At 69.8% G+C, this 115343-nt stretch carries 105 protein-coding genes and 1 pseudogene (2 of these 106 cut by a window edge); 76 read left to right on the top strand and 30 right to left on the bottom strand.

What is annotated here, in order from left to right:
* The 28 genes and pseudogenes from rplP to ACERMF_RS12435 all read left to right on the top strand — a co-directional run.
* Positions 1-294: the 3' portion of a 50S ribosomal protein L16 gene (gene rplP, locus ACERMF_RS12570; RefSeq protein WP_373669451.1), read on the top strand. Its footprint begins 129 nt before the window's first position; 294 of the gene's 423 nt are visible here — the last part of the coding sequence; its start codon lies beyond the left edge, outside the window; its stop codon occupies positions 292-294.
* Complete coding sequence (gene rpmC, locus ACERMF_RS12565) at positions 291-506, top strand: 50S ribosomal protein L29 (protein WP_373669450.1); 216 nt, start codon at positions 291-293, stop codon at positions 504-506. Before rplP ends, rpmC begins: the two co-directional genes overlap by 4 nt.
* A 5-nt stretch (positions 507-511) precedes the next feature.
* On the top strand, positions 512-781 hold the full coding sequence (gene rpsQ, locus ACERMF_RS12560; RefSeq protein WP_373669449.1) for a 30S ribosomal protein S17: 270 nt from the start codon (positions 512-514) through the stop codon (positions 779-781).
* Between the two features lie 113 nt (positions 782-894).
* Entirely contained in the window at positions 895-1263 is a 369-nt protein-coding gene (gene rplN, locus ACERMF_RS12555) for a 50S ribosomal protein L14 (RefSeq protein WP_373669448.1), read from the top strand.
* A gap of 2 nt (positions 1264-1265) precedes the next feature.
* Positions 1266-1595, top strand: coding sequence for a 50S ribosomal protein L24 (gene rplX / locus ACERMF_RS12550; protein ID WP_373669447.1), 330 nt, complete (start codon positions 1266-1268; stop codon positions 1593-1595).
* A 154-nt stretch (positions 1596-1749) separates the two neighbouring features.
* Positions 1750-2349 carry a 50S ribosomal protein L5 gene (gene rplE, locus ACERMF_RS12545; protein ID WP_373669446.1) on the top strand — a complete coding sequence of 200 codons (600 nt, stop codon included), beginning with the start codon at positions 1750-1752 and terminating at the stop codon, positions 2347-2349.
* An 11-nt stretch (positions 2350-2360) separates the two neighbouring features.
* On the top strand, positions 2361-2546 hold the full coding sequence (locus ACERMF_RS12540) for a type Z 30S ribosomal protein S14 (RefSeq protein WP_373669445.1): 186 nt from the start codon (positions 2361-2363) through the stop codon (positions 2544-2546).
* Between the two features lie 185 nt (positions 2547-2731).
* Entirely contained in the window at positions 2732-3130 is a 399-nt protein-coding gene (gene rpsH, locus ACERMF_RS12535) for a 30S ribosomal protein S8 (protein WP_373669444.1), read from the top strand.
* 8 nt (positions 3131-3138) lie between these two features.
* Positions 3139-3681 carry a 50S ribosomal protein L6 gene (gene rplF, locus ACERMF_RS12530; protein ID WP_373669443.1) on the top strand — a complete coding sequence of 181 codons (543 nt, stop codon included), beginning with the start codon at positions 3139-3141 and terminating at the stop codon, positions 3679-3681.
* A gap of 143 nt (positions 3682-3824) precedes the next feature.
* Positions 3825-4184 carry a 50S ribosomal protein L18 gene (gene rplR, locus ACERMF_RS12525; protein WP_373669647.1) on the top strand — a complete coding sequence of 120 codons (360 nt, stop codon included), beginning with the start codon at positions 3825-3827 and terminating at the stop codon, positions 4182-4184.
* A gap of 41 nt (positions 4185-4225) precedes the next feature.
* Positions 4226-4828 carry a 30S ribosomal protein S5 gene (gene rpsE / locus ACERMF_RS12520; RefSeq protein WP_373669442.1) on the top strand — a complete coding sequence of 201 codons (603 nt, stop codon included), beginning with the start codon at positions 4226-4228 and terminating at the stop codon, positions 4826-4828.
* Complete coding sequence (rpmD, locus tag ACERMF_RS12515) at positions 4828-5049, top strand: 50S ribosomal protein L30 (protein ID WP_373669441.1); 222 nt, start codon at positions 4828-4830, stop codon at positions 5047-5049. The genes rpsE and rpmD overlap by 1 nt, the downstream gene beginning before the upstream one ends.
* 2 nt (positions 5050-5051) lie before the next feature.
* The gene (gene rplO, locus ACERMF_RS12510; RefSeq protein WP_373669440.1) at positions 5052-5492 is read left to right on the top strand and encodes a 50S ribosomal protein L15; all 441 of its coding nucleotides are present in this window, start codon (positions 5052-5054) and stop codon (positions 5490-5492) included.
* 232 nt (positions 5493-5724) lie between these two features.
* Complete coding sequence (secY, locus tag ACERMF_RS12505; RefSeq protein WP_373669439.1) at positions 5725-7023, top strand: preprotein translocase subunit SecY; 1299 nt, start codon at positions 5725-5727, stop codon at positions 7021-7023.
* 73 nt (positions 7024-7096) lie between these two features.
* Positions 7097-7747 (top strand): adenylate kinase, encoded by a 651-nt coding sequence (locus tag ACERMF_RS12500; protein WP_373669438.1) that lies wholly within the window; start codon positions 7097-7099, stop codon positions 7745-7747.
* A gap of 66 nt (positions 7748-7813) precedes the next feature.
* On the top strand, positions 7814-8617 hold the full coding sequence (gene map, locus ACERMF_RS12495; protein WP_373669437.1) for a type I methionyl aminopeptidase: 804 nt from the start codon (positions 7814-7816) through the stop codon (positions 8615-8617).
* Positions 8618-8874: 257 nt separating this feature from the next.
* Complete coding sequence (infA, locus tag ACERMF_RS12490) at positions 8875-9096, top strand: translation initiation factor IF-1 (RefSeq protein ID WP_373669436.1); 222 nt, start codon at positions 8875-8877, stop codon at positions 9094-9096.
* A 228-nt stretch (positions 9097-9324) separates the two neighbouring features.
* A complete protein-coding gene (gene rpmJ / locus ACERMF_RS12485; RefSeq protein WP_130648581.1) occupies positions 9325-9438 on the top strand; it encodes a 50S ribosomal protein L36 in 114 nt (37 codons plus the stop codon).
* A gap of 16 nt (positions 9439-9454) precedes the next feature.
* The gene (gene rpsM, locus ACERMF_RS12480; protein WP_373669435.1) at positions 9455-9835 is read left to right on the top strand and encodes a 30S ribosomal protein S13; all 381 of its coding nucleotides are present in this window, start codon (positions 9455-9457) and stop codon (positions 9833-9835) included.
* A 24-nt stretch (positions 9836-9859) separates the two neighbouring features.
* A complete protein-coding gene (gene rpsK, locus ACERMF_RS12475; protein WP_373669434.1) occupies positions 9860-10249 on the top strand; it encodes a 30S ribosomal protein S11 in 390 nt (129 codons plus the stop codon).
* Positions 10250-10350: 101 nt separating this feature from the next.
* Positions 10351-10956, top strand: a complete 606-nt coding sequence (gene rpsD, locus ACERMF_RS12470; protein WP_373669433.1) for a 30S ribosomal protein S4 — start codon at positions 10351-10353, stop codon at positions 10954-10956.
* Between the two features lie 213 nt (positions 10957-11169).
* Positions 11170-12210, top strand: coding sequence for a DNA-directed RNA polymerase subunit alpha (locus ACERMF_RS12465; RefSeq protein ID WP_373669432.1), 1041 nt, complete (start codon positions 11170-11172; stop codon positions 12208-12210).
* A gap of 43 nt (positions 12211-12253) precedes the next feature.
* The gene (gene rplQ, locus ACERMF_RS12460) at positions 12254-12868 is read left to right on the top strand and encodes a 50S ribosomal protein L17 (RefSeq protein ID WP_373669431.1); all 615 of its coding nucleotides are present in this window, start codon (positions 12254-12256) and stop codon (positions 12866-12868) included.
* A gap of 4 nt (positions 12869-12872) precedes the next feature.
* On the top strand, positions 12873-13742 hold the full coding sequence (gene truA / locus ACERMF_RS12455) for a tRNA pseudouridine(38-40) synthase TruA (protein ID WP_373669430.1): 870 nt from the start codon (positions 12873-12875) through the stop codon (positions 13740-13742).
* 428 nt (positions 13743-14170) lie between these two features.
* Positions 14171-14605 carry a 50S ribosomal protein L13 gene (rplM, locus tag ACERMF_RS12450; protein ID WP_373669646.1) on the top strand — a complete coding sequence of 145 codons (435 nt, stop codon included), beginning with the start codon at positions 14171-14173 and terminating at the stop codon, positions 14603-14605.
* Positions 14606-14643: 38 nt separating this feature from the next.
* Positions 14644-15009, top strand: a pseudogene (rpsI, locus tag ACERMF_RS12445) (30S ribosomal protein S9); the annotation flags it as partial.
* A gap of 163 nt (positions 15010-15172) precedes the next feature.
* The gene (gene glmM, locus ACERMF_RS12440; protein ID WP_373669429.1) at positions 15173-16513 is read left to right on the top strand and encodes a phosphoglucosamine mutase; all 1341 of its coding nucleotides are present in this window, start codon (positions 15173-15175) and stop codon (positions 16511-16513) included.
* A 134-nt stretch (positions 16514-16647) separates the two neighbouring features.
* A complete protein-coding gene (locus ACERMF_RS12435; protein WP_373669428.1) occupies positions 16648-17397 on the top strand; it encodes a hypothetical protein in 750 nt (249 codons plus the stop codon).
* A gap of 98 nt (positions 17398-17495) precedes the next feature.
* On the opposite strand, the gene ACERMF_RS12430 is transcribed toward ACERMF_RS12435, so the two are convergent.
* On the bottom strand, positions 17496-18932 hold the full coding sequence (locus tag ACERMF_RS12430; RefSeq protein ID WP_373669427.1) for a diguanylate cyclase domain-containing protein: 1437 nt from the start codon (positions 18930-18932) through the stop codon (positions 17496-17498).
* A 158-nt stretch (positions 18933-19090) separates the two neighbouring features.
* Between ACERMF_RS12430 and ACERMF_RS12425 the strand changes: the two genes are divergently transcribed.
* On the top strand, positions 19091-20137 hold the full coding sequence (locus ACERMF_RS12425) for an LLM class flavin-dependent oxidoreductase (RefSeq protein ID WP_373669426.1): 1047 nt from the start codon (positions 19091-19093) through the stop codon (positions 20135-20137).
* 35 nt (positions 20138-20172) lie between these two features.
* Here ACERMF_RS12425 and ACERMF_RS12420 read toward each other — a convergent pair whose 3' ends face one another.
* A complete protein-coding gene (locus ACERMF_RS12420; RefSeq protein ID WP_373669425.1) occupies positions 20173-21297 on the bottom strand; it encodes a polysaccharide pyruvyl transferase family protein in 1125 nt (374 codons plus the stop codon).
* 201 nt (positions 21298-21498) lie between these two features.
* Between ACERMF_RS12420 and glmS the strand changes: the two genes are divergently transcribed.
* The 10 genes from glmS (at position 21499) to ACERMF_RS12370 (ending at position 32376) form a co-directional block, all read left to right on the top strand.
* The gene (gene glmS, locus ACERMF_RS12415; protein WP_373669424.1) at positions 21499-23334 is read left to right on the top strand and encodes a glutamine--fructose-6-phosphate transaminase (isomerizing); all 1836 of its coding nucleotides are present in this window, start codon (positions 21499-21501) and stop codon (positions 23332-23334) included.
* Positions 23331-25085: an NAD(P)H-hydrate dehydratase gene (locus ACERMF_RS12410; RefSeq protein ID WP_373669423.1), complete on the top strand. Its 1755-nt coding sequence runs from the start codon at positions 23331-23333 to the stop codon at positions 25083-25085. The genes glmS and ACERMF_RS12410 overlap by 4 nt, the downstream gene beginning before the upstream one ends.
* Complete coding sequence (gene alr, locus ACERMF_RS12405) at positions 25082-26227, top strand: alanine racemase (RefSeq protein ID WP_373669422.1); 1146 nt, start codon at positions 25082-25084, stop codon at positions 26225-26227. Before ACERMF_RS12410 ends, alr begins: the two co-directional genes overlap by 4 nt.
* Before the next feature lie 149 nt (positions 26228-26376).
* A complete protein-coding gene (locus ACERMF_RS12400; RefSeq protein WP_373669421.1) occupies positions 26377-27378 on the top strand; it encodes a P1 family peptidase in 1002 nt (333 codons plus the stop codon).
* Between the two features lie 534 nt (positions 27379-27912).
* Positions 27913-28563: a uracil-DNA glycosylase family protein gene (locus ACERMF_RS12395; RefSeq protein WP_373669420.1), complete on the top strand. Its 651-nt coding sequence runs from the start codon at positions 27913-27915 to the stop codon at positions 28561-28563.
* A 173-nt stretch (positions 28564-28736) separates the two neighbouring features.
* Positions 28737-29240 (top strand): tRNA (adenosine(37)-N6)-threonylcarbamoyltransferase complex ATPase subunit type 1 TsaE, encoded by a 504-nt coding sequence (gene tsaE / locus ACERMF_RS12390; RefSeq protein ID WP_373669419.1) that lies wholly within the window; start codon positions 28737-28739, stop codon positions 29238-29240.
* Positions 29241-29246: 6 nt separating this feature from the next.
* Positions 29247-29960 carry a tRNA (adenosine(37)-N6)-threonylcarbamoyltransferase complex dimerization subunit type 1 TsaB gene (tsaB, locus tag ACERMF_RS12385; protein ID WP_373669418.1) on the top strand — a complete coding sequence of 238 codons (714 nt, stop codon included), beginning with the start codon at positions 29247-29249 and terminating at the stop codon, positions 29958-29960.
* Positions 29957-30469: a ribosomal protein S18-alanine N-acetyltransferase gene (gene rimI, locus ACERMF_RS12380; RefSeq protein ID WP_373669417.1), complete on the top strand. Its 513-nt coding sequence runs from the start codon at positions 29957-29959 to the stop codon at positions 30467-30469. The genes tsaB and rimI overlap by 4 nt, the downstream gene beginning before the upstream one ends.
* A gap of 1 nt (position 30470) precedes the next feature.
* Positions 30471-31478: a tRNA (adenosine(37)-N6)-threonylcarbamoyltransferase complex transferase subunit TsaD gene (tsaD, locus tag ACERMF_RS12375; protein WP_373669416.1), complete on the top strand. Its 1008-nt coding sequence runs from the start codon at positions 30471-30473 to the stop codon at positions 31476-31478.
* 52 nt (positions 31479-31530) lie between these two features.
* Entirely contained in the window at positions 31531-32376 is an 846-nt protein-coding gene (locus ACERMF_RS12370) for a GNAT family N-acetyltransferase (RefSeq protein ID WP_373669415.1), read from the top strand.
* Positions 32377-32427: 51 nt separating this feature from the next.
* Here the strand turns inward: ACERMF_RS12370 and ACERMF_RS12365 are convergent, their stop codons facing one another.
* From ACERMF_RS12365 to ACERMF_RS12345, 5 genes are all read right to left on the bottom strand, one after another.
* The gene (locus ACERMF_RS12365) at positions 32428-33174 is read right to left on the bottom strand and encodes a helix-turn-helix domain-containing protein (RefSeq protein ID WP_373669414.1); all 747 of its coding nucleotides are present in this window, start codon (positions 33172-33174) and stop codon (positions 32428-32430) included.
* Positions 33171-34082 carry an LPXTG cell wall anchor domain-containing protein gene (locus ACERMF_RS12360; protein ID WP_373669413.1) on the bottom strand — a complete coding sequence of 304 codons (912 nt, stop codon included), beginning with the start codon at positions 34080-34082 and terminating at the stop codon, positions 33171-33173. The genes ACERMF_RS12365 and ACERMF_RS12360 overlap by 4 nt, the downstream gene beginning before the upstream one ends.
* A 135-nt stretch (positions 34083-34217) precedes the next feature.
* Positions 34218-35903: an LPXTG cell wall anchor domain-containing protein gene (locus ACERMF_RS12355; protein ID WP_373669412.1), complete on the bottom strand. Its 1686-nt coding sequence runs from the start codon at positions 35901-35903 to the stop codon at positions 34218-34220.
* Positions 35904-36332: 429 nt separating this feature from the next.
* Positions 36333-36926, bottom strand: a complete 594-nt coding sequence (locus ACERMF_RS12350; RefSeq protein WP_373669411.1) for a helix-turn-helix domain-containing protein — start codon at positions 36924-36926, stop codon at positions 36333-36335.
* A 140-nt stretch (positions 36927-37066) separates the two neighbouring features.
* Positions 37067-39319 (bottom strand): hypothetical protein, encoded by a 2253-nt coding sequence (locus ACERMF_RS12345; RefSeq protein WP_373669410.1) that lies wholly within the window; start codon positions 39317-39319, stop codon positions 37067-37069.
* Positions 39320-40020: 701 nt separating this feature from the next.
* Between ACERMF_RS12345 and groES the strand changes: the two genes are divergently transcribed.
* The 3 genes from groES to ACERMF_RS12330 all read left to right on the top strand — a co-directional run bounded on the left by groES (position 40021) and on the right by ACERMF_RS12330 (position 43283).
* Positions 40021-40329, top strand: coding sequence for a co-chaperone GroES (gene groES / locus ACERMF_RS12340; protein WP_373669409.1), 309 nt, complete (start codon positions 40021-40023; stop codon positions 40327-40329).
* A gap of 42 nt (positions 40330-40371) precedes the next feature.
* Positions 40372-42003, top strand: coding sequence for a chaperonin GroEL (groL, locus tag ACERMF_RS12335; protein WP_373669408.1), 1632 nt, complete (start codon positions 40372-40374; stop codon positions 42001-42003).
* Positions 42004-42275: 272 nt separating this feature from the next.
* Positions 42276-43283 carry a hypothetical protein gene (locus ACERMF_RS12330; RefSeq protein WP_373669407.1) on the top strand — a complete coding sequence of 336 codons (1008 nt, stop codon included), beginning with the start codon at positions 42276-42278 and terminating at the stop codon, positions 43281-43283.
* 148 nt (positions 43284-43431) lie between these two features.
* Here the strand turns inward: ACERMF_RS12330 and ACERMF_RS12325 are convergent, their stop codons facing one another.
* Complete coding sequence (locus ACERMF_RS12325) at positions 43432-44943, bottom strand: hypothetical protein (protein ID WP_373669406.1); 1512 nt, start codon at positions 44941-44943, stop codon at positions 43432-43434.
* Between the two features lie 197 nt (positions 44944-45140).
* Complete coding sequence (locus tag ACERMF_RS12320) at positions 45141-46805, bottom strand: alpha-amylase family glycosyl hydrolase (RefSeq protein WP_373669405.1); 1665 nt, start codon at positions 46803-46805, stop codon at positions 45141-45143.
* Positions 46806-46914: 109 nt separating this feature from the next.
* Here ACERMF_RS12320 and ACERMF_RS12315 point away from each other — a divergent pair, with 109 nt between their 5' ends.
* The 4 genes from ACERMF_RS12315 (at position 46915) to ACERMF_RS12300 (ending at position 52274) form a co-directional block, all read left to right on the top strand.
* Complete coding sequence (locus ACERMF_RS12315; protein WP_373669404.1) at positions 46915-47559, top strand: DUF4956 domain-containing protein; 645 nt, start codon at positions 46915-46917, stop codon at positions 47557-47559.
* Positions 47560-47626: 67 nt separating this feature from the next.
* Positions 47627-48619, top strand: a complete 993-nt coding sequence (locus ACERMF_RS12310) for a polyphosphate polymerase domain-containing protein (protein ID WP_373669403.1) — start codon at positions 47627-47629, stop codon at positions 48617-48619.
* Positions 48616-51207, top strand: a complete 2592-nt coding sequence (locus tag ACERMF_RS12305) for a CotH kinase family protein (RefSeq protein ID WP_373669402.1) — start codon at positions 48616-48618, stop codon at positions 51205-51207. The genes ACERMF_RS12310 and ACERMF_RS12305 overlap by 4 nt, the downstream gene beginning before the upstream one ends.
* 155 nt (positions 51208-51362) lie before the next feature.
* On the top strand, positions 51363-52274 hold the full coding sequence (locus tag ACERMF_RS12300; protein ID WP_373669401.1) for a hypothetical protein: 912 nt from the start codon (positions 51363-51365) through the stop codon (positions 52272-52274).
* Here the strand turns inward: ACERMF_RS12300 and ACERMF_RS12295 are convergent.
* Complete coding sequence (locus tag ACERMF_RS12295; RefSeq protein ID WP_373669400.1) at positions 52271-52696, bottom strand: GtrA family protein; 426 nt, start codon at positions 52694-52696, stop codon at positions 52271-52273. The two genes, ACERMF_RS12300 and ACERMF_RS12295, sit on opposite strands and share 4 nt — an antisense overlap.
* Before the next feature lie 362 nt (positions 52697-53058).
* Here ACERMF_RS12295 and ACERMF_RS12290 point away from each other — a divergent pair, with 362 nt between their 5' ends.
* Entirely contained in the window at positions 53059-54747 is a 1689-nt protein-coding gene (locus tag ACERMF_RS12290) for a hypothetical protein (RefSeq protein WP_373669399.1), read from the top strand.
* Between the two features lie 134 nt (positions 54748-54881).
* Entirely contained in the window at positions 54882-55457 is a 576-nt protein-coding gene (locus ACERMF_RS12285; protein ID WP_373669398.1) for a hypothetical protein, read from the top strand.
* Between the two features lie 15 nt (positions 55458-55472).
* Here the strand turns inward: ACERMF_RS12285 and ACERMF_RS12280 are convergent, their stop codons facing one another.
* On the bottom strand, positions 55473-56507 hold the full coding sequence (locus ACERMF_RS12280) for a CAP domain-containing protein (protein ID WP_373669397.1): 1035 nt from the start codon (positions 56505-56507) through the stop codon (positions 55473-55475).
* 527 nt (positions 56508-57034) lie between these two features.
* Between ACERMF_RS12280 and ACERMF_RS12275 the strand changes: the two genes are divergently transcribed.
* From ACERMF_RS12275 to ACERMF_RS12260, 4 genes are all read left to right on the top strand, one after another.
* Positions 57035-58789 (top strand): N-acetylmuramoyl-L-alanine amidase, encoded by a 1755-nt coding sequence (locus tag ACERMF_RS12275; RefSeq protein ID WP_373669396.1) that lies wholly within the window; start codon positions 57035-57037, stop codon positions 58787-58789.
* Positions 58790-58904: 115 nt separating this feature from the next.
* Complete coding sequence (locus ACERMF_RS12270; RefSeq protein WP_373669395.1) at positions 58905-61379, top strand: S-layer homology domain-containing protein; 2475 nt, start codon at positions 58905-58907, stop codon at positions 61377-61379.
* A gap of 68 nt (positions 61380-61447) precedes the next feature.
* Complete coding sequence (locus tag ACERMF_RS12265; RefSeq protein WP_373669394.1) at positions 61448-63436, top strand: S8 family serine peptidase; 1989 nt, start codon at positions 61448-61450, stop codon at positions 63434-63436.
* Positions 63433-65148 (top strand): S8 family serine peptidase, encoded by a 1716-nt coding sequence (locus ACERMF_RS12260; protein ID WP_373669393.1) that lies wholly within the window; start codon positions 63433-63435, stop codon positions 65146-65148. The genes ACERMF_RS12265 and ACERMF_RS12260 overlap by 4 nt, the downstream gene beginning before the upstream one ends.
* Here the strand turns inward: ACERMF_RS12260 and ACERMF_RS12255 are convergent.
* Positions 65145-66134 carry a hypothetical protein gene (locus tag ACERMF_RS12255; RefSeq protein WP_373669392.1) on the bottom strand — a complete coding sequence of 330 codons (990 nt, stop codon included), beginning with the start codon at positions 66132-66134 and terminating at the stop codon, positions 65145-65147. The genes ACERMF_RS12260 and ACERMF_RS12255 overlap by 4 nt on opposite strands.
* Positions 66135-66213: 79 nt before the next feature.
* On the opposite strand from ACERMF_RS12255, the gene ACERMF_RS12250 reads away from it, so the two are divergent.
* Together ACERMF_RS12250 and ACERMF_RS12245 are read left to right on the top strand one after the other, a co-directional pair.
* The gene (locus tag ACERMF_RS12250; RefSeq protein WP_373669391.1) at positions 66214-67644 is read left to right on the top strand and encodes a UDP-glucose/GDP-mannose dehydrogenase family protein; all 1431 of its coding nucleotides are present in this window, start codon (positions 66214-66216) and stop codon (positions 67642-67644) included.
* 213 nt (positions 67645-67857) lie between these two features.
* Positions 67858-68817 carry a glycosyltransferase family 2 protein gene (locus ACERMF_RS12245; protein WP_373669390.1) on the top strand — a complete coding sequence of 320 codons (960 nt, stop codon included), beginning with the start codon at positions 67858-67860 and terminating at the stop codon, positions 68815-68817.
* 250 nt (positions 68818-69067) lie between these two features.
* On the opposite strand, the gene ACERMF_RS12240 is transcribed toward ACERMF_RS12245, so the two are convergent.
* The gene (locus ACERMF_RS12240) at positions 69068-70369 is read right to left on the bottom strand and encodes a DUF222 domain-containing protein (RefSeq protein WP_373669389.1); all 1302 of its coding nucleotides are present in this window, start codon (positions 70367-70369) and stop codon (positions 69068-69070) included.
* A gap of 472 nt (positions 70370-70841) precedes the next feature.
* Between ACERMF_RS12240 and ACERMF_RS12235 the strand changes: the two genes are divergently transcribed.
* Positions 70842-71858: a ribose-phosphate diphosphokinase gene (locus tag ACERMF_RS12235; protein WP_373669388.1), complete on the top strand. Its 1017-nt coding sequence runs from the start codon at positions 70842-70844 to the stop codon at positions 71856-71858.
* Positions 71859-71924: 66 nt separating this feature from the next.
* Here the strand turns inward: ACERMF_RS12235 and ACERMF_RS12230 are convergent, their stop codons facing one another.
* Together ACERMF_RS12230 and ACERMF_RS12225 are read right to left on the bottom strand one after the other, a co-directional pair.
* Positions 71925-72563 carry a nuclear transport factor 2 family protein gene (locus ACERMF_RS12230; RefSeq protein WP_373669387.1) on the bottom strand — a complete coding sequence of 213 codons (639 nt, stop codon included), beginning with the start codon at positions 72561-72563 and terminating at the stop codon, positions 71925-71927.
* Complete coding sequence (locus tag ACERMF_RS12225; protein ID WP_373669645.1) at positions 72556-73248, bottom strand: FadR/GntR family transcriptional regulator; 693 nt, start codon at positions 73246-73248, stop codon at positions 72556-72558. Before ACERMF_RS12225 ends, ACERMF_RS12230 begins: the two co-directional genes overlap by 8 nt.
* Here ACERMF_RS12225 and ACERMF_RS12220 point away from each other — a divergent pair.
* The 3 genes from ACERMF_RS12220 to ACERMF_RS12210 all read left to right on the top strand — a co-directional run bounded on the left by ACERMF_RS12220 (position 73153) and on the right by ACERMF_RS12210 (position 77729).
* A complete protein-coding gene (locus tag ACERMF_RS12220; RefSeq protein WP_373669386.1) occupies positions 73153-74829 on the top strand; it encodes an MFS transporter in 1677 nt (558 codons plus the stop codon). The two genes, ACERMF_RS12225 and ACERMF_RS12220, sit on opposite strands and share 96 nt — an antisense overlap.
* Positions 74830-74955: 126 nt before the next feature.
* Positions 74956-75990: an amidohydrolase family protein gene (locus tag ACERMF_RS12215; protein WP_373669385.1), complete on the top strand. Its 1035-nt coding sequence runs from the start codon at positions 74956-74958 to the stop codon at positions 75988-75990.
* A 62-nt stretch (positions 75991-76052) separates the two neighbouring features.
* On the top strand, positions 76053-77729 hold the full coding sequence (locus ACERMF_RS12210) for an FAD-dependent monooxygenase (protein ID WP_373669384.1): 1677 nt from the start codon (positions 76053-76055) through the stop codon (positions 77727-77729).
* A 70-nt stretch (positions 77730-77799) separates the two neighbouring features.
* On the opposite strand, the gene ACERMF_RS12205 is transcribed toward ACERMF_RS12210, so the two are convergent.
* A complete protein-coding gene (locus tag ACERMF_RS12205) occupies positions 77800-78567 on the bottom strand; it encodes an IclR family transcriptional regulator (RefSeq protein WP_373669383.1) in 768 nt (255 codons plus the stop codon).
* Positions 78568-79050: 483 nt separating this feature from the next.
* On the opposite strand from ACERMF_RS12205, the gene ACERMF_RS12200 reads away from it, so the two are divergent.
* The 12 genes from ACERMF_RS12200 to ACERMF_RS12145 all read left to right on the top strand — a co-directional run bounded on the left by ACERMF_RS12200 (position 79051) and on the right by ACERMF_RS12145 (position 93369).
* Complete coding sequence (locus ACERMF_RS12200) at positions 79051-80262, top strand: M24 family metallopeptidase (protein WP_373669382.1); 1212 nt, start codon at positions 79051-79053, stop codon at positions 80260-80262.
* Positions 80263-80511: 249 nt separating this feature from the next.
* A complete protein-coding gene (locus ACERMF_RS12195) occupies positions 80512-81708 on the top strand; it encodes an ABC transporter substrate-binding protein (RefSeq protein ID WP_373669381.1) in 1197 nt (398 codons plus the stop codon).
* A gap of 118 nt (positions 81709-81826) precedes the next feature.
* Positions 81827-83638 (top strand): ABC transporter permease, encoded by a 1812-nt coding sequence (locus tag ACERMF_RS12190; RefSeq protein WP_373669644.1) that lies wholly within the window; start codon positions 81827-81829, stop codon positions 83636-83638.
* A gap of 25 nt (positions 83639-83663) precedes the next feature.
* Entirely contained in the window at positions 83664-84827 is a 1164-nt protein-coding gene (locus tag ACERMF_RS12185; protein ID WP_373669380.1) for an ABC transporter ATP-binding protein, read from the top strand.
* A gap of 85 nt (positions 84828-84912) precedes the next feature.
* On the top strand, positions 84913-85980 hold the full coding sequence (locus ACERMF_RS12180) for an ornithine cyclodeaminase family protein (RefSeq protein WP_373669379.1): 1068 nt from the start codon (positions 84913-84915) through the stop codon (positions 85978-85980).
* A 67-nt stretch (positions 85981-86047) separates the two neighbouring features.
* Positions 86048-86818: a VOC family protein gene (locus tag ACERMF_RS12175; protein ID WP_373669378.1), complete on the top strand. Its 771-nt coding sequence runs from the start codon at positions 86048-86050 to the stop codon at positions 86816-86818.
* Positions 86819-86861: 43 nt separating this feature from the next.
* Positions 86862-88067, top strand: a complete 1206-nt coding sequence (locus ACERMF_RS12170; protein ID WP_373669377.1) for a M24 family metallopeptidase — start codon at positions 86862-86864, stop codon at positions 88065-88067.
* A gap of 49 nt (positions 88068-88116) precedes the next feature.
* Entirely contained in the window at positions 88117-88941 is an 825-nt protein-coding gene (locus ACERMF_RS12165) for a dienelactone hydrolase family protein (protein ID WP_373669376.1), read from the top strand.
* A 144-nt stretch (positions 88942-89085) separates the two neighbouring features.
* Positions 89086-90405 carry an MFS transporter gene (locus ACERMF_RS12160; protein ID WP_373669375.1) on the top strand — a complete coding sequence of 440 codons (1320 nt, stop codon included), beginning with the start codon at positions 89086-89088 and terminating at the stop codon, positions 90403-90405.
* Between the two features lie 34 nt (positions 90406-90439).
* A complete protein-coding gene (locus ACERMF_RS12155) occupies positions 90440-91423 on the top strand; it encodes an ABC transporter substrate-binding protein (protein WP_373669374.1) in 984 nt (327 codons plus the stop codon).
* Between the two features lie 158 nt (positions 91424-91581).
* Entirely contained in the window at positions 91582-92352 is a 771-nt protein-coding gene (locus tag ACERMF_RS12150; protein WP_373669373.1) for a VOC family protein, read from the top strand.
* A gap of 51 nt (positions 92353-92403) precedes the next feature.
* Positions 92404-93369 (top strand): hypothetical protein, encoded by a 966-nt coding sequence (locus ACERMF_RS12145; RefSeq protein ID WP_373669372.1) that lies wholly within the window; start codon positions 92404-92406, stop codon positions 93367-93369.
* A gap of 52 nt (positions 93370-93421) precedes the next feature.
* Here the strand turns inward: ACERMF_RS12145 and dmpG are convergent, their stop codons facing one another.
* The 13 genes from dmpG to ACERMF_RS12080 all read right to left on the bottom strand — a co-directional run bounded on the left by dmpG (position 93422) and on the right by ACERMF_RS12080 (position 107892).
* Positions 93422-94426, bottom strand: a complete 1005-nt coding sequence (gene dmpG, locus ACERMF_RS12140; protein ID WP_373669371.1) for a 4-hydroxy-2-oxovalerate aldolase — start codon at positions 94424-94426, stop codon at positions 93422-93424.
* Between the two features lie 80 nt (positions 94427-94506).
* Entirely contained in the window at positions 94507-95235 is a 729-nt protein-coding gene (locus tag ACERMF_RS12135) for an SDR family NAD(P)-dependent oxidoreductase (protein WP_373669370.1), read from the bottom strand.
* A 57-nt stretch (positions 95236-95292) separates the two neighbouring features.
* Positions 95293-96432: an ABC transporter ATP-binding protein gene (locus ACERMF_RS12130; protein WP_373669369.1), complete on the bottom strand. Its 1140-nt coding sequence runs from the start codon at positions 96430-96432 to the stop codon at positions 95293-95295.
* Between the two features lie 39 nt (positions 96433-96471).
* Positions 96472-97362, bottom strand: a complete 891-nt coding sequence (locus ACERMF_RS12125) for an EamA family transporter (RefSeq protein WP_373669368.1) — start codon at positions 97360-97362, stop codon at positions 96472-96474.
* Between the two features lie 38 nt (positions 97363-97400).
* Positions 97401-98339 (bottom strand): hypothetical protein, encoded by a 939-nt coding sequence (locus ACERMF_RS12120; RefSeq protein ID WP_373669367.1) that lies wholly within the window; start codon positions 98337-98339, stop codon positions 97401-97403.
* 45 nt (positions 98340-98384) lie between these two features.
* A complete protein-coding gene (locus ACERMF_RS12115; RefSeq protein WP_373669366.1) occupies positions 98385-100055 on the bottom strand; it encodes an ABC transporter permease in 1671 nt (556 codons plus the stop codon).
* A 74-nt stretch (positions 100056-100129) separates the two neighbouring features.
* Complete coding sequence (locus ACERMF_RS12110; protein ID WP_373669365.1) at positions 100130-101368, bottom strand: ABC transporter substrate-binding protein; 1239 nt, start codon at positions 101366-101368, stop codon at positions 100130-100132.
* Positions 101369-101451: 83 nt separating this feature from the next.
* Entirely contained in the window at positions 101452-102705 is a 1254-nt protein-coding gene (locus ACERMF_RS12105) for a Gfo/Idh/MocA family protein (RefSeq protein WP_373669364.1), read from the bottom strand.
* Between the two features lie 56 nt (positions 102706-102761).
* Positions 102762-103325 carry an aromatic-ring-hydroxylating dioxygenase subunit beta gene (locus tag ACERMF_RS12100; protein WP_373669363.1) on the bottom strand — a complete coding sequence of 188 codons (564 nt, stop codon included), beginning with the start codon at positions 103323-103325 and terminating at the stop codon, positions 102762-102764.
* A 40-nt stretch (positions 103326-103365) separates the two neighbouring features.
* On the bottom strand, positions 103366-104706 hold the full coding sequence (locus ACERMF_RS12095; RefSeq protein ID WP_373669362.1) for a Rieske 2Fe-2S domain-containing protein: 1341 nt from the start codon (positions 104704-104706) through the stop codon (positions 103366-103368).
* Between the two features lie 30 nt (positions 104707-104736).
* The gene (locus tag ACERMF_RS12090; RefSeq protein ID WP_373669361.1) at positions 104737-105672 is read right to left on the bottom strand and encodes an acetaldehyde dehydrogenase (acetylating); all 936 of its coding nucleotides are present in this window, start codon (positions 105670-105672) and stop codon (positions 104737-104739) included.
* Between the two features lie 39 nt (positions 105673-105711).
* A complete protein-coding gene (locus ACERMF_RS12085) occupies positions 105712-106653 on the bottom strand; it encodes an alpha/beta fold hydrolase (RefSeq protein ID WP_373669360.1) in 942 nt (313 codons plus the stop codon).
* 282 nt (positions 106654-106935) lie between these two features.
* The gene (locus tag ACERMF_RS12080) at positions 106936-107892 is read right to left on the bottom strand and encodes a 2-keto-4-pentenoate hydratase (protein ID WP_373669359.1); all 957 of its coding nucleotides are present in this window, start codon (positions 107890-107892) and stop codon (positions 106936-106938) included.
* A 116-nt stretch (positions 107893-108008) separates the two neighbouring features.
* Between ACERMF_RS12080 and ACERMF_RS12075 the strand changes: the two genes are divergently transcribed.
* Together ACERMF_RS12075 and ACERMF_RS12070 are read left to right on the top strand one after the other, a co-directional pair.
* A complete protein-coding gene (locus ACERMF_RS12075) occupies positions 108009-108809 on the top strand; it encodes an IclR family transcriptional regulator (protein ID WP_373669358.1) in 801 nt (266 codons plus the stop codon).
* A 237-nt stretch (positions 108810-109046) separates the two neighbouring features.
* On the top strand, positions 109047-111035 hold the full coding sequence (locus ACERMF_RS12070; RefSeq protein WP_373669357.1) for a S8 family serine peptidase: 1989 nt from the start codon (positions 109047-109049) through the stop codon (positions 111033-111035).
* A 121-nt stretch (positions 111036-111156) separates the two neighbouring features.
* Here ACERMF_RS12070 and ACERMF_RS12065 read toward each other — a convergent pair whose 3' ends face one another.
* The gene (locus ACERMF_RS12065; protein WP_373669356.1) at positions 111157-111483 is read right to left on the bottom strand and encodes a hypothetical protein; all 327 of its coding nucleotides are present in this window, start codon (positions 111481-111483) and stop codon (positions 111157-111159) included.
* Between the two features lie 253 nt (positions 111484-111736).
* Between ACERMF_RS12065 and ACERMF_RS12060 the strand changes: the two genes are divergently transcribed.
* The 4 genes from ACERMF_RS12060 to ACERMF_RS12045 form a co-directional block, all read left to right on the top strand.
* The gene (locus ACERMF_RS12060; RefSeq protein WP_373669355.1) at positions 111737-112837 is read left to right on the top strand and encodes a UDP-N-acetylglucosamine 2-epimerase; all 1101 of its coding nucleotides are present in this window, start codon (positions 111737-111739) and stop codon (positions 112835-112837) included.
* 196 nt (positions 112838-113033) lie between these two features.
* The gene (locus ACERMF_RS12055; protein WP_373669354.1) at positions 113034-113618 is read left to right on the top strand and encodes an RNA polymerase sigma factor; all 585 of its coding nucleotides are present in this window, start codon (positions 113034-113036) and stop codon (positions 113616-113618) included.
* Positions 113615-114547 carry a hypothetical protein gene (locus ACERMF_RS12050; RefSeq protein ID WP_373669353.1) on the top strand — a complete coding sequence of 311 codons (933 nt, stop codon included), beginning with the start codon at positions 113615-113617 and terminating at the stop codon, positions 114545-114547. Before ACERMF_RS12055 ends, ACERMF_RS12050 begins: the two co-directional genes overlap by 4 nt.
* A gap of 164 nt (positions 114548-114711) precedes the next feature.
* Positions 114712-115343, top strand: the beginning of a protein-coding gene (locus ACERMF_RS12045; RefSeq protein ID WP_373669352.1) for an S-layer homology domain-containing protein. Its footprint extends 1639 nt past the window's final position; only the first 632 of its 2271 coding nucleotides appear in the window; the start codon lies at positions 114712-114714; its stop codon lies beyond the right edge, outside the window.

The following is a 115343-nucleotide window of genomic DNA, read 5'->3' as shown; positions in this document are numbered from 1 at the left end:
ACCGCACGGCAGATCGAGTCCGCCCGTATCGCCATCACGCGCGCCATCAAGCGTGGCGGCAAGGTGCGGATCACGATCTTCCCCGACCGTTCCATCACCCGGAAGCCGCTCGAGACCCGCATGGGTTCGGGCAAGGGCTCGCCCGACCACTGGGTCGCGGCGGTCAAGCCCGGCCGGATCATGTTCGAGCTGTCCGGCGTCTCCGAGGAGCTGGCCCGCGAGGCCATGCGCAAGGCGTCGCACAAGCTCCCCGTCAAGACCAAGTTCGTCAAGCGCGAGGAGGGCGGCGAGTGAGCACCGCGACCGAGCTGCGAGAACTTCCCGACGACGAGTTGCGTCAGGCACTGACCGAGAACAAGGAGGAGCTGTTCAACCTCCGGTTCCAGGTCGTGACCGGCCAGCTCGACGATCCCCGTCGGATCAACACCGTCAAGCGCGAGATCGCGCGCATCCTTACCGTGATGCGGGAGCGCGAGATCGCCGCCGCACGTGACACCGAGGCCTGATACCCATGGCAGACACCACCGAGCGCAGCACCACCCGAAAAGAGCGCCAGGGCGTCGTCGTGTCCGACGTGCAGGACAAGACCATCGTCGTGCGCGTCGACCGGCGGACCACCCACCCGCTGTACGGCAAGACGATGAAGTCGTCGAAGAAGTACCACGTCCACGACGAGACCAACGACGCCAACCTCGGCGACACGGTCCGCATCATCGAGACCCGGCCGCTGTCGAAGCTGAAGCGCTGGCGCCTGGCCGAGGTCATCGAACGCGCCAAGTGATCCCGTCGTCACGGCGGCGTCGCCGTGCCGGCGCCGTCGAGCGCCAACCACGCCGCCCGTGACGACATCCGTAGAACGTCCCCCGCCGGGGGCGAACCGCAGAGAGACGCATCATGATCCAGCAGGAATCGCGGCTGAAGGTCGCGGACAACTCGGGAGCACGCGAAGTGCTGTGCATCCGGGTGCTCGGCGGGTCCGGGCGGCGCTACGCGTCGGTCGGTGACGTCTTCGTCGGCACCGTCAAGAACGCGATCCCCCAGTCCAACGTCAAGAAGGGCGAGGTCGTCCGCTGCGTGGTCGTGCGCACCAGCAAGGAGCGCCGGCGGCCGGACGGCTCGTATGTCCGATTCGACGACAACGCGTGCGTGATCATCCGCCCCGACGGCAGCCCGCGCGGGACCCGCATCTTCGGTCCCGTCGCCCGCGAGCTGCGCGACAGCAAGTTCATGCGGATCATCTCGCTCGCGCCGGAGGTTCTGTAGCCATGCGCCGTATTCGCAAGGACGACCAGGTCCAGGTGATCGCCGGCAAGGACGCGGGCACCTCAGGGCGCGTCATCAAGGTGTTCACCGACCGCGACCGCGTGCTGGTCGAGGGCCGCAACTACGTCAAGAAGCACCAGCGGATCCAGAGCCAGCGTGGTGGCGCCCAGGAGGGCGGCATCATCGAGACCGAGGCCGCGATCCACATCTCCAACGTGTTGCCGATCTGCCCCTCGTGCGACCAGCCGACCCGCGTCGGCTACCGCTACGAGAACGAGGGCGACCGGCGCAGCAAGGTCCGCGTCTGCAAGAAGTGCGACGCCACCTTCTGAGCCACTCGGCACGACCAGCAACCACACACCGCGAGCCGGCCCGGCCTGATGAGGCAGCGGGATCGGCGCCACACCACCACATCCGGGCACCACGCCCGAGAACGACCCGGTGGTGCGGCCGAGTCGGCCGCGACGAACGAGGAAGACCCTTCCGATGAGCGACACCGAGACCACGACCGCCCCCGCGGCGGCGACCGCCAAGGTCACGCCGCGCCTCAAGCAGCGTTACCTCGACGAGATCCGTCCGCAGCTGCTCGAGCAGCTCGGCGTCAACGCCATGCGCGTGCCCAACCTCGAGAAGATCGTCGTCAACGTCGGTCTCGGCGAGGCGGTCAACGACTCCAAGGCGCTCGAGGGCGCGATCCGCGACCTGCAGACCATCACCGGGCAGAAGCCCCGCGTGAACCGCGCCCGCAAGTCGATCGCCGCCTTCAAGCTGCGCGAGGGCATGCCCATCGGCGTCAAGGTCACCCTCCGCGGTGACCGCATGTGGGAGTTCTTCGACCGCCTGCTGTCGGTCGCCCTGCCGCGTATCCGTGACTTCCGCGGCCTCAAGGCGACCGCCTTCGACGGCAACGGCAACTACACGTTCGGGCTCACCGAGCAGCTGGTGTTCTCCGAGATCGACTACGACCAGATCGACGCCGTGCGTGGCATGGACATCACCATCGTCACCACCGCCGACAACGACGAGCACGGCCGCGCGTTCCTCGACGCCTACGGCTTCCCGTTCGTCCGCGACACCCAAGGCTAAGGACCCCAGTCATGGCGAAGAAGTCGAAGATCGCGCAGCAGAAGCGCGGCATGAAGTACGGCGTGCAGAACTACACGCGCTGCGAGCGGTGCGGCCGTCCGCGCGCGGTGTTCAAGCGCTTCCGTCTCTGCCGCGTCTGTTTCCGCGAGATGGCCCACGCCGGCGAACTGCCCGGCATCAAGAAGGCGTCCTGGTAGTTGATGCGGGGGGCTCCGCCCCCCGCAGGCCCCCGGATGCGGGGGCTCTGCCCCCGCAGGCCCCCGAAGTTCAGGGGCCAAGGCAAGCTCGAGTGCAGAGCCAGGTCAAAGAACATCACCCGCTTCGCGGGTGACAGACACGGGAAGTGCCGGGACGCGTCCCGGGAACCCCAAGGAGCAACTTCATGACGATGACCGACCCAGTGGCGGACATGCTCACGCGTGTCCGGAACGCGTCGATCGCGTACCACGACACGACCACCATGCCCTCGTCGAAGATCAAGGTGAACGTCGCCCGGATCCTCGAGCAGGAGGGCTACATCACCGGTTGGTCGCTCGACGACGCGACCCCCCAGCCCAACCTGACCATCAAGATGAAGTACGGCCCCAACCGTGAGCGCGTCATCGCGGGCCTGCGTCGCATCTCGAAGCCCGGTCTGCGCGTGTACGTGAAGAAGGACGAGATCCCCCGCGTCCTGGGCGGCCTCGGTGTCGCGATCCTGTCCACCAACGCCGGCCTGATGACCGACCGCACTGCCCGTAAAGAGGGCAAGGGCGGCGAGGTCATCGCCTACGTCTGGTAGGAGATCCCATGTCCCGCATTGGCAAGCTTCCCGTCCCGGTCCCCGACGGCGTCGACGTCTCCCTCAGTGGGTTGAGCGTCACCGTCAAGGGTCCCAGGGGCGAACTGACCCGCACCATGCCCGAGGGCGTCACGCTGTCGCGTGACGACGACGGCGCGGTCGTGGTCACCCGCAACGGCGAGTCGCGGACCGAGCGTTCGCGTCACGGCCTGGTGCGTACCCTGATCGCCAACATGGTCGAGGGTGTCACCACCGGCTACAGCAAGTCGCTCGAGCTCGTCGGCGTCGGCTACCGCGCCGCGTCGAAGGGTTCCGACGTCGAGTTGCAGGTCGGCTACAGCCACCCGGTCACCATCGAGGCACCCGAGGGGATCTCGATCGAGGTGCCCGCTCCCACCCGCATCACGGTGAGCGGCATCGACAAGGTGCTGGTCGGCCAGATCGCTGCCAACATCCGCAAGGTCAGGCCCCCCGAGCCCTACAAGGGCAAGGGCATCAAGTACGAGGGCGAGCACATCCGCCGCAAGGCCGGGAAGGCCGCAGGCCGCTAGCCCACCACCAAACCGACCGCCAGCGGTGCCGCGAGCCGGCGCCGCCGCCCGGCCCCTCGACCGAGAGCGAGAGGGGCGGGCTCGTGGCCACCTTCTGGAACCGACCAGGTCCCCGGTGGCTGCACGAGGAGGAGAAGACCTTCATGGACGCGAGCAAGAAGCGCCTCGCCCGCCAACGCCGGCAGAAGCGCATCCGCAAGCACGTACGGGGAACGGCCGACCGGCCGCGCCTGTCCGTGTACCGCAGCAACAGCCACATCTACGCCCAGCTCATCGACGACGTCAACGGTCACACCGTGGCCGCGGCGTCCTCGCTGGAGGCGGACGTGTCGAAGGGTGACGACGCCAAGGTCGGCGTCGCCAAGCAGGTCGGCACGCTCGTCGGTCAGCGCGCCAAGGACGCCGGCATCTCGACCTGCGTCTTCGATCGCGGCGGCAACCGCTACGCCGGTCGTGTTGCGGCCCTCGCCGAGGGCGCCCGCGAGGCGGGGCTCGAGTTCTGACAGGTCTCCCCGGTTCGACCGGGGCAAAAAGGAGTCAACCAATGGCAGCCAACAACCGTGGAGGCGGCGGTCCGGGACGCGGTGGTCGCGGCCAGGGCGACCGTCGCGGTCGTGGTCGTGAGCAGGAGCGCGAGCAGTACGACGAGCGCGTCGTCGCGATCAACCGTGTCGCCAAGGTCGTCAAGGGCGGTCGCCGGTTCCAGTTCACCGCGCTCGTGGTCGTCGGCGACGGCAAGGGCATGGTCGGTGTCGGACACGGCAAGGCCAAGGAAGTCCAGTCGGCGATCCAGAAGGGCGTCGAAGAGGCCAAGAAGAACTTCTTCAAGGTCCCGATGGTCGGCAACACCATCGTGCACCCCGTCGTGGGTCGCGCCGGTGCCGGCCAGGTCATGCTGAAGCCGGCCGCGCCGGGTACCGGGGTCATCGCCGGTGGTCCGGTGCGCGCGGTGATCGAAGCCGCCGGCATCCACGACCTGCTCGCCAAGTCACTGGGCACCGCGAACCCGATCAACGTCGTGCACGCCACGATCGAGGGCCTCAAGAGCCAGCGCTCGGCCCACGAGATCGCCACCCTGCGTGACAAGGCGGTCGAGGACGTGGCCCCGAAGAAGATGCTCGAGACCATGCGACAGGGTGGGAAGTGATGGCTGAGAAGATGCTGCGCATCACCCAGACACGGTCGGTCATCGGCCGCACCCAGGACCAGCGCGCCACCGTGCGGTCCCTGGGCCTCAAGCGCATCCGCCACACCGTCGAGCAGCCGGACCGGCCGGAGATCCGTGGGATGCTCCGCAAGGTGCCCCACCTCGTGTCGTGGGAAGTCGTGGACGCGGCGGAGCCGAACACGCAGGCAGGGAAGGTCTGAACATGACCATCAAGCTGCACCACCTCAAGCCCTCCGAGGGCGCGAAGACCGACAAGAAGCGCGTCGCCCGTGGTGACCGTGGCCGTGGCGGCAAGACCGCCGGCCGTGGCACCAAGGGCACCGGCGCGCGCGGCACGGTGCCGGCCGGGTTCGAGGGCGGCCAGATGCCCCTGATCCGTCGCCAGCCCAAGCGCCCCGGGTTCAACAACCCCAACAAGGTCGAGTACGCGGTCGTCAACGTCTCGCGCCTCGAGGAGTTCTTCGAGGCCGGCGACGAGGTCACGGTCGCGTCGCTGACCGCCAAGGGCCTGGTCAAGAAGAAGCGTCCCGTCAAGATCCTCGGCCACGGTGACCTCACCAAGGCGCTGACGGTCGACGTCGACGCCCTGACCGGCACCGCGCGCGACAAGATCAGCGCAGCCGGCGGCACCGTCCGCGACTGACGCCTGCGTCCCACGCACCACGAGCCGCCGGCGGCGGCGAGGCCCACGGGCTCCGGGCAACCGGACCCACGCGCCTCGCGGCCCCGGCGGTTCGTTGCGAGGGGGCGCCGGTCACCACAACCGATAGCATCGTGCCGCGCGACCGCGTCCGGCGCGTGACGCCCGGGGGAGCGACGTCCACGTCGCGGCCACCCCTTCGCCCCGGGTCTCCAGAAGCACCCCCGAGGACCTCATGCTCCGAGCGTTCGTCAACGCCTTCAAGATCCCCGACCTGCGGCGCAAGCTGCTGTTCACGCTGGGGATCATCGCCATCTACCGCCTCGGCGGCTGGATCCCGGTCCCCGGGGTCGAGATCGACCTGCTGCGCGACGCCGTGGCCGGCGCGGGCGCGGGCGGCATCGTCGGCATCATCAACCTGTTCGCCGGTGGCGCGCTGCAGCAGATGGCGGTGTTCTCGCTCGGGATCATGCCCTACATCACCGCCAGCATCATCATGCAGCTGCTGGCCGTGGTGATCCCCAAGCTCGAGGCGCTCCAGCGCGAAGGCGAGCAGGGCCGCAAGAAGATCACCCAGTACACGCGCTACATCACCATCGGTCTCGCGCTGCTGCAGTCCACGACCCTGGTGACCCTGGCGCGAAACGGCACCGCGTTCGGGGTGAACGTGATGCCGGGGGCGGGCACCGGCACGATCATCCTGATGGTGCTGACGCTGACCGCCGGGACCGGCCTGATCATGTGGCTCGGTGAGCTCATCACCCAGCGCGGCATCGGCAACGGCATGTCGCTGCTGATCTACGTCTCGATCATCAGCCAGTTCCCCTCGCAGCTGTACGCCCTCCAGGCCGAGAAGCAGCTCGAGTCGCCGTTCGAGGGCTGGGAATGGGTGGCCGGCGTGCTGCTCATGGGCGTGTTCCTCACCGTGGCCGTGGTGTTCATGGAGATGGGTCAGCGCCGCATCCCCGTGCAGTACGCCCGCCGCCAGGTCGGCCGCCGCAGCTACGGCGGCCAGTCGACCTACATCCCGCTGAAGGTGAACCAGTCCGGCGTCATCCCGGTCATCTTCGCCTCGTCGCTGATGTACCTGCCGGGCCTGATCGCCAACGTGTCGGGCTCGCAGCGCATGCAGGCGTGGACCGAGGTCTACCTCGCCGACGCCGCGCACTGGTTCTACATCCTGACGTTCGCGGCGCTGACGATCTTCTTCGCCTACTTCTACACGGCGATCGCGTTCAACCCCGTCGAGGTCGCCGACAACATGAAGCGCTACGGCGGCTTCATCCCGGGCATCCGGCCGGGCCGGCAGACCGCGGAGTACCTCGACCGGGTGCTCACGCGCATCACCCTGCCGGGCTCGCTGTACCTCGCCGCGGTGGCGGTGCTGCCGTTCGTGCTGCTTGCGGTCGGCAACGTGACCGCGTTCCCGCTCGGTGGCGTCAGCCTGCTGATCATGGTGGGTGTCGCGCTGCAGACGATGCAGCAGGTCGAGTCGCAGCTGATGCAGCGCAACTACGAGGGCTTCCTGCGCTGATCGCGCGGCTTGGTGGCGCGTGCTCCCGGATGGGAGACTCGCCGCCACGGACACTTCCACGAGAGGACCGAACGTGCGCGTGATCCTGTTGGGACCCCCGGGAGCCGGCAAGGGAACCCAGGCCGTCCGCATCGCCGAGGCCTACGACATCCCCCACATCTCCACGGGTGACATCCTGCGGGCCAACGTGCGCGAGGGGACCGAGCTCGGCCGCAAGGCGAAGTCGTTCATGGACGCGGGCGACCTCGTGCCCGACGACGTGATCCTGGGCATGATGGGCGAGCGCCTCGCCGAGGCCGACGCCAAGAACGGGTTCCTGTTCGACGGGTTCCCGCGCACGGTCCCACAGGCCGAGGCGCTCGAGGGGCTGCTCATCGAGCGCGGCCAGCCGATCGACGTCGTGCTGCGGATGGTGGTCGACGCCCGTGAGGTCGTCCAGCGCCTGACGGGTCGTCGGACCTGCACCGGCTGCGGTGCGGTCTTCCACGAGGCGTACGACCCGCCACAGGCCGCGGGGGTGTGCGACAAGTGCGGTGGGAAGCTCGTCCAGCGTGACGACGACGCCGAGGACGTGGTGCTCAACCGCCTCGAGGTGTACCGGCGCTCGACCGAGCCGCTCGAGGAGTTCTACTGGGGCCGCGGCCTGCTGCGCGACGTCGAGGCCGTCGGCACCGTCGACGAGGTCGGCGGACGTATCGACACCATCCTCCGTGAGCACGCCTGAGCCACGGCGAGGCAACGAGCGAGCGTCAGCGAGCGAGACGACTGGGGCCGGCGGGCGGGACCGACGATGATCATCAAGAAGACCAGGGCCGACATCGACAAGATGGCGCGCGCCGGGGCACTGGTGGCCAAGGTCCACGAGGAGCTGATGGCCGCGCTGCGTCCGGGGATGACCACGCTCGACCTCGACCACATCGCCGAGAAGATCGTCGTCGGCGACGGGGCGGTGCCCTCCTTCAAGGGCTACCGCGGCTTTCCGGCCACGCTGTGCACCTCGAAGAACCACCAGATCGTGCACGGCATCCCGTCGAAGGACGTCGTCCTCGACGAGGGGGACGTGATTTCGATCGACGCCGGCGCGATCGTCGACGGCTTCCACGGCGACTCGGCCACGACGCTGATCGTCGGTGGCGAGGACGCCGTCGACCCGGCGGTCGCCGCGCTCGTGCGCGAGACCCGAAACGCCCTGTGGCGTGGGCTCGGCCACGTCCGTGACGGCAACCGCCTCGGCGACATCGGCGCCGCGATCGAGGCCGTCGCCGACGACCACGGCTACGGCGTCGTGCGCGAGTACGTCGGCCACGGCATCGGGCGCTCGCTGCACGAGGACCCCTCGGTGCCCAACTACGGGCGACCCGGACGCGGCATGAAGCTCTCGCCCGGATGGGTCATCGCGGTCGAGCCGATGTTCAACCTCGGCACCGAGGAAACCCGGACGCTCGACGACGGCTGGACCGTGGTCACCGCGGACGGGTCGGTGTCGGCGCACTGGGAGCACACGATCGCGATCACCGAGGACGGGCCGCGCGTGTTGACCGCCCGCAGCGACGAGCCGGCGACCCTGGACGGGGCCGACGTCCCGCGCTGGTGAACGCCCGGACGGGCGCAGTTGCCCGATCCGCCCCGGGCTGGGTACCCTGTGGACACGTCCTGCCTGCGCAGGGCGTCGCCCCGTGCTCGGGGCGGTAGCCATCGATCGTCCGGCGCGTCGGCAACTCGACGTCTCGAACCGCCCCGCTGCCGGACCTTTCCCGCCTCCCAGCCCGCGAATTCGCGCGTGCCTGGGACGGGAACGCCGGATCGCCGCCAGGTGATCCGGGCACCACCACGAACCGACCCGGAGAAGGCGTGGCAGAGAAGGAAGAGTCCATCCAGGTGGAGGGCACCGTCACGGAGGCCCTCCCGAACACGCAGTTCCGCGTGGAGCTGGAGAACGGCCACAACGTGCTCGCCCACATCAGCGGGAAGATGCGGATGCACTACATCCGCATCCTGCCGGGCGACAAGGTGGTCGTGGAACTCTCTCCCTACGACCTGTCCCGTGGCCGGATCACCTACCGCTACAAGTAACCGCACCACGCCCTTCCGCCGGTGCGTGTCCCTGCCAGGACACGACCCACACCACGGACGGGCACCACAACGCACGGGGCCCGTCCCGGGTCCCCGCGCCACACAGATCGGCCGGCCGTCGCCGACCCTCGATCCCCGAGGGACCAGTGACGTCAGCCCCGGTGCCAGGCAGGCAGGCCGCGCACCGCCGACGACCAACCGGGTCGCGGACAGCCGAAGGAGTCAGACGTGAAGGTCCATCCTTCCGTGAAGAAGCAGTGCGACAAGTGCAAGATCATCCGTCGCCGTGGAAGTGTGCGCGTGATCTGCGAGAACCCGCGCCACAAGCAGCGCCAGGGCTGACGGAGGAGATCGAACAATGGCACGTATCGCTGGCGTCGACGTCCCGCGCGAGAAGCGCGTGGTCATCGCACTCACCTACATCTACGGGGTCGGACGCACCCGCGCCGAGGAGACCCTGGCCGCGGCCGAGGTCGACCCCGACACCCGTGTCCGTGACCTGACCGAAGAAGAGATCGTGCGCCTGCGCGCGCACATCGAGAACGCGTACCGGGTCGAGGGTGACCTGCGTCGCGAGGTCGCGAACAACATCAAGCGCAAGATCGAAATCGGGTCCTACCAGGGCATCCGGCACCGTCTCGGCCTGCCGGTCCGCGGTCAGCGCACCCACACCAACGCGCGTAGCCGCAAGGGCCCCAAGCGCACCGTCGGCGGCATCCGCAAGCCGACGCGCAAGTAACCCAGCGACCGAGGTAGCTCCAACATGGCACAGAAGAAGCAGCGCGGTCGCCGGCGCGAGCGCAAGAATGTGATGCACGCCCAGTGCCACATCAAGGCGACCTTCAACAACACGATCATCACCTTCACCGATCAGCAGGGCAACGTCCTGTCGTGGTCGACGGGTGGCAACGCGGGCTTCAAGGGCTCGCGCAAGTCCACGCCGTTCGCCGCACAGGTCGCGGCCGAGCAGGCGACCAAGGCTGCCGTCGACAACGGCGTGCGCAAGGTCGACGTGCTCTGCAAAGGCCCTGGCGCTGGTCGCGAGACCGCTATCCGCACCCTCGCCGCCGCAGGCATCGAGGTGACGTCGATCAAGGACATCACCCCCGTGCCGCACAACGGCTGCCGGCCCCCCAAGCGCCGTCGCACCTGAGTTCGACCCAGGGCGAGGAGGAACGCGCACACCGTCCGGTGTGACGCGTTCCCGTGGCACCTCGAGGCAACTCGCGGTGACCGAGGAAGGAACCCCAACACATGGCTCGTTACACCGGCCCGATGACGAAGAAGTCACGCCGCCTCGGCGTCGACCTCAAGGGCAACGACAAGAACTTCGAGAAGCGCCCCTACCCCCCGGGTGAGCACGGCCGCGGCCGCATCAAGGAGTCGGAGTACCTGCTCCAGCTCCGCGAGAAGCAGAAGGCCCGCTACTACTACGGCGTGCTCGAGAAGCAGTTCCGCCGCTACTACCGCGAGGCCACGCGTCAGCCGGGCCTGTCGGGCGAGAACCTGCTGATCCTGCTCGAACTGCGGCTCGACAACGTGCTCTACCGCGCCGGCTTCGGCCGCACCCGCGCCGAGTCGCGTCAGCTCGCCAGCCACAAGCACGTGACGGTGAACAACCGCGCCACCAACATCCCGTCGTACCGGGTCAAGCCCGGCGACGTGATCGAGATCCGCAACCGCGCCCGCGAGTCGCAGGCGATCATCGGTTCGCTCGAGGTCTTCGGGTCGCGCGAGGTCCCCGGCTGGCTGCAGTCGGACCCCAACCAGTTCAAGATCACCGTGGTCGACGTCCCGGTGCGTGCGCAGATCGACGCCCCGGTCAACGAACAGGCCATCGTCGAGCTCTACTCGAAGTAGCGCCCGCTCGCGGCGTGGTCGGCGACTTCCGCCGGCCGCGCCGCTCGCGCGCGTCCAGCCAGACCACGTCGCCGCCACCACCCGTGCGGCGACCCGCGGACCGGCCCGGGATCACCGGACCGCGGATCAGCGAGACGCTCCGCCGATGGACCCGGAACGAGGGCGGTGCGTGGTGGGGGGAGGTCCCCACCGAAACCCATACGAGGAGTATCTGTGTCGGACTTCGGTTTCTACGACGAGGACGGCGTCATCAGCCTGGGGGAGACCCCCAGCGGATCGCCGTTCATCGCCTACCGCCCCCGCCTCGACGAGCAGGTCGTCGAGGAGGGCCTGCGCTCGCGGTTCACCATCGACCCGCTCGAGCCGGGCTTCGGCTACACCATCGGCAACTCGCTGCGTCGCACCCTGCTGAGCTCGGTGCCCGGCGCGGCGGTGACCCGCATCCGCTTCACCTCCGCCCAGGCCGCCGGCCCCGAGGGTGGCTCGGTGCTGCACGAGTTCTCCGCCATCGAGGGCGTCAAGGAGGACGTCACCGACATCATCCTCAACATCAAGGACCTCGTGGTCCGCTCGGACTCCGACGAGCCGGTCGAGATCTTCCTCGGCGGTGACGGTCCCGGTGTCCTGACGGCCGAGAACATCTTCGCGCCGTCGCAGGTCGAGGTCGTCAACGAGGACCTCCACATCGCGACGCTCAACGCCAACGGTCACCTCGAGATGTACCTGACCGTCGAGCGTGGTCGCGGCTACCGCACCTCGGACGCGAACAAGCGCAACAACGACCCGATCGGCGTCATCGCCATCGACAGCGTGTTCAGCCCGATCCGGCGCGTCGCCTACCGCGTCGAGTCGACCCGCGTCGAGCAGATGACCAACTACGACAAGCTCGTCCTCGACGTCGAGACCGACGGCTCGCTCACGCCGGGTCAGGCGCTGTCGTCCGCGGGCGAGACCCTCAAGGGCCTGTTCGAGCAGTTCGCCGGGTTCGAGACCTCGGGCCCCGGTGGCATCGTGGTCTCCCCCGAGGAGGCCCTGGCCTCGATCGGGTCGGACCCGATCAAGCAGATGGCGATCGAGGACCTCGACCTGTCGGTCCGGTCCTACAACTGCCTCAAGCGTGAGGGCGTCGCCACGGTCGGCGAGCTGATGGAGCGCACCGAGCAGGACCTGCTCGAGATCCGCAACTTCGGCTCCAAGTCCGTGGACGAGGTCAAGGACAAGCTGACCGAGCTGGGTGTCGCACTGCGCGAGTGATCGCCCCGACGTCCCGACCGCATCATTCGAAAGCGAGCACATCATGCCGACCCCCAAGCGCGGCCGCCGGCTCGGCGGCAGCTCAGCGCACCAGCGGCACATCCTGGCCAACCTGGCCAAGGACCTGTTCCGTCACGGTCGCATCAAGACCACCGAGGCCAAGGGCCGTGCCCTGCGCCCGTACGCCGAGCGTCTGATCACCAAGGCGAAGCAGGGTGACCTGCACGCCCGCCGTCAGGTGCTGGCAAAGCTCAACGACCGTGACGTCGTCGCCTACCTCTTCGAAGAGGTGGCGCCGCGCTTCGCCGACCGCAACGGCGGCTACACGCGGATGCTCAAGCTCGGGCCCCGCAAGGGCGACAACGCCACGATGGTGTTGGTCGAGCTGACCGAGCTGGGCGTCGAGTCGGGCGAGGAGGCCATCGAGGAGGCCAAGCTGAGCCGCTCGCGCGGCCTGTTCGGTCGCCGACGTCGCCGCGCCGCCGAGGTCGGTGGCGCCGGGACGGCCGTCCTCGACTACGACCTCGAGGACGACGAGGACGCTCCCGCGTCGCCGCAGTCGCCCGAGTCGGCGGACTCCCCCGACTCGGTGGACTCGCCGGACTCGGTGGACTCGCCCGAAGAGGCCGAGGACGACGAAGCCGACGACGACAAGTAGTCCCTTGAGCGATTCGCACCCCGCACTCGGGGTGACGGCGGACGGTGGGTCGCCGGCGGCGGTGAGGCTGCGCCTCGACCTCGCCTACGACGGCGCACCGTTCGCCGGCTTCGCCCGCCAGCCCGACCAGGTGACCGTGCAGGGCACGCTGGAGGCGGCGGCCGGGCGGATCCTCGGGCAGCAGATCGACGCGACCTGCGCCGGACGCACGGACCGAGGGGTCCACGCGCTGGCGCAGGTCGTGCATTTCGACCTCGATCCCACCGTGGCCCGCACCGACCGGGCGCTGGACGACCTCGAGGTGTTCCGCGACCGCCTCGACCGCCTCGTCGGCCCCGCCATCACGATCTGGGCGGCGCGGACGGTGCCGGCGACGTTCCACGCGCGGTTCTCGGCCACCCGCCGCAACTACCGGTACCGGGTCGCCGACCGGCCGACGATCGCGCCCCTGGCGCGGTACGACTGCTGGCACGTACGCGAGCCGTTGTCGGTGACGGCCATGCGCGCCGCGGCGCGGCAGCTCGTCGGCGAGCACGACTTCGCCGCGTTCTGCAAGAAGGTGCCCGGCCGCACGACGGTCCGTCGGCTCGACACGTGCTCGATCCGGCGCGATGGCGACGGCCTGCTGCACTTCCGCCTCGACGGCAACGCCTTCTGCCACAACCAGGTCCGCAGCATCGTCGGCAGCCTGGTCGAGGTCGGCCGGCGCCGCCATCCGCCCGAGTGGGTCGGGCAGGTGCTGGCGTCGCGGGAACGCCAGGGGGCAGGGCGGGTCGCGCCGCCGCAGGGCCTGACGCTGGAAGGCGTCGGCTACGGCCGCCGCTGGCCCGCTGCGCCCCCGTCCGGCGTCCTGGCAGGCCGACGCGGCGTCTGACCGCAGCGGTGTCTGACCGCAGGCGCCGTGTCGGACGGCAGGCGCGGTGTCGGACGGCAGGCGCGGTGTCTGACGGCATTTGTGCGGGTCAGGCCGTGGTCACGCCCGGGGTAGGCCGCACAAATGGGGCCGGGGGGTGGCTTCGGCCGGGCCCGGTTGCCGCTCCGGGCGGGTGCCGGTACCCTTCCCAGTCGCGGTCCCGCGTGGACCGCACGTTCGTGCTCGGCCGCACTCGCGCTCGACCAGATGCGCGCCGGCCGATCGCCCGCTCACACACGACCGGGCAGCCGGAGCACCTCCTCGACGTCCAGCACCCCTCGTGGTGTGGCCGGCGTCGTCACCAGGCCGAACGAACCGCACCGACCGAGCAACCGCCACCGATCGCTACCCGCCCGACGCGTCGAGCATTCGTGGCCACCGAGGACGACATGCGCACCTACTCGCCCAGCGCCAAGGACATCACGCGCGACTGGTATGTGGTCGACGCCGAGGGGCAGACCCTCGGTCGGCTCGCGACCCGCATCGCCACCGTCCTGCGCGGCAAGCACAAGCCGACCTTCGCCCCCCACATGGACATGGGCGATCACGTCATCGTGATCAACGCGGACAAGATCGTGCTGTCCGGCGGCAAGGCCGAGCAGAAGCTCTACCACGCCCACTCGGGCTACCCCGGCGGTCTGCGCTCGGTGCCGTTCGCCACCATGCTCGAGAAGAAGCCGACCGACGTCGTCGAGAAGGCCGTCAAGGGCATGCTCCCCAAGAACAAGCTCGGCAACGCCATGGGCAAGAAGCTCAAGGTCTACGCCGGCGCTGACCACCCGCACGCCGCGCAGCAGCCCAAGCCGCTGCCCGATCACGTCTGAGGACCGACTCCAGCATGGCGGACACCAAGATTTTCACCGGACGTCGCAAGTCGGCCGTCGCCCGCGCCCGCGTCACGCGCGGTTCGGGACAGTTCACGCTCAACGGGCGGCCGCTCGAGAACTACTTCACCACCGAGAAGCTGCGGGCCGCCGTGCTCGAGCCGTTCGCAGTGGTCGAGCAGGCCGGGCAGTGGGACGTCGCTGCACGCATCCACGGTGGCGGGACCACCGGGCAGGCCGGCGCGCTGCGCCTGGCGATCGCCCGCGCCCTCGCCGAGGACAGCCCCGAGTGGCGCACGCCGCTCAAGCAGGCCGGCCTCCTCACGCGTGACGCCCGTAAGGTCGAGCGCAAGAAGTACGGCCTCAAGAAGGCCCGTCGCGCGCCGCAGTTCTCCAAGCGCTGACACCGGCCGTCCATCGAACGACGCGACGCCGCCCCTCGTGGGCGGCGTCGGCGTTTGGCGAGCCGGACTGCGGCGGTCGTACGGGCAGCGGTCGCCGTGCCCCGGTTACGACCGCGGGTCCTAGGCTCGCCCGAGCAGACGTTTTCCGAGGAGTTGCGACATCGTGGGTTCGATCTTCGGCACCGACGGGGTGCGCGGCAAGGCCAACGCCGACCTGACGCCCGAACTCGCGCTCGCGCTCGGGCGTGCGGTGGTCACGGTGCTGCGCGAGGAGGGCTCGCGACGGCCCTCGATCCTGATCGGCCGGGACCCGCGCTGGTCGGGGGAGATGCTCGAGTCGGCCCTGATCGCCGGCATCACCTCCGCCGGAGGGGACGCCGTGTCGGTGGGCGTGCTCCCGACGCCCGCGGTCGCCCACCTCACCGCACGCTCGGCGGCCGCCGCCGGCGCCATGATCAGCGCCTCGCACAACCCGGTCGGCGACAACGGGATCAAGTTCTTCGGTCCCGAGGGCTACAAGCTCACCGACGCCGAGGAGGACCGGCTCGAGCAGTTCGTGGACCAGGACGGCGGTGAACGCCCGCTGAGCACCGACATCGGTCGGCGTCTGCGCGACCACGCCGCGGTCGCCCGCTACGTCGAGTACCTCGCCTCGATCGCCGACGTCGACCTCAGCGGCCTGCGCATCGTGGTGGACGGCGCCAACGGGGCCGCCTCCAACGTCGGCCCGCAGGTCTACCGGCAACTGGGCGCGGACGTCATCACCGTGCACTGCCGTCCCGACGGCGCCAACATCAACGACAACTGCGGCTCGACCTACCCCGAGGTGATCGCGGCCGCGGTGCTCGAACACGACGCCGACGCCGGCATCAGCCACGACGGCGACGCCGACCGCCTCATCGCGGCCACGCACGAGGGCGGCGAGGTGGACGGCGACGTGATCCTGGCCATCCTCGCGCGCGACGCCAAGCGCCACGGGACCCTGGCCCAGGACACCGTGGTGACGACGGTCATGACCAACCTCGGCTTCAAGCGGGCCATGCACGACCTGCACATCGACGTGGTCGAGACCAAGGTCGGGGACCGCTACGTGCTCGAGGCGATGCGTGAGCAGGGGCTCAACCTCGGCGGCGAACAGTCCGGCCACCTCATCGACCTCGACCATGCCACCACGGGCGACGGGATCCTGTCCGCGGTGCGACTGTTGTCGGTCGTGCGCTCCACCGGCGTCTCGCTGCGTGAGCTGGCCACGGTCATGACGCGGTTGCCGCAGGTGCTGGTCAACGTCAAGGGCGTGGACAAGTCCAGGCTGGCCGACTGCGACGCGGTCTGGGACGTCGTTCGTGCCGAGGAGGAACGGCTGGGCACCGGTGGCCGGGTCCTGCTGCGGCCCTCGGGAACCGAGCCGCTGGTGCGCGTGATGGCCGAGGCGGAGTCCGAGGGTGACGCCCGGGCGGCGGTCGACCGCATCGCCGACGCGGTCCGCGACGCCCTCACGCTGTAGCCGACGCCGCCCGTCCACCGCGGGCCACGTTGCTGAGAGCTGCGTGAGAGTCTTCTCAGGACCTCCCTCCGGCCGCGACGGACCCGAGGGTGCACTCGTACGGTTGGGGCCGAGACCTCGACCAGGACGATCCGATGCGCACGCCTCCCTCCTTCCTCGCGGCCCTCGTCACCGCCGCGCTCATCGCCGGCTGCAACGGTGACGACCGTGCCGGCTCCGACGCCGTGGACCTCGAAGGGGCCACAGACGCGCCGACCACGGACGACGCCGCCACGGGCGAGGACGCGGCGGGCGACGACGCGGCCGGTGACGACGCGGCCGGTGACGATGCGGCCGGTGACGACGGCGCCGGTGACGACCGCGCCGACGCCGCCACCGACGGCGACCTCGTGGACATCAGCCGGGCCGTTCCCGGCACGTGGCCCGTCGGTGATGCCGGGACGGTCACCTGGGACGTTCGGGACGGGGCGCTCGTCCTGCTCGACCACACCGCTGCCGAAGGCTGGGAGACGATCGTCGAGGAGGAGGACGACGACGAGATCGAGGTCGACTTCCGCCGCGACGGCGAAGCCTGGGACTTCGAGGTCGAGCTCGACGACGGACGGATCGAGGTCGACATCAACTACGACCGCACCGACGCCGAGGCGGGTGCCTACGACCTTCCCGACGGCGGCAGCTTCGTCTTCGAGGCCGACGGCGACGCACTCACGCTCACCTCGATCGAGGCGCCGGACGGCTGGGACGTCGCCGAACGCGAGGAGGAGGGCGACGAGTTCTCGTTCGACCTCGTCGACGGCGACCGCCGCATCGACGTCGAGGTGGAGCTCGACGACGGTCGGATCGAAGTCGAGATCGACTACCGCGTCGTGGGTGACGTCAGCTGACCGTTGCGCCGTGCTGCGGGGGCGGCCGCCGCCTCCGTGACGTCGCCCGCGACGACGATGCGTCCACGTTCGATGGCCGATACTGTGCCGGCCGGGAGTCAGGCGACGGGTGCGCCGTCGGGATGTCCCGACGCCTCGGTGGCGAGTACGGCCTGATCGCGCCCCGACGCTTTGGCGACGTACAGCGCGTGGTCGGCGGCGCGGACGAGGTCGTCCTGGGTCGCGCCGGGCTCGGCGATGGTGATGCCGGCCGAGCAGGTCACGCCGACGGGCATGGCCGCACGGAGCCGCTCGACGGCCGCCCGCGCGGCGCCGGCGTCGGCATCGGGAAGCAGGACCGCGAACTCCTCGCCGCCGTAGCGGGCGAGCAGGTCGACCTCGCGGAGTTCGGTGGCCCAGCGGGCGACCGCGTCCCGCAGCAGCGCGTCACCCGCGAGGTGGCCGTTGGTGTCGTTGTAGAGCTTGAAGCGGTCGAGGTCGAGCAGGGCGAACGCGAACGGTCGTGCATCACGCTCCAGCCGGGCGATGGCCGCGTCGAGGTTCTCGTCGAGGGCCCGCCGATTGGCCGCGCCCGTCAGCGGGTCGGTGCGGGTCAGCGATTCCAACTGTCGTGCCTGCAGGTTGACCTGGTCGACGAGCATCGCCATGCGACCGACCACCAGCACGAACAGCAGCATCGAGGCCGCGCCCGCCACCCAGCCGATCGAGTTGTTCGGTGGGTCGTGCAAGAGCAGCACCGCCGGCGCCAACAGGGTCGCGACGGCCAGCGCGAGCAGGCGGCGGCGGGAGACCTCGCCGGTCACGTCCAGGGCCGGCGGTTCGTCGACGGCCGCGGGGTGCCAGGCGGCTGCGGCCATCAGCACGTACGAGACGAGCCAGAGCGCGTCCAGCGGCCCGCCGTCGACGTAGGTCTCGTTCAACACCCCGATGCCGAAGGCCGAATCGGCCACGAGCATGACCAGCATCGCGAACAGGACCAGCAGGTGCGGACGGACCCGCGCCGCATGGACGAACACCAGGCGTGCGATCACGGGCAGCAGCAGGAGGTCGCCGACGGGGTAGGCGACGCTCACGGCGCGCTCGAAGGACGTGAGCTCGCTGTCGTGCACGTGCGGTGCCAGCAGGTAGGCCCAGCTCAACACCAGTCCGGCGACGCCGAGGATGCCGGCATCGACGAGCACGGCGCGGTCCGCCAGCCGTTCGCGGCGCCCGAGGCCCCACAGCGCGGTCGCGTACAGCGGGTAGGCACCGAGGTAGAAGACGTCGGCCAGCGAGGGGAACGGCTCGATCCCCCTGGCGCTGTAGAAGACCCAGATCAGGTCGCCGACCAGCCCGGAGGTGACGCCCGCCGCGAGGAACGCCCACGACACCCGGCGCGCCAACCGCCGGCTCGCCACCGCGAGCCACAGGACCACCGCGGCCCCGATGGCGACGGCCAGGTAGGCCGTGTCCACCCGTTCGGCAGGCAGCATCCAGTGGGTCAGTGCCAGCGTGGCACCGACGCACACGATTGCGAGCCAGGCGCGGTCGGCCACGGGATCCTCGGGGGCGGTCGCCGTACCCGTCGGCCGAGGCAGGCGCGGGTGTAGGAACTTCGGGCGGAAACCGCGTGGTACGGATCTGCGGCGACCGGAGACCGGGGTCGCCGCCGCCGCGGGCTAGCGTCGCCACCTCGTCGACGACAGGACGGACGATGGCGAGCCGCGGCATCGGACTCGGAGGGCCCTATGCCTTCCTGCCCGAGTTGGCCAAGCAGGTCGAGGCGAGGGGCTTCGACGCCGCCTGGGTGTCCGAGACGAGCCAGAACGCGACCGTGCAGGCCACGGTCCTCGCCGGCGTGACCGAGCGCATCGACATCGGGACCAACATCACGCTCGCGTTCCCGCGCTCGCCCGTGGTGACCGCCATGGAGGCGTGGGACCTCAACGAGCTCACCGGGGACCGGTTCGTGGTGGGTCTCGGCAGCCAGGTGAAGCGCATCATCGAGGAGCGGTTCTCGGCCGATTTCGACCGACCCGCCAAGCGCATGGCCGAGTACGTCCAGGCGATGCAGACCGCGTGGCGGATGGAGCGTGGCGAGGACGTCACCTTCGAGGGCGACATCTACCGCGTGCTGCGACCCGGGTTGGGTGGGAAGGGTCGCGCCGCCGATCGCCGCCTGCCCCGGGTCTACGTCGCTGCGGTCGGTCCACTGATGACCCGGGCGGCCGCGACGCATGCCGACGGCCTGCTCGGACACCCGTTCACCTCCGACCGCTATCTCGTCGACGACGTCCTGCCGCGGGTGGGCGAGGCGCTGTCCGAGGCCGGACGCGACCGCAGCGAGTTCACCGTGTGCCAGGGGGTCATCCTGTGCATCGCCGACGACCGGGCGGTGGCGGTGCGCGAGGCGAAGCAGCAGATCGCGTTCTACGGCACCACGCCCAACTACCAGGGCGTGTTCGCCTCCTACGGGGACGAGGCGCTGACCGATCGGCTCCGCCAGGTGTGGAAGGACACCGATCGCGACCTCGATGCCCTGGTCGCTGCGGTGCCCGACGAGGCGGTCGAGCGCTACGCCGTCGCGGGCACCCCCGACGAGGTCCGCGACCGCCTCGACGCCTTCGAGCGGCAGGTCGCCGCCAGTGCCGGCGGCCACGGGATCGACCACCTCATCCTCGGTGGTGCCTGGTACAAGGTGCCGCCGCAGCGCCTGTTCGAGAACTTCGCGGCCATCCTGGAGACGTTCGGCACCTCGTAGGCGACGCCTGACTGCGGCCTCAGCGGGCGCGTGTGTCAGCGGGCGCGGTCGGCGGCCTGCAGCAGGCGCTCGAGCACCTCCCGGTTGCCGGCCTGCCGTGCCTGCAGGTCGGCGCGGGTGCGCGTGACCGCCCGGGCGTGGGGCAGGACGGCGGTCAGCGCCTCGGGCACGTCGGCCAGGTCCGCCGGGTCCCAGCCGAGCACCTTGCCGCCGGCGCCCAGCTCGTGGGCGAGTGCGTCGACCTTCGGCGCGTAGCCGATCAGCACCGACGGGCGGCCCGCCAGCGTGGCCGCCACCCCGCCGTGGTAGCGCATCGCCACGACTGCCCGTGCCCGCGCGACGGTCGGCAGCAGCTCCGCCAGCGTCGGCGTCGAACGCGTCGTCGGCGTCGTCATGCGTGCGGCGACCCGCTCGTGGACGGCGTCGTCGCGGTCGGCCTGCAGGGCCACGAACTCGACGGGCAGACCGGTCCGCTGCGCGGCAGTGTCCAGCGCCGTCGCCAGGGCGTCGAGGTGGGTGTCGGGCGTGGTGTCGGCCTGGCTCGCGGCCGGCAGACGGGCGTGTCCGCTGCTCCACGGGCGCAGACACACCACCAGCCGGTCGCCGTCCCGCTGCGCCTCCCCGTCTCCGTTCTCGGCCACCTCCTCGGACGACGGTGGCGCCGAGCCCGCGAGCGCGAAGGCGAGGTCGGCGGCGACGACGGCTCCCGGCACGCCGACCTCCTCGAGCAGGCGGCGGCTGTCCTCGTCGCGGACGGCGATCCCGACGCTGTCCTGCAGCGCGGCGTGGACCAGCCCTCGGGCTGCGCGCGTGGCCAGGCCGCCGACGCCCAGTCCGACGGCGGCCCACGGCGTCCCGCGCATCCGGGCGAGTGCCACCCGGGCGAGGTGATAGGGCAGGTTGAGCGCGCTGGAGTCGTCCTGCACCAGGCCGCCGCCCCCGAACACGACCGCGTCGGCCTCGCCGACGGCACGCAGGAGCCGGGCGGCGTCGAGGTGGCCGACGGCACCGACGCCGTGGGCCGCGCGGGTCGCCGGCGGGTCGACCGAGATCGCCGACACCTGGACCCCGTACGGCGCGAGCAGGGTCCGCAGGCCGCTGAAGACCAGCTCGTCGCCCAGGTTGGTCGACCCGACCCAGCCCGCCACCAACACCCGCACCGCCGACCCGTTCCCTCGTGTCCGATCGAGGCTAGTCCGCGACCTTCCGTGCGCGGGCGGCTGCCGATCACCTGGCGCAGCAGGGACCGGCGACGGCCTGCGGCCCCGGCCTGCGCGGGGAGGGCGGCGCTACGCTCCCGGCAACCTCGGGCCGGCGTCGTGCGTCGTGCACGGGCGAGTTCTCGTGCGAAGGAGCCTGCAGTGTGCGGCATCATCGGCATCACCGGTCGGGACGACGCGGTCGAGGGGATCCTCGCCGGTCTGACCCGCCTGGAGTACCGCGGCTATGACTCGGCCGGCGTCGTCGTGCGCAGCGCCGACGAGCTCCAGGTCGTCAAGCGCGCCGGCAAGCTCGACAACCTCAAGGGCGCGCTCGAAGACGAGCCGACGTCCGGGCGGATCGGGATCGGCCACACCCGCTGGGCCACCCACGGTGCGCCCAACGACACCAACGCCCACCCCCACCTCGGTCCGCAGGGCCGGGTCGCGGTCGTGCACAACGGCATCCTCGAGAACTACCAGGCGCTGCGCGCGGAGCTCGACGGGGCGACGTTCCTGTCCCAGACCGACAGCGAGGTGGCCGCGCACCTCGTCGAGCGCGAGCTCGCCGGCATGGACGAACCTGACCTGTTCGAGGCGGTCCGCCGCGTCGTCAACCGGCTCGAGGGCGCCTACTCGTTGTGCTTCGTGGCGCTCGACGACCCCGACACGATCGTGGTCGCCAAGTTCGAGGCGCCCCTGATCGTCGCCCACGCCGACGGGGTCGGGTACTGCGCGTCCGACGTGGCGGCCCTGATCGAGCACACCAAGGACGTCGCCGCGCTGCTCGACGGTCAGATCGCGCGGATCACGCCAGACGGCGTGGACGTCATGGACCTCGAGGGCAAGCCCGCCGAGCCCCACCGCTACACCGTCGACTGGGACCTGAGCGCGGCCGAGAAGCAGGGCTACGAGCACTTCATGCTCAAGGAGATCCACGAGCAGCCCAAGGCCGTCCACGACACGCTGCTCGGACGCTTCGACGAGGGACGCCTGCAACTCGACGAGTTGCGGACCGAGGAGCGCGAGTTCGGGCGGATCGACAAGGTCTTCATCCTCGCGTGCGGTACCTCGCGGTACGCCGGCATGGTCGGCAAGCTCGCCATCGAGCACTGGGCCGGTGTCCCGGTCGAGGTCGAGGAGGCGAGCGAGTTCCGCTACCGCGACCCGATCCTGGACCCGCACACGCTGGTGATCGCCATCTCGCAGTCGGGGGAGACCAGCGACACGATCGCGGCCGCGATGCACGCCAAGGACCAGCGCGCGCCGGTCATCGCCCTGTGCAACATCGTCGGCTCCACGCTGGCGCGCGAAGCCGATGGGGTGCTCTACACCCACGCCGGCCTCGAGGTCGCCGTCGCGTCCACGAAGGCCTTCACGACCCAGATCGTGGGCTGCCTGCTGCTCGCGATGTACCTGGCGCAGCAACGCGGGCGCATGTACGCCTCCGAGATCGAGGACATCCTCGGCCGTCTGCAGCAGATCCCGGGCGCGCTCGAGCAGGTGCTCGAGCTCGACGGCCAGATCGCCGAGCTCGCCGAGCGGTACAAGGACGTCACCTACACCATGTTCATCGGCCGGCACACGGGCCTGCCGATCGCCTACGAGGGCGCGCTCAAGCTCAAGGAGATCAGCTACCTCCACGCCGAGGCGTTCGCCGCCGGCGAGATGAAGCACGGCCCGATCGCGCTCATCGAGGACGGTTCGCTGGTCGTGGCGCTCGCCCCCGCCGGGCACGTGTTCGGCAAGATGGTGTCCAACATCCAGGAGGTCCGCGCCCGCGGTGCGGCGGTCCTGGCGATCGGCACCGACGGGTCGACGGCGGAGCTCAAGGAGAACGCCGACCACGTGCTGACCTTGCCCGAGGCGCCGCACGAACTGGCGGGTCCGGTGCTCTCGGTCGTCCCGCTGCAGCTGTTCGCGTACCACATCGCCACGCTGCGGGGCGAGGACGTCGACCAGCCCCGCAACCTCGCCAAGACCGTCACCGTCGAATGAGCCGGCCCGCGCCCGGCGGGATCCCGGCCGTTGCCCTGGCGGGCGCGGTCGGGCCTGTTTGGTCCGCGGTCACCGACGTGCCGCTGCGGGGTGCGGTCGCGGCGCCGTCTCCGGGCGAGGTCGCGGAGGTGCCGCTGCTGGATGCCGCCGGGGCGCGTGCGGGCGACGAGGCCGCCGTGGCGGCAGGCGGCACGTGGGACGGGCTGATGGAGCGGGCGGGGGGCCACCTCGCGCGCGCCGTCGTGCGCCTGGCCGGCCGGGGGTACGGCCTGCGGGTGGCGATCCTGGTCGGCAAGGGCGACAACGGTGGTGACGGCTGGGTCGCCGCCCGTCGACTGGCGGCGCACGGCGCGCAGGCCTGGATCGTCGCGTCGCACCCGGCCGACGTCGAGGTGTCCGCGGCCAGCGGCGGCAACCGCGACCGCTGGGTGGCCGCCGGGGGACGGGTCTCGTGGCACCTCGACGACCTCGAGGCGGCCCTGGACTGGTGTGACGTCGCGGTCGACGCCCTGCTCGGAACCGGGGTGTCCGGCGCGCCGCGTGGGGCGGTCGGCGAGGCGGCGGCCGCGCTGCTGCGGGCCCGACAGGCGGGCGTTCCGATCGTGGCGTGCGACGTCCCCTCGGGGGTCGGTTCCGACGACGGGGCGGCCCCGGACGGGGCGGTCGTCGCCGACCTGACCGTGACGTTCGGAGCCCGCAAGCGCGGCCTGCTCCTGCACCCGGGCGCCGCGCACGCCGGCGAGGTCGTGGTCGGCGACCTCGGCCCCGGGTGGGAGGCTCCCACCGGGACCTGGACCGCGTTGACGGCGCACGGCGCCGCCCCGGAGCCGTTGGGCGTCGCTGCGGACAAGCGCGAACGCGGGGCGGTGCTGGTCGTCGCCGGTGCCGTCGGCACCTCGGGAGCAGCGGCGCTGTGCAGCGCCGGGTCGCTGGCCGCCGGTGCCGGGCTGGTCACCGTCGCGGTGCCCGAACCGGTACGCGCCGAGGTCGCCGTGCACCACCCCTCCGCGATGGTGCGTGGCCTGCCGGTGGACGACGACGGGGCGCTGTCACCGGAAGCGGTCGACGCCCTGCCCGACCTCGAAGGGTTCGACGCCGTGGTGGCCGGTCCCGGCCTCGGTCACGGCGACGGCGCCGCCGCGGTGGTGGCCCACCTGCGCCGTGGCGCCCGCCGACTGGTGCTCGACGCCGACGCGCTCAACGTCCACCGCGACGACAACGACGCCCTCGCCGAACACCGCGGCGCCTTGGTCCTGACGCCGCACGAGCGGGAACTGGCACGGATCGGGGGCGGGAGCGACGGCGAGCAGGCCTGGGCCGACCGGGTGATCCGGGTGCCCGAGCTTGCGGCCCGCTATCGCGCAACGGTGGTCGCCAAGGGCCCGGGCACGATGATCGCCGCGCCCGACGGGCGGGTGTGGGTGACCCCGAACGGGGGGCCGGCACTCGGCAGCGGCGGGACCGGGGACGTGTTGGCCGGGATCGTCGCCGCGGCGATCGCGGGTGCGGCCGACGACGACGACGTGCCGCGTCGCGTCGCGCAGGCGGTGTGGTGGCACGCCGCCGCCGGGGTGCGTGCGGGCGGTGACCGGGCCCAGCGTGCCACGGCCGTCGACCTGCTCGACGCCCTTCCCGCCGTGTTGGGGGAACTCGAGCGGGTGCGTGCCGCGGCGCCGGGCGTGCGCACGCTGCCTCCCGCCCATCGCGCCGAGGCCGGCGACGGGGCCGTTGCCGCAGGGGAACGCCCGTGAACGACTTCCGCGCGTCACGCGTCGAGGTGGACCTGTCCGCCATCCGCCACAACGCGACACGCCTCGGTGAGCTCGCTGGCGCCGCCGTGTGCGCCGTCGTCAAGGCGGACGGATACGGACACGGAGCCGTCGAGGTGGCACGGGCGGCGCTGGAGGGCGGTGCCGCGTGGTTGGCCGTGGCGCTGGTCGAGGAAGGGCTGGTCCTTCGCGGTGCGGGCATCGAGGCGCCGATCCTCGTCCTCGCCGAGCCGCCGGTCGCCGCCATCCCCACGCTGCTGGACGCGAACCTCACCGCGACGGTCTACCGCGAGCCGTTCATCGCGGCGATCGACGCCGCCGGGCGGGGGCGCGGAGAGCCGGTCCCCGTGCACCTCAAGGCCGACACGGGGATGGGACGGGTGGGCGTGCCCGAGGCCGATTGGGACGCCCGGCTGCGCCAGGTCGTCGCCGCCGAGGGCCTGCGCGTCGAGGGCGTCTTCACCCACCTCGCCTGCGCCGACGAACCGGACCGCGACGTCACCGACGTGCAACTGGCGGCGTTCGACCGCTTCCTCGACCGGGCCGTGAAGCTGGGGCTGCCGGCCCCGGTCTGGGTCCATGCGGCCAACAGCGCCGGCACGCTGTTGTACCCGGCCGCGCGCCGCGAGCTCGTGCGCACCGGCATCGCGCTGTACGGGCTCTCGCCGGCGGTCGGCGTCGACGCCGCCGACTTCGGGCTGCGTCCGGCGCTGCGCCTGGTGACCGAGGTGACGTTCGTGAAGCGGGTGCCTGCGGGGACCGCCGTCTCCTACGGGCACCGCTGGTCGGCGCCCGCCGACGGCTGGGTGGCGACCCTGCCGTTGGGGTACGCCGACGGGGTGCCGCGGGCACTGACCAATGCCGCCGAGGTCCTCGTCGGCGGGGTGCGCCGGCCCATCGCCGGGACGGTCTGCATGGACCAGCTGCTCGTGTGGTGCGGTGACGACGAGGTGGCCGTCGGCGACGAGGCGGTTCTGATCGGGGACCAGGGCGACGACCGGATCCGGGTCGAGGAGTGGGCGGCCGCCGCCGACACGATCACCTACGAGATCGTGACCCAGCTGACGGCACGGCTCCCGCGCGTGCCGCTCGTCGACGGCCGCGCCGCAGGCGGGAGTCGCTGATGGCGCTGCGGCTGAAGCGTGGCCGGGCCGGGGCCGGCGGGGGTCGCTGATGGCGCTGGTCCTGGAGCGTGGCCGGGACGTCGCCGGCGGGGGTCGCTGATGGCGCTGGTCCTGGAGCGTGGCCGGGACGTCGCCGGCGGGGGTCGCTGATGGCGCTCGGCATCGAGGGCGTGCGGGTCGGCACGTGGACGTCGCCGGACGGCGTCTCCGGGTGCACGGTGATCCTGCCGCCGGCCGGCACGATCGGGGCGATCGCCGTGCGCGGCGCCGCACCGGGGACCCGCGAGGCCGCCGCCCTCGGCCCGGCCGGCAAGGTCACGGTGTGCCACGGTGTGCTGCTCAGCGGCGGGTCGGCGTTCGGACTGGCGGCCGCCGACGGCGTGATGCGCTGGCTGGAAGAGCGTGGGATCGGCTACGCCCTGCGTGGCGGGATCGTCGTCCCGATCGTCGGGGCGGCGATCGTCCTCGACGAGGCCGTCGCGGTCCGCGCTGCCCGGCCCGGCCCGGACCAGGGATACGCCGCTTGCGAGGCGGCCAGCCTCGACGACCCGCAGGAGGGTGGCGTCGGAGTCGGGGCGGGGTGCACGGTGGCCAAGGTGGCCGGCCTCGAGCACGCCTGGCGCGGTGGGCAGGGCGTCGCGGTCCGATCGGCGGCCGGCGTGACGGTCGGTGCGATCGTCGCCAACAACGCCGTCGGCGAGGTGGTCGCGGACGACGGCACCTGGGTCGCCCGCGCCCGGGTCGCCGACGAGGTGCCCCGCTTCCCGACCCACGGCCGCCCGCTCGGCACGCCCGACGACGAATCGCCCGGAGGTCAGCCGCCGGGCGGCGACGCCGCCGCCGGCGGGAAGGCCGAGGAGGGGCCGACCGGCAACACCGTGATCGGATGCATCGTCACGAACGCGAGGCTCACGAAACGCGAGGCGCACCGGGTCGCCGACCTCGGCCACTCCGGCCTCGCCCGGTCGCTGCGACCGGCGCACACCGAATCGGACGGTGACGCGCTGTTCTGTCTCGCCACCGGCACCGTCGACGCGACCGTCGATCTCGTCGCCCACCTCGCCGCCGAGGCCGTCGCGGACGCCGTCCGGCGCGGACCCCTCGCCGCCCACGGACGCCGCGACCTCCCCGGTCTCGCCGACCCCCACTGACCACCACCCACTCCACGCCGCCCACGCACCACCGCCGTCGCACACCAACCACCCGCGCCGTCCACCGACCGACCCCCGCCACCCACCGGCCACCCCGCCGCCCACGTTCGGCCCCCGAGCCGAACGTGGGGTCCGCCAAGGCTCCGGGCAGCGTCGGCCTCGCCGGCCGCGGGAATCTTTCGTGCCCCCTGCCGAACGTGGGGACCGGGCGGGGGACTGGTCGCGCAGGCGCCGCCACCTTTCGTTCCCGAGGCCGAAAGTTGACTCGCGGGCGGCCCGGACCGGTACGCCGGCGTGCACCTTTCGTGCCGGGGCACGAAGGTGGGGGCGGGGCTACGCCGTGCCGGGGCGGCAGGGCGGGGCCGTGCGTGGGCAACGGGTCTCATGGGTCAGCGGTCGCTTGCTGGAGTGAGCGGCTGGTGAGACGTCTGCGCGCTGATCGTTCCGTCGTTGGGGGGTCCGCTCCGCCGCCGCTAGCGTGTCAGCAGAGCGCATCAGGAGGCGTTTCGCCTTCCGATGTGGGGAGGGATGCGCGTGGCCAGTGACCTGGTGGCACCGACAGCCGCAACGCCGGCCCGGCTCAGGCGCGAACTGGAGCGCGCAATCCGCGCCTGCACCGCCTGCGGGCTGCATGGCGGACGAACCACGCCGGTCGTCGGGGAGGGGCCGTTCGAGGCCCGGCTGATGATCGTCGGCTCGAAGCCGCGGCGCCATGAGGACCTGCAGGGCAAGCCGTTCGCGGGCGGCACGGGCAACGTGCTCGGTCACGCGATGCAGGTGGCGGGGCTGGACAGCCAGGACGCTTATCTGACGACCCTGGTCAAGTGCCGGCCAGGCGACGACCGCGCCGCGACACCAGACGAATTGGAGGCGTGCGGTCAGCACTTCCGTGCGCAGTTGCAGCTGGTCCGGCCCGAGGTGATCGTGGCCCTGGGCTCGTTCGCGGCCAGCGTGCTGTTGGGCCGCTCCGTCAACATCGAGCGCATCGCCGGCTACCGCCTCGACGTGCAGGGCGTGACGGTCATCCCCACCTACCACCCCGCCGATGCCGTGCGCGGTGTGCCGCAGGCCGCGGGGACCCTCCGTCGTGACCTCACGGCGGCGAAGGCGGTGCTCGACGGCCGTCTGCCGACGGGGGCGCAGACGATGGCGGAGCTACGGGCCCGGCCAGCGGTCGGCTCGTAGTCCACGAGGCACCAGAGCCCCGATCGCGGCGTCTCGGGTAACGTCAGCACGTCCGATCCCACCACCGCCTCGGGTGGCTGGCGCCGTCTCGCGCCTCCCGCCCTTCGCGCCCCCGCCCCGAGGCGCACCGGACGCCATGCCGAACGACCAGCAACCGGTGGCAGGAGAACCACGTGCCGTCCGAACTGGTGTTGCGCTCCGCGGGCCCGGAGCAGACCCGGGCGCTGGCGGCGGCGGTCGCCACGGCACTGCGCCCCGGTGACGCCGTCGCACTCAGCGGCGAACTCGGCGCCGGCAAGACCTGTTTCGTGCAGGGTGCCGCCCGCCGCCTCGGTGTCGAGGGCCGCGTGACCTCGCCCACCTTCACGCTCGTGCGCACCTACCTCGATGCGCCCGTCCCGGTGGTGCACTGCGACGTCTACCGGCTCGACACCTTGCAGGACGTGCTCGACCTCGGCGAGGAGGTGCTCGCTGCCGACGTGGTCACGTTCGTGGAGTGGGGCGACGCCATCTCCGCGCTGTTGCCCGACGACCGGCTCGACGTCGAACTCACGCTCGCCGACGACGACGACCTCGACGGGGACCGGTTGGTGCGGTTGCGGGGGCTCGGTCCAAGCTGGGACGGGCGGATGGCCGCCGTCGCCGACGCATGCGCCGCGTGGCGCGAGGAAGGCTGAACCGCCGTGCTCGTACTCGGTCTGGAGACCTCCACCGGTCAGTCGTCGGTCGCGCTGGTCGGCAACGACGGCGTGCTCGCCTCGGCGTCGCTTGGCGTCGCCCGTCGGCACGGCGAGTTCGTCGCCCCCGCGGTGCGGTTCTGCCTCGAACAGGCCGGCACCACCGCGGACCGGATCACGGGGGTCGCCGTCGGCCTCGGCCCCGGCCTCTACACCGGGCTGCGGGTGGGCATCGCGACGGCCCAGGCGTTCGCGGCCGCCAGCGAGCTGCCCGTCGTCGGGATGTCCGGCCTCGACGTCGTGGCGTTCCAGGCACGGCACGTCCGTCGCCCGATCTGCGCCGTGATCGACGCGCGTCGCGGCGAGCTGTTCTGGGCCCTGTACCGGGCGGTGCCCGGCGGCGTGCAACGGCAGAGCGAGCTGGCGGTGAGCACGCCGGCGCACCTGGCCGCCGAGCTCGAGGCGATCGGCGAGGACTGCCTCGTCATCGGTGACGGGCTCGCGCGCGCCCGTGACGAGCTGCGCGGCGTCGGCATCGAGGCAGCCGACACCTTCGACGCCACGCCGGACGCGGCCCACCTCGCCGAGCTCGCCCTGCCCCGGTTCGAGCGCGAGGAGACCCAGCGGCCCACGGACCTGCTGCCGATCTACCTGCGGCAGGCGGACGCGAAGATCGGCTGGGAGGCCCGCGGCCGGATGCAGGGCGGCGAGGCCCCGTGACCGCAGCCGCTGCCCGCGACCACGGCTCGTTCCCCCACGACGTCGAGGTGGTGCCCGCCATGCCCGCAGACGCCGACGCCGTCCGCGCGCTTCCGGGGCTGGGCGACTCGACCCGCCGGCTGGTCGACGCCGACCTCGGACGTGACGACCGGTGCTGCCTCGTCGCACGCACCGTGACCTCGCACCTCATCGTCGGGTTCGCGGCAGGGCTGCTGGCGTTGGACGAGGGGCACGTGCTGGACGTCGCGGTCGCCACGGACCACCGTCGTCGGGGCGTCGGCGCGCGGCTGGTGGACGAGCTCATCAGGCGGCTGCACACGCGGGGCGCGGCCGCCGTCACGCTGGAGGTACGGCGGTCCAACGAGGCCGCGCTGTCGCTGTACCGTCAGCTCGGGTTCGTCGTCGAGGGAGTCCGGCCGCGCTACTACCCCGACGGCGAGGACGCACTGCTGATGTGGAAGCGGGACCTGCCGAAGCGGGGACCGGTGATGCGGACCGAGGAGTCCTGACGTGCTGGTGCTCGGCATCGAGACCTCCTGCGACGAGACCGCCGTCGGCATCGTCGAGGACCGCTTCACGCTGCGCGCCAACGTCATCGCCTCGCAGGTCGACCTCCATGCGCCCTACGGCGGGGTCGTGCCCGAGGTCGCGGCCCGCGCCCATCTCGAGGCACTGCTGCCCACCATCGACCATGCGCTGGTGGAGGCCGGATGCGGCCTGTCCGACATGGACGCGATCGCGGTGACCTCCGGCCCGGGGCTCATCGGGGCGCTGCTGGTCGGCGTGTCCGCCGCGAAGGGCCTGGCGCTCGCCCATGACAAGCCGCTGGTCGGCGTCAACCACCTGCGCGCCCACGTCGAGGTGGCACAGCTGGAGTTCGGCGCGCTCGAACCGCCGCTGGCCGCGCTGGTGGTGTCCGGTGGGCACACCTCGATCGTGGCGATGGGGGCGGACGGTCGTTTCCGGCAGCTCGGTGCGACCATCGACGACGCGGCCGGCGAGGCGTTCGACAAGATCGCCCGCTTCATCGGTCTGGGCTACCCCGGCGGTCCCGAGATCGATCGGCTCGCGCGGCAGGGCGACCCGGCCGCGATCGACTTCCCCCGCGCGATGCTGCACGACGACAGCTACGACATGTCGTTGTCGGGGCTGAAGACGGCCGTCATCCGCTACCTGCGCAAGCTCGAGGCGGCCGGGCAGGAACCGGACCTCGCCGACGTGGCGGCGTCGTTCCAGGAGGCCATCGTCGACGTGCAGGTCGTCAAGACGCTGCGGGCGGCCCGCGACGAGGGGCTCGAGCGGGTCGTGCTGGCCGGCGGGGTGGCGGCAAACAGCCGCCTCCGGGCACGGTTCGCCGACGCCTGCGAACGTGAGGGCCTCGGCCTGGTCGTGCCGTCGATCCCGCTGTGCACCGACAACGGCGCCATGGTCGCGGCGTCGGGGGCGAACCTGCTCGCTGCGGGCACGGTCGCCGACCTCGACCTCGGTGTCGACCCCAACCTCCCCTTGGCCGGGTGATGGTGGGGCACGGGAGCGCGGGCCGACGACCGGCTCGCCGGAGGCGCCGCTGATGCCGCGGCGACTGCGGTGGCGCCGGGCCGGACCCGGCGAGCTCGAGACGATCGTGTCCCGGCTCGAGGGCTGGCCGTCCGAGGCCGGCGGCGGGCTGCGCCACATGTTCGCCCTCTCCGTGATCGAGACCCAGGGCGTCGGCCAGGTGCGGCTCGCCACCGACGATCACCGATGGGCGGCGGCGGTCGTGTTCCCGAACCGCCTCGTCGTCCCGTGCGGTGACGCCAGCGCCATCGAGGACGCCGGCAGTCCGGCCCGCCGCTGGCGTCTGCTGGTCGGCGACGTCGCGGCCGGTGACGCGGTGCTGCGAAACACGCCGACCGACCCCGCCCTGGTCGTCCACGACCAGCGCTTCTTCGTCGTCGATCCCGAACGCGTCCCCGGCGTCGCCGAGCTACCCGACCCCGGCCTGCGCCGGGCCGAGCCGGCCGACCTCGACGGGCTCGCCGACCTGGCGGTCCAGCTGCACGTCGACGACCGCTTCGGCCCCGATCCAGGCCGCGTCGGCTGGCGCGGCTACCGGCAGCGGCTGGAGAGCACGGTGCGACAGGGCATGGCGTACTGCGTCGGACCGATCGGGCGGCCCGTCCTGAAGCTGGAACGGTCGGTGTCGTCGCGCCGATGGGGGGTGCAACTGGCCGGGATCGTGGCCGCGCCCGAGGTGCGCGGGCAGGGGCTCGGGCGCGCGGCCGTCGCGACGGCGGTTCGGGCCGCGCTGGCCGAGGGACCGCAGCACCGGCCCATCAGCCTCCACGTGCGCGCCGACAACCCAGGCGCCCATGCCGCCTACTTCGCGGCCGGCTTCGTCGATCGCGAGGCGTGGCGGCTCGCCGTCCGTTCCTGAGCGAAAGCCGGCGGTTCGGCGACGGCGGTCCCGTCGACGACCGGCGTCCTGTCAGGCCGGCGCGGTCGCCCCGGCTGACGGGACGCCCGCGGACGTCACCCCGTGGGCATCGAGCACCTCGAGCAGTTCGGGCAGCCGGCAACCGACCGCCACCGCGATCGTGGTCAGGTCGCCGTCGCGGAGCGTCAGGACCCGGCCGTTGTGGTCGCCGCGACGTTGGGTGATGTGCTCGACGAAGCGGACGACGGCACGAAGCAGCTCGGCGTCGGAACCGTCGCCGGCGGCGATGTCGAGGAGTGCCTGCAACCGCAGCGTCCGTCCCCGGCCGTTCGCGTCGGCGGTCGCGTCGTTGGCCGCAAGCGGCGTCCTGCGCCTCGACCGTGACGGGCGTGGCCTCGAAGTCGTCGCCGCTGCGGCCGGGTTCTGCATCGCGGTTGCCGCGGTCGGCCCCGCGGTTGCCGGGGCCGGCCCCTCGGTGGTCGCGGCGGTGGTCGCGGCGGTCGCGGAGCGGGCGCCGGAAGCGGGGATCATTCCTGCCGCGGCAGCTTGAGCGATCGGCCGGGCGACCTTCGGGGAGGGTGCGAGCAGCGTGCTCACCGGCACCTCGTAGAGGCTGGCGAGCTGCGCAAGGCGAGCAACCGTGACGCCGCGGACCCCGCGTTCGTAGGCGCTCAGCGCGACCGCCTTACAGGCGCCCAGGCTGCGCTCCTCGACGTCGGCCAGGGACAGCTCCTGCTGGCGACGCACCTGGCGGAGCCGGCTGCCGATGGCGCCGGCGAGGGGAGAAGGCTCGCTCATTGCCGATCTCCGCGTGCGGAAGTGCTGCCCGACTTCTCGATGGCCGGCGTCTGGGGACGCCACGCGGGCCCCCCAATACGCAGTAGCAGCGCGCCGACGAGCAGGCTGGCGAGCCCGAGCATGGTCAGGGATGCCGTCGAGGTGGAGCTGCCCGTGCGCGGGAGTTCCTCGCCGTGCCCGTTGCCTCCCGCGGTGTCCTCGTCGGCACTGCCGCCATGCGTGCCGTCCGGGGTGGGGCCGCTGTCGTCGCCCTCGCCGCCGCTGCCGTCACCTTCGCCGCCGTCCGGGTCGGGGGTCTCGTCGACCGGTGCCTCGCCCTCGACGGGGCCGTCGGGGTCGACGGGAACGGCCGGACCCTCGCGATGCCCGCACACGACCAGTTCCAGGACCGCTTCGGCATGTCCCGCGGTGGCGGGGACCTCGGTGCGAGACCCGTCACGACCGACGACCACCAGCATGTCGGCCCGAACCAGCGGGTCCAGCGTCCACTGGACGAAGCTCCAGCCGGCGAGTTCCGCGTCCAGGGTCTGCGCCGTGATCGTGACCGCCTGTGCGTCACCGGTGATGCCGTCGGGCCGCACGATGGCGAGCGTGGCGCACGCCGAATCGGTCGAGGTCTCCGGCGACGTCGCGTTCCTCGGCGTCGTGTCCGCCGACTTCGCGCTTCCTGGTGCTGCGCTGCCTGGCGTTGCGCTCGCCGGTGTTCCGTCCGCCGAAGGCGCCTCCGCCGAGGGTTCCTCGACGGCGTCGACGTCTTCGGAATCGAGCAGAACCGTCGTGCGATGCGTGTCTTCGCTCGTCTCCGTGGCGGAGGGAGACTGATCCGCGCCGTCCAGGGCGAGTGCCGGGGCGGCCAGCGTGGTCATGGCCAGGGCCATGGCGGACAGGACGAGCAGCCGGGTGGTCACCGACGGCCTTGGGCGGTCGTTTCTCACGAATGCTCCGACGGGGCACGGCTCCGCACGGTGCGGAAGAGGCGCTTGACGACGAAAACGGGAGCCTCGGGGCTCCGGGACGTGGTGTCCCGGAGCCCGGCCGCCCGCTCAGGCGTCCTGCTCCCGTCGCCGCAGCAGCAGACCGCCGAGGCCCAGCGCTGCGAGTCCGCCGACGAGCAGTTCGAGCGTCGAGGCGCCCGTGCGCGGCAGCTTGCGGTCGCGCACGACGCCCAGCACCTCGTCGTCGTCCTTGTCGTCGGTCACCACGGGCTTCGCCGGCGTCGGGGGGTTCTCCGACCCGTCCGGGTCGTCCGGGTCAACCGGGTCAACCGGCGTCGGCTCCTGGTCCACCGGCTCCTCGGGCAGGACCTCGGTGCACTCCACCTCGATCTCGGAGTAGTCGAGGGTCAGGGAGTCCGTGAGGCCGTCGAAGCTCACCGTGACCGCGACCGCTTCCCAGCTCAGCCCGCCACCGGACGGCCAGGGCAGGGTGTTCCGCCCCCGATCGACGTCGTGGGTGACGAGGCCCGTGCCGCCGACCTTGCGCAGCTCGACCGACCCGCTATCGGCGGTCAGGTTGTCACCGGAGATGGTGAGCACGAAGCTCGGGACCAGGTCCTGGCAGACCTCGCTGCCCGTGACCGAGAGCGTCTTCACCGGCGGTACCGGAGGTACGGGCGGACTCGGAGGAACGGGCGGAACCGGATTCTCGTCGCCGCCGGTCGTGCAGTTGCCAGTGAACGAGCCGTTGGCGATGGACGTGGCGGCGTCGCCGGAGCCGGTGACGACCTTGAGCGTCCAGGTCTGAGTGTCGGGTACGTAGCCGGTCCAGCTGCCGGTTGCGCCGGCGAGCACGGTCACGGTGTCGAGCACGCTGTCGCTGCCGCTGTCGGTGCGCACGATCTGGTAGTCGACGGTGGCGTTGTCGACGCTGCCGTCGGTCGAGACGTTGTTGTCGAGGGTGGCCGTGACCTTGCGCGTGTTCGCGTTGGTGCCTTCGGTGACGCACTCCGAAGTGAACGATGCGGTCGGCACGATCGACGGCGGCGTCACGACCGTGCTGTCGTCGACGCATCCGTTGCCGTGAATGAGCTGGCCGGCAGGCGTCCAGTTGAATCCGTCGAACGCCCCCCAGGACTGTCCGCCGTGACTCCCTGCAGCAAACGGTGGGATGATGTCGTCGGGGTGGACCGAGGTCTCGTTGCCGTGGCTGTGACCGCCCGCCGCGTAGATCTGCCACTTCGGGAGCGAGTTGCTGGTGTAGGTGCCCGCTGCCGTTGCGTGGCAGATCGTCACCTTCTGGGGGCCGTCCTCGTCTTCGCCGTCCGGGGTGACGGTCGGCGTCACCTTGTAGACGACGACGTAGCTGATGTTCGGGTTCTGGCCACCCCCGTTCTCGAAGGTGACGGTGTAGGAGGCGCCGTCAGCCAGCGCGAGACGACCACTGTTGTCGGTCCCGCCCTTCACGCACAGTTCCGCCGAACCGCCGGTGGCGGTCACCGTCTTGCCGGAAACGGTGATCGTCACCCCGTTGATCGTCTGGCTCGATCCGGACTTCCAGTAGGAAGTGGAGTCATGGTCGGTGCAGTGCTTCTCCGTGGCCAGGACAGTGATGCTGTCGCTGGTGTCGACGTCCTTGTCGTCCTTCTCCTTGCCCTTGTCGTCGTTCGCGAACGAGGCGGCGGACAGTCCGGCGGCAAGGTCCTCCTCAGTCCCGTCCACGACGGCGTCGCCCTCGCTCGCCTCCGGCTGCTCTTCGTCGGCCATCGCGGCCAGCGATGACATCGGCAGCATTGCGCTCAGCATCAAGACGAGAAGAGTGGCGAGGCTCAAGGCTCGCCGAGATCGTGCCCTCATGGTCCAGAACCCTTTGAACTAGTGCGCCGACCCCGCGGGAGGGGACCGACGCAAACGTCGGTTCCGGGTCGGTCTCGCCACTAGCTCGCTCTGGACTCGGGCACGAGTGCCCGGGCGACCGTGAAAATCCAGAGGTCAATGCGCCCCGGCGGTCACGAAACTGTTGACCGCGGTTTGCTGTGGAGGGATCCGCAGCAGGAAAATCGTGCCGACTCCCTCACACAAAGGGGCGAGTTCTGCGCAGGGCGTGAGAAAACTCGCCGAAATGTCCGGTTTGCCTGGCACTCGCATGCGCCTACTGCGCGTGGGCGGCTCATTGGACGTAACGCAGCGCTAGATGTTGCTAACGCAGTGTCGTTTCGGCCGTCAATCGGACACGATCGTGCCCAGCTGACGCAGCGCATCGATGAGGTCGTCGGGTTCGTGACCGACCGCTACAGCGATCGTTCGCAAGTCGTCACCGCGCACGGTGAGGACGCGCTCGCTCCGGTTGCCACGGCGTTCGTTGATGTGCTCGGCGAAGCGCGCCACGGCCCGAAGCGCTATCGGGTCTAGTCCGTCGACGGCATCCTCGGGTAGTCGCTCCAGGTCCAGCGTCACGGCTGCCGGGTCGGCTGCCGGACCGTCGGGCGTCCCGTGGTCGCCCCGAGGTTGGGACGGCAGCAGTTCGTGGACCGGCAGGTCGTAGAACTCGGCCAGGTCGCCGAGGCGGGGGAGTGTGACGGCTCTACCCCCCTGTTCGTACGAAGCCACCAGAACGGCGTTGAGCCGGCCCGCACTGCGCTGCTCGACATCGGCCAGTGAGAGACCTCGTGCGAGCCGCGCCCGGCGCAGCCGTTCCCCGACCTCGGCCGGCTCCGCCTCGAGGGTCGCGGTGACGGAGTGCGCGACGTCGGTGTCGCGGTCGGCCACGACGGGCGCGGCGGCCAGGTGCCCGTAGGTCTCGAGCGGGGAGGTCATGAATGTCCATGCCGTAGATAGCGACGCGCAGTATGTCGTCTCCGGCACGGGTTGTCGTCGGTGAACTCTCGATTGCTCGACAGCGCACGCACGAGTGGGGCGGCCCGAAGGCCGCCCCACCTGCGCGCTACCTCAGTGCGTCAGCTGCGACGTCGCAACAGACCGGCACCGGTGAGCAGCGAGAGCAGTCCAGCAGCCAGCAGCCCCAGCATGGAGAAGCCGGTGCGGGCCAGCTGGTCCCCGGAGACGCCGAGGACGCGGTCGCTGTCGACGGTGACGGTCGTGTCGGGCGTGGTCACCACGACGGTCTCGACGTCGGTGTCGTCGTCGCGGGTGACGTCATCGCCGCCAATGTCGGTGTCGACGTCCGTGTCGGTGTCGACGTCCGTGTCGGTACCGCCGTCGGTGCCCGGAGCGTCGACGCCCTCGTCGAGGACGAAGTCACACTCGAAGCCGACGGTGTCGACCAGGACGAGGTTGCTCGCGGTCGTGCCGACGGTGACCCAGACGGCGAACTCGGTGAGGAACATGCCGTCAGCGCCGACCGGCCACGCCACCGTGAGGTTGTCACCCACGGTCAGCGGGGTGGACCAGAAGGCGTCGTTCACGCCGGTGTAGGCGACCACGAGGCTGCCGGCGGTGGCGTCGAGGTCGGTCCCGGTCGTGGTGACCACGAAACCAGCCTCACCGTCGGGGCAGACCAGCTCGACGTCCGCGGCGATCGTCGGGGTCGGGGGCTCGGTCACGGGCGGCTCGGTGACGGGCGGCGGGCAGGTGACGACCGTGATGGTGATCGCACCGGTGTGGAGGACCTCGCCGTCGAGGCTCACCGTGTAGTCGAACACGTTCGCGCCGAGCGGCAGGTTCGACAGCGTTGCGCTGAAGTTGCCGTCCTCGTCGAAGCCGAGGTCGTCGAGGTCGAACCCGTAGCCAGCCAGCAGCTCGGCGTCGCCCAGGAAGGCGAGCTCGAGGTCGGCGAAGGTGGCGTCCGCGTCCACACCGATCAGGGCGTCGAGCGTGAGGTTGACGTCGGTGCCGATGCAAACCAGCGCCGTCGTGGTGCCGGTGAACTCGATGCTGTCGTCGACGACGGGTGCCTCGTCCTCGCAGTCGATCACCGTGATGGTGAGGGCCCCGTCGAGGTCGTCGTGGTCGGTGACGTGCCAGACGATGACGTGGTCACCGAGCTGGTTGGGGGTGTCGGTGATGACGGCCGAGTCGCCAGCGACGATCTCGTAGACCAGCGGCATCTCGGTGCCGTTGGGGAGGGTGAGCGTGCCGGTGACGTGGAGGTCGATGTCGCCGGTGTTGGCGATGGTGACGGTGACCTCGTCGCCGAGGCAGATGTCGTCGCCCTCGATCGAGGTGGTGACGGTCAGTTCGGCGTCGACGTCGGTGTCCCCGTCGCCGTTGTCGCCGTTGTCACCGTCATCGCCGTCATCGCCCTCTGTGCCGAACTCGCAGTCGGCAGCGAGAATGTCCGCGCCCGCGGGCCAGTTCACGCCATCGAAGGTCTTGACCTCATCGCCATCGAGGTAGGTGAACGAGGGGATGATGTCGCCCCAGGTGTCACCGCTCGTCATGGTGGCGGCGTCGAAGATGGGACCGGTGTGCCCGCCGTGACCCTCGCCATTGACGATGCTGTTCACACTGGGCGAGATCGCGTTGTACGGGTTGGTCGCGGACGAGGTGGCGTGGCAGATGTCGACGTTGTCGTTGGCGCCGTAGTCGGCGTCGACCTGGTCGCCGCCGGTCTCGCCATCGTCGCCGTTGTCGCCGTCGTCGCCGTTGTCGCCGTTGTCGTCTTCCTTACCGTCGTCTTCCTTGCCGTCATCGCCGTTCTCATCGCCATCGACGATGGCGTCGCCGGCGCAGTCGGCGTGGCTGATGGTGACGACCTTGGACGACGTCAGGTTGATCTGCCAGGTGCCGCCCGCATCGGTTGCACACTCGGCGTGGTCGGAGCCGTTGCCGGTCCAGGTGTAGGTCTCACCGTCGAGCGAAACCGAGGCGGCGGTGACCGTGTCGGCATCCGTGACGCTGACCTGGAACAGGTAGGTCGCACTCTGCCCCTGCGGCGTGGCGGTGGCCGTCCGGGTCGCGCCCGAGTCGAAGGTCACGGTGATCGTGGCTTCGGCTGCGGTGGTGGCGTCGGCCTCGGTCTCGGCGGTCGTGCCATCTTCCTCGACGGTGGTCGAGGAAGCCATGTCGTTCGAGGACTCGGACTCGGCTGTCCCCTGTTCAGCTTCAGCAGCCGACTCCGTGGCCTCGTTCTCTGCGTCGGTGGTTTCGCTGTCCGTCGCGAAGGCGGCGGCGGGGGCGAACATCGCCAGCACCAGCGCCATCAGCGCGAACAGGGAGGCGGAGTGCCTCCAGCGGAATGTTTGCGTCATGTCCAGAACCTCTCGAGCGTGGGCGTCGACTCCGGGGAGCCGACGCTCTGGTCGGTTCCGGGGTCGGTCTCGCCACTCGCTCGCTCTGGACCCGAGTCGGCAGCGGGAACCCGTCGCAGGTTCCGGCTACTGGCTCTGGGCGACCGTTGCTGGGTCCAGAGGTCTGTGCGTCCCCGTGATCATCTCGTGATCGCGTGTCGCGCTCTCTCGAGCGCAACGGGGCCAACCCAACGTGGGTTTGATTGCGACCTCAACCCCGGCCGTGGCGTCGGACGTACAGCGGCCGCGGCACGGGCGATCGTCCGTACAGGGAGAGCACGGCACGATGGCCTTGGTCGCACGACCGATTCGCGCGGCCGACGCATGGACGCCGTCCATCCGACGGCACGCAAGGTGCCGATGGCCGGGGACGAACGCCCCGGACGGGCGTGCGCCCGGGCTCGCCGGGGGCTTGCGCCGCGCCGGCTCAAAGGCGTTGCCGCCGCCGTTGCACTCTCGGGGGGCGAGTGCTAGCTTCGGTTCTGGCACTCGGAATCCGGGAGTGCCAGCGTTGGAAGCAACGCTGGTGACCGGCGAGGTCGTCGCACAGACGGTCGCGTCGGACCCGGACCGGGACCCGCGTCGAGACCGGCGCGCCCATTCATCCGTTCCGCGGGACGCAGGCTGCGTCACCGCCCACCGACAGACCTAGGGAGGGCACATTGGCCACCGCCACCGAGGTCAAGATCAAGCCTCTCGAGGACCGGGTCCTCGTCACGCTCGATGAGAGCGAGCAGACCACCGCAAGTGGTCTGGTCATCCCGGACACCGCGAAGGAAAAGCCACAGCAGGGGACCGTCGTCGCCGTCGGCCCGGGCAAGCGCTCGGAGCAGACCGGCGAGGTCATCCAGCTCGACGTCGCCGCCGGCGACACCGTGCTGTTCAGCAAGTACGGCGGCACCGAGGTCAAGGTCGAGGGCCAGGAGTACCTGATCCTGAGCGCCCGCGACATCCTCGCCGTCATCGGCTGATCAGCTCCACCGAAAACTTTCACCACTGCAGGAGGACACCGCATGGCGAAGATCCTCAGCTTCAGCGAGGATGGGCGTAAGCGCCTGGAGAAGGGCGTCAACAAGCTCGCCGACGCCGTCAAGGTGACGCTGGGCCCCCGTGGCCGCAACGTCGTCATCGACAAGAAGTGGGGCGCACCCACGATCACGAAGGACGGCGTGACCGTCGCTCGTGAGATCGAGCTCGAAGACGCCTACGAGAACATGGGTGCTCAGCTCGCCAAGGAAGTCGCGACCAAGACCAACGACGTCGCAGGTGACGGCACCACCACCGCCACCGTGCTGGCCCAGGCCATCGTCAAGGAAGGTCTGCGCAACGTCGCCGCCGGCGCCAACCCGATGTCGCTCAAGCGTGGCATCGACAAGGCCGTCGAGCGGGTCGTCGAGGAGATCGCGAACCAGGCTCGTGAGATCGAGACCCAGGACGAGATCGCCCAGGTCGCGGCCATCAGCGCCAACAACGAGCCCGTCATCGGCAAGATCCTCGCCGACGCGATGGACAAGGTCGGCAAGGACGGTGTCATCACCGTCGAGGAGTCGCAGACCTTCGGCATGGAGCTCGACTTCGTCGAGGGCATGCAGTTCGACAAGGGCTACATCTCGCCCTACATGGTCACCGACCCCGAGCGCATGGAGGTCGTGTTCGAGGACCCCTACATCCTCATCGCGAACTCGAAGATCTCGGCCGTCCAGGACCTGCTGCCCGTCCTCGAGAAGGTCATGCAGGGCGGTCGCCCGCTGGTCATCATCGCCGAGGACCTCGAGGGTGAGGCCCTGGCGACGCTGGTCGTCAACAAGATCCGCGGCACCTTCCAGTCGGCCGCCGTCAAGGCGCCGGGCTTCGGTGAGCGCCGCAAGGCCATGCTGCAGGACATCGCGATCCTGACCGGCGGCCAGGTCATCTCCGAGGAGGTCGGTCTCAAGCTCGAGTCCGCCACCCTCGACCTGCTCGGCCGCGCCCGCAAGGTCGTGATCACCAAGGACGAGACCACGATCGTCGAAGGCGCCGGTTCGGCCGACGACATCACCGGTCGCGTCAACCAGATCAAGGCCGAGATCGACAAGACCGACTCCGACTGGGACCGCGAGAAGCTCCAGGAGCGTCTCGCGAAGCTCTCCGGCGGCGTCGCGGTCGTCAAGGTCGGCGCTGCCACCGAGACCGAGCTCAAGGAGGTCAAGCACCGCATCGAGGACGCCCTGTCCGCGACGCGTGCGGCCGTCGAAGAGGGCATCGTCGCCGGTGGTGGTACCGCACTGCTGCAGGCCGAGGCCGGTCTCGACAAGCTGGAGCTCGACGGTGACGAGGCCACGGGTGCTCGCATCATCCGCAAGGCCCTGTCGTCGCCGCTGTACTGGATCGCCTCGAACGCGGGCCTCGAAGGTTCCGTCGTCGTCGAGAAGGTCCGCACGATGGAGCCGGGTCACGGCCTCAACGCCCTGACCGGCGAGTACGAGAACCTGGTGTCGGCCGGCGTCATCGACCCGGCCAAGGTCACCCGCTCGGCGCTGCAGAACGCCGCGTCGATCGCTGGTCTGCTCCTCACCACCGAGGCGCTGATCGCCGACAAGCCCGAACCCAAGGAAGAGGCCGCTGGTGGCGGTCACGACCACGGCATGGGCGGCATGGACTTCTGAGTCCAGCCACACGCACCACGTAGTACCCGGAAGGCCCCGCTGCTCGCAGCGGGGCCTTCCCCGTTTCGGCCGGTGGGCCTGTGCGCCGCCGACGCAGGCCTCGCACGCAACCCCACGCGCCACGCTCCCCGCCCGCCACCGCCACGCTCCCCGCCCGCCACCGCCTCGCCGCGCCCCCGCCCGAGGCCGCCAACCCGATTCGTGCGGGTTACCCCGGGTGTAACCACCGGGTGACCCGCACAAGTGCGTCCTCCACAGCGTCGAGGCAAGCCGTGGCCGCCGCCGGTCGACGTGGTGGCACGGTCCGCGACATGTGGCGCGACCTGTTCGAGTACTGCCAGCGACAGCACGGCCCCGTGCATGTCGGGGTGGCCGCGGCCTTGAGCGGGTTCAGCGTGGCCAGCGTGCGAGCACGCGCGGAGCGCGAAGCGTGGTGGCGGCCCTACCGCGACGTCGTCGCACCACCGGGCACCCCGCGCTCAGGTGGGTACTGGGCATTGGCAGCCGTGGCGCGGGCCCGCGGCGGGGACCCGGACGCACCGAAGGCGGCCGCGCTCACCCGGTGGTCGGCGGCAGCTGTCTACGGCGTTCACCGCAGCTGGCCGAGTGCCGTCGAGGTGCTCGTGCCGTTCGTGCGCGAGCCGACGGCCGAGAACCGGTATCGGCCGGTGCGATCGCGCTGCTTCGACGACACACGGCTGCGAACCATTGGTGAGCTCGCGTTGCCCGTCGTCGCGCCGGCCGCCCTCGTGCGCGACCTCGCCAGGATCGCGACGGCGCCGCGGCTGACGACGCTGATGATCGACCTGGTCCAGCGCCGGCACCTCCGCCTCGACGACGTGCGATCCGACCTGCTCGAACACCCGCGCTATCCCGGCCGTCGCAAGGTCCTCGAAGCGCTGACGCGACTCGAGGGTGCCGGCCGCACCGATTCCACCCCGGAGCTGGACGTCCGCGAGCGGCTTGTGGCCGAGGGCATCCCGCTCGACGTCGGACAGATCGAGGTGCTGTGTCGCGACGGGGTGACGATCCACCTCGACCTCGGTATCGCCGGCATCCGGTTCGCCATCGAGGTCGACTCGATGCTCGCCCATGCGACGCGGTCACAACTTCGCACGGACGTCCGGCGCAGCAATCAACTGGCCCGGTTGCCCGAGGACTGGCGCGTGCTTCGGATGACGGTCGAGGATCTCGACGAGGGCTGGGACGAGTTCCTCGCGCTGGTCCGGGACGTCGTCACCCAGCAGTCTCGCCGCCACCTCGGCCGGGATCGGCCCTGATCGCGGCTGCCTCGCGCCCTATTCGTGCGGGTTGGTCGAGGGTTACGGACCGGGTAACCCGCACAAGTGCGTTCGATGGCGGCTCGTGCCGCGGGGCACGAGGAGGGGGCGGGCCTGGACAGTGGCCCGCCCCCTTGCTCGAGAGTGGTCAGCTGCGGCGACGCAGCAGACCGACACCGGCCAGCACCGACAGCAGACCCGCGATCAGCAGGGCTGCCAAGGGAAGGCCGGTCATGGCCAGAACGCCCCCGGACGACGAATCGCCGGAGAGCTGGGCGGTCTGGACCTCGGTGTCCGTGCCGGCGGCGTCGCCAGCAGCGGTCTGGTCGCCGACGGTCACGACCCCGTCGTCGGCGTCGGTGGCTCCGTCGGCGTCGGTGGTTTCGTCGGCGTCGACGACCACGCCGAGGACGTCGTCGTCGCCGGTGGCCACGTCGTCCTCGCCAGTGGTGGCGTCGTCATCGGTGTCGCCGCCGTTGCCCGTGTCGGTGTCGTCACCGTCAGCGACGTTCCCGTCGTCGAGGCCGTCGTCGGTGGTGTCGCCGCCGTCGGACACGTTGTCACCGATGCCCTCGACGTCCTCGTCCGCGATCGCGTCGTCGGCGAGGACACAGCCCGCCTCGAACAGCGCCTGGCCGTCGGCGTCCCAGTTCAGGCCAGGGAAGACCGCGGATTCGGCGCCACGGTGCGGCTGATACGCGAAGGGCGGGATGATGTCGTCGCCATGGCCGCCGTGACCGGCGTCCTTGACGATCGAGCGGTGCGACACGGTGATCAGCACGTAGGGGTTGGTCTCCGAGCCGGTCGCGTGGCACAACGGGGCACGGACGTTCCAGCGGCCGCGGTTGCCGTCGGTCTCGTCCTCCTCGGCACCGTCCTCGATCCCGTCGGCGTCCGTGTCGTTCTCGTCGTCGCCCTCACCGTCGATGCCACCGTTGCCCGGTGCCCCGGTGCAGGGGCCGTGCGACAGGTTGAACTGTCCCCGCCATGCGCCGTCGATCGAGGCGGTTGCCGAGGTCACGGTCGAGTCGAGGTTGGAGGTGGTGGTGTAGTGCGCGACGCCGCCCGTGACGCGATCGAGGGTGACGGTGTGCGTGTCACCGTCGGCCCAGGTCACCGTGATGGAACCGGGCGCGTCGAAGCCACGGACCCGCGTGATCACGAAGTGCCACTCGTTGGAGTCGCAGGCGTGATCGTCGAGTGCCTTCGCGTCGATGGACGTCGGCGTGCCGGCGGCCGACTCGGCATCGGCAGCGGCACGGTCGCGTCCCGCTGCGCCCCGGTCGGCCTTGGCCGCGTCCGCCCGCTTGTCGCCGTCCGCCCGCTTGTCGGCGTCGGCACGCCGGTCGCCGTCGGTTCGCTTGTCGGCGTCGGCCCGCCGGTCGGCGTCGGCACGCCCCTCACCGTCCGCCCGGCGGTCTGCGTCCTGCCGGCGGTCTGCGTCCTGTCGACGGTCTGCGTCCTGTCGACGCTCCGCGTCCGCGCGGCCGGCCGCGTCGGCGCGACCATCACGGACGTCGCGGGCATGGTCGGCGCCGCGCTGGCTCGACGCCTCCTGCCCGCGGTCGTTTCCGTTCGCCAGTGCGGCCGACGGGGCGATCATCGCCACCGCGACCATGGCTGCGGCGAGCGTCGTCGCCACACGCTTCGAGGTCTGCATGCTCCCGTGCCTCTCGAGCTCGAGCACCGGGCCAGGTTGGCCGGCCCTGGTGCGTCCCTACGGCTGCCCCTGCTGCAACCGTGCGCCCACCCGTGGGCGCTTCACCGGCTCAAACGAGAGGCAGGAGGCGGCGATACGCCCCGTTCGGCCAGCCCTGGGGATACCGAACGACGGTGGCCCGAAGGGCAGACCATGGCTCAGGAGCCGGTCAGTTGCCACACCCCGACGCCGCGCGGATCGACCACCAGCTCTCCCGCGGCCACCTCCGCCGGTGCGCGCTCGCCGGCGAGTAGGTCCGTCAGAAGGAGCTCGGCTGCCGCCTCGGTGCCGTACAAGTCGGTGAGATCGATCGACACGGCGTCATTGCCGGTGGCCAGGACGACCAGCACGCGCTCGCCGTCGTCGGTCACCCGCTCGAAGACCAGCGCATCGCCTTCGGTGACCAACGGGACGTACTCGCCGGCATACAGCGCCGGCCTCGTCGTCCGCAACCGCGCGAGCCGCGAGACCCGGTCCAGCACCTCGAGGTCCCACGTCGAGGTGTCCCACGACATCGGCTCGCGGAAGTAGCGGTCCTGGTGGGTGTCGACCGCCCGGTGGTCGCCGCTCTGCCCGAGGCCGACCTCGTCGCCGTAGTAGACGACCGGCACGCCGGGCAGCGTCAACAGCGCGGCGTACGCCAGCGCCAGTCGTTCGCGATCGCCTCCCGCCTCGGTGAGGAATCGAGGTTGGTCGTGGCTGGAGACGTAGGTGGCGGGCCGTGGACCGTCGCCCTCCAGCAGCGACACGATCGGTTGGTGGAGCGCCCGCACGTCGCCGCCGCGGGCGACGACAGCCACGAGGCGGTCGCGCAGCGGGAACGCGGTGGCGGCGTCCATCACGTCGCCGTAGCTGTCGATGATCGTCTGCTGGGCCCAGATCTCCCCGAGCAGGAACGTCCCCGGCCAGCGCGCGTCGACCTCGGCTCGGAAGGCATCCCAGAACGCACGGGAGGGTCCCTGCGCATGGTCGAGCCGGAACCCGTCCACCCCGATCTCGTCGAGCCAGAACGGCAGGACCTCGTCGAACACCCACGCGCGCACCTCGGGATGGTCGAGGTCGAGCTCGGGCAACTCGGCCAGGCCCGCGAAGCCGGCGTAGCGGTCGGGACAGTCGCGGAACTCGTACCACGCGACGTAGGGGCTGCCGTCGCAGTCCGCCCGGGCGGCGACGAACCACGGATGCTGGTCCGAGGTGTGGTTGAGGACGAGGTCGTAGATCACCTTGACGCCGCGCGCGTGTGCCTCGCGGACGAGGGCCACCAACTCGTCGCGGTCGCCGAAGCGTGGATCGACGTCGGTGAGGTCGGTCGGGTGGTAGCCGTGGTAGCCGGGACCGGGCGTCACCGGCGACAACCACAGCGTGTTGGCGCCGAGCTCCACCACGTGGTCCAGGCGCTGTCGGACACCGGCGAGGTCGCCACCCATCCAGTCCATCAGTGCCGCGTCGTGGTTCGGGCTCGGCTCACCCGCCGCTCCGCCGTCCGCCGCTCCGCCGTCCGCTGCTCCGCCGTCCGCCGCTCCGCCGTCCGCCGCTCCGCCGTCCCCCGCTCCGGCGTCCGAGTTCCCGCCGCCCGCAGGCCCTCCCTCCGCGAAGCGGTCGACGAACACGTGATAGATCACGGCGTCCTGCGGCCAGGCGCCCGAGGCTGCCATCGAAGGCGTTTCGGCAACCGGACGCGCGGTGACGAGCAGGACGGCGGTCGCCACCAGCAACAGCACGAGCGTCGCCACCGGCACCCGCCGACGTCCACGCATGGGCATCCCCGTCTGCAGCAGCTCACCGACGTCGCCGGTCGCGATCCCGCGGGCGACCGGCCGCAACGATAGGGCCCCTTCGCGCGATTGCGGCGCGTCCCTGGGGGAGTCCCAAGGTCGATCTCGTCGGTTCACCGGTCGTTTACACTGGCGGTTTTGACCGGAGAGGACGACCGTGGGCGAGTTGGCGCTGCCGAGCCTCGTACGTGACCTGCTGTTGAACCTGGTCGCGATCGCCGTGCTCGTCTACCCGATCTACTTCCGTCGCCACCGCCGCCGCGACCTGGTCCTCGGCTACGTGGCCTTCAACGTGAGCTTGTTCACGGTCGCCGCCGCGCTCGGCTCGTCCAGCCCGCTCAACGTCGGCGTCGGCTTCGGGTTGTTCGCCGTCCTCTCCATCGTGCGTCTGCGCTCCGACGAGGCCACGCAGGGCGAGATCGGCTACACGATGGTCGCGCTCGTGCTCGGCCTGATCGCCGGACTCCCCGGCCTGCAGTTCGAGGCGAAGGTGCTGTTCGCCGTCCTGCTGGTCGCCACCATGTACGTGGTCGACCACCCGGCACTGATCCCGCCGTTCCTGCACCAGCGGTGCAGAGTCATGCTCGACGTCGTGCACACCGACCACGAGCTGCTGCGCCGCGACCTCGAGCAACGCCTCGGCGGCGTGGTCCACCACGTCATCGTCCAGGAGGTCGACTACGTCCGCGAGACGATGCGTCTCGACGTGCGGGTCCGGCTCAACCGGCCCCAGCAGGTGGACCCCCTTCCCGCCGGCGACCCACCCGGACACGGCGTCACCGCCAGCGACGCCCGCTCATGACGACTCCTCCCGATGCCGCCCGCCGGCGACGCCCGCTCATGACGTCTCCTCCCGACGCTGCTCGCCGATGACGTCCGCCGCCGACGCCCCGCGCGACCTCCACCTCGACAACGAGGTGGATGCGCGACTCGCGCAGCTGCCGGCCGTCGGCCTCGACGGCCTGCCCGAGGCGATGGACCTCCAGCGCCGCTTCGACGCGAAGTATCTCGTCCCGTTGGCGCGTCTGCCCGAGCTGGTCGACGCGTTGGCGCCGACGTCGCGGGTGCTCGAGGTCCTCGGCCGGCGTGCCACCCGCTACACCAGCGTCTACTTCGACACCGACGGGCTGCTGACCTTCACCGACCATCTCAAGGGCCGCCGTCGACGCTTCAAGGTCCGCACCCGACGGTACGGCGACGCCGAGCCGCTGCTCGAGGTCAAGTACAAGGGCGCACGGACCCAGACGGTCAAGCAACGGTTCCTGCACACGGCGCCCGCGGACGTCCTGGACGATGCCGGGCTGGCACGGATCCGGGCGGCGCTCGCCGACCAGTACCCGCACAGCCCGCCGCAGCGGATGCGGCCGGTGCTGACGACGAGGTATCGGCGCACGACGCTGGTGGACCTGGTGGCGGGTGAGCGGGTCACCATCGACCGCGACCTGCAGATCACCGGCGCGAACAGCGCGAACGGCGTGGACAGCGTGGACGGTGCGGCTGGCGACGACGGCGCGGCCGGCGACGACGGCGCGGCTGGCGCGGTCATCGAGCTCGGGTGCGGCTACGCCATCGTCGAGGTGAAGTCGGCGTCGCGGAGCGGGGCCGCGCACGCGCTGATGCGCTCGCTCGGTCTGCGTCCGGACCGGCTGAGCAAGTACTGCCTCGGCGTCACGGCCGTACGCCCTGAGGTGCGCGGCAACCCGTGGCTGCCGGCCCTGCGCAAGCTCGCGGCCGACGCCGACCTGGCCGACGCCGACCTGGCCGACGCCGACCTCTCCGCCGACGCCTCGTCCGCTTCAGACGACGACGTGTCGACCGCGTCCGCCACCGAGGGCACGCGCGCCGACGTCGACGCGGCGTGAGCTCGACCGCTCGCGCGGATGCGGGTTCCTGGAGGCGTCGCCAGCGGCTCGGGCTGGCCGGTGTCGGGCTGGTGGCGCTCGCCGTCATCGCCGCGTTGGCCACGACCCTGCAACCGCCCCGGCCGTCGACCGTCGTGCTGGCCGAACTGGTGTCCTCCAACGCCTCGAGCATCGCCGACGAGGACGGTGACCACGCCGACTGGATCGAGCTCCACAACCCGACCGGCGAGGCGCGCAGACTCGACGGCTGGTACCTGACCGACGATCCCGCCGACCTGCAGCAGTGGACGTTCCCCGACGTCACCCTGCAGCCCGACGAGCGCGTGCTGGTGTGGCTGTCCGGGAAGGACCGCCGTGACGTCGCGGGGGAGTTGCACACCAACTTCGCGCTCGCGCAGGTCGGCGAGCCGTTGCTGTTGGTCCAACCCGACGGCGCGACCGTCGCCGACCGGGTCGAGCCCGTCGCGCTGCCCCGCGACGCCTCCTACGGACGCGACCCGGACGAGCCCGGCCGCTGGTGCTTCTTCGCCGAACCTTCGCCGGGCGAGCCCAACACCGGCGCCTGCCATGCCGACGCCGACCTCGGCGCACCGGTGCTGTCCGCGCCGAGCGGGTTCTACGACGACGCCTTCGAACTCCGCATCGAGGTGGCCGGCGGCGAGCCGGTCTACGTCACCCTCGACGGCTCCTACCCCGACCCGCAACGGAACGCGGACGCGACGCAGGTCTACGACCAGCCGCTGCGGATCGAGGACCGCTCCGACGAGCCGGACCGGTTCGCCACCATCCCGACCACGTTCCCCTTCGACGCCAGCTTCCATGGCGACGGCTGGCGGGAGCCGGACGGACCGCAGCCGAAGGCGACCGTGGTCCGGGCCCGCACCGCCTCGGGGCGCGAGACGGTCGCCACCTACTTCGTCGGCGACCACCTGCGACGTCCCGACCTGCCGGTGCTGCACCTCGCCACCGACGCCAACCACCTGTTCGACCACGACGACGGCATCTACGTCCCCGGCCGCGTCTACGACGACTACCTCGCCAGCGACGAGGCCGTCGCCGACCACGGTTGGAACGTGCCGGCGAACTTCAGCCAGGAGGGCCGCGCCTGGGAGCGGCCCCACGCCGACGACCTCGCCCGCGCGGTGCACATGACCTGGTGCGAGGCCGGTGGCGCCTGCACCTACGGGGCCGACCTCGGCATCAGGATCCACGGCGGCTACAGCCGGCGCCTGCCGGCCAAGTCGCTGCGGCTGTACGCACGCAACGACTACGGCAACCGCACCTTCGACCACGACTTCTTCGCCGCCGCCCAGGCCGAACTGCCCTCCGACCAGCGCGCCCCGATCGGTCACCGGCGCCTCCTGGTCCGCAACGGCGGCGGGACCTGGGGCCTGTCGTTCCTCAACGACGCGCTCTTCCTCGACGTCGCGCGGGGGATGCACCTCGACACCCATGCGGTGCAGCCGATGGTGCTGTTCGTCAACGGCGAGTACTGGGGCATCCACCTGCTGCACGAACGCTACGACCGCCACTACCTCGAGGCGGTGCACGGGGTCGATCCCGCCGACGTCACCATTCTCGAGGCGCGGTTCGCGCTGGACACCGGGGTGGCCGGCGACGAACAGCACTTCTTCGACGTCCTCGACCTGCTCACGGAGGCCGACCAGGTCGACGCGGACACGCTGCGGGCCGTCGAGGCAAGCGTCGACCTCGACAGCTTCATCGACTACGTCATCCTGCAGACCTTCGTGTCCAACACCGACTGGCCGCACAACAACGTCCAGATGTGGCGGACCCGCACGGTCGACGCCGACGGCCCGCCGCTCGCCGACGCCCGTTGGCGGTGGAAGGCGTACGACCTCGACCGCGTCGGCGGATCGGTGTGGCCCAACGACCCCGCGGACGACAACCTCGCGCGGCTGCTCGCACCGGTCGCCGACCCGCGCGACGGGACCGGGATCCCGTTCCTGTTGCAGCAACTGCTGCGCAACGACGACTTCCAGGCCCGATTCGTGACCCGCTTCGCCGACCACCTCAACACCACCTTCCGCGCCGAGCGGGTCGAGGCGCACCTGGACCGGCTCGCCGGCCTGCTCGAGCCCGAGATGCCGGCGCAGGTCGCCCGCTGGGGCTATCCGGCATCCGTCGCCGACTGGTCCGGCTACGTCGAGGACCTGCGCAGCTACGCCCGCCAACGTCCCGAGCAGCAGTGGTCACAACTGCTCGACCACCTCGACCTCGACGGCACCATCGAGGTACGCGTCGAGCAGTCGTCGGGTGGGACCGTGCACGTCAACAGCCTCGAGGTGACCGCGGACGCGCCGGGATTCGAGGACGGCAACGGCGGCGGTGGCGACGGTGGCGGCGAGGGCGGGGGCCGCGGTGATGGCGGCTGGACGGGGACCTATCCGGCGGGGGTGGCGATGCGGTTGGTGGCGGTCCCGGAGGCCGACCAACGGTTCGTCGGCTTCGAGGGACTGCCGGCCGGCGCGACGCTCTCGGACCACGAGGCAGGCCCAGGGGTGGTCGTCGCCACGTTCGCTCCCGACGCCGACGTGACGGTCAGCGCCACCTTCGCGCCGGCCTGATCGAGGGGATGGCGTCGGCGTGACTGCCGGGGAGCGGGCTGAATCGCTCGTTCGCGCCGTTGGAGTGGCGGGTGCCAGCCGCAAGCGTTCGCGGCCGCTCGACCGCCGGCACGGGAGGGTGGGGCCTGTCGGGGGCACGCCGTACGCTCCGCCGCGTGGAGCTGCCCCCGATCCCGCCGTCCGACGCGCTCGCGGACCTGCTGCCGGGCGACGTCGACCTCGATGACGCCGGCAGGCTGCGTCACGAAGCGGCGCGCCCGGTCTGGTACGGCATGGTCTGGTCGCGACTCGGGCGGGGCGACCTCGCCTGGGCCCACTGGGACCGGGTCCACCTCCCCGAACTGCAACCCTGGATCGGCGCCGAGCGCGGGCGTGTCCTCCGCGAGCTCGGCCTGCACGCGCGGGCCGAGGCGTTGGAGTGGCCGGCCCTGCTGGACGCCGTCGACCCCGTCGATGCCGCGATGTTGCGCGTGTCGCTGGCCGCCGACGCGGTCGGTCTCGGCGACCTCGACCGCGCCCGTCGGCGGCTGGCGGCCGCCACCGAGGCCGTCGCCGCGCTGCCCGACTCGCCACGGGCGGCGCGTCAACGGCTGCGTCTGGCCTGGGTCGACGTCGAGGTGGCCGCGCTGGAGGGTCGGCCGCTGCCGACCGACCGCCTGCCCTACTTCGACGAGGCGAGCGGTGAACCGCAGCAGCCGCACGACGCGTTGCACGGGACCCGGTTCCACCACGCCAAGGGGCTGTTGTTCGGCGGCGTGGTTCGCGGAGACCGGCGGCTGCTCGATGCGGCGGCCGCGATCGCACCGCCAGTCATCGCCTGGGCCGTCCACCTCGCCCGCGCCGACCTGCCGGCCACGTCTCGCGACGCCGAGCCCGCGGACGAGGAGGCGGCGGCGCGCGCTGCATGGGCGGCGCTCGTGCTGCCGCCCGGTGTGGACGGCGAAGTGGCCTCGACGCCGGTGGCCCGACGGCTGCACCCCGCCGTCCCCGGCGGTGCCGACGCAACCGGTGGTGCACCGGGCACGGGCAGCGCCGACAGCGCCCGGCAGACTGGTCGATCCGGTTAAGCGCGTTCCCGGAAGGTCCAGAGGCTGTTGAGCACGTAGTTGTTCAGCGGCACGACCGCGAACGCGACCAGCTGCACCAGGGCGTAGTGGTGGTGCAGGTGCTCGGTGCCGATCCACAGCACCGTCGAGTTGATCGCCAGCCCGAGCCCCACCACGGCCAGGAAGCGGGGCAACGTGAAGGCGTGCTTCAGTCCGGTCGCGAACACCCACCGTCGCTGCAGGGTGTACGAGACGACCAGCCCGCACAAGAACCCGATCGCGGAGGCCAGGACGGGTCGCAGGCCGGTGAGTTCCACCAGTGCGGTCAGGACCGTGAAGTGGGTGAGCGCGGCGGTCCCGCCCGAGATCCCGTACCGGACGAGCCGTCGCAGGTCGCGCAGACCGTGCGGGCGCCGGGCGCGAAGGTCGGTGCTGACGGCCATGGCTCCTGCTCGCGTACCGACGGAGTGAGGGACGTCGGCACGTGGTCGCGGCAGCGTAGGCCCTCTCCCTACGCCCGGGTCGCGGCTCCCGCCCCAGCCGAGGTCGCCGACCCCAGCCGCGGGCCGACCCCAGCCGAGGTCGCCGACCCCAGCCGAGGTCGCCGACCCCATCCGCGCGCCGACCCGATCGGCTCGCCGACCTCGTCCGCTCGCCGACCTCGTCCGCGCGCCGCCTCGTCCGCGCGCCGCCTCGTCCGCGTGCCGATCGTGTGCAGCCGCCGGGAGGGCTCTGTTGCGGTCCCGTTGTGATCGGTCCCGCCTCACGGTCGGCGACCGCCGCGCTCGTTATCCTCGATTCCATCATGACGAGTCGCGCATTGCCCCCGACCCACCGTTCCCGCACGCCGTTGTGGCTGCTCGAGGGGCTCGACATCGTGCAGCGCCGTGCCCGCGTGCTGCGCGCCGTCGTGGCCGGCATCTGCGTCGTCGGGCTCCTCCTGGCGCTGGTGGCGCCCGGAATCGTGCCGCCGACCTGGCTGGTGGGTGCCGCCGTTGCCCTGGCGGCCCTGCTGCTCGGCCTCGCGGTCGCGATCGCCGTCGACACGGCGGACCTGACCCTGCGCGGCCCTCGACACGTCCGCGCCGCCGGTGGCGAACTCGTCGCGGTCCTGCCCACCGAGGCCACGCCCGACGACGCCGAGAAGTTGGCGACCGCGGTGCTCGACGCCCGCGAGGGCGGCGGCAAGCTCATCCTCGGCATCGCTGCCGCCGGACGGGACGGCCGTCGTGCCGCGACGCTGACGGACACCCTCGCGATCGCCCTCGCCCGGCAGGGTGTGAGCGTGTTGCGGCTCGACCTCGCCAGCGGCCGCCAGGACCGGCCCGGACTCGTCGAGGTGCTGCGCGGCCAGCATCGCCTGACGAGCGCGGTCGACTTCGAGCCCGGCGGGCTCAACCTCGCGCGGCTCGGCCCCGGGCGTGACTTGAACGCGGCCCTCGAGGGCCTGCCGGCCCTGCCGAGCCGGCTGCCGCGAGACCTCGATGTCCTGCTGGTGGCGCTGCCGACGGCGGCGTCACGGCCGTCCATGCAGGCCGCGTCGGCGCTCAACCATGCCCTCGTCCTCGGCGAGCGCGACGTCACCTCGCGGGTCGACCTGATCGCCGGGCTCGACGCCCTCGAGGCGGTCGGTATCGGCGCGCAGGTGGTGCTGCTCGACGACGTCATCGCGGCCCGCCTGGCCCCGAAGCCGGCCGCGGACGTCGATGGCGCGACGGACGGGGGAGCCGCCGTCGAGGCCGACGCCGGGCGGACCGATGCCGCCGCTTCCCGCGATCAGGGCGGGACCGACGCCGGCAACGCCGAGGCCGCCGGGCCCCGGGCCACGGTGCCGACGGTGCCGGACCCGGCGCCGACGATCCCGGACCCCGATCCCGACACCGATCCGTTCGGGCCCGAGCCGGACCCGTTCGAGCCCGACCCGGCCCCCATGGAGCCCGATCCCGTTCCCACGGAGCCCGAGCCGGCCCCCATGGAGCCGGATCCGTCGCCCTACGTCCCCCAGCCCGAGCAGCCGGTTCCCGCGCCGGCAGAACCGCAGCCCGAGCCCACCGCCCGGCCCGAGCCCACGGCCGCCGCCAGGCCCGAGCCCGCGGCCGCCGCCACGCCCCAGCCCGAGCCCACGGCCGCCAGGCTCCAACCCGAGCCAACGGCTGCCACCGGGCCCCAGCCCGAGCCCACGGCCGCCAGGCTCCAACCCGAGCCAACGGCTGCCACCGGGCCCCAGCCCGAGCCCACCTCGCGGCCCCGGCCCGAGCAGGCGAGAACCGGTTCGTCGGCGCTCGCCCCGCAGCCCGACCACGCCAGAGAAGCGGCGCGCCTGGAGCGGGAGCGCACCGGCTCCACCGCGATGTCGGCGGACGACACCCACCCGACCACGCGCATGCGTCCGGTCTCGTCGGACGACCCGTTCGGGCCCGACGACGACCCCCTGCGTACCACGGCGCAGCTGGCCGTCCTCCTCGACGACCTCGCGTCCCGCGACGAGCGATAGAACCGCGCCGCTCTCCTCGCGTCCCCGCACGAGCGACAGACCGCGACCTCGCCCGGATGGCGGCCTGGCGGACCGAGCGTTCCTGCAGGGCTCGTAAGCTGCTGGCGTCCCCGCTGCCCGGTGCAGGAGTCCGCGTGTTCCGTGCCCGTCCCGGCCTCGTCCGTGTGCTGCTGCTGTGCCTGGCCGTTGCGCTGGGCGCCTGTGGCGGCGACGGCGGCAACCAGCCGGACTCGGTGTCGTGGCGCAACGTCGACCTCGACGTTCCCGACGACTGGTACGTCTACGAGCGCTCCGACGTCCACCTGTCGCTGTCCAACGCCGACCTCAGCCCGCAGACCGACGACGAGGAGCGCGAGGCCTTCGTCCCGCCCGAGGACGGGGTGGTGGCGATGGCGTTCACGTACGAGCCGGACAGCTCGCCCGCCGCGTGGCGTCGCTTCGTCGAGCAGCAGGACGCCACCCTCGAGGCCGACAACCGCCTCACCCTCGACGGCGACGTGCCCGCCACGCAGTTGATCTTCAGCTACGAGACCAACGGAATCCCCACCCGCGAGATGGTGGTGCTGATCCCCTCGCGCGCGATCGTGGTGCTCAGCCAGCCGGTGCCCGGCCCGGGTGACGACGACGCGCCGGACGTCTTCCTCGACCACATCGAGACGTTCCTCGACGTGCTCGAGAGCGCCGACTTCGGCCAGCCCGTCCTGGACTGACCAGCGAAGAGTCGCCTACAGCTTGAAGGCGCGGACCAGGAAGCTGGCCATCTGCTGGCGGCTGACGGGCGCGTCGGGGCAGTACCGGTCGGCGTCGCAGCCGCCGGTCACGCCAGCGTCGGCGAGCGCCTGGATCCAGCCGGCGTTCGGGTCGCCCGCGATGTCGTCGAAGGTGCGGACCGGCTTCTCGGTCAGGCCCATCGCGCGACCGAGGAACGCGGCCATCTCGCTGCGGGTGAGGTCGCGGCTCGGGCAGTAGTTGCTGCCGCTGCAGCCGGTGGCGATCTTCGCGGCCGCCGTACCGAACACGTTGCCGGTGTGGGTGCCGGAGGGGGAGACGTCGGAGAACGGGCCGCTGTCGGCGGGCAGGACCCCCTTGGCACGACCGAGGAAGGTCGCCATCTGCTCGCGGCTGACCGAGTCGGCGGGGCAGAAGCGGTCGGCGCTGCAGCCGGCGGCGACGCCGGCGCGGGCGATGCGCTCGATGTTGGTGCCGTGGGTGCTGGCGCTGCCCACGTCACGGAACCGGCCGGTGCTGGCCGGCGAGGCGCTGGCGGAGGGCCGGCGGAACACCTTGGTGACCCACACGGTCCCGTCACGGACCTCGACGCCGACCCCGATCTGGGTCACGTTGGCGTCGAGGATGTTGCGCTTGTGGCCCTCGGAGTTCATGAAGGCGGTGTGCAGGCTGGAGACGCTGCGGCCGCGGCCGACGTTCTCCGCCACCCGGGCCCAGTTCTTCACGTCGGTGGTGAGGTTGGGGTTGTGGTGCAGCAGCCGCTGATCCGCCATGCGGACGCTGTGCTTGGCCGCCACGGCGTTGAGGTCGCTGGCGACCTGCAGTCGAGGCAGACCACGCTGGACACGCTCGGCGTTGACCGAGTCGACGAAGCGGCCGGCGAGGTCGGGTCGCGGGTCGGCGTGCGCCGCCGGCGCGACGAGCATGCCCGCGAGCACGGCCGTTGCCACGACCAGACGGCGCACCTGCCCCCGGCGTCCGCGACGCTTCGCGGCCTGGGTCGGGCGGGTGGTTCGGATCGGTCGCAGCAACGCGGCACCTCAGCAAAGAGAAAGTCGGTCGGAACATGTCGCTGGGTGTTGCTTCGGCTACTGAGCGCGACTTCTTCACACGAATCTCCGCCAGTCGCGCGGTGGGCGCGCCCGCTCTCCTCCGGTCGGCCGCGTCCGACCTCGGTTCGGCGGCGTGAGCGGACCTCAGAAAGCACCGCGACGCGCCACGGGTTTCCGTGCGGAGTCGCCGGCTGGCCGCGCGCAGATCGGCTCGAACGCACGACCAAGACGGCAGAAGATCGCACCGAGCGGGCGGTGAGCGCACATGCCCGTTGTGCCGATTCCGGGCGATTTCAGGCGGTTTTCGGGCATCTGTCCGGATCAGGAACTCCGGCCGTCCGGTCACCGTTTGAAAGACCACGGCCACCCGTACAGTCCGGCCGCCGGTGTGCCGACCTTGTGGGGATGGTCGGGCCATCGTGACTGACGCGGCAGCCGCCGCCGCTCGCACACGCCCCGCCGGGACACCCGAACCGCCAGCTCCCGCTGGCACGTGGAGGAAAACCGTGCGTTCTCTGTTCGCCCGCGCGCTGCTGGTCGCCCTCGTTCTCGCGATCGCGCCGCCGGCCTCCCAGATCGAGCTGATCTCGATTCCCGAGGTGGTCAGCGAGGACCTCGCGGTCCGTGTCTCGTCCGACCGCCTGGTGCTCAGCAGCGCCGGCCAGGACGAGGCGGAGGCCCACCGCTCCGACCCGATCGCCGCGCCGATCCCGTTCAGCATGGTGGGCTTCCGTCTTCCCGACGGCGTCGACACCGTGCACGTGCGCACCGCCGGCGACGACGGCGTGTGGGGCGAGTGGTACGAGCTCGAGCGCCAGACCTTCGAGGACGGTCCGGACGACGGCTCGGCCGAGGCCGCCGGCGACCGCTCCAACCAGCAGACCGAGCCGGTGTTCGTCGGCGAGGCCACGCGGTTCCAGGTCGAGATCCCGGCGCAGGACGTGGATGCCGCGGGCGGCGACGTCGAGGTGGCCGCGACCGTGCTGGACACCGACGGGCTCTCGGGTGGTCCCGTGTCGCGCAAGGCCGTGACCGTCGAAGGTCCGGTCGCCGAGGCCTCCTCCGCTCCCCGCGTCGTCACCCGCTCGCAGTGGGGCGCGGCGGCCTACAAGGGCACGCCGTCGTACTACGACCGGGTCGACCTGGTCGTCGTGCACCACACGGCGGGCAACAACAACTACACCCCGTCGCAGTCGGCCGGCATCGTGCGTGGCATCCAGCGCTACCACCAGGACAGCAACGGCTGGTCCGACATCGGTTACAACATCATCATGGACCGCTTCGGCACGATCTACGAGGGTCGTGCCGGCGGGATCGGTCGCGGCGTCGTCGGCGCCCACGCGGCGGGCTACAACACCGGCTCGTTCGGCATTGCCGTCATGGGCAACTTCGTCAGCGTCGACGCCCCGCAGGCGGCCTACGAGTCGCTGGCCGACATGATCGCCTGGAAGGCCGCGATCCACGGGTTCGACCCGCTGGGGACCACGGCCCGCACCGCCAAAGGCGCCCAGGTGCGCACGATCACCGGGCACCGCGACGTCGGCTCGACCTCGTGCCCCGGCCTGATCGGCAACCGGTTGTGGTGGATCCGCACCGCGGCCGCGGAGCGTGCCCCGTCGATGCCGGCCACCGGCCCGGGTCCCGCGCCGGCCAACCAGCGCTTCGCCGACGTCCCGGTCTCGTCCGCGCACCACGACGCGGTCGTCACCGCCCACGACACCAACGTGCTGCTCGGCTACACCAACAACAACCCGGCCACCTTCCAGCCCGGCTCCGCGCTCAACCGCGGTGACATGGCGCGCGGGGTCGCCATCGCCATGGGCCTCGAGCCCAACCCCAACTGGCGCGGCCGGTTCAAGGACCTCGACGACGTGCCGTGGCTCGCGCCCCACATCGTCGCGCTCGTCGACGCGGGCGTCGTGCAGGGCTACCCCGACGGCACCTTCCGACCGAGGCAGGCGCTGCGGCGCGACCAGATGGCGACCTACCTCGCCAACGCGCTGGACCTGCCCCGCGTGCGGCCCACCTTCACCGACGTCGGCCCCGGCAACACCCACTACCTGGCCATCGGTGCCGTGCAGCGGGCCGGGGTCACGACCGGCGTGACCGCGACGAAGTACGGTCCGCTGGACACGATGCGTCGTGACCAGTCGGCCTCGCTGCTGGTCCGGGCCTTCAAGCTGGTGGCCCCCGAGCCGGAGCCCGAACCGGAACCGGTGACCTCCGGGGACTTCGCGGCCGACGTACGGGTCAGCGACTGACAACCCAGACGACGAGGGGCGGTACGGCGAAAGCCGTCCGCCCCTCGCGCACGTCGGGGCGAGCGCGTCGCGCGTGTGCCATACCTGTCCGCCGGTCGACCAACGAGTTGTATTGATGCTCCGCTCGAGAACGCCCCTGGTCCTGCTCGCGCTGTTGGCGACGTCGCTCGCCGGACTGGGGCACCTCCCGGTCGCTGCCGCCGAGGACGTCACGTCGGAACGCGCCGACGCCGCCAGCGCCGACGACACCACCGGCGTACAGGGTGAGCAGCACACGGGGAGCTCCGGCGACGGGGCCCGCAGCAGTGAGGACGCGCCCGCCTCAGCCGCTGGTGAGCACGACGGCGAGCCGACCGGATCGACCGGGAGCGGCTCCAGCGAAGGCGGCTCGACCGGCGGCTCCAGCGAGGACGGCGCCACGGGCGGCGGTACGAACAGCGGTTCGGCAGAAGGCGGCGCCAGCGACGGCGGCTCCGGCAGCGGCGCCACCGGCAACGGCGCCACCGGTAGCGGCGCCACTGACGGTGGCGCCTCCGATGACGGCTCGACCGACGACGGCTCGCTCGATGAGGAGTCAGCCGACGGCGAGGTGCCCGAGGAGGACGAGGAGGCCACCATCCGTGCCGCGGCACAGCCGCCGGCCGGCGGGTTCCCGATCCGCGGCGCCGTGCGTGCCGTGGGCAACCCGACCCCCGACGTCCGCTTCCTCGGCTCGGGCTGGGGGCACGGCGTCGGCATGAGCCAGTACGGCGCCTACAACATGGCCAAGCGGGGCCACAGCGCCGCGGGGATCCTCAACCACTACTACCCGGGCACCGAGGTCGGCACCGACGCCCGCGCCGACGAGCGCATCCGGGTCAACCTCCACGCCGGCGTCGCGACCGCGAGCATCGAGGCGATCGACGCCCCCATCGAATGGCGCCACTGCCGGCCGCGGGCCAACGAGACCATCGACCACCGGGTCAACGACTGCACGCTGGACGACCCGCCGGCCAGCGACCCGACCAGCACCGTCTTCCACGTCCAGCCCGCCGGCACCACCCTGCGGGTCTGCTTCTGGAACGGCGAAGGCGTGACGCCGCCGCCGGCCCAGCCGGTCGCCGGACTCAAGCTGGTCTCCGGCAACAGCTGCAGCGACAACAACGCGATCGTGGCGACCACCGACCGTCCGGTGCTGCGCGCCTACCACCACGGCAACATGGTCCGCACCCGCCTGGCCGCGGGCGACGCCGGCCGCCGCTACCAGCACGGCTGGCAGGACTTCCATCGCAAGACGCTCGGCATCGACGTCGTGCAGGACATCAACTCGGTCGAGCGCTACCTCGAGGGTCTGGCCGAGTCGATCCGCTCCTGGGGCCTCGACGGACCGGCGGCACTGGAGGCGCAGGCCATCACCGGCCGCACCTTCGCACTGCGTGCCAAGGCCGCGCCGCGCGGGCTTCGGGCGGGCACGCGGGCGTGCTCGTGCGACCTGCTCAACACCCCCAGCGACCAGGTCTACGCCGGACGTGACTTCGCGCTCGCGCAGTACGGCAACCTGTGGGTCAACGCGGTGACCGCGACCAACCACCAGGTGTTGCGCTACGACGGCGCGCTCGCGCAGACCTACTACTCGTCCTCACACGGCGGCGGGCGCAGCGAGGCGGTCCACGAATCGTGGGCATACGGAAACACCCCCGTGCCCTACCTGCGCAGCGTCAACGACCCGTACTCGATGAACGAGCCGCACAGCTTCCGGGCCTGGACCTCCAACGCCACGCACGCGGCCTTCGCGGCGCACGTGTCCTCGGGCCGGCCCGCACCGCTGAGCCGTGTCGAGCGGGTGCAGATCCTCTCGCGCACCCAGGGTGGCACGCCCAAGGAGATCCAGGTCACCGGCGTGACCGCCAACGGCGCCACCGACACGTTCGTGTTCACCCACCGGACCAACGACTCGCAGACCCTGCGCGAGAAGCAGGTCGCCGGCGCGTCGTTCCGGCTCAACCTGCCCACCAGCGGGCACCCGACCGCGGCGGGCGCCCGGCTGCCGAGCTCGCAGATCAGCTCGATCGGCTTCGCCCCCTTCACCGACGACGACGGGCTCACCCACGAGTACGCGATCACGTGGGCCAACCGCGCCGGCATTGCCGAAGGCGTGGACGAGACCCGGTTCAACCCGGGCGGCAACGTGACCCGCGCCCAGATGGCGTCGTTCATCTACCGGACCTTCCAGATCCCGGCGCCCACGGTCCGCGGCGGGTTCTCCGACGTGTCCGACCCCAACGCGACCCACGCCATCGCCATCGACGCGCTGGCCGAGGCGGGGGTCGCCGGTGGGTATGCCGACGGCACCTACCGGCCGGCCGACAACGTCACCCGCGAGCAGATGGCCACGTTCATCGCCCGTGCTGCCGGCCTTTCGACGGCACCGCCGCAACAGTCGAGGTTCAGCGACGTCCGCGTCGAGGGCACCCACGCCGGCGCGGTGAACTCGGTCGCGCAGGCCGGCATCACCCAGGGCTGCACGCCGGACGGAACCCGATACTGCCCGATGGATCCGGTGTCACGCCAGCAGATGGCGAGCTTCCTGCGGCGGGCCGCCACCTCGTGACGGCCGCCACGACGGGGCAGCGCAGGCGCGCCACGACCACCACCTCCACCGGGGTGGTGGTCGTTGCCTTGACGCTCGCCCTGGTCGTGCAGGGATCGGCCGTCGCGCAGCCCGGGCACGCCCAGCCCGGACAGGCGGCTGAACCGGTGACGGCGCGGACGGCATCGGCCGTGCAGGACCTGGTCGTCGACGACGGCGGGGCACTGCGCCTGCTGGTCGGCTGGGTCCCCGACGCCACCGCCGACGTCCGCGCTGCCGCCCTGGCGCGGGCCGGCGTCGAGGTGTCACGTGCCCTCACCGACCACGTCGACCTCGTCGCGGTCCTGCCCGACCTGGTGCACGACGTCTCGTCGCTGCTCGCGGCCGAGGCCGGTGTCGAGGTCGTCGAGGTCGACCGTTGGCTGTACGCCGCCGCGCCGGCGGAGCCGCCCAGCGATCCGCTGTTCGGCGAGCAGTGGGGCCTGCACAACACCGGCATGCCGGTCGACGGCACCGCCACCACCGCAGGCGTCGACGTGCGGGCGCTCGAGGCGTGGTCGGTCACCCGCGGCCGGCCCGACGTGGTCGTCGCCCTGATCGACTTCGGCATCGATCCCGACCATCCCGACCTCGCGGACGCGCTGTGGGTCAACCCCGGCGAGGTGACCGACGGCCGCGACAACGACGGCAACGGCTACGTCGACGACGTCCACGGCTGGAACTTCGTCGACCGGAACCCGCAGATCTTCGTCAGCGCCGAGGAGGACTGGCACGGCACCGCCGTCGCCGGCGTGATCGCCGCACGAGCCAACGAGGTCGGCATCGTCGGCCTGGCGCCCGAAGTGCGGCTGATGGCGCTCAAGACCTTCAGCGGCCTCGGCGAGATGGGGCGCGCCAGTCTCAGCGACACCCTGCAGGCGTTCGCGTACGCCGCGGACAACGGCGCCGACGTGATCAACGCGTCGTGGTTCCGCACCAGCGACAGCCCGCTGCTGTACGAGGCGGTCCGCGACGCCGGCGTCCCGGTGGTGGCCGCCGCAGGCAACGACCGCCGCAACCTCGACAACGGCGACTGGCAGGTGTTCCCGGCCGGCTACACGCTCCCGAACCTGGTCAGCGTGACGGCGATCGGCCCCGACGGCCAGCGGCCCGCGTTCGCCAACCACGGCCGGCTTCACATCGACGTCGCCGCACCGGGCGCCCAGATCCGCACGACCGTGCCGGATGGCTGGCGCGTCCTCGACGGCACCTCGTTCGCGGCGCCGCTGGTCACGGCCGCGCTCGCGCTGGCCATCAGCGTCCAGCCGAACACACCGGTGCACGACCTGGTCGACGCCGTCTCGTGGACCTCGCGGGTCGTCCCCGGTGCGGCGGACACCACCACCGCGCGCGGGATGCTCGACGCGGGGGCGTTCCTGCACGGCATCCAGCGTCCGATCTGCGGTCCCGCCGCCGGTCGCGCGCAGCTGTTCGCCGACGTCGACCCGGCCAACCGCCACGCCGACGCGCTGCGGTGCCTGCGTGCCCTCGGAATCGCCGAAGGGGGCAACGACGGTCGTTACCGGCCGGCCGCCACCATCAACCGGGCGCAGCTGGCCAGCCTCCTGGCCCGCTCGCTCGACACGGCCGGCGTGGCGTTGGCGTCGCGTCCTGCCGACGCCTTCGCCGACGACGACGGCTCCGCGCACGAGCACGCCATCAACCAGCTCGCCGCGCTCGGCATCGTCCGCGGTGACGCCGACGGTCGCTTCGGACCCAACCGTGCGGTGACCCGGGCGCAGCTGGCGTCGCTGGTCGTACGCGCCCACGACACCGCCACCGGGACGCGGTCGCGACCGTCACGCAACTGGTTCACCGACGACGACCGCAGCACGCACGCTCCCGCGATCGACACCGCCCGCGACCTCGGCGTCGTGCGGGGCGTGGCTACCCTCCGCTTCGCCCCGGGCTCGGACAGCCGCCGGGACCAGGTCGCCAGCCTGGTCGCGCGCTTCCTCGACTCGGTGGCGCGACACGGGGAAGGGGCTGGCGGCGCAGTGAGCGCTTCGGACGCCGGCGAGGACACAGGGGCGGCATGAGCAGCCGGGCGCGGCGCGACACCAGCATGCGGCAGCGGCGGCACGGCCGCGCCCTGGCGGCGCTGGTCGCCGCGGTGATGGTGGTGCCCGCGACCGGCGTCGCCTCGGCCCAGTCGGCCCCACCACCGGTGAACGATCCGCTGTTCCCCGAGCAGCACCACCTGCCCATCATCCGCGCCCCCGAGGCGTGGGAGATCACCCGCGGCAGCCCGGCGATCTCGATCGCCGTGGTCGACACCGGCGTCTCGCCTCACCACCCCGACCTCGCCGGCGCCTTCTGGACCGACGCGCAGGGGCACCACGGCTACGACTACCTGCGCGGCACGAACGAGACCTTCGTCGACGGCGGGCGGGACTGGCACGGGACCGCGGTGGCCGGGGTCGCCGCGGCACGCGCCGACGACGGCGTCGGGACGGCGGGTGTCGCGCCGGGCGTGTCGATCAGCGTGCGGCGCATCCTCGAGTCCGCCGGTCCGTTCAGTTCGCCGCAGCTGCGGACGACCGTCGACACGGCGGTCCGCGCCATCGAGGACGCCGCCACCGCCGGGGCGGACGTCATCCTGCTGCCCTGGGGATTCGCCGAGCTCAGCCCCGGACAGCGCAGCCAGCTGCGCACGGTCATCGCCGGGGTCGGGGTGCCGGTGGTCGCCGCGGCGGGCAACAGCTACCTCGACCTCTCGAGCCGCGCGGGTAGTTCCGGACCCTGGCCGGCTCGCTTCAACGACCTGCCGAACCTCGTGACCGTCGCGGCCTCGGACCGTGAGGGCTACCTGCTCTACGACGAACGGGACGGCACCGGGTCGAACTACGGCCGCACGACCGTCGATCTCGCGGCGCCCGGCGAAGCCATCCTCGCGCCCGACGTCGGCTTCGAGAGCGATGACTACTTCCGCTTCCACGGCACCTCGTTCGCCGCTCCGCAGGTCGCCGGTGCGCTTGCGCTCGGTCGCTCGATCGCGCCGACGATGTCGACCAACGAGCTGGTGGGCGAGGTCATCCGCAGCGTGACACCGACGAACCGGTTGCAGGGTCAGGTCGTCAGCGGCGGGGTCCTGGACGTGGCCGAGTTCCTGCGCAACGTCCGACGGCGCGCCTGCACCGAGGAGGTGGCCAGCGGCGGCTCGCCGTTCACCGACGTCAGCGCCCAGGGGGCCCACGGCTTCAACATCAAGTGCGTCGCCCACTGGGGCGTGGCCGAAGGCGTCGGCGACGGCCGCTACGCACCGGGACGCCACGTCACCCGCGGGCAGATGGCGTCGTTCCTGGTCCGCATCCTCGAGGTCGCCGGCGACCCGGCCGCGACCGCCGACGCGCCAGACGCCTTCCCCGACGACGACGGTTCCGTCCACGAGACGGCGATCAACCGGCTGGCCGCGGCCGGCATCGCGACCGGCCGCGCCGACGGTCGGTTCCAGCCGGGCGCGCCGGTGACCCGGGCACAGATGGCCTCGTTCCTGACGCGGACGATCCACCACTTCGAGATCCATTCGGGCGAACCCCGGGCCTGGTTCAACGACGTCGAGGGAAGCGCGCACGAGCAGGCGATCCTCGCCGCCCGGGAGTTCGGGATCACGCTGGGCACCACCGAACCGCGGTTGTTCGAACCGGCGCTCCACACCCGCCGCGACCACATGGCGTCGTTCGTGTCCCGGACCCTCGAGGTACTCCGTCGCGAAGGCGTAGAACTGACGCCCCGCTCTTCCGGCTCCTAGGGCGCGACACCCTCGTCCCCGCGCTCGGTGGCGGGGGCGTCGGCCTCGCCATCCGCCTGGTGCCCTTCGGTCTCGTCGGCGTCGCCTTCCGAATCGACGGGGGAGCGGCTCGCCAGCCAGCCGGCGAGCGGCGCAGTCACCGCCAGCCCCACGACGCGGTTCAGTCCCGTCGCGGCCACCCCCACCGCCGCCGGCAGCGCGACCGCCGGAGCGAGCAGGCCCGAGATCGCCTCCGCCAGGCCGATGCCCGAGGGGAACACGCCGGCAGCGGCCGACAACGGGGCGCTCAGCGCGATCACCAGCGCCTGGAGCAACTCCAGGTCGACCCGCAGCGCGGCCAGCACCACCAGCAGCCGTACCCCGTACAGCAGCGTCACCGTCACCTCGACGTAGATCAGGGCCAGCGTCGCCCGCAGCGCCCGACCGGGCAGGGCGATCTTGCGCACGATCAGCGCGGCCACCACGCACCCGACGACACCGACCGCCGCGGCCAGCAGGGCAACCGGCCCACGTACCGGCGCGAGGGCGAGCCCGGCGATCAGCAGTCCCGAGCCCAGCCACGCCCCGGCTCCCGCGACGTTGACGGCGGTCGCGGCCGCTCCGCTTGCACCGCGGGTCCGCAACGCCTGCACCCGTACGAGCGCCGCGCCCGGAATCGGAAGCAGGTTGGCGGCCGTGGCCAGCACGACCACCCGCACCGACTCGCTCCAGGGCAGCGGACGCTGCGCGGTCGCGTACGCCATCACGCGTAGCTCGGCGGCGTTGCCCAGGATCGTCAGCGGGGTGAGCACGAGCCCGGCCACGACGAGCGGCCACCAGGACACGTCGTCGAAGCCGACCTCCAGCGCCCGCAGCGACACCACCAGCATCACGACGAATGCGACCAGCCCCAGCACCAGCAGGACACGACGAGCACGCGGGGACGGGTCGCGTGCGGCACCGACCCGCTTGACCAGCGCCACCAGGCGTGACCCCTCGGCTGGCAACAGCTGACCTCCGCGGGGCGGCTCGTTTCGTGGTGTCGCGTGAGGCTAATGGGTCGGCGTGTCCCGGATCGGCCGAGCGGTGACAGCTACCCTCGGCGCCTGCATCCTGCCGGTCTTCCGCTCGTCGGTCTGGTTTCCCACCGACGTCCGTGCCGACCTCCTCGACGTCAAGGAATTCCCCGTGGACATCGCCGTCATCGGTGTCGGGCACGTCGGTCTGGTCACGGCGGCCTGCCTGGCCGAGCTCGGACACACCGTGGTCGGCCTCGACGACGATGCCGCCAAGATCGAGACGCTGCACGCGGGTGGGGTGCCCTTCCACGAGCCCGACCTGCTGCAACTGGTGGAGAAGGTCACCGCGTCGGGGCTGTTGCGGTTCACCACCGACCTAGCCGATGCCATCGCCGACGCCGAGATCGTGTTCGTCTGCGTCGGCACGCCGCCGCTCCCGGGCGGCGGCCCTGACCTGCGCTTCGTGGAGCGGGTCGCCGTCGAGGTGGCCGCCCTCGCCGATCACGAACTGGTCCTGGTCGAGAAGTCCACCGTCCCGGCAAACACCGGCCAACGCCTCACCCAGGTCATCGCACGCGAACAGACGGCCCGCGGCACCGACCTCACCAACGTCCACATCGCGTCGAACCCGGAGTTCCTGCGCGAGGGCGCTGCCGTCTACGACACCCTCAATCCCGACCGGATCGTCTACGGCACCAGCTCGGATTTCGCCCGCGACGCCCTGCGCCGGGTCTATGCGCCGCTGGTCGAACGCACCGGTGCGCCGGTGGTGGAGACCGACGTCAACACCGCCGAGCTGATCAAGCACGCCTCCAACGCCTTCCTCGCCACCAAGATCTCGTTCATCAACGCCGTCGCCAACGTCTGCGACATCGTCGGCGCCGATGTCGAGGTGGTCGCCCAGGGCATGGGCATGGACGAGCGCATCGGCCCCAAGTTCCTCCAGGCCGGCCTCGGCTTCGGCGGCTCGTGTTTTCCCAAGGATGTCGACGCCTTCCTGCACCTGTCGCGCAACGTCGGCTACGACTTCCGGCTGCTCGAGGAGGTCGCGCGGATCAACGCCGGCCAGCGCGACGTCGTGCTGTCCAAGCTCCGCGACGAGCTGTGGCACCTGACGGGCAAGACGATCACGATCCTCGGAGCCGCCTTCAAGCCCGGGACCGACGACCTGCGCGAAGCTCCCGCGCTGCACCTCGCCAGGGCGTTGCTGGAGGAGGGCGCGACCGTGCACGTCTACGACCCTGTCGCCCTTCCCGGCGTGCGACGCGCGCTGCCAGACGTCGTCACCTTCGACGACCCGCTGCAGGCCGCCGCCGGCGCCCATGCCGCCGTGGTGGCCACCGACTGGCCCGAGGTCGTCAAGCTCGACCTCGCCGGCCTCGTCGCCGCGCTCGACTACCCGATCCTCGTCGACGGCCGCAACTGCCTCGACCCCGAGGCGGCCCGTGCCGCCGGCCTGCGCTACCACGGCATCGGCCGCGGCCACCTGCAAGCCTGAGCCCGACTCCCGACCGTCATCTGATCTCGCCGTTTGCGCGCACGATTGGTCCGATCGCACGATCCGGCGGCAACCCGCCATAGGCCGCAACCGGGTGCTCCCCGTCACACAGCGGCGCAGCGCACCACGTATCCGCACCCGCGGGCGGTGCGACCCGACCATCGGCCGCGTGCGTAACAATGCGTGCTGCTGCTCGACCCTAGGTCTTTCACCATGTCCACCGCACCGATCTCGCAGTTGCCGCCGCAGGACGACCCGCAGGAGCGTCCCGACGTCTCGATCGTGCTGCCCACCTACAACGAGGTTGGCCACGTCCGGCAGGAGGTCGAGCGGATCCGTGAGGCCATGAACGCCTCCGAGTACACCTGGGAGATCGTCGCCGTCGACGACTGCTCGTCGGACGGCACCCGCGAGTGGCTGCGAAGCGAGGCGAAGAAGGACGCGAACGTCCGCCTCATCGAGCACCGTCGCAACCTCGGTTCCGGCGGCGCCCGACGGACCGGCACCGCGGCGGCACGCGGCCACGTCGTGGTGTGGACCGACGTGGACATGACCTATCCGAACCACGAGATCCCGCAACTGGTCGACGCACTCGAGGGCTACGACCAGGTCGTCGGTGCCCGCACCAGCGAGGAGGGCACGCACAAGGCGCTGCGCGTGCCCGCCAAGTGGGCGATCCGTCGGCTGGCGCAGTACCTCGCGCAGGAGGACATCCCCGACCTCAACTCCGGGTTCCGCGCCTTCCGTCGTGACAAGGCGATCCGCTACCTCAACCGGTTGCCCAACGGCTTCTCCTGTGTCACCACGATGACGATGTCGTTCATGGCCGACGGCCTCGCCGTCGGTTACGTCGAGATCCCGTACGCCGCCCGCGAGGGCGAGTCGAAGTTCCACTGGTACCGCGACACCCGCAAGTACCTGTTGCAGGTCGTGCGGATGATCCTCGGCTACGAGCCGCTGCGGGTCTTCATGCCGGTCGGTCTCGCGCTGCTGCTGTTCGGGATCGCCAAGCTGATCTACGACATCACGACGAAGGACCTGCGGCTCGCGACCAACACGCTGCTGATCCTGTTCGCCGCGTTCCAGGTCATCAGCATCGGACTGCTCGCCGACCTCGTCGTGCGGGTGAGCAAACCGCCCGTGGACGACCCCTTGGACGCGCCCACGCGTTGACGCCGGCAGGCGTCGGCGCGGGTTGATTCAGCCGCCAGCGCCGCACCTGACCGGACGTGCAGGCGCGAGCGGTCGTTTGGACCGAACGTGCAGGCGCGCGAGCGGTCGGTTGGACCGGACGTGCAGGCGCGCGGGCGTCGGGATGGGACCCGACGTACCGGCGCGCGAAGGGTGGGTAGACCGGACCCGACGCACCGCGCGCGAACGGTCGTTAGGCCGAAACGGATGTGTTCGGAGTCGTGCGCGGCGGTCACGGCGGATCACCGCGGGTGTCCGGTGGTCGCGATCTTCTAGGTGGCTTGTCGGGTGCATGCAGCACCGGTCGTCCCTCGAACCAGCTGAGCTTCCAGCCGTAGAGGTCGAACTTCTTGTGGTGGTAGCTGCAGCCGAGGCCGGCCGTCGGGATGGTGAGACGGCCGCCGAAGCGGTAGCGCTCGCCGAGGTGCATGACCTGACACCACTGTGGTGGCTGGTCGCAGCCGTCGGCGATGCAGCCGCCGTCGCGTTCGACCACGGCACGCCAGACGCCGGCCGGCACCGAGCGGACCGCTTCCGAAGCCTCGACCGGGACGCCGCGGGCGTCGAGGATCAGCCGGGACACACTGCAGTCGTCGTAGAGCGGCTCGACCTCGGCGATCGGAACCGGTCCCGACCAGACCGTCTTCGCCAGACCGGATCCGCGATCGAGGTCGGCCTGCGTCAGGGTGATCGTCAAGTGGGGACGGATCCCGTGCTGGAGCGGCGCCTTGGCTGCGCCCAACGCCGCCTCGGCCATGGCGACCACGGCGTCGGCGGTCGCCTGCTCGGGTGTGCGGTGCTCGCCTTCGGCGTCGGTGCGACGGAAGGCGTGCACGGCCGTGGCGAGCATCTCGCCCGCGACGCCGGAGACGCGCACGTGTAGTTCCTGGAAGCCGTCGGGGGACTGGCTGAGGCGGCCGGTGCGTCGCTGGTTGCGCCGTTGCTGCGCCTCTACGGAGGCGCCGTCGTCGAGCTCTCCGAGCCGCTGTCGAACCAGCCGGCCGAACTCGGTCGGGTTCATGGCCTGGCCGGCCTCAGTCAGCTCGTGCTCGAGCCGCGCCCGCACCTCGGGGTCGGCGACGTGTTGAAGGGCGTCGACGAGGACCTGGGCATGGCGCGTCGGCAGCGTTCCGGCTTCGAAGGCTTCCCGCGCCCGTGGCGTCTGTGCCAGCTTGGCGCCGATCTGTTGGGCCTGCTTGACCTCGCCGTGGCTGAGGTGGAGCTCGCCGACCAGTTGCTGTCGCGCGTGGCGGGCAGCCTGTTCTCCCGCTCGCGGATTGTTCGGGTGCCGCGCCCGGGCGTCGTCCTTCTTGCGGCGGGTGAGCTCCGCGATGGCAGCGGACTTCCGTGCGTCGAGCTGGTTCCGGACCCGCCCGAGGATCTCGAGCTCGACGAGCAGGTCCAGCTCCTCGACGTCCTCGAGATCGCGTCGAAGAACACGCGCGGTCACGTCCGCCAACGCTTTCAGCGCGTCGCTGTCGGCGTAGACGGCACCGACGCCCCTCGCATGGCCGTCGGTTGCAATGGTGGCCACTGCACCGTCGTCTGTCGCACCGCCGTCGGTTGCAATGGCGGCCACTGCACCGTCATCCGTCGCGCCGTCATCCATCGCGCCGCCGTCCGTCGCGCCGCCGTCGGTCGCGCCGTTGTCAGCGGTGCCGACCGTTTCGTCGTGGGCTTGCTCGCGGAGGCCGACCCAGGAGCCTCGTCCCTCGGCTGCCAGGACCCAGGCGCCATGGCGGCGGTATCGGACCAGCGGCGCGGCGCCGGAGGCGGCGGAACAGGGAGGCGCCGCGCGCCGCTTCCTGGCGGCTGTTGCCGACCACGCTCCCATGACACCTCCCCCGATGTTGATCGAATGTATGTTCGAGTACCGGCAGTCGGGTCACCATGCCACCCGTCGAGGGCGTCAGCAAGGGCAACCCGTCGCCGCCTGGGGAAAACCCCGGGGAGGGCAGCATCGGACCGTCGACAGCGGACGATCGGCACCCATTAGGGTCACCGCCATGATCGATTCCCCGCAGCACGCAACCGACGAGCAGGCCTCCGCGGGTCGGCCCCCGGGCGAACCGCCAGGGCCGCTCGACTTCGTGCTGCTGGCCGGCTCGGCGAACCGCCGCCTGGCTGGCGCCATCGCGGACTACCTCGGTCATCCGCTGATCCATGGTGAGTCGCGGCACTTCTCGGAGGGCAACACCTTCGTTCGCGTGCCGGTCAACGTGCGTGAGCAGGACGTGTTCCTGGTGCAGGGCACCGGTCCGCCGGCCAACGACAACTTCATGGAGTTGCTGTTCTGGATCGACGCGCTGAAGCGGGCCAGCGCGAAGTCGGTCACCGTGGTCATGCCCTACTTCAGCTATGCGAAGGGGGACAAGAAGGACGAGCCGCGCGTCTCGATCCGTGCGCGGGTCTGCGCCGACGCGATCGAGGCAGCCGGCGCCGACCGCGTCGTGACCATGGACCTGCACGCGCCACAGGTCGTTGGCTTCTTCCGCATCCCCGTCGACGACCTGTACGCCATGCCGGTGCTGTGCGACGCGGCTGCCGCCGATGCCCGCGACGGCCTCGTCGTGGTCTCGCCGGACGCCGGGTTCGCGAAGAAGGCGAGGCAGTACGCGAACCGGCTCGGCGCCCGTGTCGCCATCGCCGACAAGCAGCGGGTCGACCACTCGGAGAACGCCGAGGTGCTCGATCTCATCGGCGACGTCGAGGGTCGCCGCGCCCTGATCGTGGACGACTTCACCGTGTCGGGTGGCACGCTGATCGACGCGGGGCGGTTGCTGGTCGAGCGCGGTGCGGCCTCCGTCTCGGCTGCGGTCACCCACAGCCTCCTGCACGGCGAGGCACTGCAACGCCTGCTCGACAGCGAGATCCGCCACCTCTACGTCACCGACACCATCGAACGCGATCCGTCCGCCAGCGGCGCCGCCGACAGGATCGTCGAGGTGCCCGTCGCGAGGCTGTTCGGCGAAGCCATCCGCCGCATCGCCCTGCGCGAGTCGGTCAGCGTCCTTTTCGAGTAGGTGTGTCGGTCCCGGCGCACGCCAGGGACCGACGGCGGCTCCATCGCGCGGCGTGTCGCTCACGGCTCATCCGGCGTCGCGCCCGCCGACGCTGGCTGCCAGCGTGGCAACGTTCTCGCCGGCCAACCAGCGACGCGCCTGCTCATAGAGGTGGTCCGTCTCCGGCCCGGAGATCCCCGGCATGTTGTCATGGACATCGAATCCGAGTTCCGACTGCACGTACGCCAGGTGGCGGTAGCCGACCGGGAAGCGCTCCAGAGTGCGCGGGTCCAGTGACAGCCGAGCCGACGGGTCGACGGGAACCACCCAGTCCTTTTCGTAGGTCAGCCGCCGCAACACGAGTCGCCAATCTCCGGCGGTTCGCTCGAACAGATCGTGGAAGCGGCCGTGACAGGTCACGTCGACTTCGACACCGTGAACCACGGCCCGCTGCAGGATTTGCATCTTTGTCTGGGCAACCGCGCGATCGCCTGCGAGCTCGATCGAGGTACCGCCCAGGAAGTGCAGGATGTTCACCCCGCGTTCGAAACCACGCTGGCTGATCGTGGCGAACTCGTCCGCCGACCCCTGGAACCACGTGGCCATCATGACGCCACGTGGATGCCAGACCTTTCGAAATCGCTCCCAAAGGGCGCCGTCGCGGCTGATCGCCCACTCGTCGATGACTGCCCGGATGTCGTGGTGGTCCTGGGTCTGCTCAGCCATGCGGGCACTCGTCTCCAGCTAGGGAAGTGTCGTCGTCCAAACTTTGGCAGCCGACCGACCGAGGGCCCGCGTTCGCGAGCTCGAGGGCCACCGTTGCAACGCGGCCGTCGACACCGAGATGTTCGGCGAGCAGCGTCTGGGCTCGGGGGACGTCTCGATCGGTGATCGCGGCGAGCAGCGCGACGTGGTCCCGGGTGATGTCCGAAGACGAACCTGCGCAACGGGCCCCGTCCCCGCCGCTCAGGGTCGCCAGCAGGATCGGCAGTACGGAACTGTGGCTCGCCTCGGCGAGTCGTACGTGGAACGACCTCGCTGCCTCACCGTCGGAGGTGCTCCCTCGCGGGGCGGCCGGTCCGAACGCCGGCTCGCAGAGGCTTCTCAGAGCGTCCAGGTCGGCCGGGGTGGCTTTTCGGCACACCAGTGGCAGACAGCTGAGTTCCACCAGGGCGCGCGCCTCGGAGACCTCCGAGGTCTCGACCTCCGACAACGTCAGCATGAGGTGGAGCAGCTCGGAGACGAGGTCGGGCTGGGGACATGTGACGAAGGCGCCGCCCTTGGCGCCGATGCGGACGCCAACGAGGCCCATAGCTTGGAGCGCCCGGACGCCGTCCCTGACCGACGATCGGCTCACGCCAAGACCTTCGCGGAGTTCACGCTCCACCGGCAATCGATCGCCGACTCTCAGGAGCCCGCTGGCGACGGCGGCCTTGATCTGCAGCACGATGTCGTCCGCGATGTGGCGTGGCTGGACCTTCTCGAATGTGAGTCGCTGGGCCGCTGTCACCGGGCCTCCTGGGATCTGGTTCGCCGGCTGGACGGGACGATGATCGGTCCGGCAACGGTCCTGACTCTGCGCCAGCGTGCGACCCCCGACAAGCCGCGGTCTCAAGATGTGAGTCCGACCCCACGCCCACGGGCGCGCGCGGCCATGATGGGCCAGTCCGGCGGTAGCCATGACGATGTCCGCCTGGCGGTGGAGCCACCCTTGGGGAAGCTACGTGCGACGTTCAGTTCGCTGAGCAACGTCAACTATCGACGCTACTTCTTCGGACATGCGCTCTCCATAACCGGGACCTGGATGCAGCGGGTCGGCCAGGCATGGCTGGTACTGGAACTCACGGGCTCGGGGACTTTGCTGGGCATCACGGCAGCACTTCAGCATCTCCCTGTCCTGCTCCTGGGCGCCTATGGCGGCCTGCTCGCCGACCGGGTCGACAAGCGACGTCTGCTCCTGCTGACACAGAGCCTGGGAGCGTCTTTGGCGCTCGCCCTGGCCGTACTCACCGCCACGGGTGCCATCAGGGTCGGCATGGTCTTCGTGCTCGCTGGCGCCATGGGAGCTGTCCATGCAATCGACCGACCGACGCGCCAGGCCATCATCATGGAGATGGTCGGCCCCGACCTGATCTCGAATGCCGTCACCCTCAACAACATCACCTGGAACGCGGCGCAGGCGATCGGTCCGGCCCTGGCAGGCGCCGTCATCGCGACGCACGGGCTCGCGATGAGCTTCTTCCTGAACGCCGCCTCGTACTTCGCCGTCGTGCTCGTTCTGATGATGCTCCGCACCCACGACTTGGTTCCCTCCGAGCGCGTCCCCAGATCCCGTGGGCAGCTGCGGGAGGGCCTCAACTACGTGCGGCGCACTCCCGAGCTGGTCGCCCCCATGATCGTGCTCGTCATCGTCGGCATGTTTGCTTTCGAGTGGGCGGTCACGTTGCCACTACTGGCCGAGGAAGCGTTCGGAGGAGATGCACAGACCTTTGGATGGATGTTTTCCAGCATGGGCTCGGGAGCGGTCATCGGCGGCTTGTTGGTCGCTGGCTCGGTGTCCTCCTCGATGCGTTTCCTCGCGGGTAGTTCCGCGGTGTTCGGACTGCTGATGACTTTGACAGCGGCGGCTCCGACACTGCCACTGGTGCTGGTCGGTCTGTTCCTGGTCGGTGCTGCCGGTGTCGCCCTCCGAAGCACGGCCATGTCGGTCTTGCAGTTGCGCTCACTACCGAGTATGCGCGGACGCGTCGTGGCACTGTTCGCCGTAGCCACGACCGGGACTACGCCGATCGGCGGTCCGCTCGCTGGCGCCGTGGCCGAATTCCTCGGCGCCAGGGTTGCGCTGGGACTCGGCGGGTTGTCGGCGATTCTCGCTGCCCTAGCGGTTGTCCTCTACCAGCGCCGAGCGGGCGCCGTGCAGGTCTCCGCCGGGCCAGCGGCACTCGCTCACCCGACCTCCGATGGTGAATCCCCCTTGCGCGGGCGCCGATGAAAATCGGACGCGTCCGTCCCCTTCTCACATAGTGATCCAGGCCCTGGTGGAGGCGTGTCCCACTGGTAGAAAGCAGAGATTCGTCGTTGTTCTGCGACGACGCAGCCCCGAAGACAAGGCTCAGCGGTGAAGATCGACGCGTTCTGCCACATCATGCCTCGCCCGTATTTCGACAGGTTCTTCGAACTCGACGTGTCCATTCACGCAGAGAACCTGCGCAAGCGCGTGTCCAACATCCCGGCGCTGGTGGATCTCGATGTTCGGTTCAAGCAGATGGACGAGTTTGGGGACTACCGCCAGATCATCAATATTGCCGCACCACCGGTGGAGGATCTCGGTTCCCCGAAGGTATCGAAGGAAATGGCGCGAATCGGCAACGACTCGATGGCCGAGTTGGTGGCGAAAAACCCCGATCGGTTCGCAGGATTCACCGCCTGTGTCCCCATGGACGACCCGGACGCGGCGGTCGAGGAGCTCGACTACGCCTGCAACGACCTCGGCGCACTAGGTGCCCAGATCTATACCCATGTTCACGGTGATGCCATGGATGCAGAGCGCTTCGATCCCTTCTACGCGCGTGTAGCCGAACTCGGCAAACTACTCCAGGTGCACCCCTGCCGTAGTTCGGCCTGGTCCGATTACCCGAACGAGAGTCGCTCCAAGTTCGAGATCTGGTGGACGTTCGGCTGGGAGTACGACTTGTCGGCGTTCATGGCACGAATCGTCTTCGGCGGCGTGCTCGAGCGTTTCCCCGACCTCAAGTTGCTGATTCACCACGGTGGCTCGATGGTGCCTCACTTCTCCGGCCGTGTCGGTCCGGGATGGGACCAACTCGGGGCGCGCACTCCGGAGTCTCAGCAGGCGGATGTGACGGGTTATCCACTCACGAAGCGACCCATCGAGTACTTCAAGATGATGTATGCCGATACGGCGATGTTCGGTGCGGCACATGCCCTTCGATGCACGATCGATTTCTACGGGGCCGACCATGTTCTCTTCGCATCGGACAGCCCATACGATCCCGAAAAGGGGCCGGGATACATACGCGCAACCATCAAGAATTTGGAGGAAATAGGTCTCTCCCCGAGTGAAAAAGACGCGATCTTCAGCGGCAACGTCAGTCGACTTCTGGGGCTCGATCCTGCAGCCATCCGCGCCTGACCGGGGTCCGCGAGGACGGGGCTGCTGGCTCCTTCATGGGTGAGTTAGGACGGAGGCTGGGTATGGCGGAAACAGAGGTGCTGATCGTCGGTGGTGGACCGGTCGGTCTGACGCTCGCCATCGATCTGGGTCAACGAGGGGTGAGGTGCACGCTGATCGACAAACGGCGCGAGCCGGGCTTTCTGCCGAAGATGGAGCGTTGCAACGCCCGAACCATGGAGTTCTACCGTCGGCTCGGCATCGCCGACGAGATCCGGGCAGCTGGCTATGGCACCCACTTGCCGATGGACGTGTTCGTGGTGACCTCGCTGGTGGACCCACCGCTCCTGCACCACCCGTATCCGTCCGTCGACGAACTGAAGGCGGCGGCGGCCGAGTGTCGGGACGGGTCGCTACCGCTGGAGCCCTACCAACTGATCTCCCAGTACACCCTCGAGCCACTGCTCAAGGCTCGGGCCGAGGCCACGCCCGGCGTCACCGTGCGGTTTGGTACCGAACTCGTCGACTTCGTCGAGGACCACCACGGTGTGACGGCGAACGTCCGCGACCTCGACGGGGTGAGGGGTTCCGTACGGTGTGAGTACCTCGCCGGGTGCGACGGTGGCGGTAGCACCGTGCGCCAACAGCTCGGCTTCCAACTCGAGGGCGAGTCCAACATCCTCGAGTTGCGGCAGGCGCTGTTTCGCTGCGACGACCTCTACGATCGGATACCGATCGGCAAGGGCCGCCACTACCACGTCGCCGACGACCAGTCGACCTTCCTGATCGTCCAGGACGACTGCCGACACTTCAGTCTCCATGCCGAGGTGGGCAGCGACGCCGAAATGCCGGCCTTGTTCGAGCGGGTGGTGGGGTTCCCGATCGAGTTCGAGACGCTGTACGTGGGAAAGTGGACCATGCGGCTCATGGTCGCGGATCAGTACGCGACCGATCGCGTACTCCTGGCCGGCGACGCCGCGCACCTGGTGATCCCGACCGGGGGCCTGGGCATGAACACCGGGGCTGGGGACGCCATCGACCTGTCGTGGAAGCTCGCCGGCACACTCCAGGGGTGGGGCGGACCGCACCTGCTGCCCTCGTACGCCTCGGAGCGGCGTTCCGTGGGCATCCGCAACGTCGGCGCGTCCAGGCAGGCGGCCGTCGGGCGACGGACCTGGCGCGCGCAGTACGAGCCGTGCATTGCGGATCCGACGCCGGAGGGCGAGCGTGCGCGCGCCCACTTGGCAGCGGTGGCCGACCGTGAACAGCGCAAGAGCAACGACCTGGATGGGATCGAACTCGGCTACCGCTACATCGGCTCCCCGCTCGTTCTCGACGAGCCGGGGGAGGGGCCGGATCCCGCGAGTTTCGACTACGTTCCCACGGCGCGTCCGGGTGCCCGTCTCCCGCACCTGTGGCTCGACGACGGCACGGCGATACAAGACCGGCTCGGCTCGGGTTACACCCTCCTCGTCTTCAACGACCGTGACGCTGCGGCTGCCCCACTCGCCGAGGCCTTCGCGGCGTATGGCGCTCCCTTCGAGGTGGTGTCGGTGCACGCCGCCGATGCTCGGAAGGTGTACGAGCGCGACCTGCTGCTGCTTCGACCCGATATGCACGTGGTCTGGCGTGGCGACGCCCTTCCCGAAGACGTCGCGATGCTTGCGGAGCGAGCGACGGGGCACGCGACTGCCGAGACGGACGCCGCCACAGCTGCCCGCGTCACGACACTGCTGACCGGCACGATCGGCGCTCGCTGAGAGCTCCACGTCGCTGCGGTCGTCTGACGTAGATCGTTCCGGAGTCGTCAGGGCGCCTCCGGAACCTCGCTCAGACTGCCGCTGGCTCCCGTGACATCCAACGCTCGAGGAGTTGATTCTCGATATCGCGGCAGGTCTTCTCCAGTGGGATCTCGAATTGCGACAGCCGGTCCTTGAGTGGTTCCTCCGCAACGATCGACACGCTCGCGACGACCTGATGCTGATGGTCGCGCACCGGCCGTGCGACGCTGAAGAATCCGGCATGGCGTTCCTGCCGTCCGTACGCGACCCCACGGCGCCGCACACGCTCGAGTTCCTGCGCCAAGAGTTCCGGGCTGGTGCAGGTGTACTGGGTGTAGGGCGCCAACGGTGAGGCGAGATAGGCAGCGCGGAAGCTCTGCGGGGTGAAGGCCAACAGCACCTTCCCGACACCGCTGGCATGCAGCGGGCCCCGCTGCCCGACGGGCGTCAGATTGTTCTCGCGATAGCCCACGCGTTCGAGGTAGAGCACTTCGTTCCCGTCGCGGACGGCGAGCTGCACCGGGAGTTGGGTGAACGCGGTGAGCCGCAGGATCGGACGCATCGCGGCCTCGTGGAGCCCGCGGCGCAGCGGCGCGAAGCAGCCGAGCTCGAAAAGTCGCATGCTCAGCTGGTATTGGCCCGACTCGGTGACCTCGAGCACCCCCGCCGTCCGCAATGTCACCAGCATCCGATGCGTGCTCGCTCGGGGGGCGTTGAGCAGCTGGGCCGCTTCGGAGGCGCCCAGTGCCTGGCGTTCGATGAAGAGCGACAGGACGTTGAACGCCTTCAATACGGTCGATGCCGAAGGTGTGGACATGCCAGTGTCTCCCGCTCCACGCTGATCCGGGCCGTCCACCGCGCCGGTTCCAAGACGGTTGCCGAGCGCGAGGCCAGCACTTGCATTCGCCGCTCTTGCCTTCACCGCGATGCGCCGAGACGGACTGCGCCCGCAATGGCACATTTGGCGGCTGCTGGCGGAACCACGTCGCGCCTCCCAACGCGAGGGATCCGACAGCAACGAGGCATAATATCAGACCATTTGCCGTTTTCGGCGCGATGTCGCAACGAATGCGCGCCCAAGGCGGCCAACGTGCCACCGGGCGCTCGTCACCCGCTCAGGTGTGCGCACGGGAGGGTGGGTGCTCCGCTCTGTCGGGGCGTCGCGTTCGGAAGAAGGTTCTCAGCCGCCCAGCCTCAGATGCTGAGATGGCGGGTGCCGCGGGGCCGGGCCCGCAGTAGAAGACATGACGGTCCGTGCGAGGAGACGCGCGCGGCGTCCATTCGAACCAAGGGCCCACACATGGCGGAGTGCCTGTTCCCGCAGTTCTCCCTGGCGGAACGCGAGCAACGGTGGTCGCGGGTGCGATCACTCATGGATCAGTGGCAGTTGGCGGTCATCGTGACCCCGGCGAATACCGGCCACTCCACCGACTTCCAAGCGAACTCGCGCTACCTCAGCCATTGCGGAGGCGGTGTGGAGGCGGGGATCGCCGTCGTCTTTCCAGCCGACGGTGAGGTGACCGTCGCAGCCACCGAAGCGAGGGCACGGTGGGGTGGCGGCGTGCAGAACTGGGTGAGCGACCTGCGCGAGGCCAACGACGACTACGGCTCGGTCATCATCGAGCGTCTCAAGGAACTGCGCGTCGGCCGGGCACGGATCGGCATCACCGGGCTCGGGCCGGGAACCCGGACCGCGGAAGGCGCGGTCCTCTTCGCGACGCTGCACCGGATAAAGCGCGAGTTCCCGAACGCGACCTTCGTGGACGCCACACCGATCTTGGAGGAGTGCCGACTGGTCAAGAGCGCCGAGGAGATCGAGTGGTTGGAGCAGTCCACTCGCTTGATCACGGCGGCCTACGAGGCGGAGCGGGCGGCGGCCAAGGTGGGAGCGCTCGACTACGTCGTCTATGCCGAGACGCGCGCGGCGATGCTGCGGGGCGGCTCGGAAGCGGCGCTGCACTGCAACTGGGTGTCGGGGCCGTCGCCAGCCAGAACTCTCACAAGGCCCAGCTTTCGTCGCTTGGAACGGGGGGACATCATCATCAACGAGATCGAATCGAGTTGGGGCGGCTATCGAGCCCAGGGCATCCAGCCGATCGGGGTGGAAACCTGCGATCCGGTCTACCATGAATTGCTGGGGCTCCAAGGTCGTGTTTTCGACCAGATGCTGCCGATGCTGAAGCCCGGCACCACGCTGGGCGAACTGGTCGTCGAATGCGAGAAAATCTGCCAACGCGAGCAGCCCACGTGGGGTGTCACCGCCGGGGCGCGCGCTCAGCTCATCATGCACGGCCGAGGGATGGGGGACGACGGCCCCATCGTCACCAATTCCGCGAAGGAGCCCCGCCATCTTCGCCTGCCGTTGCAGGAGGGGATGGTCTTCATCTTCAAGCCGCAGATCCGGCTGAAGACCAACACCCACCCGATCAACTGGGGCGACACCGTGGTGGTCACCTCATCGGGGGGGCGACGTCTGGGGGATCGCGAACAAGGGATGTGGATTGCCTCGTGACCTGTTCGGTCGAATCCCGGTCCGCATAGTGAGATGCACCGTTGACCACGCCGGGACCCTGCGTGACAGTCATATCAGGCCAGTTGAGGGCCTCTGCGGCGACCTTCGCGCGAGTCAAAGTTCAACGTTGAACAGCAGGTAGCTAGCGGCAAGATTCGAGCAACGACAATCCATGCGGGGCTGACAAGTCCCAGGGAGAGGAGCCAACAAATGCGTTCCACTCGAACGCTTCCGGCCATCGGTGTATCAATGGCGCTGGTGCTGGCCGCCTGTGGCGGTGGTGATTCCGGCACGAGCGAGCCGGTCGCCGCAACCGAAGACGACACTTCCGAGCCTGAGAGCCCAGGCGACGAAGATGGTGACGCCGATGCTACGGATGCCTGTGACGCCATCACGGCCACCCAGGCTTCGGAGATCTACGCCGAATTGGCGCAGATCGAATACGAAGAGCGACTCGCCTGCATCGAGCGTCGCGCCGAGGAAGAGGGGCAGGTCATCATCTATTCGTCCCGTGACGCCGACATGCTCGAGGCATGGCAGGCCGACTGGAGCGAGCTGTACCCCAACATCACGATGGAGTACCTGAGCGCGCAACCTGAAGTGCTTTACGAGCGCCTCATCCAAGAGGGGCGCGGCGACGTCGCGACGGCTGATGTCGTGCAGATGGGTGAGGAGCTGAAGCTGCTCGGGGACGACGGGCACCTGGCCACGCTGCACGGTGCGACGGTTCCGGCGGACTTTCCCGACCATGCCCATGGCGACTGGTTCATGAGCTTCGGTCCCAGCCCGCTGCTGCTGACGTGGAACACCGATCTGGTCTCGGCGGATGAGGCGCCGCAGACCTGGGAAGACCTGCTCGATCCAAAGTGGAAGGGCAAGGTGGCGATCGACACGGGAGCGACACACTTCGTCAAGACGCTCGTGGGTCGTTGGGGCGAGGACGAGGCGCGCGACTACCTCGACAAGCTGGTGAATGACAACGACGCGATCATCCGACGCGGGCACACCAACATCACCAACATGTTGATGGCTGGCGAGTTCCCGGTCGCCGCCGAGCTCTATGGCCACCGCACGGAGCGGATGATCCACGAGCGTGGCGCGCCACTGGACTGGATCGCGCCGGACCCGACACCGACCGGCTCGGGTGGCTTCGGCATCGCTGCGACAGCCCCGCGCCCGTACGCCGCCGCACTGCTCGCCCACTACATGACCGGGCCGCGCGGTGGCCAGATCTGGGCCGAGGATGGTCGTCTGCACATGCATCCCGACGTCGAGCCGATGTTCCCCCGGGTCGCCGAACTCATCGGTGACGAACGCCTGTTCGCCGCCAATCCCGACCAGGGCCACGAGGAACTCGAGATCGCACAGCGGCTGATCAACGAGATCATCGTCCCGGCGTACGCGGGTGAGGACGGCGAGCTCGAGGAGGGCGGCTCGGACGGCTGATCGACCGAGGGCCCCGACCCCGGGGCCCTCGCCCCACCCCTCCGGGTCGGGACGGTCCGGACCCCCGCGCAGGACCGTCCCGAACCCGGGGGCCCACGGCACAACAGCTGAGGTGACCATGTCGCTGCCAAGTATCGAAAAGGCCGGCGAGCTCGCCGAGATTGCACCGCTCATGGATGGAGGCGGCGCCGAGCCTGCACGAACCCGGCGAAGCCGGCTGCGGGCATGGCGCCCGACCCCGCGGGATCTGTGGATCGGCTTGCTGGTCCTGCTCGTGCTCTGGCTGGTGATGGCACCCATGGCCCTGGTGGTCTGGGGCAGCTTCCGTGATGCCCCCCCGGGGGTAGAGGGTGCCTACACCTTGCTGAACTACCTCGAGGGCTACAGCACGCCGCGCTTCATGCGGGCAGTCCGCAACTCGCTCATCTTCGCGTTCTCCTCCTCGATTCTCGCGTTCGTCGTCGGCTGCTACCTCGCCTGGGTGACGGAGCGCACCAACACGCCGTTCCGCGGCCTGATCTACGCCTTCATCCTGCTGCCGGTCGTCGTCCCGGGCATCCTGACCACAATCGCCTGGGTGCTGCTGCTCAACCCGACGATCGGCATCCTGAACCAGGCCGTGCAGCTGATCCCGGGTCTCGGCGATTGGGCCCCGTTCAATTCCTACGGGATGTTGCCCATGATCTGGGGCGACGGCATCGACAGCATCACGTTGCCGTTTCTCCTGATGGCCGCCGCCTTCCGGTCGATGGATCCCTCGCTGGAGGAAGCGTCTGCCGCGTCCGGCGCGAGCGGGTTCCACACGTTTCGCAACATCACGCTGCCGATCTTGACGCCGGCGGTGCTCGCGACCTTCCTGCTGCTGTTCATCAAGACGATCGAAACCTTCGAGACTCCGGCCATCATGGGCCTGCCCGGTGGTGTGACCGTTTTCGCGACTGAGGTGTACATCGCCTCGCAAAGGTTCCCGCGCAACCAGAACCTCGCAGCCGCGTTTGCCGTCGGCTACCTGCTGCTGACCGTGGGGGGGTTGATGCTCTACAACCGGGCGACCCGCCTCTCGGAGCGGTTCGCGACCGTGACGGGCAAGGGTTTCAAGCCCACCCGAATCGACCTGGGTCGGCGTCGGTGGCTGCATTTCACTGGGACCATGACCGTGCTTTTCATTGCCGTCGTCCTGCCGTTTCTGGTGATGCTCTACGCCTCCTTCCTACCGTACTACCGCGTTCCAAGCATGGCGTCGTTCCAGGTGATGAGTACCGACAACTACATGCGGGTACTCACCAACAGTCGAACGATCCGTGCGGTCAACAACAATCTCAAGGTCGGCGTCACGTCGGCGCTGGCGGCCATCCTGCTCTCGACCTTGATCTCCTGGGTCGTCATCCGAACCCAGATCAGGGGTCGAAAGCTTCTCGATGCCATCAGCTTCGCGCCGATTGCGGTACCGGGGCTGGTCATGGGGTTGGCATTGGTCTGGTTCTACTTGACCGTTCCGATGCCCGTTCAGATTTATGGGACCCTGTTCATCATCGGGCTCGGATTCGTTGCCAAGTACATTCCCTACGGAATGCGAGCAACACATGCCGGACTGTCGCAAATCAGCAATGAACTCGAGGAAGCATCGGCTGCCAGCGGGGCGTCCTTCCCGCGGACCTTCGTGATGATCATTTCGCCGCTGCTTGCCGGCAGCCTTCTCATTGCATTCGTCTACATCCTGAGCCTGACGTTCAAGGTTCTCGCCCTCCCGGTGATGCTGAGTGGGACCAACACCGAGCTGATGGCCGTAATGATCTTTGACATGTACGAAAACGGTGACTTCACCGGGCTGAACGCCCTGGGCGTCGTCATGTTCTTCATCCTCTTGACCCTGGCCGGAATCTCGCGGCTCGTCGCGGGCAAGCTTGGATTCCTCGAAACCAACAAGTGACCGACGAGCTACAAGGGAGAACGTCGTGATCAGCATTGAAGGACTTCGCAAGAGCTTTCTGACCAAGGAAGGCATGGTCGAGGCAGTCAAGGGCATCGACATCGATGTACCCCAGGGCAGCTTCTTCACGCTGGTCGGACCATCCGGCTGTGGCAAGAGCACCACGCTCCGCCTGTTGGCAGGTCTCGAACGTCCCGACGCCGGACGCATCGTCAACGGCGACACCGTCGTCGCCGACACAGCGAATGGCACCTTTGTGCCCACGCACAAGCGCAAGATTGGGATGGTGTTCCAGTCCTACGCGATCTGGCCGCACATGACCGTGGCCGCGAACGTGGCCTACCCGCTCAAAGTGGCGCGCACGCCACGTGCCCAGATCGGTCCACTGGTCGAGGAGGCGCTCGAGATGGTGGGCCTGGGTGGCTTGGGGAAGCGACCTGCGCCTCGCCTGTCCGGGGGACAACAGCAGCGGGTAGCGCTCGCACGGGCGTTGGTCGGGAAGCCAGATGTGCTGCTCCTCGACGAGCCGCTGTCGAACCTCGACGCCAAGCTTCGCGTGCACATGAGGATCGAGCTCAAGCGTCTTCAGGAGATGCTGGGCGTCACGACCATCTACGTGACCCACGACCAGCACGAAGCACTGGCGATGTCCGACGAGTTGGCCGTCATGAGCAAGGGTCACGTCATGCAGCGCGGAGCCCCTGCCGAGATCTACAGCCGTCCGCACAACCGATTCACCGCCTCGTTCATCGGATCGGCCAACCTCGTGAAGGTCGAGGGCGACACCACCCGGCTTCGACGCGGTACCAACCACGTGACGACGGCTATCGGCCCGATGGCCGCCACCTCGGACGTCGACCACCTGTCCGGCGAGATCCACGAGGTGTGCATCCGCCCCGAATGGTTCCAGGTGACCGCAGCGGGCACCGAACCGCCTCGAACCGACACGAACTGTTTCCGGGGAACCGTCGACTCATGGGTCTTTCTTGGCGAGGGCGTCGACGGCGAGGTTCGGGTCGGGTCGGAGTTGCTCCGTGTCAAGGGCAATGCCGATGCGATCGTGGAGATGCCCGTCGGCAGCGAGGTCGACCTGCACATCCCGGCGAGGCACTGCCGGCTCATCGGAGATGGCCACGACGCCGAGAGTGCGGAGTCCACCCGTTCGGAGGAACAGCAACTGACCGCCTGACGCAGTCACGGCGGAGCGTGCCGGCGACGGCAAGGCACTGGCCCCCAGCCGACGGCGGGGCGCGACAACCACGAGAGGATCCAAGGTGATCATCACCCCCGACAACGAGCCGATGAAGCCAGGCGACCTGGCCGATCACGTGGACGGACCACCGGTGTATCTCACCGAGGAAGACGTCAAGAGTCTGCTGGCGTCCGACCCTCGGTACGTGGGCATGGTCGACACCTTGGAGAGTGCCTTCCGCGATTACGCGCGGGGCAACGTCGTGACGCCACCGCAGGAGCGTGTCCGGTTGGTGTGGCCGCCCAACGCGAAGGTGCGGCCCTACGACCGTGACATGCGCATCCTGCCGGCGATGGTGCCGTCGGTGAACGCGGCCGGTTTGCGGATGGGCTGTCAGAGTGAAGTCGCTCCGGGCCGCGGATCTTCCTACACCGTGTTGCTCGAATTCGACACGATGCGTCCGCTGGCGTTCATCGAGGATCACCATCTACACGGCGTCCGTTCGGGGACACCGTCCGGGATCGCGGCGCGCCACCTGGCCAAGCCCGATGCCACGAAGCTGGCCGTCATCGGCTGCGGCCGCATCTCCAGGGTGCAGACGGCGGCCGCGATCGGTCAACGACCCATCGACAGCATCAAGGTGTTCAGCCGCACACCGGCGAACCGTGAGGCGTTCGCCGCTGACATCCGGGACAGCTTCGGCATCGCGAACGTCGAACCGGTCGCCACGGCGGAGGACGCCATCTCCGACGCCGACATCGTCATGGCGGCGACAAATTCACACAACGCGCCCGTTTTCGATGGCGAGGCATTGCCGGCCGGGTGTCTGGTCGCGTCGGTGACGCCCGGCGAACTCGATGATGCCACCGCCCTGCGATCGCGTGTCGTGCTCACCTCACGCAACCGGGTCGCCACCGACTACACGCCGCAGGAACCGATCGCCTCGCTGGTCAAGGCGGGCAAGCTCGACCTCGACGCGATGCCGCTGCTCAGTGAGGTGCTCGAAGGCAAGGCCGAGGGCCGCCAGTCCGACGACCAGATCATCTTGCTCTTCAGCCCGGGCATCGGCTTCCTCGACATCGCGGTGGCCCGTCACACCTACGACATCGCCACCGGTCGGCGGGACCACGCGTGGAAATACGGGCGATAGCGGGTGCCGCCAGCGGGCGATCGGGCGGCGCACCACGGAGCAGTCAGAGAAATGAGGGAGGTAACAGATGTCCATCGTTCGCTTCGATCACGCCGTTCTTCTCGCCAACGAGGAGCCCCGGGCACGTGAGTTCTATGTCGAGTACATCGGCGCGAACGTCGAGAAGACGTTCGTGCGCAACCGTGAAGGCCGTGAACTGCACCGGAGCTTCCTCGGTCTGGCGGAGGGCCAGGGGGTCGGCCTGTTCGAGGACAAGACCGCGGTTCCACCCCCGAGGACGACCAGGGAGTGGCCGGCGGTCGTCTTCCAGGTCTCGCAGGAGCGCTATGACAAGGCGCTGAAGGATCTCGACGGTGAGGTCCACGAGATGGCGCTGCCAGGCGTCGATGCCACCTTCTACACCCACGACACGGAGGGCAACGCCATCGGCTTCAGCTCGTCGGGCAACGGAGACGATTCGCTGCTGCTTCGGTTCGAGGTGGACGCGCCACGGCTCGAGGAAGCGGTCAGCTTCTACGGCGACATCTTCGCGCTCGGCACACCGGAGAGCGGTCTGTTGCCTGGAGGACTCCCATACGCGTGGTTCCGGCCCGCCGATCGGCGGCAGGGGCTACTCGCCGTGGAACACCCCGACGCACCGGGCGCGAACCCCGGTCAGCACTTCGCGTTCCTGGTGGGCCGCGCCGACCACACGGAGTTGAAGCCACAACTCGAAGCGCGTGGGGGCAAGGAGGTGCCCGGCCACGAGGGCGAGCGTCCGGACGGCGAAATCAGCACCTACATGCGCGATCCCTGGCAACGGAAGCTGCAGTGGATCACGCACGCCGACACCCCGTGAGTCGTCCCCTGTCGACGACCGCGAGCGAGGGAGACAGTCGCTGATGGAGCTCTACCCCTATCCGAGGTTCTCGCTGGAGGAGCGAGATCGACGCTGGAGCAAGGTCCGCGGGTTGATGCAGGCCCAGGAACTGTCGGCGATCGTGTCGCCCGCCAACTCGGGCCACTCCACCGATTTCCAGGCCAACTCCCGCTACCTCAGCCATTGCGGCGGCGGGCCGGACGCAGACATCACCGTCGTGTTTCCTCTCGAAGGGGACGTCACGGTCGGTGCGACGTCGGCCGCGCCACGCTGGCCTACGGTGCAGGAATGGGTCACCGACGTGCGAGAGGCACGCCGCAACTACGGCAACGTCGTGATCGAGCGGCTCCGGGAACTGGATGTCGATGGAACCCGGGTCGGCGTGACCGGTCTGGGGCGTGGCACACGCACCCCAGAAGGCACGATCCTGTTCCACACGATGCGCCGCATGCTGCGCGAGTTCCCCAACACCACCTTCGTCGACGCCACGGAGCTGCTCGATGAGGCCCGGATCGTCAAGACCGAGGAGGAGATCGACTTCCTGACCCGGTCGACAGAACTGTCGGACATGGCGTTCGACACGGCACGACAGACGGCGGCGCCGGGCGTGCTCGACTACGTGGTATGGGCCGAGGCCACCGCGACGATGCTGCGCAACGGCGGCGAGCCGACCATGCACTTCCACTGGGTCTCGGGGCCGGCGCCGGCGCGCACCCTGACCCGCGCCAGCCACCGACGACTCGAGCGCGGAGACATCATCCTCAACGAGCTCGAGGGCTGTTGGGCCGGCTACCGGGCCCAGGGCGTGCAGCCGATCGCGGTCGGCGAGTGTGATCCCAGCTACGTCGAGCTCAGCAAGCTTCAGGTCGAGATATTCGAGCGGTTGCTGCCCCGGCTGACCCCGGGCGCGACCTTCGGCGAACTGGCCGAGAGCGTGCAGAAGGCGTCTGCCGAGTTGCGCCCCAGCAGGGGGCCGGCGTCCGATGCCACCGCCCGGCTGGTGATGCACGGTCGCGGCCAGGGCGACGACGGACCCATCATCACGAACACCGCGACCGACCCCTACCAGCTCCGCAAGGAACTGCGCGAGAACATGGTGTGCATCGTCAAGCCGGAGGTCCGACGCGGCGACGGTCGCTACCCCATCAACTGGGGGGACACCGTCGTTATCACCCCGCAGGGCGGGCGACGGCTCGGCAAACGCGAGCCCGGCATTTGGATCGCTTGAACGAACCGTTCGTGAACACACGAAACCCCGAGAAGAAAGCGAGAACACGATGGATCTCAAGAGCTACGTCGATTCCGAGCTGGAGGAGGAAAAGGAGCTGGGGTACTCGCCCTCCGGTGTCTCAGGCAGTGACGGTGACGGCTACCCGGGCTCGGATGACGTCTATGTGCCCGAGAGCGACGTCGACGCCGAGACGATTCGGTTCACGGCTAATGGCGCTGAGCAGTCGGCCTACCTGGTTCGACCAAAGGGCGGTGGCTCGGCTCCCCTCGTCATCGTGATCCACGAGAACAAGGGACTCGTGCCCTACATCAAGAACGTCGCTCGTCGTCTGGCCGCCGAGGGTTATGTCGCAGTCGCCCCGGATCTGCTCGCGCGCGTCGGCGGGACGGACAAGTTCGATGGTGGCGAGGCCGCGATCGCCGCCATTCGTGATCTCGACCCCCAGGGCATGGTCGAGGATGTCCGGGCGACGCTCACCGAAGTTTCCGGCCGCGACGGCGTCGATGCCGACAAGGCGGGCATCATCGGATTCTGCTTCGGCGGTGGTGTCGCGTGGCGGGTGCTGACCCAGGAGCCGCGCCTGTCCGCGGGTGTGCCGTTCTACGGTCCCACACCCGACGAGGAGGCGGTGCCCGACATCACGGCACCCGTGCTCGGCATCTACGGTGAACTCGACGAGCGCATCACCTCGATGCTGCCCGGGATCCGCGAGGCGATGGAGACGCACGGCAAGGAGTTCGGTGCCGTGGTGTTGCCCGACGCCGGCCATGCGTTCCACAACGACACCAACCCGGACCGCTACAACCCTGAAGCTGCGGCCAAGGCGTGGCGTACCGCCGTCGACTTCCTGGACGACACGATCAAGTCCTGAGGTTCGCCGGAAGCCACCGGACGCGCGCCGTCGGATTCTCCCCCGACGCGGCGCGCGTCCGGTCAGGCTTGCCGGCCGAACGACGTCATCGAGGAGCGAAGGACGGATCACCATGCTGTCGAGTGACGATGCAGGACCTCGCTCTTGAGTACCCGCGAACGACTGCGCCGCACGTTCAGTTCGCTCGAGAACCGGAACTATCGGCTCTACTTCGCCGGTCAGACCGTCTCCATCACCGGCACGTGGATGCAACGAGTGAGCCAAGCATGGCTGGTGCTGGAGCTCACCGACTCCGGGACGCTGCTGGGCGTGACCGCAGCTCTGCAACATCTGCCGTTCCTGCTCGTGGGGGTCTGGGGCGGCCTGCTCGCCGATCGCGTGGACAAACGTCGGCTCCTGCTGTGCACCCAGGCCTGCTCGGGGTTGCTGGCGTTCGTCCTCGGGTTGCTCGTACTGACCGGTCGCGTCGAGCTGTGGATGGTGCTCCTGCTCGCGGTGGGCCTCGGAACGATCAATTCCCTGGACCACCCGGCCCGCAATTCCTTCGTACTGGAGATGGTGGGGCCCGAGCACGTGACCAACGCCGTGACGCTCAACAGCGTCACCGTCAACCTCGGTCGGGCGGTCGGACCGGCGGTGGCCGGCGCGCTCATCGCCGCCTTCGGGTTGGCAGCGGCGTTCATGGTCAACGCCGCCTCCTTCGTCGCTGTTCTGCTCGCGCTGGCGCTGATGCGCGCCCGGGACCTGCACCGTGCCATGCCAAGCGGCAAGGGGAAGCGGCAGTTGCGTGCCGGGTTCGAGCACGTGCGTGGGTCCCCGGACCTGACGGGGCCGATGATGCTGCTCACCATGGTGGGATTGTTCGCCGTGGAGTTCCAGGTCAAGATCCCGCTCCTCGCACGCTACGCCTTCGGGGGCGACGCCCAGACGTACGGCATGATGTTCTCGGTCATGGGGGTCGGGGCGGTCCTCGGCGGACTCGGCGTGGCCAGTTCACTGCGCCCGACGCGGCGAGTGCTCCTGATCACGGCCATGCTGTTCGGGGCGGTGATCGTTCTGACCGCCTATTCGCCCAGTCTTCCCCTGGCCTACGTGGCGATCTTCGCACTGGGCGCCGCCAACATCGCGTTCAAGTCGACGGCGATGTCCATGCTCCAGCTGCACGCCGACCCGGCGATGCGCGGGCGCGTGATGTCCATCTCCGGACTGGCGCTGCGTGGCACGACGCCGCTGGCCGCGCCCGTCGCCGGATGGCTCGCCGAACAGGCGGGAGCCCGATTCGCGTTGGGATTCGGCGGAGCCATCACCATGATCACCGCCGTCATCACCTATGACTACCTGCGCCGGTCTTCTCGTGCCGCCACCCGCCCGGCCGGCGGTGCGGCCGCTGATCCCATCACGACCGCGCCCCAATCGTCGGGGCAGGCGGCGCCGCCGCGTTCGTCCGATCTACTGGAGCCCTGAGCTCGTCCCGCCCTGTGAGGGAAGGTGCCCCACATTGTCCACTCGAGTGAAGTTGTCGGTCTCGCTGGGCGACTACGACATCAACCGTGCCATCATCGACGGCCGTGTCCAGCCGCCGGGCGTCGAGTTGCTGCCGCTGGTCCAGACGTCACCCGAGCGGCACTGGCGAATGCTGGTGCACCGCGAATTCGACGTATGCGAACTCTCCATGGGTTCTTATGTCGCGATGCACGGACGGGATGGTGCACCGGATTTCGTCGCGATCCCGGTGTTCCCGCACCGACGTTTCAGGCACTCCTACGTGTTCGTCACCGGCGCCCGACCCATCGGCTCGGCCAGCGACCTGCGAGGCGGGCGCATCGGCATCCGCAGTTGGCAGGTGACCGGTGGCGTCTGGATGAAGGGCTTCCTCGCCGATCATCACCAGCTGCCCCTCGATAGCGTCACCTGGGTGGCGCAGGATCCCGACGACGTGGACGTCGAACTGCCCCCGGGCGTGCATCTCGAGCGAGTACCCGAGGGTGAGACGGTGACCGGTCTGTGCGCACGTGGCGAGCTCGACGGGCTGCTGTACCCCGAGATTCCCGAGCAGGTCCACGCCGGGACCGGCGAGATCCTGCGACTGTTTCCGGACTTCCGTGCCGCGGAGGAGAGTTACTACGCCGCGACCGGCATCTTTCCGATCATGCACGTCGTGGTGCTCAGACGGGAACTGGCGGAGCAGCATCCGTGGTTGGCGCGCAGCTTGTACGAGGCGTTCACCGAATCGAAGCGGCTGTCGATGGAACGGATGCGCGACCCGCGGGTGGTCAGCCTCGCCTGGCTGCGGTGGTTGATCGAGCACGAGCGGGAGTTGCTCGGCCCCGACCCGTGGGAATATGGCCTGTCGAGCGCTAACCGCCACAACCTCGACACCTTCCTGCGTTACGCCCACGAGCAGGGACTGGTCGGCGGTCGCATCCGTTCGGAGGATCTGTTCCTGCCCAGCGTCGTCTCGGATCCGCCCACTTTTGTCTGAGGGGCAGGTTCGGGGGCGCCCGCGGGACCCGCGATCTCGCCAGATGAGACTGGCACGGTGGCTTGCGGCCCACGGCTCTAGGTTCTTCGGGCGGCACATCCACGTCGGGCGAGCCGGATGCCGGCGAGGCGGCGTGCGCTCGAGATCGGGAGTTGCAGATGGGAATCGTACGGTTCGACCACGCCGTCCTTCTCGCCCACGACGAGGCCCGCGCCCGTGCGTTCTACCTGGACCTGCTGGATGCCGAAGTCACCAAGACCTTCATGCGCCCGCTCAAGGGAAAGGACTGCCATCGCAGCTTCTTGCGCCTGGGCGATCATGGTCACGTCATCGGCTTGTTCGAGGATCCCTTCGAAGTTCCTCCGCCACGGACCGCCCGTGAATGGCCAGCGGTCGTCTTCTCGGTGCCGGCGCACCGTTTCGAGCGGGTGGTCGAGACCAGCGACGGGGTGCTCGAGGCGTGCGACATTCCGGGCTTCTCCCCGACCTTCTATACGCACGACACGGAAGGAAACGCCATCGGTCTGACCGTGACGAAGTCCGAGTCACCACAGTTGGTTCGCTTGGAACTCGACTGTCCGGACATCCAAGAAGGCATCGACTTCTACGGCGACGTCTTCGCCATGGGAACGCCCGAGACCGGGAAGCTGTCGGGCGGGGAACCCTTCGCATGGTGGCGGCTCGACGACGCGGGCGGAGGGCTCCTCTCGGTCGCCCACGCCGATGCCCCTGGCGCCAACCCTGGACAGCACTACGCCTTCCTGGTGACACCCGACGCCGAACACCACGCGCTGAAGGCCCAGCTGTCCGAACGCGGGATCGAGGAGGCGCCCGGCCGGCCGGGTGAGCGCAACGAGGGCGAGATCAGCACCTACGTACGTGACCCGTGGGGCCGCAAGCTGCAGTGGACGACGCCGGTCGACGTGTAGTGGGAAGTGTCGTGCGGTCAGTTGCTGCCGGAGCGCGAGAGAGGACCGATCTTGGCCGTAATCCTGTCGAGCACGGATGTCATCGACCTGCTCACGTTCGATGAGGCCATCGACGTGACCGAGCGCGTCTATCGCGACTCGAACGTCGAGGACCGTCGCGTGCACTCGCCGGTCCGCATGAAACTTCCGCGTGGATCGCTCCGCATCGTCACGGGAGCGCTCCTCAACGACAACGTCATGGGGGCGCGCCTCGGCTCGGCCAGCGGCCTCGCGGGCAATATGTCGCCCATCGTGCTCTTCGAAGCGGACAGCGGCAACATTCTTGCGATCATGGCCTATCCGTTCAGCATCATGCGTACGGGGGTCACGGTCGCCGTCGGCACGAAGTGGATCTCACCCGAGGCGGCCACGACCGCTGCCCTCATCGGGGCGGGAAGAAATGCCCTGAGCGCGCTCGAGGGCATGATCGCCGTGCGACCGATCACCGCGGCGACCGTCTACAGCCGAACTGCGGAGAAGCGTGATGCACTGGCCGATATCGCCACGCGGAAATTCGGCATTCCGGTCACGGCGGTCGGAAACAGCGACGAGGCCGTTGCCGATGCGGATCTCATCGCCTGTGTCACCAGCGCGACCGATCACGTGTTCGACCCCGCAAAGGTGCTCCGGGACGTCCATGTCAACTCGGTCGGTAGTGTCAACGAAGTCCCGGACGCGATCTTCCGTGCCGCCGCCGGCATCTTCCTCGGCTCGAAGAAGCAGGAGCTGCAGTACGCGCACTACCACTCCTTCGCCGGCGACGCTCCACGCAACGCGCTGCTGGAGCTGATCGAAACCGGTGAGATCGACTGGGACGCGGTGCACGACCTCGATGCGGCGCTCAAAGGCTGGTCACGTCCCCGTCCGGGACCGACCGTCTTCAAGGAGACGCGCGGCGGCGTCGGCGACGTGGCATTGGCGCATTTTGCCTACGAGCGTGCACGCGAACTGGGGAGAGGACTCCCGCTTCAACTCTGAGCAGTCTGCCAGCCACGACGATGGGTCGGGCCAATTCGACGTGCGACGCCGCTCAACCTGCCGCCTCCTGAAGCTCGATCGCGACGTCGATGATCATGTCCTCCTGGCCTCCGACGACCTTGCGGCGCCCGAGCTCCAGCAGGATGTCCGAGGTCGGTACCCCGTAGCGTTCGCTCGCGCGTTGGGCATGCAGCAGGAACGAGCCGTACACACCGGCATACCCCAGGATGATCCCATCACGGTCGATGATCTGGGGGCGGTGTTGCAGCGGTCGCACGACATCCTCCGCTACGTCGACCAGGCGCAGTGGCTGGACACCGGTTTCAATACCGGACAGGTCGCAGACGGCAGCGAGCAACTCGGTTGGGCAGTTGCCGGCGCCCGCGCCCAGACCCGTCGTACATGCGTCGACCTGGTCGGCGCCCTCTTCGATGGCCGCGATCGAATTCGCGACGGCGAGCGAGAGGTTGTTGTGGGCGTGGATGCCGACCTGGCAGGACAGCCCCTGCTTGAGCAACCCCACCCGTTCCCGGGCAGCATCGATGGTGAGTGCTCCCGCGGAATCCACGACGTAGACGCAGTCCGCACCGTACGACTCCATCAATCGGGCTTGCTTCAGGAGATCCTCGGGTTCGAGCATGTGGGCCATCATGAGGAACCCTACGGTCTCCATGCCGAGCCGTTTCGCCTCTCGGAGGTGCTGCTCGGAGATGTCCGCCTCGGTGCAGTGGGTCGCAATGCGGGCGATGTCGACGCCGTAGTTCGCGACCCTCTGCAGCTCTTCGCGCACGCCGATGCCGGGAAGCAGCAGCACTGCGAGCTTGGCGTTCTTCCGGGCCTCCACCGCCGCCTGGAGCAGTAGGTGTTCATCGGTGCCGGAAAAACCGTAGTTGAAGCTCGAACCGCCGAGCCCGTCGCCGTGCGAGATCTCGATGACCGGTACTCCGGCCATGTCGAGGGCGCCGACCACCGCCCGCACATGCCCCTCGGTGAACTGGTGGGCCACGGCATGCGAGCCGTCCCTCAGGGTCGAATCGGTGAGTCTGAAGCTGGTCATGAGAGGATCCTCCGGGCAGTGCAGGCGGACGGGGCGGGGGATGGGCATCTAGAGCGGTGATACGACAGGAAACGACCGTCTCAGGGGCCTTGCATCCACAGGGTCGTTCCGGTGATGTGATTCGCCCCGTGGCTACACAGGAACAACAAGGGGGCGATGATGTCCTCGGGGGCGGCGAGGTCACGCGGCACCCCTTCGCCGCCGCGGTGAGCGCCTTCCGGGTAGGTCGCCCGAAACAGCGGTGTGTCGGTCGCGCCGGGCGCGATGCAGTTGACGGTGACGGACGTGTTCCGCAACTCCTCGGCCAGAGATCGGGTAAACGCCATGAGACCGGCCTTCGATGCGGAGTACGCGGTGCTTTCCGGGCGACCTCGCGCCGCAAAACTCGAGCCGAGATTCAACACGCGCCCCCAGGCGGCCGCCTGGAGCGCGGGCAGGCATATCGCCGTCGTCGCAACGGCAGCGGTGAGATTGGTGGCGATCACCCCGGCCCACGTCTCGCGGTCCAGATTCTCGAGTCGTCCCCGGCCGAAGATTCCCAGGGCATTGACGAGCACGTTCAGAGGCTCGGGACCGATCAGTTGGGAGAGTTCGTGTTCGGTGGTGGCAGCCAGGTCGCAGCACCTGCCGACGACCCGCCCGCCATACGTGCTCGTGAGCTGCTCACCCCAGCTCACGATGTCGGGATCGATGTCGATGGCGAGGACTGATGCACCTCGTTGCGCGAGCGCCACGGTCACCGCCTGCCCGAATCCCCCGTGTGCGCCTGTGACGACTGCCCGGGTGCCTGCCAACCGTTCCTCCGACATCGTCCTCCCTTCCTGGCGTGGTGGCTTCCGTCTCGCGGTCACTTCGGCGGTGTGGTCTCAGCCGCTCGGCACGATGCGGCAGTCCTCGCCACGGACGCGCAGCCACACGTGTTCGCCGATACCCCGCGGCTCGATGTCCATGCCGCGCGTCCGCAGGATGTTGCCGGCGACCTCGACCTCGTGTTCGACGGACTCGCCCAGGAAGGCGCGATTGCGCACGATCCCCTCCAACCAACCGGGCGTGCCCGCTGCTGGCGGTTGCGCGTCCGTGCGTCCTTCGATGGTGATGCATTCTGGGCGCATGGCAATCATGACCTCGTGGCCGGAACGCAACTCCGGGATCGCCGGTGACAGCTGCGCATGCAGCAGATTCCCACCCACGTCGACCACGCAGCAGTCGTTCGTTCGCGTGGACCGAACGGTTCCCGCGACGAGGTTGGCAGAACCGATGAAGTCCGCGACGAAGGCATTCGCCGGCGACTTGTAGATCTCGGCAGGAGGCCCCTCCTGGACGATCTGACCGTCCTTCATGACGGCAACGACGTTGGACATCGCGAGCGCCTCGACCTGGTCGTGGGTGACGTACAACGAGGTGATGCCGCTCTCGCGTTGGAGGCGCTTGAGCTCGAGCCGCATCGATTCGCGAAGCTTGGCATCGAGGTTCGACAACGGTTCGTCGAGCAGCAGCATGCGCGGTCGGCTGATCAACGCTCGGGCCAGGGCGAGACGCTGTTGCTGTCCACCCGACAGCGCCGTTGCTCGACGGTCCCCGTATCCCTCGAGATGAACCGCGGCGAGCGCTGCCTCCACCCGCTCCCGGATCTGCGACTTGGGTACACGCTGCGCACGCCGCCCGACCCGCAGCGGGTAGGCCACGTTCTGCGCGACGCTCAGATGGGGCCAGATCGCATAGGACTGGAACACCATGCCGAGCTGGCGTTGATTCGGTGCGATGTTGATCTTCTCCGCCGCGTCGTACAGCACGCTTCCGCCGAGGCTGATCGTGCCGCCGCTCGGCGTCTCGAGGCCGGCCACGCAACGCAGTGTCGTCGTCTTGCCGCAGCCGGATGGTCCCAGCAGCGTGTACATCTTCCCGTCGGGCACATGGAAGGACACGCCGTCGACCGCCAGGTGTCCGGCGTCGTCGCGTCGCCCACCCGGCTCGTAACGCTTGCGCAGTTGTTCAACCTGCAGCATGTCGCACCTCTTGCATCGTCGAAGCCATATGGAGTCGCGTCATAGCGAGAGCAGCGCCGTCCCTCCCGCCGCAAACAGAGCGGCGATGCCAACGGCGGCGCCGACTCGTTCGATGCGGTTGATGAACACCCGTACCAGTAGCGCCACGATGATCGGTTGCATCGACACGATCGGCGCGACCACGGACAACTCCCCGTCGAGCAGGGCCCAGAAGAGCAGCACCTGGGCGCCAGCGCTGCTAACGCCGCTGAGCAGAAACCACCTCACGTCGCGGTCCGTGATCCGCGCCAGCAGACCTTTCGCGCGGCCGCTGAATGCCATCGCCGCGGTCCAGGTGAGTGCCGAGACCGTGATACCGATGAAGGCACCCGCCAGCGGGTCGGCGAACAGCTCGAGACCGGCCTTGCGGACGTAATCCGCGAGGCCGTAGGTAGCACCGGCCACGAACGGCAACACCAGAAACGACAGCCGCGCCCATCTGGTCACCTCGAGAGGTCGCCGCTGATCGCTGGAACGACCCGCCCGTACGGCGAGCATGATCCCGCTCAGCATGAGAGCGATACCGGCCACCCGCAGGACCGTGAGCTCTTCGGCGAGCAGGACCGCACCCATGGTGACGGAGACCAGTGGGTGGCAGGCCGCGATGATCGGCACGGTGCGGGTCGCGCCGATCCGCGATACCGAGGTGATCGAAGCGAAGCGTGCCACCCCTGGCCCCAACAGCCCGGCCAGCCCAAAGACCACCAGTGCTCGGGGGTCCGGACGTCCGATGCCTCGGATCGCGACCGCTATCCCGAGCATGAGAGTCCCGGAGTACAACGAGAGCAGCAAACCGGTGGACGGAGCGATGCGGCGTGTCCCGAGCCGAACGGCGAGCTGTGAGAGCGAGTAGCAGGTCGCCGCCGCGAGGGCCAGGGCAGGTGCGGACATTCAAGCTTCCCGGATGTGCTGCGTGCACGGGTCGCAGCTCACAGCTTCCAACCTGCGGCGAGCATGCCCATGACCGCCTGGTAGAAGACGTCGTAGGCGTGCGTCGAGGGCGGGACGAAGTCGATCAGCCCTAAGAGCACGAGCAGCGCCCGCATCTCGGGGTCGCCGTGTTTGAGCAGGTCGTCGGCGGTGAGGCTGCGAAAGAAGTCCTCGTCGCCGGCTTGGAGCGCGGTCACGACACGGCGGTCGAAGTCGCCGTCGACCGATCCGAGGGTGTGGGGACCGTCATAGGCCGGCCAGGGGTAGCCCGCGGTGAAGTGCGACATGCCACCCGAGGCGACGACCCCCACGCGCAGGTCATCGGGGAGGTCGGCCAGTGCGCGTCCGAGCGTCCGTCCGAAATCGATGCAGCGGCCCGGTTCGGGCGCCGGGACGTGGATGGCGTTGACGAACACCGGCACGCAGGCGTAGCCCAGCAGGTCGAGATGTTCGAGCGGCTGGGCGTGGGCGTGTGACTTCAAGAGTTCGTGCTCGAAGTGTTCGACCTGAGCCGTATCGAACCCATCGCGGACGCTCCGGTCGAGCAGGGCGCGTGCCAGACTGGCGTCGCATCCGAGTTCGTACGGGCTGTCCTTGTCCCGATCGCTGGCGCTGACGCAACGTTGCCCGGTGTAGACGGCGAACTGGGGTTGCACGCCCGAGAACACCTCGTTCTGATCATCTCCGACCACCAGCAGCACGTCGGGGCGAGCCTCGGTCATGCAGTCTCGAGCCTCGCCAAGTGCCGCCCGCCAGCTTGCGAAGCGTTCACGGTTCGAGGTCACGTCCTCCGCGGCGAGCTCCGGCCGCTCGTCGGGGACGACGCCATAGCGACGCTCGTACGAGGCGCGCATGCGTTGACGGCGCGCGTCCCAGTGTTCGGGATCGAGGAACGCGAACGCGTGTGACGTCGCGAGAGCACCGACGATCGAAGCCATCGGAACACCTTTCGTTTCGGGAGACGGGGCGGACAGGGGAATGGATCAGGTCTCGAGGCCGAGGCGTCGCGCCAGCTTGAGCACGGTGACCGTGATGATCAGGGCGGTGAAGGCGATGATCACGCCGACCACGCTTGCGGCCTCGAGCCGACCGCCGGAGGCATACGAGAACATCAGCAGCGGCAGCGTTCGGGTGCTCGGCGTCGCCAGGAGGACGGTGGCGGAGATGTCACGCAGCGTCTGCATGAGCGCGAACAGGAAGACGCTCACCATCATCGGTGCCATCAGCGGCAGGGTCACGGTGCGCAGCGTCGCGAGCCGGCTCGCGCCGGCCATCAGCCCGGCCTCCTCGAATTCTCGAGGGATCTGGCCGGCCGCCGACTGCAACATCGCCACGGCCAGCGGCATCGTCATGACGAGCAGCACGACGATCATGGGCACGATGGTGCCGTGGTACTGCCGGACGACCGGCGAGTTGAGGAAGATCATCAGGTAGGCGACACCGAGCAGGATGCCCGGGACCGCCCAGGGGATCCACACCAGGACACCGACCAGCCACCAGGAGCGCGATCGTGCCGGTGCACGGCACATCGCCCAGCCGAGCATGCTGTACACCGCGGTGCCGATGCCTGCGACCCCGAGGCCGACCAGCACCGAGGTACGAATGGCGCGACTGAATGCCTCGGCCCGCAGGACGTCGGTCCAGTGGGACAGCGTCAACGGGTTGGTGAGATGGAAGAAGCCGAAGAGGCGACTGAACGAACCGAGCATGACCATCGCCAGGGGCAGCAGCAGCCCGATGAGAAAGTAGAGGGCGATGGCGCCGAAGAACAGCCAGGCGAGACGGTCACGTGGTGGGCGTTGGGCGGCCCGGCCCTTGAGCCCGATGGTGGGTGTCTCACCGCGTCTGGCCGCGAATCGGACGTAGACGACCGCGGCCAGGATCATGAGTGCCAGGAATATCGTGCTCAGCGCCATCGCTTCGCCGTAGATCGGCGGGTCCCAGGCCAGGAGCGCGAAGATCCGGGTGGCGAAGACCTGTATGCCGGCGGGGAGACCGAGAATCTGCTCGATCTCGAAGACCTCGAGACCCTTGATCATGCCGGCGAGGAATGCCGTGGCCACCGCTGGTGCCACCAAGGGCAGCGTCACGGTTCGCCACACCTGCCAGCGGGTCGCGCCATGTAGCAGTGCCGCCTCCTCCAGTCCGACGTCGAGGTGCTGGAGCGCCGGCCTGAGGAAGATGACGATGACCGGAATCGTGCTGGCCGTCAGGTGGACCCACAGGATTCCCGTGAAGGAGTAGATCTCGAGATCGAGGAACGGAACGGCGCTGGCGATGATCCCGTAGTTGCCGTCGAGCAGCAGGATCCATCCCAACATCAGCGGCAGTGTCGGGACGAAGAACGCGAACCACAGCCCGTACTCGATCATGCGCTTGCACGGGACGTCCAGGCGGATCAACGCCCAGGCGAACGCGAAGGCGATCGCTAGCCCGATCGGCACACGAACCGTCAGCAAGAACGACGTGACGATGGCCGAGAGCGAACGTGAGTTGGAGAAGACCGCTTGCCAGGCGTCCACCGTGAACGTGAAGCCCGACCCCAGCATCTGCGCATTGACACTGCTGAGCACGACGACCAACACCGGCGGCAGGACGACGGCGGCGATGAAAATGCCGGCAATTCGACCCCAGCGAGACGAGATGACACCCACGCTCAACATCCATCGACAGGGCCGGCCTCGGGATCCGCGACGACGAGATCGTGGAGCCCGAGGCCGACCGTGGGCTAACGGCCCAGCGCCTCCGCGAGCTCCTCGGTCACCTGTGGCCGCACGGTGGTGTACCAGTCCTCGGTGTACTGATCGATGTAGTCGACGCCCTCCTGCGGGGTGACGTACTCGGGCACCTCGGCCTCACTGTCGACGCGCAGGGAGGGCTCCATGAGCACCTCGGCGTAGACGTCCAGACCGCGCCCCGAGGCCCACCAGTTGAGGAACACCTGCGCGGCGTTCGGGTGCGGCGCGCCCACGGGCTGCTTGAGGACGGAGAACCCACCTGTCAGCGCGCCCGGGCCGTCCTCCATGTGGCGCACCTCGATGGGTAGACCTTCGGTGCGGTAGCGTTCGACGTCTGGCGCGATGCCGCCCAATGCGACGTCATAGGTGCCACGGGCGATCCACTCCATGAGCTGACCGCCATCCTGGGTGTAGGTCACCTCCTGTCCGTCGAACAACTCCACGATGTAGTCCATGCCCTTGACCTCGGCGAGGTAGGCAGCGGCCGACTGCCCCTGCCCGCCGGTGCGGGGATCGTACGCAGCGATGCGGCCCACGAGTTCGGGCTGGAGCAGGTCATCCCAGGTCGTGACCGTGATGTCACCCAGGGAGTCGGGGTTGACCGCCACCCAGCCGTGGATCCACTCCGTGGTCTGCAGCATGTACTGATCGTCGTTGTCGAGGTACTTCTGGTCCCCGGGCTTCCAGTTGTCGTTGTTCGTGGCCGAGGGCAGAATCAGCTGCGGCCGTATGGGCTCCAGGAGTCCCTCGGGCAGCAACGTGTTGAGCTGTGTACCGCCGCCCATCGAGACGTCGATGGTCACGTTTCCGGCTTGGGCCTCCTGGTCGAGGCGCGAGTTCAGCTCGCGCGTATTGCCGCCCAGGTAGCTCAGCGTGAGCCCGGTGTCGGCTTCGAACGCGGTGGTCATCGCGTCGTCGAGGAAAGCCGGCCCGGCAACGACGACCTCACCCTCTTCCGCGGCGGCGGCGAGGATCTCCTCCCACTCCGGTGGGGCATCGGCGTCCCAGGCGCCGGACTCACCAGCGTCGGGTTCTTCCGTTGCGGGTTCGTCGGTGGCGGGTTCTTCGGTGTTGGGTTCTTCGGTGTCGGGTTCTTCGGTTCCGGTCGCCGCGGGTTCGTCGGGCGCGGCGCCATCCGTGCCGTCGGTGCCCGCGCACGCCGCCAAGAGAATCGCCAGGCTGAGCCCGGCTCCCAGGGCCGTGCGGCTCCTCGTATTGCGCATCTTCATTTGGATTCTCCCGGTTCGATCTGGGTGCACCGGACGGTGCATCCGTTCATGCTGCGGCGGTGCAGGGCGACGGCCCCTCCCCGTCAGAGTGAGAGCGTGGGGATCTCGCTGGGGGTCGGGACCTGGTGGGACAGTTCGACGCTTTGGCCGGTTGCGGCGGATTCGGCAAGGGCCAGGCAGGCCTCGAGCGTGGCCGCGCCCCACCAGCCGTCGTGGAATACGGGCCGGTCCTCACGGATCGATCGGTACAGCTCGAGGAGTTCCGCGGCCCGGGCCCGCAGGGAGCTTCGGAGATCGACGGACCGCCGGCCTTCGTCGGTGTAGAGGTACAGCCCCTGCCGACTCTGACGGGCGGCGGCCTGATCCAGTGAGAGGATCGACATGCCGAAGAATGGCTGGTCGCGGGGTTCCTCCGGCTTGGAGTAGCCCCAGACGTTGCGCAAGGCCTCGCCGGGATCCTTCGCCCCGTAGCGGCCGACCTCCTTCTGCCGTTCGAGTTCCTCGTCCATTCCGTCGCGGCCGTGCCGGTCGAGCAGGTCGCCGATGTTGTGACGCATCCGCGCGTTGAGATCCTCCGGCCGGGCTTGGCCGCCCTCGCCGATCCAGCCGTAGAGCTCGGCGATGTCGAACAGGCCGCGTGCGTCGTAGGTCAACGTGGCCGAGGCGCCCGAGTCGAACCGCAGGAGAGCCTGGTAGCCGCCAGTGACGTCACGCAGGGAGTCGTGGAAGGTCGTGGCCGTCACGCTGGTCACCACGCCACCACCGATCTGGCGCGCGATGTCGAGCTGGTGGGGGCCTTGGTTGAGGACCGGACCCATCGTGTCGGCGAGTTCCGGCGTCGGCCACGGCATGACGTTGAAGCTGTTGTACATCATCGAGGTGAAAGCCCGCATGGGCCCGTAGCGGCCGGACTGGGCCAGGCGTGTCATCTCGATGATCGGCGCGTCGAAGCACTTGGTGTGGCCGGCGAGGAGCTTCACGCCGGAGTCCTCGGCCTTGCGGCACATCAGCAGCGCATCGTCGAGACTGAGCGCCATCGGCTTTTCCACCAGCACGTGTTTGCCGGCCTCGGCAGCCTTGATGCTCTGCTCGCAGTGCAGCTCCGGCGGTGTGGCGATGTAGACGACGTCGACCTCCGGCATCTCGAGGATGGGCTCGAAGTCCGCGAAGGCGCGGCCGTTGAAGTCGCGCTCGAACGCGTCACGGGCCTGTGCGCGAGGATCGGCTGCGGCAACGATGCGGTAGGGCAGTTCGTGCACCTCCGGGTGCTGATAGAGCACCCGGTTGACGGCCTGTCCCAGCCCCACGAACGCCAGGTTGAGGACCTGCTCTGCCATGTCTCCACCTTGGTTCGAAAGATCGATCCGCCGGTCGCGGCGGTCGAATGTCGAAATCAGAAGAACGTGCTGAATGCCCGTGGGAGCACCCGCTCGATCAGATGGACGGTGCGGGAATGCAGCAACACCTGCGGCCCGTCGTCGGGCCCCACCGACCAGACGTCCTCGCGCCGGCCGGCGAACACGTCGACACGGGTTTCATGACGGGTCTGGTGCAGGGTGAAGTTGGTGATGACGCGGAAATTGCGCGCGCCGGGGGGCCGGTCGTTCGCCAGCTCCTCGATCAGTGCGACACCGACCACACGCGCCGTCATCGAGGGCGGCATCTCGCCGTGCGCGAGGCCGGTCTGCAGCCGCGCCACTCGCAGTCGCAGCCCTTCGTGGGTCTCGTCGAGGTACGGGAACGACAGGGCGTCGTCCCCCGTGCCGAAGGCCTCTTCGGCGCCCGAGCGGCCATGCACCCATTCGGGGATGGGCACCAGGTAGCGCACGTCGGAGGCGAGCGTCTCCAGCCATCGGTCGTACTGGTTGGTGTCGAGCAGGTAGGCCTCGCGGGCCAGGGCCTGCGTCAACAGCTGGGCGTGCAGCGGCTCGACCGCCGCCGACGTCGTCGAGCTCATCTGGATTCCTCCGGTGCGGCTCGCCGGTGACAGCGGGAGCTCATGACGTCCCCTCGAGATAGCTGTCCCAGGTCCGGTAGAACTCGCGCTGGTTCGCTTCGCTGACCTGCGGGAACAGGGTTCCCAGGCCGCGTTGGGACCAGCGGGCGGCATAGTCGGCATCGTCGGGATCGGGGAACTGCTCGGAGATTCCTGCGGCCATCGAGTAGTCGAACGGGACCGTGCGGCTGACGCTGCCGCGCACGTTCGCCGCGATGCGCTCGAAGTTCTCGTGGTCGTCGGGTGCGACCATCCCGGCGGCCGCCTGACGGTCCTTGAGGACCGACACCGCACGGCGCTTGACGATGTCCGGCGCGTCGCGGTCGACCGCCGCCCACTGCACGATCTCGGTTTCGTGCGGGCCGCGGGGAATCCAGAGAAGGAAACCCGAGGCGTAGAGCGCCGAGCTGATCCCGATGAGCGCCAGGTTCGGGAACAGGTTGCCGGCATGGAAGGCGTAGGCGAGGTCGTCGTCGTCGCCGGAGATCACCTGGTGACGATGACGCACCCATTCGACCGCCTCGGGGCCGAGTTTCTCTGCCTTGGCCAGGTCCTCCTGGTAGGCCTCCGGGCCGACCTTGAGCTCGAGGAAGCCGTGCGCCGCGCCGGCGCCGAAGTTGGTGGCGACGGTGAAGCGCCGTTCCTTCTGCAGGCCGTGGGACAGCGCCGCGGTCGGATTCTGCTTCATCAGCGAGATCACCGACGCGTGGGTCACCTTGAAGTGGTAGTCGTCGCCGGCGAAGTTCTCCGCGAGCAGTTTCCAGTTCACGGGCATGATGTACTTCTGAGGCTGGGGCAGGAACTGCAGACCGCCGAGTCCCGCATTGTCGACGTAACGCTCGAGTAGCGGGGTCGCCTCGCCCAGGTAGTCGCGGAGTGCTGGAGCAGTCGGGTCCCAGGTGCCGAACAGCAGGCCGCCTACGGCCTCGACACGTGGCACCTCGACGAGGCCGAGCCGGTCACGATCCAGTGTCGTGCGGTAGGCCTCCCGCTCGCGGGGTACGCCGGTGAGTTGCCCGCTCGTGCCGTAGGTCCAGCCGTGGAAGCTGCACGTGAAACTGTTGGCCTTGCCGCGATCGTGGAGGCACAACTTGTTGCCACGATGCCGGCATTTGTTGAGGTAGGCCCGGGCCCGACCACTCGCCGCGTCCTTCCAGAGGACGATTGCGTCGTTGCCCATGGGCAGGCTGACGAAGTCGCCGGGCTCCTGCACCATGGATTCGTGGCCGATGAACTGCCAGCTGCGCGCGAAGACGGTCTTCAGCTCCCGTTCATAGACGTCAGCGGCGTCGAAGTATTCGCCACTGACGGTCTCCCAGTCGTTGTTCTTGCTCGATTCCACGTCGACTCTCCCGTTGTCGCGTTCCACCACTCAACCGGCGGCGCCGACTCGCGCGCGAGCCAGACGCTCAGCCACTCGCGCCGCGGCGGCGGTCATGATGTCGAGGTTGCCCGCATACGGCGGCAAGTAGTCGCCGTTGCCCTCCACTTGCAGCAACACGGTGACGCGAGCGAGGCCGTCCCATTCGGGCCGCGGCCCGTCGAACTGCGGCGACGCGACAAGGCGATACCCCGGCACATAGGCGGCGACGGCCGCCACCATCCGTTCGACGGAAGCCGTGATCGCTTCCTGATCGGCTTCGGGATCGATCGCGCAGTACACCGTGTCGCGCATGATCATGGGTGGCTCGGCGGGGTTGAGCACGATGATCGCCTTGCCACGTGCAGCGCCGCCGACGGCCTCCAGTCCCGCTGCGGTGGTCTGGGTGAACTCGTCGATGTTGGCGCGCGTGCCGGGTCCCGCCGAGCGTGAGGCGATGGACGCCACGATCTCGGCGTAGGCGACCGGAGTAACCCGCGAGACGGCTGCGACCATCGGGATCGTGGCCTGCCCCCCGCAGGTGATCATGTTCATGTTCGAGGTGCCGAGATGTTGGTCGAGGTTCACGCTCGGGACGACAGAGGGGCCCAGCGCACACGGCGTCAGGTCGACTGCCTGGATCCCCGCCGCTTCGTACAGCGGCGCGTTGTGGCGATGCGCGCTCGCCGAGGTCGCCTCGAAGACGACGTCCGGAACATCCTCGCGTCCGACGAGCCACGGCACGCCGTCTGCGGACGCCTCGACGCCATGTTGTTCGGCGAAGCGCAAACCGTCCGAATCGGGGTCGATGCCGACCATGTAGCGGACTTCGACGTGTTCGCTGCGCTGCAACTTGAGCAGCAGGTCGGTGCCGATATTGCCCGGGCCGACGATCGCCACCGAAAGCGGCGCCTCGGACTGCCCGCTGGGGCTGTTGTCCACGTCCAATGCAAGGCTCCCTGCCACGAACCAGCGATCGAAGACTCGTCAGGTGGAGGCCAGTTCGACGGGCTCTCCGACCTGGGCGCGGCCCAGCGTGAAGTCGGCGACCAGTCGGTTGAACGTTGCGGGGTCCTCCCACTGCGGCCAATGTCCGCAGTCGGACATGACAGCGAACCGCGAGTTGGGGATGAACGACGCCGCCCGACGTGCCGTCGCGGCGGTGTTGCTGGGGTTGTGACTGGTCCAAAGGACCAACGTCTCGTGCTGGATGCCGGCCAGCGCGTCCGCGTCGAACGCATCGTTGCGTTTCACCGTGTCGGCACCCGAGGTGACGACCTTCATCCCGATACCGTCGGAAAGGGTGCGTCGCACTTTGTCGTCCTGGTACAGCCGCAGGCGGAGTTGCGCGAGTTCGTCGGTGATCGACTCGTCGGGGTCGAAGAACAGCCAGGCGAGGCGGTTTCGGACGTTTTCGAGGGTCGGGTCCGCCAGGAACGCCTCGTTCAGCGCCTTGAAGCGCGCGCGTCCCTCGCGGACGTGCGCCTCGGATGCCGGGTCCTTTTCGACCTCCAGTCGGGCCCCACACACCGAGATCAACTTCGTCACACGGTCGGGGTGCAGAAGCGCGGTCCAGAACGCGATCCATCCCCCGAGCGACTCGCCGGCCAGCGTGGCCTGTTCGAGCCCGAGGGCGTCGAGAGTTGCGACGAGGTGGGCGACGTAGTTGTCGCGACCGATCGGGTTCGAGGGCCGATCGGTCAATCCGTGTCCGAGGTAGTCGACGGCGACAACGCGAAGACCTTCGCCAGCCAGCGGCACGACGTTGCGGGCAAACGCCTCGGCATGGCCGCCGCCCCCATGCAGCAACACCAGCGCCGGGCCCGTACCCGATTCGATGACACGGGTGCGGATACCCCCGGCGTCCACGTAGCGTGTCTGCGCTCCCAACAGGTCCAGCCAGATCGTGTCGTGGCCGCTGTGCACCATGCTCGTCACTCCTCAGGACGGCCGTGCTCGATCCGGCCGCCCGGCGCGAATAGGCGATTCGTGCGTGCGTTCACACGATGGGGCCACGATGCCCCGCCTCATGACCTGCGGCAACGCGAACGGTCCAGCCAGTGGAACCCGCACGGCGGGGCTGTGCTGCGACGTCCGCGAGCGGGGCCTCACCATGGCGCCCCTGCCGGTGGGTACGCCGACCCGTGGCCGGGCGCGACGCTGCCGGCCCGCACCTCGTGCGCGACGCTGCCGGCCCGCACCTCGTGCGCGCTACTCCACGTGGACGTCGACGGATCCGATGCGATCGAACTCGGCGACGAAGTGGTCGCCGCGAGCCAGTGGGACGGCCTTGTGCAGCGCACCCGTGAGTATCAGTTGTCCTGGCTCCAGGCGGACGCCCCGTGAGCCGAGCGTATTCGCCAGCCAGGCGACGGCCGCTGCGGGATCACCGAGCGTCGCTGCGCCGCAGCCGGTGTCCACGAGTTCACCGTTGCGGCTCAGCGCCATTCCCAGCAGTCGTGCGCCGCCGACTGGAAGAGGTTCGCGCCGGGCCGACACGACGACCGCACCGCACGAGGCCAGGTCCGCGACGGTGTCGGGCAACCTGATCGCCCAGTCACGGATCCGCGAATCGACGATCTCGAGGCCCGCGGAGATGCTCTCGGTCGCGTTCACGACTTCGTCGATGGTGACGCCCGGGCCCTGGAGCGGCGACGCGAGATGGAACACGAACTCTGCCTCGATCATGGGCGAGATGAAGCGGTCCAACGCGACGACGGCGCCGTCCGGAAGTTGCTGCGAGTCGACGACGGCGGAAAAGTCCGGTGTGTCGACGCCGAGCAGTTCCTGCATAGGTCGCGAGGTCAACCCGAGCTTGTAGCCGACAATCTGGTCGCCGTCCGCGAGCAGCATCTCGACGAGCCGGCGCTGTACCTCGTAAGCCTGCTCGAGGCTGAAGTCGGGTGCGCCGGTGGTGAGCGGCTCGATCGGCTCGTGGGTGCGCAAGGCGTCGTAGAGCGCGCGTGCGCGGCCCCGCGTATCGGGATCCGTCGCGTTGCCGGAGGCGTGGTCGGTCATTGGGCGCTCCTGAAGTGCGGCCGGGTCGGCAGCGGCGTCAACCATCGTGCCTGCCGGCATGCCCAGTCGGGCGGACAGGTTCGCTTCCAGCAACGTGCGGCCTGCAGTTGGTCGACGCAACGGCACTGTTCCACTGAGCGGGACGCGCACGCGGGCCGTGTCACCCTGGGCGTGCAGGGCGACCCACGGCGCTGTAGGGCCGTGGGCTCAATGGTCGGTGCAATACTGCCAGGACGGGCGAGCGGGGACGAGACGAGGTCTGATAGATGAAGCCGTTGGAGACCCACCTGGACGATCGCTCCGTCCTCGGCAAGGTGCAGCGCGTCCTGGAGTGCTTCGAAGCCCAAACCTCGACTCTTCAACTCAATGAACTGATGAGTCGTACGGGACTGGCGAAGGGCACCGTCCACCGCATCGCGAACGATCTCGTCACCTGGGGGCTGCTGGAGCGGGTCGCGGGTGGATACCGGTTGGGGTTGCGCCTGTTCGAGTTAGGTCAGTTGGTTCCTCGCCAGCGCATCCTGCGTGAGACCGCCCTGCCGTTCATGGAGGACCTCTACACCGCCACCCGCGAGATCGTGCACCTGGGAATCGTCGACGGGGTCGACGTGCTCTACATCGAGAAGCTGGTCGGTCACCGGACGGCCCAGAGCCCATCCCGCATGGGGGGGCGCATGCCGTTGTACTGCACCGCGATCGGCAAGGCCCTTCTCGCATTTTCGCCGCCCGAGCTGTTCGACCGCGTCGTGGAGCGCGGCCTCGTCCCGCGCACTCCGCACACGACGGCCGTGACTTCGCTCCTTCGGTCACAGCTCGAGGAGACGCAGCAGCGCGGCTTCGCGCAGGAGCGGGAGGAGTCGGCGTTCGGTCTCGGTTGCGTCGCCGCGCCGGTCTTCGGCCCCGGTGGTCATCTCGTCGCCGGCATCTCCGTCTCCGTACCCACGACGCGTTTCGAGACGGAGCCGTTGGCACTCGCCGTGATGTCGACAGCGGCATCACTCTCGCGCGCCCTGGGCTCGCCGGCCACCCGAGCATCCCGGCTGGATCACGCGGCACGTGCTGGGTGAAGCCGCATCAGAGCCGTCCGCAACGGATCGACGCGGCGCGTTGCTGATCGTTCGCGGTGACGCGTCGTGACGCGTCCGCCTAAGCCGCCCGCGAATCCCGCCGGATTTCCCCGCCCTCGTTGCCATGCTCTGCGCGCGGGTGCTCGCACTTTCGACCAATTGGCCGATTATGTGCGCATGCGGCTGCGGGCCGTGTCCGAGGGGCGGGCACACGTGGTCGCCCCACGGAGTCACTGCATGGCGTCGTTCCGCCCCCTGCCGCGGTTCGTCTCACTGGTTGTCGCCGTCGCGACCGCGTCGGCCGCCTTCGCCGTGCCGGCCCTGGCCGGTGACGGCGACGAGGTCCGGCTCCTGGTGACGTTCGCCGCGCCCGTCGACGCCGCCACCGCCGGCGAGGGGCTGCCCGTCGCCGACGACTTCTCGCCGGCGAACGTCAACGGCCCGTCGGCGGCGCCGGTCGATGACTCGAAGGTGCAGGTGCTCGAGTTCGACACCACGGCCGACGCGGCCGCGGCCGAGCGCCTGCTCGCCCGCCGTGACGACGTCGTGGCCGTCGAGCCGGACACCCTGATCTACACCGCGACGACCGCCACCACTGCCACGTCGAGCGCAGTCACGCACAGCGGTCCCGCCTCCACGGTCGTGGCCGGGTTCGACACCAGTGCCGGAAGTTGGGGCGTGCGGAACACCGGCCAGGTCGTGGCAAGCAAGCCCGGCCGTGCCAAGGTCGACGTCGGCGCCACCGAGGCCTGGCCCTACGCCACCGGCAAGGGCGTGGTCGTCGCCGTGATCGACACGGGTGTCGACGTCAGCCACCCGCTGCTGCGCGACCAGTTGTGGCGCAACCCGCGCGCTGCGACGCCACGGACCGACCCGGTCACCGGACGTACCTACGTCAACGACGTGCACGGCTGGAACTTCGCGGCGAACAACAATCGGCTCTACAGCACGCCTGACAGCGACGGTCACGGCACGCATGTCGCCGGCATCATCGCCGGCGCCGCCGACGCGTCGAGCGGCTTCACCGGGGTGGCGCCGGACGCGAGGCTGATGGTCCTGAAGTTCCTCGAGGGCGACTCGGGTCGGGTCTCGGACGCCGTGGCGGCGATCCGCTACGCCCGGGACAACGGCGCGCACGTCATCAACGCGAGCTGGACCTCCCCGGTGGCGTCGACTGCGCTGCAGATGGCGCTGTACGAGTCGGGCCTGCCGGTGGTCACCGCGGCCGGCAACACGGCGCGCACCCTCGAGCAGCTCCCGGTCTACCCCGTTGCCTGGCGCCTGCCCAACGTGGTGGGTGTGGCCGCCATCGACAACGCCGGGGCCATCGCGTCCTACAGCGCCCGCAGCCGCGAACTGGTCGACGTGGTCGCGCCGGGCAGCCACATCCTCTCGACCGTTCCTGGTGGTCGCCTCGACCGCATGTCGGGCACCTCGCAGGCCGCGCCGCACGTCACGGGCGCCTTGGCCCTCGCGCTGCAGCACCACCGCGGTCGCAACGCCGTCGAGGTGGTCGAGGCGGTCCGCGCCAGCGTCCGTCCTCTGCCGGGTATGCGTGACACGCGCTCGGGCGGGCTCGTGCGCGCGCCGCTGGTGCTCGACCGCCTCGGAACGACGGTGCCGGCGTGTCGGCAGATCTCGCCGCAGCGCTTCACCGACGTGAGCGCCGCGTCGGTGCACGGCCCCGCGGTCGGCTGCCTCGTCTCGCTCGGTATCACCCAGGGCCGCACCGACGGCACGTACGGGGCCGTTGACGGGCTCACGCGGGGGCAGGTCGCGACCATGGTGGCCCGTGCCCTCGAGCGTGCCGGCCGCCTGCCGGCCGCTCCCACCGTCGGCCGCTTCTCCGATGTCGCGCCCACCGGGTACGTCCACCGCGACGCCATCGAGGCACTGGCCGCGGTCGGCATCGTCCGTGGCCGGACCGAGACGCGGTTCGCGCCGCACGCGATCACGACCCGTGCCGAGTTCGCCGCCATCGTCACCCGCACCAACGAGTACCTGGCGGGTGGCCCATACCGCATCTACGGGCCGAAATTCAGCGACACGGTCGGCCACGCCGACGAGGGGCTGTTGCGCGCCGCGTCGGGTCTGCGGGTCGTGACCGGGATGACCGACGGCCGGTTCGCTCCCGACGCGCCGGTCCGCCGCGACCAGGCCGCGAGCATGTTGGGCCGTCTGCTCGACCGCCTCGTCCAGGAAGGGCTGCTCGAACCCGCCGTGTGAGCCGGCGGCCGGTCCGGCGCTGCCTCGCCGTATGAGCCGGCGGTCGGTCCGGCGCGGCATCGGAAACAGCGCGGCCGATGGCGCGGCGCCGCTCCATCGCGACCGGGCAACCTGACGCGCTTCAGCGCAGGCCGAACGCCAACGCCGCGATCGTGACGAGGGCTGCGAGCTGGGAGAGCACCAGGTTGTGGGTTTGGCTGGTGACCGCCTCGCCGATGCGTCGCTCGAACGTTGCCCGGTCCACCATGCCGCCGAGTCGTTCGTCCATGCGCTGGTCCATCGCCGCGAAGCGCTGGTCCATCGCCGCGAAGCGCTCGTCCATGCGCCGGTCCATGGCGGCGAAGCGCTGTTCCATCGCGGAGAAGCGGGCGTCCATGGCGGCGAAACCGGCTTCGAGGTCGGCGCGCGTAGCCATCTCCTGGCCGGCGGGCGTGAGCAGCTCGAACATCGGTCTCCGCGGCCTCGCCCCTCGTCGCGGCCATCTGGCTGTGCAGCGCGACGCGTCGACGTTCCTCGACCGGCATCGTGTCATCGCCTCCCCGTCATGGCAGCGGCGACCGTACGAGCTCACCGCAAGAGGTGGACGGCGCCCGATGGCGAGGTCGTGGATGCTCGAGCGGCGTCGTCATGCGGCACGGGAGTCGAGGTGGCCGCTCCTATGCTCGGCGCGCCCCCTTCGCCCCATGACCCGGACCGGCCACGTGATCCACGTCTTCCTCGGCACCAAGGCGCAGTACATCAAGACGGCGCCGCTGCTGCGGCTGCTCGACGCAGAAGGGATCGGGTACCGCCTGATCGACTCCGGTCAGCACGCCGCGTTGTCGGTCGGTCTGCGCGAGGAGCTCGGCGTCCGTCATCCCGACCACGTCCTGGCGTCGGGACGCGACATCACCTCGATCCCGCAGGCGGCGCGGTGGGCCCTGAAGCTGTTCGCGCGTCTCCTCGACGGCCGCAAGCTCCGGCGGGAGGTCTTCGGTGGGCAGGGTGGGGTCTGTGTCGTGCACGGCGACACGCCCTCGACGTTGCTGTCGACGCTGATGGCACGCCGGGCCGGCCTGCAGGTGGCCCACCTCGAGGCGGGGTTGAGGTCGAAGCACCTGCTGCATCCGTTCCCGGAGGAGTTGATCCGGGTGATCGTGATGCGCATCGCCCATCTGCTGTTCGCGCCGGACGCCGAGGCGGTTGCCAACCTGCGGAGGATGCGGGTGAAGGGCCGGATCGTGCCGTTGCCCGGGAACACTGTCGCCGAGGCGCTCGCCCACGACCTCCGACCCGCCCCAAGCAACGGCACGAGCGACGCGGCTGAAGCTGAGGTCGAGGCTCCGGTGATCGTGACCATGCACCGCGTCGAGAACCTCAACCGTCGCGAACGCGTCGAGCACCTCGTTTCGACGGTCGAACGCATCGCCGTCACGCATCCGGTGCGGTTCGTGCAGCACGGTCCCACCATCGACACGCTGAAGCGCCGCGGCCTCGACCAACGCTTGAGGGCGGCCGGCGTCGAGCTCGTCGAGCTGGCGCCGCATGCGCAGTTCGTCGCGATGCTGCAGGCCGCGCCGTTCGTGATCACCGACGGTGGGTCGATCCAGGAGGAGTGCGCGCTGCTGGGGGTGCCGACGCTGTTGTGGCGCGCAGCAACGGAACGCGCCGATGGGATCGGCGCCAACGTGGTGGTGTCCGACTACGACCGTCGCGTGGTCGACGCCTTCCTGGCCGAACCGCAGCGCCTGCGCCGGCCGGCGATCGCGGACGAGCTCAAACCCTCCGAGGTGGTGCTGGAACACCTCCGAAACCACGCCTGAAGACTCGTCGCAAGAGTTCCCGACTCGTGCTGGTTGAGCGGCTCACGCGCCAATTGCAACCTTTCGCTCCAGTTGAGGGTCGAAGGGTCGATGATTCCTTCGCTTGCGCCCCACGGCCGGACTACTAGGCTCGTGCCGTTCACAGCGGGTGAGCGAACGACCACAAATCGCCCACCGCGCATGCGAACGGGGGAGCATGATCGGCGAAGGCTTCGAGCACGTGCTGGCGTCAGCACGTCGAGGCGAGGAAGCGGCCTGGCGCCGGTTCTACCTCGAGCTCCAGCCTGCGCTGGTCGGCTATCTGCGCGGTCGCGGCTGCGCGACGCCGGAGGACGTCGCCTCGGAGACGCTGCTGCAGGTCGTTCGCGACCTGCGCAAGTTCAGCGGCACCGAAGCCAACTTCCGCTCCTGGGTGTTCTCCATCGCCCACCACCGCATGATCGACGCGGCCCGCCACACCAAGGCCCGCCCGGTCCGACCCGCGGAGTCCGAGGTGCTGGAGGCCGGACTGCCGGCGACCCGCATCGACGACGCCGTCCTCAACGGACTCGGCGGAGCGGAGCTCGAGCACCTGCTGTCCGCCTGCACGCCGGACCAGCGTGACGTCCTGCTGCTCTGCTACGTCGCCGACCTCAGTCTGCACCAGGCTGCCGAGGTGCTCGACAAGGAATACAACGCCGTCAAGGCATTGCACCGTCGTGCGATCAGCGCGCTCCGCGATCAACTCGATGATGCGAAGTACCCGCGGCGGGGTCAGCGTTCGCTGACCTCATCAGCATGACTATTCCTCCTGGCGCCTTCGAGCACGACGAGCCAGCGGTCGACGGTCCCACCCGTGACGCGCTGTGGCGACTGCGTGCCCGCCTGGTGACTCCGCCGGTCAGCGACCGTGCGGAGCAGGATCTGCAGGACATCTACGCCGCCGCCGCTCAGCACCGCCACGAAGTACCCAACGTCGTCCACCTCGGACGCCGTTACGCCGTCGTCGACCGCGTGGGGAAGGTCGCGGCGGTGTTCGTCCTCATCGCCGGTACTGCTGTCGGGGTGACGTCCATCGACCGCGACGGCACCGTCGTCGTCACCGATGTCGGGATGTCCGGCGGCCCGGTCGCCAGCGGCGCGAACGCGCAGGGCGCGCCGCAGGCGCTGGGCGAGATCGCCGACGTCGACGAGGTGGACCCGTCCACCACACCGACGTCGGGTTCGACCGCTGCTGAGCAGTCGCCCGAGGCGAGTCCGTCGCCGAGCACCAGCCAGCCGCCGACGCAGGAAACCCCGTCCACCGACGTATCCGGTGGCACGACCACGGCACCGTCGACCGGTTCGCCGGCCTCGCCGTCGTCCCCCAGCCCGTCGACGCCGTCGAGTCCCTCGAGCCCGCCGTCGTCCGAGCCTGCGCCGCAGTCGCCCTCGCCGTCTGCCGATCCGACCGAGAATCCTGAGGAGCTCGACGGTTTCGGCGGTCGCCCCCTGTGCCCGACGCCGTCGCCGACGCCCAGCGCCTCGGAGTCCGCGTCAGACGACCCAGCCGAGGAGGAGGCCGAGGACGAAAAGCTCAAGTCGTGCCGGCCCAGCGAGTCGCCCGCCCCGACGCCGTCGCCCAGCGAGACCGGCGACGGCGACGAGGTCGCCAACCCGGGTAGCACCGAACAGCCGCCGTCGGACGCCCCGGCAGGCGACGAGGACGAGGTCGTCACCGACCTGCCGTAGCCGCCAGCAACCACCGCTTCGCCGCCCTCCATCTCGATCCGAGACGGAGGGTTTTTCATTGCGGCCATGCGGCCGGGGCCCCTGGGTCGGTGGGACTAGCCGATTTGAATGCGCTCCGCGCACGTACGAGCGGATGTGGCCCTTCGTAGTACCCGCGGAAGGACGTGACTACGCTCACCCCTTCGGAAGGCCACATCCGTGGGTTTTCGACTCCCGCGCCCGAGTTCCTCGGGCTGGAGAGCAACCATTTCGAGGAGGCAAGAGTGAGCATCACGCATCGCGTGAGGCGGACGCTCGGTGTCGCTATGGCTGGGGCGATGGTTCTGTCGCTCCTGCCCGCAGGCGCCGCGTTCGCTGATAACCACGAGGACGTCTGTGCAGACGCCCCCGAGTCCACCGACTTCCAGGACCACGCCACCATCAGTGCCACGTTCCGTGAGTACGTGGAGTGCATGCAGGCCTACGGCATCGCCGCTGGCTTCCCCGATGGCACGTACCGTCCTGGCCAGCACGTCACCCGTCAGCAGATGGCGCTGTTCATCGCCCGCTTCATCGAGCAGGCGGAGAACGGCAACACCACCGTGCCGCCGACGGCGGCGTCTGACTACCCGGACCGCGAGAACGCGACCCCCGAGGCTCAGGCCGCCATCGACTACCTGACCGAGCGTGGGATCGTCGAGGGCTTCCGTGACGGTACCTACCGTCCCGGCGCCAACGTCACCCGTGCGCAGATGGCCAGCTACATCGCTCGCGCGATGGAAGAGGTCGGCGCTGAGCTTCCCGAAGGCGACGGGGA

This window comes from Egicoccus sp. AB-alg6-2 (assembly GCF_041821025.1).
Lineage (GTDB): Bacteria > Actinomycetota > Nitriliruptoria > Nitriliruptorales > Nitriliruptoraceae > Egicoccus.
The sequence above is the reverse complement of the archived record's forward strand: the minus strand, read 5'-3'. Positions and strand labels throughout refer to the sequence as shown.

What these genes read in the sequence shown, in the direction of transcription:
- ACERMF_RS12345 (WP_373669410.1), bottom strand. Translation starts at nt 39,319, where the DNA reads ATGACGCAAACATTCCGCTGGAGGCACTCCGCCTCCCTGTTCGCGCTG.
- ACERMF_RS12540 (WP_373669445.1), top strand. Translation starts at nt 2,361, where the DNA reads ATGGCGAAGAAGTCGAAGATCGCGCAGCAGAAGCGCGGCATGAAGTAC.
- ACERMF_RS12190 (WP_373669644.1), top strand. Translation starts at nt 81,827, where the DNA reads ATGTCGCTGCCAAGTATCGAAAAGGCCGGCGAGCTCGCCGAGATTGCA.
- ACERMF_RS12130 (WP_373669369.1), bottom strand. Translation starts at nt 96,432, where the DNA reads ATGCTGCAGGTTGAACAACTGCGCAAGCGTTACGAGCCGGGTGGGCGA.
- ACERMF_RS12295 (WP_373669400.1), bottom strand. Translation starts at nt 52,696, where the DNA reads ATGGCCGTCAGCACCGACCTTCGCGCCCGGCGCCCGCACGGTCTGCGC.
- rpsE (WP_373669442.1), top strand. Translation starts at nt 4,226, where the DNA reads ATGGCAGCCAACAACCGTGGAGGCGGCGGTCCGGGACGCGGTGGTCGC.
- ACERMF_RS12425 (WP_373669426.1), top strand. Translation starts at nt 19,091, where the DNA reads ATGGCGAGCCGCGGCATCGGACTCGGAGGGCCCTATGCCTTCCTGCCC.
- ACERMF_RS12370 (WP_373669415.1), top strand. Translation starts at nt 31,531, where the DNA reads ATGCCGCGGCGACTGCGGTGGCGCCGGGCCGGACCCGGCGAGCTCGAG.
- ACERMF_RS12105 (WP_373669364.1), bottom strand. Translation starts at nt 102,705, where the DNA reads ATGGCAGAGCAGGTCCTCAACCTGGCGTTCGTGGGGCTGGGACAGGCC.
- ACERMF_RS12205 (WP_373669383.1), bottom strand. Translation starts at nt 78,567, where the DNA reads ATGTCCACACCTTCGGCATCGACCGTATTGAAGGCGTTCAACGTCCTG.
- ACERMF_RS12235 (WP_373669388.1), top strand. Translation starts at nt 70,842, where the DNA reads ATGATCGATTCCCCGCAGCACGCAACCGACGAGCAGGCCTCCGCGGGT.
- ACERMF_RS12125 (WP_373669368.1), bottom strand. Translation starts at nt 97,362, where the DNA reads ATGTCCGCACCTGCCCTGGCCCTCGCGGCGGCGACCTGCTACTCGCTC.
- ACERMF_RS12400 (WP_373669421.1), top strand. Translation starts at nt 26,377, where the DNA reads ATGGCGCTCGGCATCGAGGGCGTGCGGGTCGGCACGTGGACGTCGCCG.
- ACERMF_RS12230 (WP_373669387.1), bottom strand. Translation starts at nt 72,563, where the DNA reads ATGGCTGAGCAGACCCAGGACCACCACGACATCCGGGCAGTCATCGAC.
- rplE (WP_373669446.1), top strand. Translation starts at nt 1,750, where the DNA reads ATGAGCGACACCGAGACCACGACCGCCCCCGCGGCGGCGACCGCCAAG.
- ACERMF_RS12195 (WP_373669381.1), top strand. Translation starts at nt 80,512, where the DNA reads ATGGCGCTGGTGCTGGCCGCCTGTGGCGGTGGTGATTCCGGCACGAGC.
- rpsH (WP_373669444.1), top strand. Translation starts at nt 2,732, where the DNA reads ATGACGATGACCGACCCAGTGGCGGACATGCTCACGCGTGTCCGGAAC.
- ACERMF_RS12055 (WP_373669354.1), top strand. Translation starts at nt 113,034, where the DNA reads ATGATCGGCGAAGGCTTCGAGCACGTGCTGGCGTCAGCACGTCGAGGC.
- ACERMF_RS12175 (WP_373669378.1), top strand. Translation starts at nt 86,048, where the DNA reads ATGTCCATCGTTCGCTTCGATCACGCCGTTCTTCTCGCCAACGAGGAG.
- ACERMF_RS12100 (WP_373669363.1), bottom strand. Translation starts at nt 103,325, where the DNA reads ATGAGCTCGACGACGTCGGCGGCGGTCGAGCCGCTGCACGCCCAGCTG.
- rpsK (WP_373669434.1), top strand. Translation starts at nt 9,860, where the DNA reads ATGGCACAGAAGAAGCAGCGCGGTCGCCGGCGCGAGCGCAAGAATGTG.
- ACERMF_RS12245 (WP_373669390.1), top strand. Translation starts at nt 67,858, where the DNA reads ATGTCCACCGCACCGATCTCGCAGTTGCCGCCGCAGGACGACCCGCAG.
- ACERMF_RS12170 (WP_373669377.1), top strand. Translation starts at nt 86,862, where the DNA reads ATGGAGCTCTACCCCTATCCGAGGTTCTCGCTGGAGGAGCGAGATCGA.
- groL (WP_373669408.1), top strand. Translation starts at nt 40,372, where the DNA reads ATGGCGAAGATCCTCAGCTTCAGCGAGGATGGGCGTAAGCGCCTGGAG.
- ACERMF_RS12270 (WP_373669395.1), top strand. Translation starts at nt 58,905, where the DNA reads ATGCTCCGCTCGAGAACGCCCCTGGTCCTGCTCGCGCTGTTGGCGACG.
- ACERMF_RS12070 (WP_373669357.1), top strand. Translation starts at nt 109,047, where the DNA reads ATGGCGTCGTTCCGCCCCCTGCCGCGGTTCGTCTCACTGGTTGTCGCC.
- ACERMF_RS12310 (WP_373669403.1), top strand. Translation starts at nt 47,627, where the DNA reads ATGACGTCCGCCGCCGACGCCCCGCGCGACCTCCACCTCGACAACGAG.
- ACERMF_RS12165 (WP_373669376.1), top strand. Translation starts at nt 88,117, where the DNA reads ATGGATCTCAAGAGCTACGTCGATTCCGAGCTGGAGGAGGAAAAGGAG.
- secY (WP_373669439.1), top strand. Translation starts at nt 5,725, where the DNA reads ATGCTCCGAGCGTTCGTCAACGCCTTCAAGATCCCCGACCTGCGGCGC.
- rpsD (WP_373669433.1), top strand. Translation starts at nt 10,351, where the DNA reads ATGGCTCGTTACACCGGCCCGATGACGAAGAAGTCACGCCGCCTCGGC.
- rplQ (WP_373669431.1), top strand. Translation starts at nt 12,254, where the DNA reads ATGCCGACCCCCAAGCGCGGCCGCCGGCTCGGCGGCAGCTCAGCGCAC.
- ACERMF_RS12120 (WP_373669367.1), bottom strand. Translation starts at nt 98,339, where the DNA reads ATGGCTTCGATCGTCGGTGCTCTCGCGACGTCACACGCGTTCGCGTTC.
- ACERMF_RS12135 (WP_373669370.1), bottom strand. Translation starts at nt 95,235, where the DNA reads ATGTCGGAGGAACGGTTGGCAGGCACCCGGGCAGTCGTCACAGGCGCA.
- ACERMF_RS12085 (WP_373669360.1), bottom strand. Translation starts at nt 106,653, where the DNA reads ATGGTGCACAGCGGCCACGACACGATCTGGCTGGACCTGTTGGGAGCG.
- ACERMF_RS12410 (WP_373669423.1), top strand. Translation starts at nt 23,331, where the DNA reads ATGAGCCGGCCCGCGCCCGGCGGGATCCCGGCCGTTGCCCTGGCGGGC.
- rplR (WP_373669647.1), top strand. Translation starts at nt 3,825, where the DNA reads ATGGACGCGAGCAAGAAGCGCCTCGCCCGCCAACGCCGGCAGAAGCGC.
- ACERMF_RS12260 (WP_373669393.1), top strand. Translation starts at nt 63,433, where the DNA reads ATGAGCAGCCGGGCGCGGCGCGACACCAGCATGCGGCAGCGGCGGCAC.
- ACERMF_RS12290 (WP_373669399.1), top strand. Translation starts at nt 53,059, where the DNA reads ATGACGAGTCGCGCATTGCCCCCGACCCACCGTTCCCGCACGCCGTTG.
- ACERMF_RS12065 (WP_373669356.1), bottom strand. Translation starts at nt 111,483, where the DNA reads ATGTTCGAGCTGCTCACGCCCGCCGGCCAGGAGATGGCTACGCGCGCC.
- ACERMF_RS12075 (WP_373669358.1), top strand. Translation starts at nt 108,009, where the DNA reads ATGAAGCCGTTGGAGACCCACCTGGACGATCGCTCCGTCCTCGGCAAG.
- ACERMF_RS12365 (WP_373669414.1), bottom strand. Translation starts at nt 33,174, where the DNA reads ATGAGCGAGCCTTCTCCCCTCGCCGGCGCCATCGGCAGCCGGCTCCGC.
- ACERMF_RS12355 (WP_373669412.1), bottom strand. Translation starts at nt 35,903, where the DNA reads ATGCTGCCGATGTCATCGCTGGCCGCGATGGCCGACGAAGAGCAGCCG.
- ACERMF_RS12150 (WP_373669373.1), top strand. Translation starts at nt 91,582, where the DNA reads ATGGGAATCGTACGGTTCGACCACGCCGTCCTTCTCGCCCACGACGAG.
- rplF (WP_373669443.1), top strand. Translation starts at nt 3,139, where the DNA reads ATGTCCCGCATTGGCAAGCTTCCCGTCCCGGTCCCCGACGGCGTCGAC.
- ACERMF_RS12350 (WP_373669411.1), bottom strand. Translation starts at nt 36,926, where the DNA reads ATGACCTCCCCGCTCGAGACCTACGGGCACCTGGCCGCCGCGCCCGTC.
- rpmD (WP_373669441.1), top strand. Translation starts at nt 4,828, where the DNA reads ATGGCTGAGAAGATGCTGCGCATCACCCAGACACGGTCGGTCATCGGC.
- rplO (WP_373669440.1), top strand. Translation starts at nt 5,052, where the DNA reads ATGACCATCAAGCTGCACCACCTCAAGCCCTCCGAGGGCGCGAAGACC.
- ACERMF_RS12325 (WP_373669406.1), bottom strand. Translation starts at nt 44,943, where the DNA reads ATGCAGACCTCGAAGCGTGTGGCGACGACGCTCGCCGCAGCCATGGTC.
- ACERMF_RS12200 (WP_373669382.1), top strand. Translation starts at nt 79,051, where the DNA reads ATGGCGGAGTGCCTGTTCCCGCAGTTCTCCCTGGCGGAACGCGAGCAA.
- ACERMF_RS12050 (WP_373669353.1), top strand. Translation starts at nt 113,615, where the DNA reads ATGACTATTCCTCCTGGCGCCTTCGAGCACGACGAGCCAGCGGTCGAC.
- ACERMF_RS12110 (WP_373669365.1), bottom strand. Translation starts at nt 101,368, where the DNA reads ATGAAGATGCGCAATACGAGGAGCCGCACGGCCCTGGGAGCCGGGCTC.
- rplN (WP_373669448.1), top strand. Translation starts at nt 895, where the DNA reads ATGATCCAGCAGGAATCGCGGCTGAAGGTCGCGGACAACTCGGGAGCA.
- dmpG (WP_373669371.1), bottom strand. Translation starts at nt 94,426, where the DNA reads ATGACCAGCTTCAGACTCACCGATTCGACCCTGAGGGACGGCTCGCAT.
- ACERMF_RS12435 (WP_373669428.1), top strand. Translation starts at nt 16,648, where the DNA reads ATGCGCACGCCTCCCTCCTTCCTCGCGGCCCTCGTCACCGCCGCGCTC.
- ACERMF_RS12210 (WP_373669384.1), top strand. Translation starts at nt 76,053, where the DNA reads ATGGCGGAAACAGAGGTGCTGATCGTCGGTGGTGGACCGGTCGGTCTG.
- rplM (WP_373669646.1), top strand. Translation starts at nt 14,171, where the DNA reads ATGCGCACCTACTCGCCCAGCGCCAAGGACATCACGCGCGACTGGTAT.
- rpsQ (WP_373669449.1), top strand. Translation starts at nt 512, where the DNA reads ATGGCAGACACCACCGAGCGCAGCACCACCCGAAAAGAGCGCCAGGGC.
- map (WP_373669437.1), top strand. Translation starts at nt 7,814, where the DNA reads ATGATCATCAAGAAGACCAGGGCCGACATCGACAAGATGGCGCGCGCC.
- rplX (WP_373669447.1), top strand. Translation starts at nt 1,266, where the DNA reads ATGCGCCGTATTCGCAAGGACGACCAGGTCCAGGTGATCGCCGGCAAG.
- rpsM (WP_373669435.1), top strand. Translation starts at nt 9,455, where the DNA reads ATGGCACGTATCGCTGGCGTCGACGTCCCGCGCGAGAAGCGCGTGGTC.